The sequence below is a fragment of the Streptomyces roseoviridis genome, from assembly GCF_039535235.1.
GTDB lineage: Bacteria > Actinomycetota > Actinomycetes > Streptomycetales > Streptomycetaceae > Streptomyces > Streptomyces roseoviridis.
In genome coordinates this window covers 6,805,354-6,919,000 of record NZ_BAAAWU010000001.1, presented here as the reverse complement: position 1 = coordinate 6,919,000, position 113,647 = coordinate 6,805,354, and the positions used below count along the sequence as shown (strand labels likewise).

Sequence of the window (113,647 nt, the reverse complement as noted above, 5' to 3'; positions counted from 1 at the left end):
CGGCGGCCGCCCTGGCGACCTTGGTGCCGCTGACGAGGCCGCCCGTGAAGGAGACGAGGTCGACATCGGGGTGCTCGGCGAGGCGGGCGCCGACGGTGTCGCCGGGGCCGGTGACGATGTTGGCCGCGCCGAGCGGCAGTCCGGCCTCCAGGAGCAGTTCGATCAGCACGACGGTGCTGAGCGGGGTGATCTCGCTGGGCTTGATCACGAAGGTGTTGCCGGCGGCGAGGGCGGGGGCGATCTTCCAGCTGGCCTGGAGCAACGGGTAGTTCCAGGGCGTGATGAGGGCGCAGACGCCGACCGGCTCGTGCACGACGACGCTGTGGATCTCGTCGGACCCGGCGTCGACGACCCGTCCGTCGCTGTCGCTCTCGACGAGGTCGGCGAAGTAGCGGAAGGCGTCGCGGACGCAGTCGACGTCGATGCGGCCCTCTTCCAGCGTCTTGCCGGCGTCCTGGCTCTCCAGGGCGCCGATCCGCTCGCGGTCCCGCTGGAGGAGGTCGGCGACGCGCCGCAGCAGGGCGGCCCGCTCGGCGACCGGCGTACGCGGCCAGGTGCCGTCGTCGAACGCGGCACGCGCCGCGGCCACGGCGTCGTCCGTGTCGGGGACGCCGCCTTCCGCGACGACCGCGAAGGTGGTCGCGTCGACGGGGTCGATGATCTCGCGCGTGGCGCCGGACAGGGCCGCGCGCCACTCTCCACCCACATGGATGGTCTGCTGTGCTGCCGTCACGTCGGGTTTTGCCTTCCGTTCCTCGAGTTCCCCCTGCCGGTCGCCCGGCGATCGGGCCCCCTGCCCTGAGCCACGGGAACCATGCGGAAAACATGACGGAGAGTGGCCTGCTTCACGCCCCAAGGCGGCACTAAAAGGGACATACTTCTCAAGTTGCGGGGGGTGAAGGAACCTGCCGCCGCGGTGACGCGTCCCACAGGACGAGGGCGATCACCGCCGACGCATGCACCACTTCACAGAGAAGAGCCGCCCATGCAGTCGCACGCAGCGACCCCCGTCACCACGGACCTCCCCGACGGCCGCCGCATGGTGCTGTCCCTCCCCCCGACGGACGCGCCCTGGGCCGCCGGCGGCGTCGACGGTCTGCGCCCGGTCCCGGCGCTGTACGAGGGCCGGGGCGAGGAGCCGCACGAGCTCCCGCCCGTCCCCGACATGCGCGCGCTGAACCTGGCCGTGCTCGGCGTGGGCGCCTGACAGCACACGGGGGCGGGGGCCCGGCTCCGAAGAGCCGGGCCCCCGCCCCGTCGTACGCACCGGCCCCGCGCGCCTACCGCGGGGGCTGCGGACGCAGGCGCAGACCGTGCATGCCGTTGTCCACGGCGAGGACCGTGCCCACCGTCCCGCCCGACAGCGGGCTCGCCAGGTACGCGATCGCGCCCGCCACCTCGTCGGCCGACACCAGACGGCCCGTCGGCTGGAAGGCGTCGAGCGCGGCCCGGGCGGCGGCCGGGTCCTCGGTGTGACGGAGCGACCGGGCGATCCACGGCGTGTCCGCCGAGCCGGGAGCGACGCAGTTGACCCGGATGCCCTCGCGGACGTGGTCCGCCGCCATGGCCAGCGTCAGCGCGTAGACCGCGCCCTTGCTGGCGGAGTACAGCACCCGCTGCTCCACACCGGCCCACGCCACCACCGAGCAGGTGTTGACGATCGCCGCGGCGGGCGAGCGCCGCAGGTGGGGCAGGGCGTGCCGGGCGACCCTGACCATGCCGACCACGTTGACGTCGAGGACGCGCATCCACTCGTCGTCGTCGTTCGCGGCGACGTCCCCGATCGCGCCGATCCCGGCGTTGTTCACCACCACGTCGAGCCGGCCGAACCGCTCGACGACGGCGTCCACGGCGGCCGCGACCCGGGCGTCGTCGGTGACGTCGGCCTCGATGCCCACGATGCCGTCCGGGAGTCCGTCCGGCTTGAGGTCGAGGGCGGCGACCCGGGCGCCCCTGCTGTGGAGCAGTTTCGCCGTGGCGAGGCCGATGCCCGAGGCGCCGCCGGTCACGATCGCGACGAGTCCTGCGAAGTCACTCACGAGTTCTCTCCTGTCCGTTGCGGACCGTCAGAAAAACGCCGTCGACGCCTCGTGGCGTCAGGGCGGCGGAGCGTCGGGGCGTCAGGGAGCCGGCTTCCCCTCCGCGGGCGCCGAGCGGCGGCGCGGCAGGGAGAGCTGGGCGGCCAGCACCCCGGCCACGCCGACCAGGAGCCACAGCGCCCAGGGGCCGAACGCGTACAGAGCGCCGCCGATCAGCGGTCCCGCGCCCGTGCCGATGGTGTACGCGACCCCGTGCAGGCCCTGGTAGCGCCCGACCATGTGCGGCGGAGCCAGGCTGCCCAGGTAGGCCATGGCGACGGAGCTGGTGAGCATCTCGCCGAAGGTCCACAGCAGGACCGTCGCGGCGAGCATCACCATGCCGGTGGTGAACCCGGTCAGCGCGAGACCGACACCGGTGATCAGGTTGCCGATGGCGAGGACGTACTCCGGCCGGTAGCGGGAGATCGCGCCGGTGATGGGCAGTTCGAGCGCCAGCACCAGCAGGCCGTTGAGCCCGATGAGGAGGCCGAAGTCGCGCTCGGTCAGCCCCACCTCGTTGACGTGCAGGGGCAGTCCGACGGTGGACTGGATGTAGACGAACTCGCAGAACACGGTCATCAGCAGGAAGCGGACCAGGGTGCGGTCGGCGAACGCCTGCCGGTAGCCGACGGCCTGCTCCGCCTTCTCGCCCCCGTGCTCCTCGCCGTCGACGGTCTTGGGCGCGTCCCTCAGCAGCAGGGCCACGACCACGCCGAACAGCAGGCAGGCGGCGGCGTTCACCAGGAACAGCTCGACGTAGGAGGTGCTGGCCAGCACGCCGCCGATGACCCCGCCGAGGGCCGCGCCGACGTTCATCGCGAAGCGGAACACCCCGAAGGCGGCGAGCCGTTGCTGGTTGGTCGACACGGCGTCGACCAGCACCGCGGCCGCGGCGGGCCGGTAGATCTGCGAGGTCACGCCGATGAGGCCGACCACCGTGACGATCAGCGGCAGTGCCTCCAGGAAGGGCACGACCGTCGTGAGCCCGGCGGTGGTGACGGCGGAGAGCACGATGGTCCAGCGCCGGCCGATCTTGTCGGCGAGATAGCCGCCGACGGCGTTGCCGAGCACCTTGCCGAGGCCGGAGATGCCGAGCACCAGACCCGCCGCTCCGGCGGAATAGCCGCGTTCGGTCAGGTAGAGGACGATGAAGACGGGCAGGAAGTTGCCGACCTGGTTGACCAGGATGCCCAGGCTGATGATCCAGACCCGGACGGGTAAGCGGCGTAAGGTCTGCCGGAACGTCGGCTCGTCGACGTCCGGCTGGTCGGGTGTCGCGGTGCTCATGCGACCGGCTCGGTGCGTACGTGGACGGCCTCGGCCAGCCGCTTGCTGTGGGCGATCGCGTCGGCGGCGTCGGTGCCGCGGGCGATGACGTAGCCGCCGATGTCCTCGTTCCAGGTCAGCGGGTTGACCACGTCGCCGGGCCGCAGCTTCACATGGAGGTCGACGAACGCCGGGTCGGCGCGCACGGCGTCGACGCCGGTCACCTCCACGACCCGGCCCGGCTCGGGCGTGAGGGCCCGGAGGGCGACCCCGGCCCGCGGTGCGGGCGACCCGGTCAGCGGCTCCACCTTGCCGAACCGGATGCCGAGCGTGTAGCGCTCCATGTCGACGCCGTAGGCGACCTCGACCATCTCGTTGACGCCGTACCCGCCGATGCGGTTGTGCGACTCGATGATCCGCGGGCCGCGTGGGGTGAGCCGGATCTCGGTGTGCGCGGGGCCGTTGCGCAGCCCCACGGCGTCGAGGAAGTCGGCCACCAACTGCCGTACCTCGTCGAGCGTTTCGTCCGGGTGGACACTGGGCTGCGAGAGGCCGAGCTCGACGAAGCCGGAACCGCCGCCGAACGCCGCCTTGTCGGTGATCCCGACGACCACGTGCCGGCCGTCGAAGCTCAGCGACTCCACGCTGATCTCGGGGCCGTCCAGGTACTCCTCCATCAGGAACTCCCGGAAGGAGTCGGCGAAGGCCAGGTCGCCCGGGGCCCACGCCTTGTCGTCGAGGGACCGGTACCGTTCGGCGACGGCGTCCACCTCGGCGTCGTCGCGGACGCAGAACACGCCGACGCTGCCCGACTCGCGGACCGGCTTGACGATGACCGGCAGGCCGTGGGCCGCGACGAAGTCCCGGAGGTCCTGGGCGGAGCGCCCGATCGCGGAGGCCACCGGGCTGATGCCCTTGGCCGCCAGGTGCCGGCGCATCCGCCACTTGTCCAGGAGCAGTTCGACGGTGTCGACGGACTCGCCGTCGAGGCCGAGCTCCTCGTTGATCCGCGCCGCCGGGAGCAGTCCGAGTTCGAACAGCGCCACGGCGGCCTGGAACGGATACGTGGCGTGCAGCGCCCTGGCCAGGGGCAGGAGCCGGTCGATGTCGCCGTAGTCGACCAGCAGGGCCTGGTCGACGTACGGCCAGTGGCCGCGGTCGTAGGCGTCCGGGTACTGGGCGTGAACCACGTCCAGACCGAGCTCCCGGGCCTTGCGGACAAGCTTGGGCTTGCCGCCGACGACCAGGACGCGGGGCCGTCCGGTGGGTTCGACGTCGAGGGACACAGTGGCTCCTTCTCTCACGTTCCGACCGGCGGGCTCGCCGGGAGTCGGAAGGGGCGTCACGACGAAGGGGGACGGTCCGGCAGGTCCGTGCGGGGATCGCACGGAAGGCGCGGCGGCCTCGGGCCCGTCCCCGTGGGGTCGAGACGGTCGGACTTCGGCAGACTATCGCGCACAGGGGCGGGCGGACCGGGTCATCCGAGGACCCCGGCGATCGCCTCGACGCCGAAGTCGATCTCCTCCCGGGTGATCACCAGCGGCGGTGCCACCCGGAGGTGGCCGTTGTTCTCCTTGCACAGCAGACCGCGCTCGAGCAGCGCCCGGGACACGTCGACGCCGGTGGTGCGGCCCTCGGCGATCTGCACGCCGGCCCACAGGCCGCGGCCGCGGACCTCGGCGACGCCGTCGAGTTCGCGGAGCCGGGCGTGGAGGTACGTGCCGAGTTCGCGCGAGCGCTCCTGGAACTCGCCGGTGGCGAGCAGCCGGACGACGGCGCGGCCGACGGCACAGGCCAGCGGATTGCCGCCGAAGGTGGAGCCGTGCTCGCCGGGTGCCAGGACGCCGAGGACGTCGGCGCGGCCGACCACGGCGGACACGGGCATGAGTCCGCCGCCGAGGGACTTGCCGAGGGCGTAGAGGTCCGCGCGGACGCCGTCGTGGTCCAGGGCGAGGGTGGCGCCGGTACGGGCCATGCCGCACTGCACCTCGTCGGCGACGAACAGGGTGCGGCTGTCGTCGCACAGCTGGCGGACCTCGCTGAGGTAGCCCTTGGGCGGGACGACCACGCCCGCCTCGCCCTGGACCGGTTCGAGGAGGACCGCCGCCGTGTTCGGGCCGACGGCCGCGCGCAGGGCGTCGATGTCGCCGAACGGCACGACGCGGAAGCCGGGGGTGAACGGGCCGAAGTCCTTGCGGGCGAGGGCGTCGGTGGAGATCGAGACCATGGTGGTGGTGCGGCCGTGGAAGTTGGAGCCGGCGACCACGATCTCGGCGGCACCGTCCGGCACGCCCTTGACCTGGTACGCCCACTTCCTGGCGACCTTCACGGCCGACTCGACCGCCTCCGCGCCGGTGTTGGCGGGCAGCACCGACTCGGTGCCGGTCAGCTCGGCCAGTTCGCGGCAGAACACTCCGAACTGGTCGTTGTGGAAGGACCGGCCGGTCAGGGTGAGGCGGTCGAGCTGCGCCTTGGCGGCGGCGACGATGTCGGGGTGGCGGTGGCCGAAGTTGAGCGCCGAGTACCCGGCGACGAAGTCGAGGTGGCGCCGGCCGTCCTGAGCGGTGACCCAGGCGCCCTCCCCGTGGGTGAGCACCACCGGCAGCGGGTGGTAGTTGTGGGCGCTCCAGCGTTCGGTGAGGGCGATGTGGTCGGGAGTGGAGGTGGCGTCGGCGGTCGTGTTCATGGCCTGCTTCACCCTTTCGGCGGTGGGTCAGTGGTCCGGCTGGTGGTCGGCCCCCGCGTCGACCATGCCGGCGCTGAGGGTCGCCCCGTCCTGCGGATCGATGAGCAGGAACGAGCCGGTGCGCCGGTTGTCGGCGTAGTCGTCGACGGCGAGCGGCTCGGCGGTGAGGATCCGTACGCCGCCGATGTCGTTGCCGGCCAGTCCGTCCTGGCACGGCAGCCGGCGGGCGACGGCGATGTCGGTGCGGTAGGTGACGCTCTCCACGAGGGCCGGGACGGTGCGGGTGGTGTGCTTGAGCAGCACCCGCTGCCCGGCGCGCAGCGGGCGGTCGTCGAGGTGGCAGACGGTGGCGGTGAGGCGCCGTTGCGGCCGAGGGGCAGCACCGGCGGTGAGGACCTCGCCGCGGGCGACGTCGATGTCGTCGGCGAGGCGGACGGCGACGGACTGCGGGGCCCAGGCGATGTCGCTCTCCCTGCCGAGCACGCTGAGCGCGACGACCGTGCTGGTGGCGCCGGCGGGCTGCACGACGACGGGGTCGCCGACCCTGAGCAGGCCGGAGGCGAGCTGTCCGGCCAGCCAGCGTTCCACCGTGCGCCGGTCGCCGGAGGGCTGCCGGATCACGTACTGCACCGGCAGCCGCAGCGGCTTCCCGGTCGGATCCGCTCCGAGCGGTACGTGCTCCAGGTGGGCGAGGAGCGTGTCGCCGGTGTACCAGTCCATGGCGCTCGACGGTTCGACCACGTTGTCGCCGGCCAGCGCCGACATGGGGATGGCGACGGCGCCGTTGAGGCCGAGCTCGCCCGCACGCGCGGTGAACTCGTCGACGATCGCGGTGAAGACGGACTCGTCGTAGGCGACGGCGTCCATCTTGTTGACCGCGAGGACGACGTGGGGGACGCGCAGCAGGGCCGTGATCGCCGCGTGCCGCATGGTCTGTTCGACCACGCCCTTGCGGGCGTCGACGAGGATCACCGCCAGGTCGGCGGTGGAGGCGCCGGTCACCATGTTGCGGGTGTACTGCACGTGACCCGGGGTGTCCGCGAGGATGAACCGCCGGCGGGGCGTCGCGAAGTAGCGGTAGGCCACGTCGATCGTGATGCCCTGCTCCCGTTCCGCCCGCAGTCCGTCGGTGAGGAGGGCCAGGTCGGGGTCGTCCTGTCCGCGGCGGCGGGACGCCTCCTCGATGGCGGCCAGCTGGTCGGCGAGGACGGACTTGGTGTCGTAGAGCAGCCGGCCGACCAGGGTGGACTTGCCGTCGTCGACCGATCCGCAGGTGGCCAGGCGCAGCAGGCCGCCCGACCGGCGCGGGGCGGCGCCGGCCCGTTGCCGCGCTCGCGCGATGTCCGTTGACATGTCTAGAAGTACCCTTCTCGCTTGCGGTCCTCCATGGCAGCCTCGGACAGGCGGTCGTCGGCCCGGCTCGCGCCGCGTTCGGTCACCCGGCTCGCCGTGATCTCGGCGATCACCGCCCCGACGGTCGCCGCGGAGGAGTCGACGGCGCCGGTGCAGGACATGTCGCCGACCGTGCGGTAGCGGATCAGCCGTTCGCACAGCGGCTCGTCGTCCCGGGGCCCGCCCCAGTCGCCGGGCGTCAGCCACATACCGTCGCGGCGGAACACCTTCCTGCGGTGCGCGAAGTAGATCTCGGGCAGGTCGATGCCCTCGTGCTCGATGTACTGCCAGACGTCGAGTTCGGTCCAGTTCGACAGCGGGAACACCCGGACGTGCTCCCCCGGTTCGTGGTGCCCGTTGTACAGCTGCCACAGTTCGGGCCGCTGCCGGCGCGGGTCCCAGGCGCCGAACTGGTCCCGCAGGCTGAAGACGCGCTCCTTGGCGCGCGCCTTCTCCTCGTCGCGCCGGCCGCCGCCGAACACCGCGCCGAAGCGGCCGTCCCGGATGGCGTCGAGGAGCGGCAGGGTCTGCAGCGGGTTGCGGGTGCCGTCGGGACGCTCGCGGAGCGTGCCCTTGTCGATGTAGTCCTGCACGGAGGCGACGTCGAGTCGCAGGCCGTGCTTCTCGACGATCCGGTCCCGGTAGGCGAGCACCTCGGGGAAGTTGTGGCCGGTGTCGACGTGCAGCAGCGAGAACGGCAGCGGTGCCGGGGCGAACGCCTTGAGCGCCACGTGCAGCATGACGATCGAGTCCTTGCCGCCCGAGAACAGCAGCGTGGCCCGGTCGAACTCGCCCGCCACCTCGCGGAAGATGTGCGCGGCCTCGGCCTCCAGCATCTCCAGGTGGGTGAGGGGGGTCACCGCCGGTGCGGGCCGCGGGCCGGTGTCCCCGGCCCGGTCGTTCACCGCGGCCCCCGCGACGGCGGTCACGACAGCCCGCGTGCGGTGAGCAGCGCACGCAGGTCCCGGACGGACTCCTCGACCGTCCGGTCCTCGGTGGCGAGGCGCAGGTCGGGGTCGACCGGTGCCTCGTAGGGGTCGTCCACTCCGGTGAGTCCTCTCAGTCCGCCGGCCGCCTGCCGGGCGTAGAGGCCCTTCACGTCCCGGTCCGCGCAGGTCTCCGGTCCGGTCGCCACGTGCACCTCCAGGTACGGGACCCCGTCCTCCGCGTGCCGTCGCCGCACCGCCTCGCGGGAGACCGCGTACGGGGCGATGACCGGCACCAGCACGGTGACGCCGTGGGCGGCGAGCAGTCCGGCCACGTAGCCGATCCGCCGTACGTTGGTGTCCCGGTCCTCCTTGGAGAAGCCGAGTTCCGCGGAGAGGACGGGGCGGACTTCGTCGCCGTCGAGCACCTGGACCCGGTGTCCTTCGGTCCGCAGTCGCTCGGCGAGGCCGAGGGCGAGGGTGGTCTTTCCCGCGCTCGGCAGTCCGGTCAGCCAGACCGTGCCGCCCTGCCACACGGCCGGTTCGCCGTTCGGTTCGGTCATGTTCGGTGCTCCCTTTCGCGCGGGCCGGCGGTGACCCGCCCTGCGTCGGTCATGGTTACGGTGGTGCCACTGCCGGCCAGGGCCCGGCTGACCGGGTGGGGGACCCGTCCGTCCGCGATGCGGACGCAGGCCACTCCGCCCGCCAGCGCCTCGCGTGCGGCGACGAGCTTGAGGGCCATGCCGCCGCCGGCGAACCGGCCCGGCGCGCCGGTCCGCGGCACCTCGCAGACGGGCATCACGCTGGTGGGGTCGTCGGGGTCGGCGAGCACGCCGGGCGCGCCGGTCAGCAGCACCAGCCGTTCGGCGCCGAGCGCGGCGGCGAGGGCCGCCGCGGCGCGGTCGGCGTCGACGTTCACCGGCCGGTCGTGCTCGTCGATCGCGGGCGGTGAGACCACCGGCACGAAGCCGGCGGCGAGCAGGGCCTCGGCCGGGCCGGTGCGCACGCCGGTGAGCCGGCCGCTGAGGTTGTCGCGGACCAGGACGGTCCGGCCGTCCACGACGGCCCGGACGGCGGCCTTGCGGCGGGCCCGCAGCATCCCGCCGTCCAGGCCGGTGAGACCGACCGCGGGCACCCCGAGCCGGGTCAGCTCGGCGACCATCCTCGGCTTGACCGATCCGGCCAGGGCGAGGACGACCACCTCCAGGGTGGCCGGGTCGGTGTACCTGGTGGTCACCCGGTCGGGGGCGACCAGGGTCCGCTGCGGGACACCGAGCCTGCCGGCCAGCCGGGCGATCTCCCCGGAGCCTCCGTGCACCAGGAGGACGGACTGTCCCTCGCCGACGAGCTTGGCGACGTCGGCACAGATGCCCTCGGCGTCGACGGCCGGATTGCCGCCGCACTTGACGACGGTCAGCGGTCTGGTGGTCACGGTTTCTCCCGTTCTCCCGGGCTCAGGCGGGATGCAGGCCGGTGAAGGACAGGCCGAGGTCCTCCGGCCAGCCCATGCGGATGTTCAGGCACTGGACCGCGTTGCCCGCGCCGCCTTTGACGAGGTTGTCGAGGGCGGCGATGGTCACCAGCCGGCCGGTCTCGGCGTCGACGGCGTAGCCGACGTCGCAGAAGTTCGAGCCGAGCAGGATCTTCGGCTCGGGGTAGCGGAAGGTGCCGCGCTTCTGGGCCACCAGGCGGACGAAGGGTTCGTCCTGGTACTGCTCGCGGAAGGCCCTGCGCACCGCCGCCTCGTCCACGCCGGGGCGCAGCGTGGCGTGGCAGAGGGTCTGCACGCCGCGCACCGCCTCGACCCCGGTCGCGGTCATGGCGGCCTCGACGCCGAGGTGCCGGGAGATCTCGGCCTCGTGGCGGTGCCCGGTGGGTGCGAACACCCGCATGGCGCCGCTGCGTTCGGCGTGCAGGTTGGCCTGGCCCGCGGTGGCGCCGGAGCCGCTGGAACCGGTGCGGGCGTCGATCTGGGCCTTCGGCTCGATCAGGTCCCGGGCCACGAGCGGGTACAGCGAGAGCACGCCGGCCACCGCCATGCAGCCGGGCACGCTGACCAGGTCGGCGCTGCCCAGGCGGTCCCGGTACAGCTCGGGGATGCCGGGCACGAAGTCGCCGAGCAGGTGCGGGGCGGCGTGCTCGACCCCGTAGTAGCGCTCGAAGACCTCGGGGTCGTCGAGCCGGAAGTCGCCGGTGAGGTCGAAGACCTGCTTGGCCCGTCCGATCCAGCGGTCCATCTGCGTCATGGCCGCCCGGTGCGGCGTGGCGAGGAAGACCGCGTCGCAGTCCTCCACCTCGTCGGCCGTGCAGAACAGCAGGTCGGTGGCGGACCGCAGGTTCGGGTGCACGCCGTCGACCCGCTTGCCGGGGAACCGGGACGAGACCGCGCCGGCCACCTCGACCTCGGGGTGGCCGATGAGCAGCCGCAGCAGTTCGCCGCCGATGTAGCCGGCCGCGCCGACCACCGCGACGCGGATCACGAGGGGCCTCCGGTGAACGTGGCGTGTGCGGGCACGGCTACTCCCCCCAGTCCTCTTCGACCTCGGGCGCGAGGGCGAGCACCGCCGGGCTCAGCGCCACGATCTCCAGTTCGCTGCGGCAGCCCGCGCACTCGACGATCTCGTTGAGCCGTACGGAGTCGCTGATCTGCACCGCGTCCTCGCACTCCGGGCAGGCCTGCGTTGTGGTCATGTGAAGGTGTCCTTTCGTGTTCAGCGGGTCGTGCCGGAGAGGGCGGCCGTGTCGAGGGCGGTACGGACCGTCCTCACCACCCGCTCCGCGGTCAGGTCGTAGTGCGTGACGAGGTGTTCCTGGTTGCCGACCGTGTCGACGAACCGGTCCGGCATGCCGAGGCGCAGCACCCTGGTGGGTGCCGTCTGCTCCGCGAGCGCCTCGGCGACGGCTCCGCCGAGGCCGCCGCTGCGCCAGTGCTCCTCGACGGTGACGACGAGCCGGGCCGGGCGGGCCGCGGCCGTCAGCGTCTCGGTGTCGAAGGGCCGCAGGGTGTGCACGTTGAGGACGGTGGCCTCGATGCCGTGCCCGGCCAGGTCGTCCGCCGCGGCGAGGCAGGCGAGCACGGGGTACGGGCCGCACGCGGCGAGCACCACGTCCCCGCCCTCCCGCAGCGTCTGCGCCGTGCCGATGACCGGGGGCGGGGCCTCGGGCAGCGCCGGCGTCGCCTTGCGGCCGAGCCGGACGTAGAGGGGGCCGGACACGTCCAGGCTCTGCTCGACGAACGCCTCCGTGGCGGCGGCGTCGGCGGGGACCACCACGGTCATCCCCGGCAGCACCCGGAGCACGGCGAGGTCTTCGAGGGCCTGGTGGGTCGGGCCGAGGTGGCCGGCGGCGAGTCCGCCGTGGGTGGCCATGATGCGGACCGGCAGCCGGTTGTAGGCGATGTCGATCTTGATCGCCTCGAGTGCGCGGGACGCGGCGAAGGCGGCCATCGTGTTGACGAAGGGGATCCGCCCGCACGCGGCGAGCCCGGCGGCCATGCCCATCAGGTTGTGCTCGGCGATGCCGAGGTTGACGTACTGCTCGCCGGCCGCCACCGCGTGGTCCGCGCTGAACAGCCCGGTGTCGCTGTCCAGGCAGATCAGTTCGGGGTGCCGTTCGAGCATCGGCAGCAGGGTGTCCCGGTACGCCTCACGGGTCGCGCGGCTCATCCGGCGGTCTCCGTGGTCCGCAGGGCGGCCCTCGCCCGCGCGTGGTTGCGCGGGGAGAGGGTCACGTAGTGGCTGGCGGCCCGTCCGGCGAGGAAGGGCAGGCCGTGGCCCTTGACCGTGCGGGCGATCAGGACGCTGGGCCTGCCCGGCTCCCAGGGTGCGGCGGCCAGGTGGTCGGCGAGCGCGGCCGCGTCGTGGCCGTCCACCTCGCGGACCGCCCAGCCGAAGCTGCGCCAGCGGTCGGCCAGCGGTTCCATCGGGGCGATCCGGTCGGTGGCGCCGGTCAGTTGCAGGCCGTTGCGGTCGACCACGGCGACCAGGCGGTCGAGCCGCAGGGACGCGGCGGCGATGGCCGCCTCCCACACGGAGCCCTCCTGGAGTTCGCCGTCGCCGAGCAGGACGAAGCTGCGCGCGTCCCGGCCCGCGGAGCGGTGGGCGAGGGCGAAGCCGCAGGCGAGCGCGAGGCCGTGGCCGAGCGAGCCGGTCGGCAGCTCCACGCCGGGCACGGCTCGTACCGGGTGGCCCATCAGCCGGCTGCCGGGGCGCCCGTATCCGGAGAGTTCCCCGACCGGGAAGAAGCCGCGTTCGGCCAGCGTCGCGTAGAGGGCGACGGCGGCGTGGCCCTTGCTGAGCAGGAAGCGGTCGCGCTCCGGGTCGTCGGGCCGCCGGGGGTCCACGTCGAGCACGGAGAAGTACAGGGCGGTGAGCACCTCGACGCTGGAGAAGGCGCCGCCGAGGTGGCCGCCCTCCGGTCCCGCGCACATGTCGACGACGTGCGAGCGGATGCGCGCGGCGACCTCTTCCAGCGTGTCGAGCGCGGTCGCCTGGGTGGCGGTCATGAGGCGGCTCCCGCGAGGGTGGCCACCATGTCGGTGTGGGACCACACCTTCTCGAAGGCGTCGGCGTAGGCGCGGAGCAGGTCGCCCGAGCCCGGGTGGAGGTGACGTTTCTGCAGCGTCAGGGAGTCGGCGATGACCGCGCGGGCCACCGGGTAGCCCTCCCCCGGCTCCGGCGCGGGCGCGTCGGTCACGGTCCACGGGTAGCCCTTGCCGAAGCCGACCCGGTCGACGAAGACCTTCTGGTCGGGCAGCGGCATCAGCTGGTACTGCGACATCGGCACGCCCTCGGCGCGCAGCAGCCGTCGCAGGGCGGCGCGCAGGGCCTCGGGCCGTACCCCGTCCAGGCCGAGCGCGGCCGCGTCGAACCGGAAGCGCAGGATGTGCCAGGCGTGGGTGGTGCCAGGGAGCGCGGTGGGCACGCGCAGGCCGGGCAGTTCGGCGAGCCGCCCGAGGAATTCGGCGACATTGCGCTGCCGGGCCCGCTCGTAGTCGTCGAACCGGGCGAGCTGGGCGTCGGTGAACGCGGCCTGGAGGGCGTTCATCTTGTGGTTCCAGCCCAGGCCGTAACTGATGTAGTCGCGGTCCCGGCCGGCCTCGATGACCTCGCCGAACTGGCGGCCCTTGCGCACCGCTTCGGCCAGCTCGGCGCTGCCGGTCACGAGCAGACCGCCCTCGCCGCAGGTGGGGATGTTCTTGGTGGCCTGGAGGCTGAAGGCGCCGGCGTCGCCGAGGGAGCCGACGGGGCGGCCGCGGTGGGTCGCGCCGGGGGCCTGGGCGGCGTCCTCGACCACGGCGAGGCCGTGCCTGCGGGCGATGGCCGTGATGCGGTCCATGTCGGCGGGCGCGCCGTGCAGATGGACCGGGATGATCGCCCGGGTCCGGTCGGTGATCCGGCGCTCCACGTCGTCCGGGTCGATGTTGAAGGTGACCGGGTCGACGTCGGCGAACACGGGCACGGCCATCTGGTGCAACGGCGCGAGCCCGGTGGCGATGAAGCTGAGCGCGGGCACGATCACCTCGTCGCCCGGCCCGACGCCGAGCGCCGCGAGCGCGAGGGACAGTGCGGCGGTGCCGGTGGAGACCGCCACACAGTGGTCGTGGCCGAACCGCCGCGCCCAGCGCTCCTCCAGGGTGGACACGGGGTTCGCGCCGTCCGAGTTCGACACCAGTCTGGCGCCGTCGAGCGCGTCGATGACGGCCTTGCGGTCCTCGTCCTCGACCAGCGGCCAGTCCACGTGGCGCCGGTCCCTGGGCACGGCCGGCGAACCGCCGAACGCTGCCAGCTTGCTCATCACAGTCCTCTCGACATGGTCACGGTGGTCGGGGCGCCGTGCGCGGTCACAGGCGTGCGGCCACGGCGCCGACGGCGTCGACCGCACGCGCGTAGGTGCCGCGCAGCACGGTGGTGTGGTGCGCGATGTCGGCCGCGGCCGCCGAGGCGTCGTCGAGACCGTGCGCGCCGGTGATCCGCAGCCCGGTCCACGCGTGCGCGACGGCCTCGACCGCCCGCCCGGCCCCGGCCAGCTCCGGGTCGCCCCACTCGTGGCCGCAGCGGCGCAGCAGTTCGCCGTGGAGGGATGCCTGCGCCTGCATGCCCCAGCCGAAGGGGTACAGCTCGCGCAGCGCGCCGGCGTCACCGGCGCGGCAGCGGTCGACGAGTTCGGCCGCGAAGGCGTCGAAGCCGGCGAGACCGGTGCGGTCGGGGCCGGCCGTGGTGAAGCCCTCGACGTCGGTGCGCAGGAAGCCGCCGAGCAGTTCGGGGGTCAGGGGCGGGGGCGGGGCGTCGAGCCGGACGTCGAGGCAGCGCCGGCCGATCCGCGAGTCGCTGAAGAACGCGTCCTGGACGTCGGTCGGGTTGGCCGAGCCCCAGCTGCGCAGGAACGCCTCGATCGGGACGGCGCCACGGAAGGCGGGCGGCATCGCGTCGGAGACGTGGACCAGTCCGCGGACCTCGTCCAGGCCGTAGACGATCACGAGGTGGGCGGCGTGCACGTCGCCGTACGCGGGCCGGAACGGCAGGTGGAAGTTGTCGACGGCGGCGATCACCGACCGGTCGTCGGCCAGCGACGCGCGCATCTCGCGCCACACGTCGTCCTCGTCGGCGGGCTGCCACCAGCGGGCGTGCAGCTCGTGGTGCGGGGCCAGGGCGGCGCCGAGGTCGGTGCCGCCGGACGCGTCGGGAAGGCAGGGGTAGTAGAACTCCTCGGACCGGACGTCGCCCGGCAGGTGCAGGAACCGCCAGCCCGCGCCGAGCACGGCCAGCGGGTCGGCGCCCGCCCGGGCCACCAGGGTGCCGAAGGTGGCCTGCAGACAGCTGATCAGGTCGCGGTACCACCACTGCGGTTCCGGTCCGACGATCATGTACGTGCGTGCCGTCACGTCACTGGTCATGCCGCGGCCTCCGTCCGCTGGAGGGTGAGCGCGAAGACGTGCACCGCGACGTTGCGGGGCAGCCGGACGCCGGCGAGGGCGGCGCGCCGGGTGACCGGCACCCGCTGCGCCCACATCACGGCGGAGACGTCCCGCTGCACATGGTGCGGATAGTGCATGACCAGGCTCTCGAAGGCCCTGACCTCCCCGAACCAGGCGGGCGCCGACCAGAAGTCGGAGACCCGCAGGGCCTCGGCGTCGACCGAGCCGTCGGAGAAGTGCAGTTCGACGGTGTCCTCGCAGCGCCGTTCGGACGCCGCGAGCACGTGGATCCAGTCGTAACGGCCCTCGGGCAGCGGAAGGAACTGTCCCGCGCAGCGGATGTTGTCCGGCCCGTCGCAGACCGGGGGGAAGCGGAAGGGAACCCCCGCCACGTGGACGAGACTTCCGCCCGCGGGCAGGTACTCGGCGGCGAACGAGTTGCCCCACACGTTGAAGGCCCCCGCTTTGGTGTTCGTCGCCGCGGAAATGGCCGTGTTGTCGAGTTGAGCGGAAATATCGACCGTATCGCAGAGCCGATCGATGGCGGAGGGCGCCGGCATGCCCGTCAAGTGATCCCCCTCACTGGAATGCCGTGTATGAATGCCGAGCCAGGATTCTGGTTCGCACTTCCGGGCCGCATCGCGATTTCCCGGAATGACGGAAGAGGCGGTCAGGGGCCGATCGCGGCCGCGCGCAGTTCCTCGTAGTACGGCAGGTGGTAGTCGCGGTAGGCCCGCAGCACCGGATTCGCCTCGACCGTCTCGGCGCCGCGGCCCGAGCCGCGGGTGAAGCCGGCGGTCCGGCTGGTCGACTCGTGCCAGCGGCTGGTCGCCTCCCATTCCGACCGCATGCCGGGCTGCCAGCTCAGCGCGTCCGGGAGGAAGGGGATGCCCACCGCTGAGCAGTACGCCCGCACGGTGTCGGCGGGCCGGTCGAGCAGGTCGTCGGAGTCGACGACGACCGGGGTGGTGCCGGTGGCGTCCCGTACGGCCGTGAAGATCTCGTGCAGCCGGGCGAAGCCGATCTCGTCCCGGCCGAGGTCCGGATTGAGCGCATGGTGCGAGGCGATGGCCTCGGCCGGGTGCCGGATGATGAAGGTGTGCGTCGCGGCCGCCAGAAAGTCCCGGTCGGCGAGCAGCGCCGGATAGTGGAAGTCCGTGGTGTCCTTGAAGAAGACCGGTGTGCGCGCGGCCATGTCGCGCAGCGCCGCGAGGACGTCCCGCTCGCCGCGGGCGACCCGGTCGCCGACCTTCACCTCACCGAAATCGACCACCTGCGAGAACGGTTCGTGCACGACGACGCGGTCGCCGCGCTCCGCCATCATCCGGGCGAATGCCGTGGAACGACTGCGTGGTGCGCTCCACAGCGCGAGCACCGGTATCCGCTCTGATATGTGGTCCACGGTTTTCCTTTCCCTATGGCGCGGTCGGCGTACAACCGGGCGTAAAGCGTGCGGAAAGCGTGCGGTGAACTATTGCGTCCGGCGTTCGGAATCCCGTCAAGAGTGGCACGGGCGGCGCCCCGGCCGGGTAAGCGAGATGCGCAGCCGTGCGGGCCGAAAGTAAACGCGATGCGTCGCCCCGGATGAGCTTGTCGCGGACGCGCCCGCCGCCGGCCCGCCGTAACGTCCGTGCGACGCGGCAGACCGGTTGCGCCGTCCGGTCAACCGGTGGTCCTACGACGGAGGTCACGTGTCATCGACACCAGAGCACCCGGGGGACGGCAGGATCGCCGTACTCGCCAGCAGGGTCGGCGCGGACGAGAAACGGCTGTTCGACGCACTCGACCGGCGCGGTGTCCCCTTCGACCACGTCGACACGCGCGGGCAGTGGTTCACGGCCGGCCGGCGCCCGATGCCGTGGACGCACGTGCTGAACCGCGAGATCGGCCAGACCCGTGCGGCGTACGCGGCCCGCTGCCTGGCCGCGGCGGGCGTGGAGGTGGTCAACAGCGCGGACGCGACCGAGGTGTGCGGCGACAAGTGGCGCACCACCCTGGCCCTCGAGGCGGCCGGGCTGCCGACCCCGCGCACCGCGCTCGGTCTCACCCCGCAGGCCGCGCTGGACGCGCTGGACCACATCGGCTATCCGGCGCTGGTCAAACCCCTGGTCGGTTCCTGGGGCCGGCTGGTGGTCCGGCTGCCCGACCGGGCCGCCGCGGAGGGCGTGTTCGAGTACGTCGGCGCGCTGCCCGGCCCGCAGTCGCACCTGGGATACGTACAGGAGCTGATCGACAAGCCCGGCCGGGACATCAGGGCCGTCGTGGTCGGCGGTGAGCTGCTGGGCGCGGTCTACCGGACCGGCGAGTTCTGGCGCACCAACGTGGCGCTCGGCGCGCGGACCCGGCCGTGCGAGGCGTCCCCCGAGATCACCAAGCTGTCGGTCGAGGCCGCCTCGGCCGTCGGCGCCGACATCGCCGGTGTCGACCTGATCGAGGACCGCGACGGCCGGCTCCTGGTCCTGGAGGTCAACCACCGGGTGGAGTTCTCCGGCTTCCAATCCGCGTTCGGCGACCGGGTCGACGTCGCGGACCGCATCGTCGAACACCTACGGGAGCGAGCGCAACGATGAACTGGGCTTTCACTTCGTCCGGGCAGGTCACCGAGACGAGCGCGGTCGGACTGCTGCGCGGCATGCTGGAGATCCCGTCCTCGTCCTACCAGGAACGCGCGCTGGCCGACTTCCTGGCCGAGGCGATGGCGGACCTGGGCTTCGAGGCGCACATCGACGTGGTGGGCAACGTCATCGGCGTGATCGAGCGCGGAGAGGGCCCGACGCTGATGCTGCTCGGGCACATGGACACCGTCCCGGGCCACGTCCCGGTCCGGTCCGAGGACGGCAGGCTCTACGGCCGCGGCGCGGTGGACGCCAAGGGACCGCTCGCGGCGATGATCTGCGCGGCGGCCGGTGCCGTGGACTTCCGCGGCCGGATCGTCGTGATCGGTGTCGTCGAGGAGGAGACGCCCTGTTCCCGCGGGGCCATGGCGATCCGCTCCACCCACGACCGGCCGGACGCGCTGATCGTCGGCGAGCCGAGCGGCTGGTCCAGCGTCGTCATCGGCTACAAGGGCAAGCTCGACCTGCGCTACAGCGTCAAGGTGCCCGCCACGCATCCGAGCAACCCGACGCCGAAGGCGTCCGAACTGGCCGTCGCCTGCTGGGACGCGCTGGTCGAGCTGCTCGGGCCGGACGCGGGCCACGGCGTCTTCGCCCAGCCGGGCGCCACGCTCTGCCAGCTCAACGGCGACCTCACCTCGGCGACGGCCGACCTCAGCGTGCGCACCCCGCCGGGCTTCGACGTGGACGGGCTGGTCGCCGCGCTGCGGGAGCGGCTGCCGGCCGGCCGTCTCGAAGTGCTGAACTCGGTGGCGGCCTGCCGCGCGGACCGGTCCAACCCGGCGGTCCGCGCGCTGGTCTCCGGCATCCGGCGGCTGCACGCCCAGCCCCGGCTGGTGGTGAAGACGGCCACCTCGGACATGAACACCCTCGCCGAGGTGTGGGACATCCCGATGGCGACCTACGGTCCGGGCGACAGCAGGCTGGATCACGCCGACACCGAACACATCGTGCTCTCGGACTATCTGCGCGGCGTCGACGTGCTGTCCGCCGCCATCGCGGAGCTGGCGCAGGTGCCGCGGCAGCGCTCCGCCGACCAGGTGACCTCCGTGCCGCTCGCCGAAAGGAGTCTCGGATGACCGACCTGAGCCGGCGTCTGGCCGTGCTGCCCCCGGAGCGCCGCGACCGGTTCCTCACGCGGCTGAAGGAGCGGGCGGAGGACGCGGCCCGGCGGGGTCCCACGCCGCGCGGGAACACGGGTCCGGCTCCGCTGTCGCACGCGCAGCGGACCGTGTGGTTCCTCGATCGCGCGGCACCCGGCGCCGCCTCGCCGGCGACGCTGTGCCTGCGGCTCCGAGGCGCCCTGGACACCGACGCGTTGCGTACGGCGCTGGGCGCGGTGACGGCCCGGCACGAGGCGCTGCGCACCGCGGTCGTCGAGCGCGAGGGCGGCCCGGTGCAGGAGGTCGTGCCGGGCGTCCGGGCAAGCCTGCCGGTGATCGAGGCCCCCGGCGACGGCCCCGGGGAGCGTCTCGCCGCCGCGCGGGCCCTGGTGGCCGAGCGGGCCGGTGAGCCCTTCGACGTGGCGAGGGCGCCGCTGTGGCGGGCGGTGCTGGTCAGGGTGGCTCCGGACGACCACCTGTTCCTGTTCGCCGCGCACCCGCTGGTGTGCGACGACGGTTCGCTCACGGTCCTCGCCGGGGAACTGGCCGAGTGCTACCGGACGTCGCGCGACGGCGGGCAGCCACGGCTGTCGGAGCTGCCCGTGCAGTACCCGGACCTCGCGGTGTGGCAGCACGACGCACCCGCCGGCGGGCTCGACGGGCCGGCCGCGTACTGGCGTGAGGTCCTCGCCGGCGCCGAGGTCCTCGAGTTCCCGACCGACCGGCCGCGGGGCGACACGCTCGCCCCGGCCGCCCGGACCGGCCGCTTCCCGCTCGGGCGCGAGGCCCTGGAGCGGGCCCGGGAGCTGGCCCGGCAGGAGGACGCGACCCCGTTCGACGTCCTGGCCGCCGCGTTCTTCACCTTCCTGCACCGCTACTCCGGCCTGGACGACCTGGTGATCGGCACGCCGGATGACAGCGGGCGGCCCGCCGCCCTGTCGTCGGTCGTCGGCCCGTTCACCAGCCCGGTGGTGCTGCGCGGGGACGTCTCCGGCGACCCGAGCTTCCGTACGCTGGTCCGTCGGGTCGCGCGGGTCACCCGGGACGCGCGGGCGCACGGCGGCCTGCCGTTCGACCGGCTGGTCGAGGCGGTGGACCCGGGCCGGGACCCCTCGCGCGCGCCGCTCTTCCAGATCCTGTTCTCGCGGCGGGAAGCCGTCGGCGCGCCCGGCCTGCCCGGCCTCGTGACCTCCCGGGAGACGGTCGCGCCCGCCGCGTCCCCGTTCGACATGAGCTGGCACGTGGTGGAGCCGGGCGCCGCGGGCGCCGACGCGGCCCTGGACGTCGAGTTCGCGACGGCCCTCTTCGACGCCGGGAGCGTCGCCCGGTTCGCCCGCCACTACGACCGGCTGCTGAGCACCCTGACCGCCGCACCGGACGCGCCGCTGTCCGCCGCGGAGCTGCTGAGCCCGGCGGACCGGGAGTTCCTGGCCGAGGTCAGCCGCGGGCCGGTGCGGCCGGTGCGCGAGACCACGATCGTGGAGCAGTTCGAGGCGCGCGTGCGGGAGGCGCCGGACAGCGTGGCGGTCGTCGTCACGGACACCGCGACCAGCTACGCCGAGCTCAACTCCCGCGCGAACCGGCTCGCCGCCCTGCTGCGCGGGCGAGGCGCCGGTCCCGGCACGAGGATCGGTCTGTGTCTGCGCAGGAACGCGGACCTGCCGGCGGCGGTGCTCGCGGTGCTCAAGACCGGCGCCGCCTACGTACCGCTCGATCCGACGCACCCGCCCGCGCGGGTCGCGGAGATCGCCGCCGACGCGGGGGTGGGCGCGGTGCTCGCGCACGCCGAGGCCGCCGGGGCGGTGAGCGCGGTCACCGCGCCCGTGGTGGTCCTGGACGAGGTGCGCACCGAGCTGGCGGCGCTGCCCGACGGCGATCCGCCGCTCGCGGCGGGGCCCGGTGACGTCGCGTACGTCATCTACACCTCGGGCAGCACCGGCCGGCCGAAGGGCGTGCTGCTGGAACACCGCGGGGTGGTCAACTTCGTCGACTCCACGCGGGAACTGTTCGAGCTGACGCCGGCCGACCGGGTGCTCGGCTTCGCGTCGATGACCTTCGACGTGTCCGTCTTCGAGACGTTCTCGGCGCTGCTGACCGGTGCCCGGCTGTGTCTGGCCACCGAGGACGAGCGGCTGTCCATCGACCGGCTCCAGGCGCTGATGGAGCGGGCCGGCATCACCGTCATCGACCTGCCGCCGACCGTGATGCCACTGCTGGCGCCGGAGCGGTTCACCGATCTGCGGATCGCGTTCGTGGGCGGCGAGGCGTTCAGCGGCGAGCTGGTGAACCGGTGGAACCCGGGCAGGCGGCTGTTCAACGGGTACGGCCCCACCGAGTGCACCGTGACGATGATCGTCGAGGAGTGCCCGGGCACCTGGGACACCACGCCGCCGATCGGCCTGCCGATGGCCAACCACGTGGCGCACGTCCTCGACCGCTCCTTGCGTCAGGTACCGGTCGGGGTGCCGGGCGAGCTGGTGATCGGCGGTGCGGGTCTGGCACGCGGCTATCTCGGCCGGGACGAGCTGACCGCCGAGAAGTTCGTCCCCGACCCGTTCGGCACGGCGCCGGGCGGCCGGCTCTACCGGACCGGCGACCTGGTGAAGCGGCTGCCGGACGGACGGCTCGTCTTCCTCGGCCGGCTCGACCAGCAGGTGAAGATCCGCGGGCTGCGGATCGAGCTCGGCGAGGTCGAGTCGGCGCTCGCCGGCGTCCCCGGCATCGGGCCGGTCACCGTGCGGCCGTGGACGGACGGCGGCGGTGACAAGCACCTCGTCGGTTACGTCACGGGGATCGACGAGCAGCGGCTGCCGTCGGTGCGGGAACACCTCGGCACGCTGCTGCCCTCGTACATGATCCCCTCGTACTTCGTCGTCCTCGACGAACTCCCCCTCACCAGCAGCGGCAAGGTGGACTGGCGCCGGCTGCCCGCGCCGGACCCGAGGACGGCGGGCGAGGGCGGGGGCGAGGAGCCGCGGACGGCGACCGAGCGGGTGCTGCTGCGGGAGGTGCTGGCGCCGCTGCTGCGCAACGACCGCCTCGGGGTGCACGACGACTTCTTCCAGGCGGGCGGCAACAGTCTCCAGGCCGCCCAGCTGATGTCGGCGATCCACCGCAGGTTCGGGGTGGAGATCGCGCTCGGCGACTTCTTCGTCTCCCCCACCGTCGCCCACCTGGCCGCCACGGTCGACACGGTCCGCGCCGCGCGGACCGGTGACGGCGACGCGCCCGACTCGCTCGACCGGCTCCTCGCGGACCGCCGCACGGTCACGGCGGAGCCACCCGCGGGGGCGGCGGACGACGGCCGGGCCCCGGTGCCGATGCGGGGGCCCGAGCCGGCGCGGCTGGTCCTGCTGCACCCGTCGGGCGGTGAGCTGTTCTGCTACATTCCGCTGGTCCGGGCGCTGCGCGACGGCATCGGCGTGGCCGGCTTCGCCGCCGATCCCCGCGACGCGGCCGTGGCTCCCGAGGACGGCATGGAGGCCGCCGCGAGCCGGATCGCGCGGGCCCTGGCCGCGGCCGGCCCGCCGGAGTCGTACTGCCTGGCCGGCTGGTCCTACGGCGGTGTGCTCGCCTTCGAGGTGGCCCGGCAGCTGGAGCGGGACACCAGAGCCCGGCCCCCGGTGGTGCTGATCGACGCCTCGTACGAGGAGGACACCGAGCCGCTCGACGAGCGGACGGTGCGGCGCCGGTTCGTGCACGACGTGGCCAGGCTCGCGGGCCACGACGGCCCGTCGGTGCGTGCGGTCCTCGACGACGACTCCGCGGCCGAACCGCTCGACATCCGCAAGACGCTGACCTCCCTCGACGTCGAACTCGACCTGTCCGACGAGGAGTTGGAGCGCCGCTTTACCGTCTTCCGGGCCTGCGCGCTGGCCTTGCAGACCTACCGCCCGCCGGGCCCGTACGCGGGGCCGGTCACCGTCCTCGCCACCACGCCCCGCGACGCGTTGGAAGCGGAGTGGCGGGCGGTGAGCACGGGCCCCTTCCGGGCCGGCGACCTGCCCGGCGACCACTACACCGTGTTCACGCAGCCGGCGCTGAGCCGGGTCGTCGCCGCGATCGAAGAGACGCTCGCCCCCTGAGGAGACGCACATGCGGTTCGGATTCACCGAGGAACAACAGCGGTTCCGGGCGGACGTACGGCAGGCGCTGCGCTCCCCCGCGGTGCGGGCGGCGGCTGCCGAGGCCACCTGCGCGGACGGCGTCGAGCCGGACCAGCGGCCGCTGTACCGTCTGCTCGGCAAGCTGGGGCTGCTCGCCGTCCACTGGCCCGCCGAGTACGGCGGAGCCGGCCGTCCGCTCACCGACGCCGCGATCGTGGCCGAGGAACTGGTGCGCGCGGGCGTGCCGGACACGCTGCACGTCAACACCATCCAGATCATCGGCCAGTTCCTGCTCATGGCGGGCAGCGACGAGCAGAAGCGACGGCATCTGCCGGCGCTGGCCCGCGGCGAGCGCTTCGGTTCGGTGCTCTACACCGAACCGGACGCCGGCTCGGACCTGGGCGCGCTGCGGACGGTGGCCGAGCCGGACGGCGACGGCTACCGGATCACCGGCACCAAGGTGTTCAGCCTCAAGTCGCGCTTCGTCGACCTCGGCCTGTGTGCGGCCCGTACGTCGCCGGGAGCCGGGAAGTACCAGGGCATCAGTCTGTTCCTGGTCGACATGGACGCTCCCGGGGTGACCGTGTCGGTGATCGCCAGCGCCAACGACGAGCAGTTCCACCGCGTCGACCTGGACGCGGTGCCGGTGTCCGGCGACGACCTGCTCGGCCCGCGCGACCAGGGTTGGCCGCTGCTCAACGAGGCGCTGGCCATCGAGCGCACCGGCCTGGACTACCACCTCAAGGCGGAACACTGGCTGGAGGCCGCCCTGGAGGCGCTGGTCGACCGCGACCCGGACGCCGCGCACGAGGCCCACCTCGAACGGATCGGCCGCTGGGAGGGGGCGCTCGTCGCCGACCACGCCCTGGCGTGGGAGGTGCTCACCGGGCTCGCGGCCGACCGGGTCGATCCGGTCGCGGCGGCCGTCGCCAAGTACCACAGCAGCGAACTCGCCCAGACGATCGCGGCGTGGGCCGTCGACATCCCCGGCCCCGGTCAGCGGGCCCGCCGCACGCGGGCGGCCGTGACGCTGGACTCCGCCCACCGGGAGGCGCCGGGGCTCACGCTCTCGGCGGGCACCTCCGAGGTGATGCTGCAGATCATGGCCACCGCGTTCGACTCCATCGGACAGGAGAAGCGCTGAGATGGACCTGACCCCCGATCCGCTGCTCGTCCGGTTGCGCGAGGCCGTGCGCACGTCCCTGGCCGGCGTTCCCGTACGGCCCGAGGTGCACGGCGCGCCGGTGACCGACGGAGCCCGTGGCCCCGCCCGTGCGGTGCTCGACGAACTGGAGGCGGCCGATTTCGAACGGTCCGTCGCGGCCGGAGGACTCGACCTCGGGCTCACGGCCGGAGTGCTCGTCAGCGAGGAACTCGGCCGGGCCGCGTGCGGCAACGCCTACCGGGGTGACGCCCTGGCGGCCGACGTGGGCGGCCCGGCGGGCGCGGCGGCGGCCGGCTTCGAGGCACTGCCCGTCGGCGGCGGCGTCACCGCGGCCCCCCGGCCGGGCGGCTGGGCGCTGACCGGCACGGTCACCGTCGACGACGCCGCCGCGGCGACGCTCCTCGTGGTCACCAGGACCGGTGACGGGCCGGTGCTCGTCGCGGTGCCCGCGGGCGCGCCGGGCGTCCGCGTGGAGCCGGGCTGCTGGCCGCCTGCCGTCCGCTTCGAGGGGACGCCGGTGACGGCGGCGGACGTGGTGGCGCCGCTCGACGACTCCCCCGCCGGCCCGCTGGCCCGCGCGCGGCTGCGGCAGGCGGCCTATCTGCTGGGGATCGCCGACGGCGCGCACCAGGTCGCGGTGCGCTACGCCGGTGTCCGGCGGCAGTTCGACACCCGCCTGCGGGATCTGCCCGCGGTGGCCTTCCCGCTGGCGCGGGCCATGGTGTCCCTGCGGGCGACCAGGGCGGCGGTGTACCGGGGGGCCTGGCTGATCGACTGCGGCCCGGGGGTGGGGCCCGGTCTCGGCTCCGGGCCCGGCTCGGGGCAGGACGAGGACGGCACCGCGCCGCTCGTGGCGCTGGCGATGGCCGCCGAGACCGCGCGCGAGGTGGTGCGCTCGTCCATGCAGAGCTGTGGCGTCCGGGCGATGACGACGGAGCTGGGGCTGCACCGGTACTTCCGGCTGGCCGCGGCCGAGTCGGTCCGCTACGGCGAGCCGGCCGCCCTGTGGCGCCTCGTCGGCGCCGCCCGCCTCGACCGGGCCCGGCACGCGGCACGACGGCCCGTCCCGGCCGGTAGGGGCGAGCCGGCCTGAAGCGGGCCCCCATCCCTGGGCACGGCCCCCGGCGACGGACGCCGGGGGCTTCGGGGGCAGTGCTTCCGTGATCGCGACGCCGCGTGCCCGCCGGGCACGACGGCCTTTCTTTCGGATCAGGCCGGACCAGGGAGCGGCGTTTGGTGCGTGCGATCGCGAGGCGGAGGAGGGCGTCCATGCGGAGCATCGGCGACCGACGACGGGGGCACCTCCCGTGCCCGGAGGGCTACGGGGGAGAGCGTGCGTGCCGGGCGTCGCGAGCCCGGCACGGTCCGGAAGGTAGGCCCTAGATGAGCCCGGACCGGAAGGCCAGGGACACCAGCTGGGCGCGGTCGCGGACGCCGAGTTTGGTGCGCACGCGGTAGAGGTGGGTGCGGACGGTGGCGACTCCGATGGTCAGCGCGCGGGCCACCTCCTCGGTGGACATGCCCCGGGCCACCATCTGGGTCACCTCCCGCTCGCGCGGGGTCAGTTCGGTCACTTCGGGGTGCGGTGCGCAGTCGGGGGTGTCCGGCTGCTCGCGGAACCAGGTGACCAGGCGGTGGGCGATGTCCGGCGCGAGCACCGTCCGTCCGGCGGCAGCCGCACGGATCGCGGTGACCAGGTCCTGGGGGCTCGCGTCCTTGCCGAGCAGACAGCTCGCGCCGGCGTGCAGGACGTCGCTGACGGTCTTGTCGGCATCGGAGATCCGGGTGAACACCACGATGTTCGGCGGATTTTCCTCTTTGCCGAGCCTGCGGATCATTTCCAGGCCGGAAATGGTGCGGAGATGGAGATCGGTGACCACGACATCGGGCCGCGCGGTCCGTACGAGGACGATGGCCTCCATACCGTTGTCGGTGGTGCCGATCACGTCGATGTCGGGAACGGCGTCGAGAAGGGTGCGTAAACCGTCCCCGATAACCGGCAGTTCGTCGCAGATGAGTACTCGAATGGTCATCGTGTTCCGCCTCCGTGGGGGTAGCTGGAAGCCTCCCTCGGCGCGGTCGAGATCGTCGCCGTACCGAGTTCCAACCGTCTGATCGCCGTACCGGTGACCTGCGCCCGGCCGTGCGCCGACGGCACCGGAACAGACCACGCTCCGGCGCTACCACGCTCGTACCGAGATCCCGCACCGCGAACAGCGCGAACAAGGGGATGGTCTACGGCCGCGCCGGTCTACAGCCGCCCGTCGGCGCCGCACAGGTCCGGGGTGTGGATCCTCGGTGCACCGCTCTGGTCAGCATCTGCGTTCTTCCCCCTTGTTCTACGCCTCAACTCACGGGTCGTGTCACTCACCGCTCCGGGGAGCGGGCCTCACCATCGGCCGGAAAGCGGCGCCGCGGACGCTCGGGAAGCGTCGTCCGTCACATGTCGGCGTAAAGCGTTTCCGGCCCTGACTCATGCGTGATTCTCGGGGACGAGCGGCTCTGTCCGGTGATCAAGAAATCGTCAAGGACATGGACGACTCTCGGCACTGAAGATCGAGCCTAGGAGGTTCTAGTTCATGTTTCTGACGAGTGTCAAGTGACCCCCGCCGCATGCAGGAAACACTTGCTCCGACATCCACGTCCACCACCGAAGAATCGTTTCCGGCCATCCTCGAGTTGTACGTGGCATATCCCGTGGGGGTTCGGCGTAGGCTGCCTGGCGACCCGGTACCGGCCGACCGGAGGCGGCCGGGTGCGCTCCCCGGTGCCCGGGAGCGGGCACGACAGCGCACTACCCTGGTGGCCCGAGCGACCGACCGGAAGAAGGGCAGCGCCGATGACGCTCACCACGGGCCGACGGGTGAGGCTGGTGACCGACCTCGTGCTGACCGGATCGGTCACCCTGGCCGAAGGGTCCCCCGCGGAGAAGGAGGCCGTCGCCGGTTCGCTGGCGCTGGCGGCCGGCGTCGAGGGCCTCGTGGAGCGCGTGAGCGAGCGGGAGCAGCCCCAGGAGGTGCGCGAGTACGTCCGGCTCAAGTCGCTGCTCGACGACTACGGCCCCCAGATGCCTCCGGCCAGCCGGGAGCGGCTGAAGCAGGAGGTCGCCTCTCTGGAGACGGAGTGGCGCGCCTTCCAGGAGCAGGGCCCCCGCGTGACGGTCCGGGTCCGCCTCGACAACGGCTTCGTGCTGGACGACGTACCCGGCGGCCTCTTCACTTCCGGCTGACGGGGTCTCCCCGGCCGTCCGCCTTCCCCTGGGCGAGCGTCGCCGGACAGGACCGGGACCGCCACCCCCTACGAGCCCGCGGGCCCTCGGCGAACGGGCGGGCGGCGGGAGGCGGGAGGCGGTCGGGCCGTTCAGTCGCGCCGCGCCGGCACCGGTCGTCGCAGGAGGTAGACGGCGGCCGCGGCGACGAGGAGGAGCATGCAGGCGATGAACACCTGGCCCGCCCCTTCGAGGCCGAGGGGACCGGCCAGCAGCCCGACGCCGATCACCGGGATCGAGATGCCCGTGTACGCGACGACGAAGAGGGTCGAGATGACGGCGGCCCGCCGGTCTGCCGGCGCGGCCGCGGCGACGCCGCCGAGGGCCGCGCGGAAGGCGAGGCCCTGTCCGACGCCGCCGACGAGGGCGGACAGGACGACGAGGGCGAGGAGGTCGGTGTGGAGGGCGGCCGCCAGGAGGAGCAGACCGGCGAAGAGGACGGCGCAGCCGAGGGGCAGGGAGCGCCTCACCCCGACGCGGTCGACGGCCAGTTGGCCGGCCGTCGAGGCGAAGAAGGCCAGGGCGACCACCAGGCCGCTGACGGCGTGGTTGTCGACGTGGAGGAAGCGCGCCAGGAAGGCGGGGCTGACCGAGGTGAACACGCCGAACAGGGCGAAGCCCACGAAGGACGCGATCGCCGCCGGCACGAACACGGCCCTGGCCCGCGGAGGAAGCGCCGGGCGCCGGGGGCGTACGGCGGTCAGGGGCCGGCGGTCAGGCGCCGCCACCGTCTCCGGGAGGCGCAGCAGGACGAGGACCGAGGCCGCCACCAGCACCAGGTGGACCACGAAGGCCAGGCGCAGCGGTTGGGGAGCGTACTCGGCGAGCAGACCCGCCAGCAGGGGCCCGCAGCCCAGGCCGCCCATGTTGGCGGCCGTCGCCACGAACGTCGCCCGGGGAGCGCCGCCCGGCGGGGCGAGCTCCATGACGTACGCGGTGGCCGCCCCGGTGAACAGCCCCGCCGACAGACCCGACAGCAGCCGGCCCGCGTAGAGCCAGCCGAGGGCGTCGGCGGCGAGGAAGCAGCCGGCGCTCGCCGCCGCGAAGCCGAGTCCCCACAGCAGAGCCGGACGCCTGCCGACGGTGTCCGAGGCGTTGCCGGCGAGGAGCAGGACGGCGATGACCCCGAATGCGTACACCGCGTAGACGACCGTCACGGTCAGCTCGGAGAAGCCGAACTTCTCCTCGTAGAGCGGGTAGAGCGGCGTCGGCAACGTCGTGCCGGCCATGCACACCGCGAACACCGCTCCCGCGAGCAGACACCGCGCCCAGCCGCTCCGGCGATCACCATCCATGCCGTCGACCGTAACCCCGGGGGTGGCTCCCGCTCCGGCGGCACACTCCTCCGTACGGGTAGCGGATGCCGGGGCGAACGGGCCCCGGGGCCGTCGGCCGGTGCGTGGCCTGCCGCGTCCGATGGCCGCGGCGCCCCGTCCACGGCGAGAACGCGCAGGGAACTCCCCTCCGTCGCCCTCCGGTCCCCGCCCGCTGTGCCCCGTCGTACGTCCGTCTGACGCAGCCCCGGTCCCCGTGACGGTGAACGCGGGCGGGGCGGCGTACGCCGACCTGAGGCCGGAGTACGCCGCCCTGGCGGCCGCCGTCGGCGGTTACCTCGGGTCGCGGTCGAAGACCGCCTTCGACCAGAGGAAGCCGAGCACGGTCAGCCCCAGGCACCAGCCGGCCGCGAGCCATCCGTTGTGGCCGATCTCCGTGCCGAGGAGCAGTCCGCGCAGGGTCTCGATGGCGGGGGTGAAGGGCTGGTACGCGGCGATCGGCTGGAACCAGCCCGGCATCGCGTCGACGGGCACGAAGGTGCTGGAGATGAGCGGGAGGAACACCATCGGCAGCGCGTTGTTGCTGGCGGCCTCGGCGTTGGGACTGACCATGCCCATGCCGACCGCGATCCAGGTGAGGGCCAGGGCGAACGCGGCGAGGAGCCCGAAGGCCGCGATCCACTCCAGGGCGGTGGCGTCGGTGGAGCGGAAGCCGATGCCGACGGCGACGGCTCCGACGAGCACCACGCTGATGACCGACTGGACCACGCTGCCGACGACGTGTCCGATGAGCACGGAACCGCGGTGGATCGCCATGGTGCGGAAGCGGGCGACGATGCCCTCGGTCATGTCGTTGGAGACGGAGACCGCGGTGCCGATGGTGGTGCTGCTGATGGTCATCAGCACGAGGCCCGGTACGAGATAGGCGATGTACGCGGAGCGGTCCGCCCCGCCGCCGATGCCCGCGCTCATCACGTCGCCGAAGACGTAGACGAACAGCAGCAGGAGTGCGATCGGGGTGAGCAGCAGGTTCAGGGTGAGGGAGGGATAGCGCCGGGCGTGCAGGAGGTTGCGGCGCAGCATGGTGGACGAGTCGCGCACGGCGAGGGACAGGGAGCTCATCGCACGGTCTCCTTCGGCTGGTCAAAGGGGCCGGGCCGGTCGGACCGGCCGGTCGGGTGGGGCCGTTGGGGCTGGGGCTGAGGCTGGGGCTGGGGCTGCTGGGAGCCGGTGAGGGCGAAGAAGACGTCGTCGAGGTCGGGGGTGTGCACGGTGAGTTCGTCCGCCTCGACGCCCGTGGAGTCCAGCCAGTCGAGGATCGCGCGCAGTTCGCGCTGGCTGCCGTCGCTGGGGAGCTGCAGCGTCAGCGCCTCGTCGTCGCGCGCGGCCTCTGCCAGTGCGGCGGCGGCGGACCGGTAGGCGGCCGGGTCGGCGAAGCGGAGCCGGACGTGGCCGCCCGGGACGAGGCGCTTGAGTTCGCCGGGAGTGCCCTCGGCGGCGATCCGGCCGTTGTTCAGGACCGCGATGCGGTCGGCGAGCTGGTCGGCCTCCTCCAGGTACTGGGTGGTGAGGAAGACCGTCACGCCGTCGGCGACCAGTTCGCGGATGATGCCCCACATGGTGTGGCGGGAGCGCGGGTCGAGGCCGGTCGTCGGTTCGTCGAGGAAGATGATCCGCGGACCGCCCACCAGCGTCATGGCGATGTCGAGCCGGCGCTTCATGCCGCCCGAATAGGTGGAGGCGGGCTTCTTCGCCGCTGCGGTGAGGTCGAAGCGTTCGAGCAGCTCGGCGGCGACCCGCCGTCCCTCGCGCTTCGACAGGTGGTGCAGGTCGGCCATGAGGAGCATGTTCTCCTCGCCGGTGATGAGGCCGTCCACGGCGGAGAACTGTCCGGTGACGCCGATCGCGGCCCGCACCGCCTGCGGGTCGTGGTCGAGGTCGTGGCCCGCGACCTGGGCCTGGCCGCCGTCGGCGGCGATGAGGGTGGAGAGGATCTTGACGGCGGTGGTCTTGCCGGCGCCGTTCGGGCCGAGCAGGGCGAACACGGATCCGGCCGGGATCCGCAGGTCGACGCCGTCGAGGACGGTCTTGTCACCGTAGGACTTGCGCAGGCCGACGGCCGAGACGGCGACCGGCGCCGGGTGTTCGGCCACTGCGTTCGACATGGACATGACAGAAGAAGGCATGGAGTCCTCCCGTTCGGAGGTGAGATGGCAGGGACTGGGGGCGGCAGGCGGCGAAGGAGAGAGGGATGAGGAGGGGGCGGTCGGTCCCCGAGGGCGAGGAGGAGGGCGGTCGGGCCCGGAGGGCGAGGGCTCAGACCTTGGCGCGGCGGATGTCGATGTTGCCGTGCCGGGTGCGGGCGCGGACCCGTACGGTCTCCTCGGTCGCCTCCGGGGCCTCGGTGGCATCGAGCCCGTTGCGCACCTGTCCGGTGCCCGCGCTGACGTCGAGCCAGGCGGCGGTGCCCTGGCGGACGCCGACCTCGATGGCTCCGTAGCTGGTCTCCAACTGGACGTTCCCGGAGGCCACTTCACCGAGGCGCAGGGCGCCGTGGGCGGTGGTCGCGGTGACCGAGTCCTCGGCGCGGCCGATCTCGATGTCGCCGTGGGCGCCGCTCACCCGCAGTTCGCCGGTGACGGCGCCGACGGTCGTGGTGCCGTGCGAGTTCTTCAGGACGGCGGGGCCGTCGAGGAGACCGACGCGCACGCTGCCGGAGCTGGTGGTGATCTCGGCCGGGCCCTCGACCCGGTCCACGGTGATCGAGCCGTGCGAGGCGGTGAGGTGCAGGGGGCCGGTGGTGTCGAAACGGGCGTCGCCGGACGAGGTCTTCACCCGGACCTCACCGAGCGGACCCTCGCCGAGCACCTGGGTCCAGGCGCCGGTGAGCTCGATCCGCGAGCCCGCGGGCAGTTCGACCGTCACGTCGACCACACCCGTACGGCCGAACAGGCTGGTCTTGGGCGTCCTGATGGTGAGCAGTCCGCCGGCGTACGAGACCTCGGTCTGGCCGGCGGTCCGCACGTCCAGGTCCTTCTTCGGATTGCGCGGGTGCACCTCGACGACGGTGTCGGTGCGGTCGCCCGCGACGAACTGGATGGAACCGGCCTCCACGCGTGCCGTGGCCGAGATCGCTTCGGGAGTGTCGAATGTAGGCATGGCTGTCCCGTCCTCCTGGGTCTTGGGGGCGTCCCCGCTGGTGGGACGTGATGGGGGGGTGACGCGCGGCGGGTGTGCGGCGCCGTGAGGGCCGCGGGTCGAGCGCCGCGGTCGAGGCGGTGCCGGTGCGGCCCCGGCCGGGCGCGGCGCTAGCGCACCCAGCCGGTGATGCTCTGTCCGACGGTCCTGGGCTTCTCGGCCGTACGGGGGCGGGTGCCGCCCTCGACGGCGGCCGCCACGGCGCGCACCAGCCAGGCGTTGACCGACAGGCCCTCGATGCTCGCCGCTTCCTCGGCCCTGGCCTTGAGGTGGGCCGGCAGGCGCAGGTTCACGCGGGCGGTGCCGCCCTCCTCGTCCTTGGTGAGCGCCGGGACCGCCGGCGGCTCGGCGCGCGTGTCCGGCTCCAGCGGGTCGGTGCCGCCACCGGGCGGCGGTGTCACCACGAAGTCGGGGTCGAGCCCGCGCAGCCGTACGTCGACCGAACCGGGCGCGAGCTCACGGGTGATCTCGTCCGTCGCGGCGGACAACACGTTGAGCATCGTCAGCCGCGCCGCCGACTCCAGAGGAGCGGTCAGCCGCTCGGCCAGCTCGCGCGCTTCCTCGCCACCGGCTTCGGCGGCGACCGCGAGTTCGCGGCGGAGAGTGTCGACATACGGGGTGAGGTCCATGACGTCATCATGGCACCACTATGGCGCCATCCGCAAGCCCGCTCGGCGCACGTCGCGGGTGAACTTCTCGCCCGCCCCCTCCGACCTGCAAAAACACCCGGAGAATGCTGCCGGGTCACTCTGGCACCACCCTCCCCCGCGAACCGTATGGCGCCACCGAGTGGCACCACTTGGTGCCAGCAGTGCACCAGTGGCGGCCGGGTGACGCCATGGACGCGCGCCGGTCCGGGCGAGGACCACGGCATTCCTTCGCGCGGCCCCTCGGCGTCGAGGGCCCGCGCAGGTCAGGAGGGTGATTATTCGCTCCGTCGGCCCAAGCGAGGGCGGTCCCGGATGGCGCAGCTCGGGCGCCTGCCCCCTAGTGGTGATGAACGCGCTCCTCTGCGCGTCATGATCCAACACGGTGGACCGCCTCACCGGTGTCCACGAATGGAGCACCGCATCATGACCCCCGACCCCTTCGAAAGCAATGTGGCGGACGACGACGCGGGGACCCGGGACACCACCCCAGGGCCCGACCTCCCACCTCTCGCGGGCCGTCTCCCGGATCGCACCGCGCCGCCCGTCCTCGACTCGCAGCCCATAGCCGCGCCCGAGCGGCACTCCGACGCCAAGCCGCCCTTCGCCCCACCGCACGTCGCGGGCGCGCCGACCGGCACCCCGGCCGGCGCCGTGCCGCAGGCATCGGCGGCGGTCCCGGCGGACGCGTGGCCGGCACCTCCGGCACCGGTCCGGGCCGAACCCCCGGCCGAACCGGCCGAGCCCCCGGCGGCGGCTCCCGCCGACCCGTGGGCGGAGGCCCCGTCACCGGTCCCGGCCGAACCCCCGGCCGAACCGGCCGAGCCCCCGGCCACAGCCCCCGCGGCGGTTCCGGCGGCGGTCCCCGCCGACCCGCCGGCCGAGACCCCGGCCGGCGCGTGGGCGGACGCTCCGGAAACGGTCCCGGCGGACCCCGTGGCGGCGGCCCCGGCCGAGGCGTCCGCGGAAGCCCCGGCGGCGGTCTCGGCGGCGGCCTCGGCAGCGGCCTCCGCCGAGAACGGCGAGGAGGCGATCCGCACCCTCCTGTGGGCGGCGGCGACCGAACGGCCGGTGCCGGAGGTGGCGGCGCTGGTCGCCCGCCTCACGGAGACCGGCGAGCTGTCCAGCCCCGCCGACGTGGCGCTCCGTGCCGCCGCCGTCTCCCGTCCCCTCGACGAGGTGCGCCAACTGGTGGCCCTGCTCAACGAGTCGGGCTACGACATGCACCAGGCGGAGACCACCCTGCGTGCCGCCGCCGTGGGCCGGCCCATCGAGGACATCGTCGAGCTGGTCAACATCATCGGCGCCGACGCCAGCAGCTGGCGTGCCCTCGGCGGCACCGACGCCGAGGGCCAGCCGACGGCCGCACCCGCCGCGAGCGCCCCGCCCCGCCTGGACAGTGCGCCCGCGCCCGTGGCCGAGGACTCCCCCAAGCGTCTGCGGGGAGCCCTGAAGTCGGCCAGGTCGCCGCTGGATCACGCCCTCGCGACCGGACCGGGCAGTCACGCGCCCTCCCCCGCGCTGCGCTCGGCGCTGCGCTGGCCGGCGGCCGCCGCCCTGTTCGCCTGCGGTCTGATCCATCTGCCGACGGATGTGGCGGACCTGCGCTCGGGCGGCAGCGCGTCCATGGTGGCCGTGGTGGTCACCGTGTTCTGCCTGGTCTGCGGGGTGTGGCTCGCGGTGCGCGACAGCGCGAGCGCCTGGGCCGCCTCGGCGGCCGGGACGGTCGGTCTCATCGGACTCCACGTCCTCGCCGGCGCCCGCACCGTCGACGTCCTCCAGAGCAGTCTCGGATCCCGGTTCGCGTGGGCACAGGCCCTGGCGGTGCTGTGCGGCGCGGCCGTGATCGCCCTGGCGGCCGCGGCACTCCTACGCCACACCAGAGCGACCGGGGCAGCCGACGGCACCTGACGTCCCGGCGTCCCGGCACCCGGCCGAAGGGGTGGGGCTTCCTTCCGAAGCCCCACCCCTTCGGCGTCGTCCCGTCGCCCCGCCCGGCCTCGCCCCACGGGGGCCGGAAGCGATCAGCAGCGCACCGGCCCTCCCGTGCGGTCATCCAGCAGGCGGAGCGACCGTCCGCCGGCCAGGACCGGGCCGCCCCCGCATGCATGGACGCAGGGCGGGCGGGCAGTCGCCGGGCGCCTCGCCGAGAGAGAGGATTCGCCATGATGACTCGGAGTCGCCCGGCCGCCGGATCGGCGTCGCCGCTGCGTACGGCCGCGCTCCTGGTGGGCGTCGTGTTCCTGGTGGTCGGCGTCCTGGGCTTCATCCCGGGCGTGACCACCGACTACGACGCGATGAAGTTCGCCGAGCACGATTCGGGCGCCGAGCTGTTCGGCGTCTTCCAGGTGTCCGTCCTGCACAACATCGTGCACCTGCTGTTCGGCATCGCGGGCATCGCCATGTCCCGGAGCGCCCCGACAGCGCGGACCTTCCTGGTCGGCGGCGGGCTGATCTACCTGGTCCTGTGGCTGTACGGCCTGCTGATCGACCTCGACAGCGACGCCAACTTCGTGCCGGTCAACAGCCCCGACAACTGGCTGCACTTCGTCCTGGGTCTGGCCATGCTGCTGATGGGACTGCTGCTCGCCCGTCCCCGCCGCGTGCGCGGATGACCCGCCGCCGGCGTGGACGAGGCGCCTGAGGCAACGGGCCCCGGGCCTGCGGCCCGCGTACGGGTCCTGAGCCCGGGGCCCGCACGCGGGAGCGCGCCGGGCGCCCGCCCTCGCGGGAGCGCGCCCGGCCGCGCTTGCGGAAGCGGGCCCCGGGCCCTCACCGGGGTTCGGCGCGCCCCTCGCGCACGCGCGCGCCCGAGGCACGGCCCCGGACGCGCGCTCGACGGTCAGCTTCGCGCGACCGCGGCCGCGTCCACGTCGAACTCGCCGGCCCGCACACCCGCGCAGAAGGCGGCCCACTCGGCGGCCGTGAAGCGCAGATCACCGCGCTCCGGGAACTCGGAGTCGCGCAGGGCGACGGCACCGCCGCCCAGCCGGGTCACCTCGACGCACCCCAGCCCCTGCTCGCGGCTGTGGCGGCTCCGCCACCACACGGCCCGGGTGAGGTTCTGCTCGTACAGCGGTCGCTTGTCCATGGTTCCCAGTGCATCCGACGCGCTGCCCGCCCGCACCAGCACCGCGACAACCGGGTGAGTCACCCGAGCCCCGCGCTCCCGCGGTCGAGGGCGAGGCGGAAGAGGCGGAGGGTGCCGGTGAGTTCGAACAGACGCCGGACCTGGCCGGTGAGCGGGCCGACGAGGACGAGCCGGCCCGGCCCGTCGTGGGCCTTGAGCAGCTCGTGGAGGAAGACGGAGTCGCCGAAGGTGACCCGTGAGAGGTCGAGCAGGATCCGCTCCGCCCCGGCGCGCCGGGCGTCGCCGAGCGCCTCGTGCAGGGCACCGACGGAGTCGCTGTCGAACTCTCCGGCCGCGCACAGCAGCCACGTCCCCGCGGGGCCGACGACCTCGTGCTGGACGCGGGCGCTTCCGTCCGCCGTCCGGTAGGTCCGCCGGCCGGGGGCCAGGAAGACAGGCGGGATGCCGTCGTCCCAGGTGGACTCGGGGTCGGTCGTGGGCATCGGCTTCTCCATCCTCGGGGGTGGAGCGTCAGGGCCGGTCCGGCCCTTCCAGTGTGCGCCGTGCCTGGCCCCGCGTCAGCGGGGCGGATCGACGTGGGCGTGGATCGTCTTGCCGTGCGCGCCGCCCCGTACGGACAGGTCCCGGGCGAGCCGGGCGACGATGCCCCAGCCGTATCCGCCCTCCCCCAGCAGGGCGGGCTCCCGGGGCCGGGGCGTCTCGGGGCTGCCGTCGCTGACGTCGATGTCGATGCCGTCCGCCCGCAGCGCCAGGTCCAGCGAGCAGGTGCCGCCCGCGTGCCGTACGGCGTTGGTCACGAGTTCGCTCACCACGATCATGGCGTCGTCCTCCTCGGCCGGGCTGACCCGGTCCCCGGCGAGCAGCGCCTCCTGTGTCAGGCGGTGCACCTCCCGCCGGGCCTGCGCCGCCGCGTGCGGACCGTGGATGTCGCAGTGGCGTCGTACAGCGCCCCCCATGGTCTCCGACCTCCTCGTGGTCCGCCTCGGCGACCTGCCGGGCCTGCGCTCCTCGCGCTCCTCCGGCTCGTCGTGGCGCGCGGGCTCCTGGGGTGCGTCTGCCCACGGAGACGGTCCGGATTCCCGGCGCGGATTCGCCGGCCGGACGCACCGGCCGCTTGCACGGGCCGGGCGCGCGCGGCGAACCACGGCCCGTACGTCACGTCCCGGGGCTTTCCCTCCCCGGGCTTCCCCGCCCCCGGGGCTTCGCGGCCCGTACGTCACGTCCCGGACTCGCCCGACCGAACTCGCCCGACCGAGACTTCGCGGCCCGTACGTCACGTCCCGGACCCGCCCCTGACCGGACTTCCCGGCCCGGGCCACCGCCCGTCACGCGGCGGACCCGGCCCGCCGCGGGGCCCGACCGTCACGAGCCGGCGCCGCCGGCGAGCCGCTGGTTGAGCCGGGCGGCCCGGCGCGTCAGGTGATCGCGTTCGGCGAGGTCGGGGGCCTTGAGGGCCGCCTCGGCGTACAGCCGGGCCGCGGTCGAGAGGTCGCCCGCGCGTTCGTGGAGGTACGCCGCCACCGCGGTGTGGCGGGGCAGTCGGTCGTCGAGGGCCGCGAGCGCGGCCAGGCCCGCGTGCGGTCCGTCGGCCTCGCCGACGGCCACCGCCCGGTTGAGCCGTACGACCGGGCTGTCGGTGAGCCGCGCCAGCTCGTCGTACCACTCCACGATCTGCACCCAGTCGGTCTCCTCGGCCGTGCGGGCGTCGGCGTGCAGCGCCGCGACGGCCGCCTGCGCCTGGTACTCCCCCAGCCGGTCGCGGCCGAGGGCGGCCTGGAGGATCTCCACGCCCTCGGCGATCGACGCGGTGTCCCAGCGGCTCCGGTCCTGCTCGGCGAGGGGGACGAGGCTGCCGTCGGGGGCGGTGCGGGAGGCCCGCCGGGCGTGGTGGAGCAGCATCAGGGCCAGCAGCCCGGACACCTCCGGGTGGTCGATCACCGCGGCGAGCTGCCGGGTGATCCGGATGGCCTCGGCGGCGAGGTCGACGTCGCCGGAATAGCCCTCGTTGAAGACCAGGTAGAGCACCCGCAGCACGGTGGAGACGTCACCGGGGCGGTCGAGGCGCACGCCGGAGACGGTCCGCTTGGCCCGGCTGATCCGCTGGGCCATGGTCGCCTCGGGCACGAGGTAGGCGCGGGCGATCTGCCGGGTGGTCAGCCCGCCGACCGCGCGCAGGGTGAGCGCGACCGCGGACGACGGGCTCAGCGACGGGTGGGCACACAGGAAGTACAGCCGGAGCGTGTCGTCGGCCGACGTCACCGGCCCGGGCGCCGGCTCCTCCTCGACGAGCTCCTCCCGCCGGCGGCGGGCGGCGTCCGACCGGGCCTGGTCGAGGAACCGGCGCCAGGCCACGGTGATCAGCCAGCCCTTCGGGTCGCGCGGCTGCTCGGCCGGCCAGACCCGGATCGCCTCCACCAGGGCGTCCTGCACGGCGTCCTCGGCCGCCGCGAAGTCGGCTCCGCGGCGGACGAGGACGGCGAGCACACCGGGTGTGAGGCTCCGCAGGAGGGCCTCGTCCATGTCAGTGGCAGTCCGTGGTGGAGGGCGACGCGGCCAGGAACGGGCGCACCTCCAGCCACTCGTGGATCGGCTTGCCGCCCGCCCCGGGGGCGGCGGACAGTTCACCGGCCAGCTCGACGGCGCGTTCGTAGCTGTCGACGTCGATCACCATCCAACCGGCGATGAGGTCCTTGGTCTCGGCGAACGGCCCGTCGGTGACCGGCGGGCGGCCCTCCCCGTCGAACCGGACCCAGGTTCCTTCGGGGGCGAGCGCCTGGCCGTCGACGTACTCGCCGGTCTTCTCCAGCCGTGCCGCGAAGTCGCTCATGTACCGCATGTGCGCGGAGATCTCCTCTGGCGTCCACCGGTCCATGGGCACGTCGTTGACCGGTGCCGGGGCGCCGCGGTAGTGCTTGAGCAGCAGGTACTTGGCCATGGTGTCTCTCCTCGGTCCTGGTGCGACCCATTCTGGTCGCGCTTCACCCCGGGGACGGAGCACGTCGCGGATTCTCGACATGCCCGCCGGAATTTTTTTCGCGGATTCTCCGAGGCCCGCTCCGGGGGCACCGAGCTTCGCTCCCGGATCCGGACGCGGGACCGTTTGGGCACGGCAAGCCGGGTGAGACGCGCCGTATGAACACCTTGCGATCCGCCCTGCGGACGGCCCGGCCCACGCGCGAGGGGCCCGGCACCGTACTGAGGGCGATGGACCGGCTGGAGAAGTCGCCGCGGGCCGACCGGCTGGTGGACGCCGTGCGTGCCGCCGTACGGGGCCTGCCGCTCGGCCCGGCCCGGGACGCCCTGCACGGGCGCGGGCTCGGCCATCCGGCGCACCCGGTGCTGGTGCAGTTCCCGATCGGCGCGTGGCTGTCCGCCGCCGTCCTCGACCTGCTGCCGGGGCAGCGGCGGGCGGCGGGGCTGCTGGTCGGCGCGGGGCTCGCCGGTGCGGCGCCCGCGGCGGTCGCGGGCTGGGCCGACTGGGCGGAGCTGCGCCGTCCCCAGATGCGCGTGGGCCTGGTGCACGCGGCGGCGAACCTCACCGGTGTCGGCTTCTACGCCGCCTCCCTGGCCGCCCGCTGCCGGGGACGCCACTGGCGCGGCCGGATGTGGGGCTTCTGCGGGCTCACCGCGGTCATGACCGGCGGCGCGATCGGCGGCCACCTGGCGTACCGGCAGGCGGCCGGCGCCAACCACGCCGAGCAGGTCCCGGCGCTCGTGCCGTCCGGTTGGCACCCCGTCGCGGCCCTCGCCGACCTGCCCCCGGGCCGGCCGAGGCGGGCGTACGTGGGCGAGGTACCGGTGGTCGCCGTGCGCGTGGACACCGGAACGGTACGTGTGCTGGCGGAGCGGTGCAGCCACATGGCCGGGCCGCTCGCGGAGGGCGAGCTCGTGGACGGCTGCCTGGTCTGCCCCTGGCACGGGAGCACCTTCCGCCTGGAGGACGGCTGGAACGTGACGGGCCCGGCCACCGCTCCCCAGCCCTCGTTCGAGACGCGCGTCGTCGAGGGCCGCGTCGAGGCCCGGCTCCGGTCCTGAGCCCCCGCTCCGCACGCCGAGGGCCGGGCCGCCGCCCGAAGACCCCTCCCGGCCCGGGGCCCACCCCGCCGTCCGTCGGCTCCCGCCGTCCGAGCCCTGACCGCTGCTCCGTTCGGCCGCAACGCGTGACGGCCGGGCCCGCACCGGGGACCCATGCCGGGTGACGACGGCCACGACCCCTCGACGGAGGCCGGCATGCCTTCTGCCGCCCAGGACCCGAGCGACCACCACCCCGGCGGCGAGGCCGGGACCACGAGCGGAACCGCGACCGGAGCCACTGCGGGAGCCGGCACAGGGGCCGGGCCGGGAGCCGATGCGGGGGCCGGGCCGGGAGCAGGCACGCCGGTGGCCGCCGAGGCCGAGGCCGAGGCCGTGCTCCGGCGGCTGCTGCGCCACCGCATCCTCCACATCGCCGAGCCGATCACCGGCGGGACCGCGGACCGCATCACCGCTCAGCTGCTGCTCCTGGACGCGGAGGCCGACCTCCCCGTCACCCTCTACGTCAATTCGCTCGGCGGTTCGCTGCCCGCCGGGATGGCGATCTACGACACGATGCAGCACATCAGGAGCGACGTCATCACCATCGGGCTCGGTTACTGCGCCTCGATGGCCCAGTTCCTCGTCGCCGCCGGAACGCCGGGCAAGCGCTACGCCCTGCCCCACACCCGCATGATGCTGCACCTGCCGTCCTTCGTCGACGCCGTCGCCGCGGACAGCGAGGGCACGCGGATCGACGAACTGCACTACACCAGGAGCCGGATCACGGACCTGATCGCCCTGCACACCGGCCGGGACGCCGCGCAGGTGGCCCGCGACTTCGCCGAGGACCGCTGGCTCACCCCCGCCGAGGCGGAGGGCTACGGCCTGATCGACGCCACCCTGACCGGCTGAAGGCCGCCGCGGGGGCCGTGGGGCCGGGTCTGCCCGGCCGTCACACGGGAAGGCCGGCCGTCCGGGCCGCCTCGGCGAGGACCTCACGCAGCATCGCGGGCGTGAGGCGACCGGTGAACACGTTGCGCTGACTGACGTGGTAACAGCCGAAAAGGGTCACCGCGCTCCCCCCGCCCTCCGTCGAGAGCGCCGGTTCCGGCGGTGCCGGTGTCGGTCCCGGCGGTGCCGGTGCCGGTCCCGGCGGTGCCGGTGTCGGTGTCGGCGACAGGATCGTGCGCGCACCGTGGCCGAACGCCGGGCGCGGCCGGGGGACCTCCCAGCCCGCTTCCGCCAGGGCCGCCAGGGTGGCCTGCCAGCCGAAGGCGCCCAGCGCCACGACGGCGCGCACGGTGGGCCGCAGGAGGCGCAGTTCACGGGTCAGCCAGGGGCGGCAGGTGTCCCGTTCGGCCGGGGTGGGGCGGTTGTCGGGCGGTGCGCAGTGCACGGGCGCGGTGACCCTGACCCCGTACAGTTCGAGCCCGTCGCCGGGGTGCTCCGCGGTCGGCTGGGAGGCCAGGCCGAGCTCGTGGAGGGTGGCGTACAGCAGGTCTCCGGCCCGGTCGCCGGTGAACATGCGGCCGGTGCGGTTCCCGCCGTGGGCGGCGGGCGCGAGGCCGGTGACGAGGAGCGCCGCATCGGCGGGTCCGAAGCCCGGCACGGGGCGCCCCCAGTAGTCCCAGTCCCGGAACGCGGGCCGTTTCAGGCGGGCGGTCTCCTCGCGCCACGCCACCAGGCGCGGGCAGGCCCGGCAGCGCGTGACCCGCGCGTCCAGGCCGGTGAGCGTGCGGGCACCGGCGGCGGCCCGCTCCGGGTGGTCGTGGTCGGCGCTGGACATGGTGCACCCGCTCTTCCTCCGGCCGGTCCGGCCGACCCGGTCGATCGGCCGGCCGCTTCGTCGTCCGGTCCGGTCCGTTCCGTTCCGTTCCGCGTCCCGTCCCTGGACGTCCCTTTCCCGTCGCTACTCCCGTCACTGGTACCCAGGGCCTGGAAATCGAGCATCCCGTACGCCTCGTGCGTCCCACCCCCCTGTCCCCCGGACCTGTGTTAGGGTTCAGGAGTTGCAGTTTTGGTACCCATGAACCCATGTGCGCCTGACGGGAATGTTTCTCCTGCAGGCGCATTGTTGTTTTCCCGGCTTCTCCGGATGGGGCCTCTGCCTACCCACGAGGAGATTGTCATGGCACAGGGAACCGTGAAGTGGTTCAACGCCGAAAAGGGCTTCGGTTTCATCGAGCAGGACGGCGGCGGCCCCGACGTCTTCGCCCACTACTCGAACATCGCCACCCAGGGCTTCCGTGAGCTCCAGGAGGGCCAGCGGGTGACCTTCGACGTCACGCAGGGCCAGAAGGGCCCGCAGGCGGAGAACATCGTCCCCGCCTGATCTTCGGACGCGCGTCCGCTTGAACAGGGGTCCGCACCGTGACGGTGCGGACCCCTGTTTCGTGTTGTTTCCAGGAAGGAAGACAAAATCGGGATGTCCCGCAGGCCCCAGAATTCGAACCGGCGCTCGTCATCGTCCTCGCGCCCCGCGTCACCGCCGAGGGAGTTCCGCATTCCCGAGACCACGACGCCCGCGCTTCCGCCCGTCGCCGACTTCGGCGCGCTCGACATGCCGGTGGCGCTGACGAAGACCCTGGCGGCGCAGGGCGTGACCGTCCCGTTCCCCATCCAGGCCGCCACCCTGCCCAACGCGCTCGCCGGCCGTGACGTGCTCGGCCGCGGGCGCACCGGCTCGGGCAAGACGCTCGCGTTCGGTCTGGCGCTGCTGGCCCGCACGGCGGGGCTGCGCGCGGAGCCGAAGGCTCCCCTCGGCCTGGTCCTGGTGCCCACGCGGGAACTCGCGCAGCAGGTGGCGGACTCGCTGGCCCCGTACGCGACCGCGGTGAACCTGCGGCTCGCCAGTGTCGTCGGCGGTCTCTCGGTGACCAAGCAGGCGGCGACCCTGCGTCGCGGCACGGACGTGCTCGTGGCCACGCCCGGCCGGCTCAACGACCTGGTGGCCCGTGGTGACTGTCTGCTCGGCGACGTGCGGGTCACGGTGCTCGACGAGGCCGACCAGATGGCCGACCTCGGCTTCCTGCCGCAGATCACCCAGGTCATGCGGCAGGTGCCGGCCGACGGACAGCGTCTGCTGTTCTCGGCCACCCTGGACGCCACCGTCGACAAGCTGGTGCAGCGCTTCCTGACCGACCCCGTCGTGCACTCGGTGGACCCGAACGCGGGTGCGGTCGCGGACATGGAGCACCATCTGCTCCACGTCCCGGACGAGACCGACAAGAAGGCCGTGACCGCGCGGATCGCCGCGCGTGACGGCCGGGTGATCCTCTTCCTCGACACCAAGCGGGCGGCGGACCGGCTCGCCAAGCGGCTGCTGTCCGTCGGCGTCCGCGCGGCCGCGCTGCACGGCGACCGTTCCCAGTCGCAGCGGACCAGGACCCTGGAGCAGTTCCGGGACGGCCGCGTCACCGCGCTGGTGGCGACGAACGTCGCGGCCCGTGGCATACACGTCGACGACCTCGACCTGGTCGTGAACGTCGACCCGCCGACCGACCCCAAGGACTACCTCCACCGGGGTGGCCGCACGGCCCGGGCCGGCAGCTCGGGCAGTGTGGTGACGCTGGTGCTGCCCGACGAGAAGCGGGACGTCAGCCGGCTGATGACGGACGCCGGCATCCGGCCGCACACCACCCGGGTCACCTCCAGCGCCCCGGAGCTGTCCGCGATCACGGGTGCCCGCGAGCCGTCCGGCGTGCCGGTCGTCCTGGAGGTCCCGCAGCAGCCCCAGCCGAAGGCGTCCTCGTCCCGCCCCGCGCGCAGGAAGGGTGCCGCGGGCGGCGCCGACGCCGGTGCCGGTGGTCAGGGCAAGCCGGCGAGCCGCCGCCGCAGGACCGGTGCGGGCCGCCCGGCGGCGGCCGGGACCGAGACCCGCGAGCGCGCCGGGCAGGGTTCGCAGCACGGGCAGCGGACCCAGGCCGCTCAGAGCGGCGGTCAGCGTACGCAGAGCGGACAGCGTACGCAGGGCGGGCAGCGCGCCCAGGGTGGACAGCGTGCTCAGGGCGCTCGGGCCGGGCGGAGCGGCCGGCGCGGCGGCACGTCCTAGATCTCGAACGCCGTAGGCGAGCTGTTCATGTCGCGTTCGACCGTCGGGTCATGTTTCGGCCGGAGCTCTTCACGCTCCGGCCGAAGCATGTGCGCGACGTGTTCACGACATGAAGGAGTTCCCCCGTGCCCCAGTCCCGTACGCGGAGGTCGGGCGTCCTCGCCGCGGCTGTCGGTTCGGTGCTCGCCGTGCTGTCGCCGTGGCAGGCGCAGGCCGCGCAGCTGAGCGACCTGCCCGCCGTCACGGCCCGCGCGGAGACGGCCGCCCTGTACGACGACGAGGACGGCGGCAACGCCGACGCCGACGACCCGGCGATCTGGCGCAACGCCGCCGACCCGGGCCGCAGCCTCGTCGTCGCCACCGCCAAGGAGGGCGGGCTGCGCGTGTACGACCTCGACGCGCGCGAGGTCCAGTCGATCGCCGCCCCGGCCGGGCCCGGCGCCGACGACGCCCCGGGCCGGTTCAACAACGTCGACCTGGTGCACGGGCTGCGGCTCTCCACCGGCCGCGCGGACCTCGCCGTGACCAGCGACCGCGGCAACGACCGGCTCCGCTTCTACCGCATCGACCGGGACCGTCCCGGCGGCCCGCTCAGGGACGTGACGGACCCGGCCGTCGCCCCGGTCTTCTCGGCCGACCAGGCGGAGGTGAACGAGCAGCGGACCGCGTACGGCCTCGCCACCTGGACCGACCGGTCCACCGGCCGCTCCTACGCGCTCGTCAGCCGTCGCGAGACGACCCGCGTCGCGCTCCTGGAGATCCTGCCGACGGCCTCCGGCACCGTCACCTACCGCACGGTCCGCACGCTCGACCTGCCCTCCTCCTTCCGGCTCCCGAACGGCACCTCCTGGTCCCCGTGCGCCGAGCCGGGCGAGCTGCCCCAGGTCGAGGGCATGGTGGTCGACCCGGCGAACGGCACCCTCTACGCCGGCCAGGAGGACGTCGGCATCTGGCGCCTGCGGGCCGACCTGACCGGCACCCCGGTCCTGGTCGACAAGGTCCGCGAGTACGGCGTGCCCGGCACGTACGACGAGGAGACCGAGGAGTGCGCCCCGGGCGCGGACCCCGGCTTCGGCGGTGACCGGCTGACCGCCGACGTCGAGGGGCTGACCCTGGTCCACGAGCCGGACGGCGACGGCTATCTGCTCGCCTCCAGCCAGGGCGACGACACCTTCGCCGCGTACGACCGCGAGATCGGCGACGACAACGAGTACGAGGGCGGCTTCCGCGTGACGGCCGCCGACGCCGTCCTCGACGGCTCGGAGGAGTGCGACGGGGCCGCGGCCCTCAACGCCCCGCTCGGCAGCCGTTACCCGAACGGGCTGCTGGTCGTCCAGGACGGTCACGCCAACCCGGAGGACGGCGAACGCGACGCCACCGGCTTCAAGTTCGTCGACCTCGGCGAGGTCCTCGGCGCCCTCGACGACTGACGGTCCGTCCGCCCCGCCGGCCCTCGGCACCCGCCGCCGCGCACGGCGGCGGGTCGCCGGCCGTCAGGGGGCCGGCCCCGGGGCGGTGGTGAGGCGGACGCCGACAGGGCCCGGGCACGCCGCACCAGCGGCGGCATCAGGTGTCCGCGCCCTGTGTCCAGGTGGGCCGTGCCGCGGGACATCCGCCCTGGGCGTAGCCCCTCCTGGTGGACGGACGAGTCGGCCGTGTCGAGGTCGACGCCCACGATTCCGTCGAACGCCGCCCGCAGCGGGGCGAACGCCGCGTCGGTGGACGGCGGAACGTCCGTGCCGGACAGGCGGTCGCCTAGGGCCCGCCGCATCCAGGAGCCGCCCCGCATCCCCCAGCGGTCCGGTCCGGGTGCGAAGAGGGCCGCCGTCGTCGCGGCCGCCGCGTCATCGTGCGTCATGCGGGCAGGCCGCGAAGCCACCCCCCTCGCGCCGGCCGTGTCCCCAGGACAACGGCCGCCCGGGCGCACCGGGTTCTTCCGTCCGGCCGTCGGGGCGCACGGCCGCGCGGTCGTCGAGCCGCTTCGCGCACGGACGTCGTCCTCACCGGCCCGTGGTCCGCGACGCCGCGCGCCGGCGAGCCGCTGCCGGCACCCGTCCCGCTCCCGGTCCGGCGGGCTCCGGGGCGCGGGGCCGGTGGTTTCGCCGATGCCGGCGGGGCGCGGCGACTGGACAGTGGCCGGGCCAGTCCAGGGCGCGACCGCCGACCGGCCCCCGTCGGAGGCGGTCGCCACACGACACGAGAGGACGACTCGTCGTGCGACGACACCTTTCCGCTTTCGCGGCCTCGGCCGCGGTCTCCGCCTGCCTCGCCCTGCTCCTCGCCCCCGGCGCCACGGCCGCCGACACCACGACCGCCGCCGCGACGGCGGAGAACCCGTACGAACGCGGCCCGGCCCCCACCACGGCGAGCATCGAGGCGCCGCGCGGCCCGTACGCCGTCTCCCAGACCAGCGTCTCCTCCCTCCTGGTCACCGGCTTCGGCGGGGGCACGATCTACTACCCGACGTCCACCAGCGACGGCACCTTCGGCGCGGTGGCGATCTCCCCCGGCTTCACCGCGACCCAGTCCTCCATCGCCTGGCTGGGCCCGCGGCTGGCGTCCCAGGGCTTCGTGGTGTTCACCATCGACACCAACAGCACGCTCGACCAGCCCGACAGCCGGGGGCGGCAACTCCTCGCGGCGCTGGACTACCTGACGCAGCGCAGCTCCGTGCGCGGCCGGGTCGACGCGAGCCGGCTCGGGGTGATGGGGCACTCCATGGGCGGCGGCGGCTCGCTGGAGGCGGCGAAGAGCCGGCCGTCCCTGAAGGCGGCCGTGCCCCTCACCGGCTGGAACACCGACAAGACCTGGCCGGAGATCACCACTCCGACGCTGGTCATCGGCGCCGACGGCGACACCGTGGCTCCCGTCGCCACGCACTCCGAGCCCTTCTACGAGAGCCTGCCGAGCTCGCTCGACAAGGCGTACCTGGAGCTCAACGGGGCCACCCACTTCACCCCGAACACGTCCGACACGACGATCGCGAAGTACAGCCTGTCCTGGCTCAAGCGGTTCATCGACGACGACACCCGCTACGAGCAGTTCCTCTGCCCGCTGCCGCGCCCCAGCCTGACGATCGAGGAGTACCGCGGCAGCTGCCCGCTCGGTTCCTGAGCGGTTCGCGCGTCCGCGCGGTCCGTGCGGTCTCTGGGGGCCGTGCGGGCTGTGGAGGCCGTGCGGGCTGTGCGGGATCACAGAGCGCGTCTCCCGGGCCTGGGCGACCGCCCAGCCCCGGGGACCTTCCCCCCGTCCCTACGGCCCAGTAACGTGGGCGGGGTGAACGGAGCGACGCCCGCCGCCGCCCCCGGCCGCCCCCCGCTGTACGACCGGGCGCCCCAACTGGCCGCCGTGGCCCGCCTGTCGGCCCGTACCGTCGAAGGAACCGGCGGCGTCCTGTTCGTCACCGGGGACCCCGGCACGGGCCGCAGCGCGCTCCTGGCCCGGGCGGCGGGTGACTTCCCCGGAGCCGCGTACCAGGTCGCGGCGCCCGGCCACCGGGTGCCGTGGAGCGGGGCGCGTGCCCTGCTGACCGCCCTGGCGCCCACGGCCTCGGCGGCACGGCGGGCGCTGCGGCAGGCACGCGGCGAGGACGGGCTCGGCGCCGCCGTGGCCGGCCTGGTGCCGGCCACCGCCCCGGGGCCCGCGGTGCTGGTCTGTCTGGACGACCTGCACCTGTGGGACGCGCACTCGCGCGCCGCCCTCGCCTCGGCCTGGCAGGAGCGGGGGCGGGCGGGCCGGCCGGGCACGGGCTGGCTGGTGTCGGCCGCCCGGCACCACCGGCTGCCCGAGGTCCCCCGAGCCGGTACGGTCCGCCTCGGCCGCCTGACCCCGGCCGGTGCGCGGGCCCTGCTCCACGACCTGAGCCCGGTGTCCGTGGCGCCCGAGGCCGAGGACCTCCTGCTGCGCGAGACGGCCGGCCACCCGGGCGTCCTCACGGCGGCGGTACGGCGTCTGAGCCCGGCGCAGCTCTCGGGCGCCGAACGGCCGCCGGTGCCCGTGGTCGACGCCGCCGTCCTCCACGAGGTGTACGGCGGGCTCCTGGGCTCCCTTCCGGCCGACGGCCGCCGCCTGCTCGCCCTGGTGGCCACCCTGCCCGGCGGGACCTCGCCCGTCCGGGTGGAGACGGTCCTGGCCGCCGCCCGGGCCGCCCGTACCCCGGCCGACGCGCTGGACGGTCTGATCGCCGACGGACTGCTCCGGCGCACGGACGACACCCTCCGTTTCGCCGACCCCTTCCTCGCCCGCACCGCCCTCGCCCCGCCACCGCCCTCGTCCCCGGCCCGCCGCACCGGCCCGCCGCGGCCCCCCGCCCCACGCGCGCCCTCGCCCGTCCCCGAGCCCCGCCCCGCCGCGCCCGCCGCCACGCCCGCCGCGGCGCCGGAGCCGGCGAGCGTCGGGCGGGGCAGAGCCCATCTGGCCTGGGGCACCGCGGCGTTGGCGGGCGGGCCGGTGACGGACGCGTACGAGGCACTGCTGCAGGCGGCGACGCTGCTGCGGGAGGCGGCACCGGCGGAGGCGGCCGACGCGCGGTTCCTCGCGATGGAGGCCGCCTGGGCGGCGGGGGACGCCCCCGGCTGTCTGACCGCCCTGGACGGCGCGGTCGGTGCGCGGGGCACGGAGCGGGACTTCGCCGAGGGGCTGCGCGCGGCGCTCGGCGGGCGGCCGGACGAGGCCCGGGGCCTGCTGACCCGGGTGGTCGCCGTGGACGGCGCCGAGGACGAACCGCGGCTGCTGCTGCGGGCCGGGTCCGCCGCGCTCGTGCTGGGTGCCACGACGGCGGCGGCCCGGCTCCACGCGCGGGCACTCGCGCTGGCCCGGGCCGAGGGCCGGGCCGCCCTGCTGCCGCACGCCCTGGAGCACCTCGCCTACGCCGAACTCAGGGCCGGCCGTTACGACCGGGCCGCCCGGCACGCCCGGGAGGGCCTGGGCGAGGCGGAACGGACGGGCCAGGCCAACGTGGCGGCCCATCAGCACGCCGTACTGGCCCTGGTGGCGTCGGTGACCGACGACGGGCCGGGCGTGACCGAACACGCCGGGCGGGCGCTGGCGACGGCCCGCCCGCACGGGCTCCTCCAGGCGGCGACGCTCGCCGAGTGGGCGCTGGCGCGGGCGGATCTCGGGCGCGGGCTCGCCGCTCAGGCGGCCGCCCGGCTGGTGCCGCTGGTCCACACCGGCCCGCGGGGCGGACACTTCGCGCTGCGGATGCTGGCGGTGCCCTGCTTCGTGGAGGCGGCCGTGGCCTGCGGCCGGTACGCGGAGGCGCGCGCGGCGACCGAGGAGTACGCGGTGTGGGCGGCCCAGGGGCTCGACCGTGCGGCGCCGCCGCGGCTCGCCCGCTGCCGGGCCCTCCTCGCGGAAGGACCGCGTGCGGGGTACTGGTTCGAGGAGGCGGTCCGCCGGCACGACGACTGCGGCAACGACTTCGAACGCGCCCGCACCCTCCTCGCGTACGGCTGCTGGCTGCGGCGTCACCGCCGTCCCAGCGAGGCGCGCGGTCCGCTGCGGGACGCGCTGGTCACGTTCGAGCGGGCGGCGGCGACGGGCTGGGCCGACCGCACCCGTGCCGAGCTGCGCGCGACCGGAGGCGAGGTGGCGGGCGCGGCGGACCGGCCGGCGGCGCTGCGGGAACTCACCCCGCAGCAGCAGCGGATCGCCCGTCTCGCCGCGCAGGGCGCCACCAACCAGGAGATCGCCGACCGGCTCGTCCTCAGCCCCCGGACCATCGACCACCATCTGCGGAACATCTACGCACGCCTGCAGATCCGTTCGCGGGTCCAGCTGCCGGGTGTGGTGGCGGCCGCCGGCGCGGACGGCGACGGCGCGCGCCGCTGACCACGTCGCGCGGGGCGCGCGGTGGTCGGCCGAACCCGTGGGCCGCGCGGTGATCGGCCGTGTCCCGTGGGCCGCGCGGTGGTCGGCCGAACCCGTGGGCCGCGCCGTCGTCGGCCGTGTCCCGTGGGGCGCGCCGTCGTCGGCCGTGTCCCGTGGGGCGCGCCGTCGTTGGCCGGGCATGACCAGGATCATGCACCGTGTTCTGGGCGCCGCGGCCGTCGCCGGCGCCGCCGCACTCGCCTCCGCCGCCCCTGCCTCGGCCGCTCCCGCCCCGGCCGATCCGCGTCTGCCGCTGCTCGGCCTCCTCGCCCCCGACCAGGGCCCCGGCTCGGGCGGCGGCGACGCGGCCGAGACCACCATCGCCGGCAACTCCTCGGAGAGCGTCATCGGGCACACGACCGCCGGCTGACGCACGAGCGCGTGTGACGTCGGCGGGGCCGGGCCCCGCCGGCGTCACACGTCCTGGATGCGCCGGAAGGGCCGTTCCGCCTCCAGGGCGAACGCGGCCTCCAGGAGGGTCCGTTCGCCGCCCGGCCGGGCGGACAGCATGACGCCGATGGGCAGCCCGTCCTCGGTCGTGCGGGCGGCGGGGACCGAGAGCGACGGCGTGCCGACCACGTTGTTGATCGGGGTGAACGCCACGTACGCGAGGATCCGTTCGACCAGCGCCGGGTAGGGCACGGCCGGGCTGAGGTGTCCGATCCGGGGCGTGGTGTGGGCGAGTACGGGGGTCAGGATCAGGTCCAGTCCCCGGAAGGCCGCCGCGTACGCCACCTTCGTGCGCTTCAGCCGGCGCAGCACGCCCGGGGTGCGGTGCCAGTGTTCGAGGTAGCTCTCGCGCAGGCCCTGGCTGAGGCCGTCCATCCGGCGCCGGTCGAAGTCCGTGCCGAGGGTGCGGCCGGTGGCGCCGAGCAGGAACGACAGCAGTCCCCAGTAGACGAGGAAGTCCTGGGTGAAGCGGGGGTCGAGGGCCAGTTCGACCGGCTGGACGGTGTGGCCGAGCCGTTCGAGCGTGGCGGCGGTCTCCGTGACGGCCGCCCTGGTGGCGGCGTCGGTGGGGACGCCGTTCGGCGAGTCCGTCAGGAAGCCGATGCGCAGCCGGCGGCCCGAGGGCCCCTCGACGAGGCCGACGGGCGGCAGTTCCGGGTTGCGCCGGTAGGACTCGGCGGCGGCGAGGAAGGCGGCCGAGTCCCGTACGGTGCGGCTCACGATGCCGTCGGACACGATGTCGACCGGGAGCCGGCGGCTCTGGGCGTTCGGCACGACCCGGCCCCGGGTCGGCTTGAGGCCGACGAGCCCGCAGCAGGCGGCCGGGATCCGGATGGAGCCGCCGCCGTCGTTGGCGTGCGCGATGGGCACCGCCCCGGCGGCGACGAGCGCGGCGCTGCCGCCGGAGGAGCCGCCCGCCGAGTGGTCGGTGTGCCACGGGTTGCGGACGGGTTCGGCGCCGTCGTACTCCGTGGTCGGGCTGAAGCCGAACTCCGGCAGCCGGGTCTTGCCGAGGACCGTGACGCCGCTGCTCAGGAACTGCCGGACGAACGGCGCGTCCCGGCGCGCGGCCCGCGGGGTGAAGGCGGCGCTGCCGTGGCCGGTGGGCAGGCCCCGGTGGTCGGTGTTGTCCTTCACGAAGGTCGGCACCCCGGCGAAGGGCCCAAAGCCCGCGCCGGGGGCCGGGGCGTCCACGTACACCTGGACGGCGTGGAGCCGGGCCTCGACCTGCCGCACCCGCTCGGCCGCGTCCCGGGCGGCCTCGGCGGCGCCGACCTCGCCGCGCCGGATCGCCGCCGCGAGGCCGACGGCGTCGTGCTCGCCCAGGGCGTCGTCGCGGAAGGCGTGCACCCTGGTCCGTTCCCCGCGGGTCCGTTCCTCGGAAGTCGTCACCGCTGCATCAGCCCCCGCCGTGTGGTTGGTTGGCCGCCATCATCGCGTACCGACAAGTAACACGCGAGGGTTCCGCGCCGGTGATCCACCGGATTTCTTCGTCGGGACCGGTCTACGCCCGCTCGAGGCCCCCACCGGGCCCCTCGGAGAGCTCGCTCAGGGCGTCGGCGGCCTCGTCCGCCACACGCCGGGCCTCGTGGGCGGCGTCGCGGGCGGCGTCGGCCTCCTGCCGTGTGGCGTCGGCGGACGAGACGGCGTCCTCACGGGAGCGCCGGGCTTCGGCGAGGCGGCGTTCCAGACCGGTGACGTGCGCGTCGGCATCCTCGGCCCGGTATGCCGCGGCCTCGGCGGCCTGCTCGGCCTTCCGGGCGGCGTCCTCGCGGTCCTTCGCCTCCTCCTCGGCCTGCGCGGCACGCCGGCGGGCCCGCTCCAGGCGCCGCTGCCGCTCCCGCTCCTCCGCCCGTTCCCGTTCCCGTTGCCGTTGCCGTTCCTGCTCTCGTTGCCGTTCCTGCTCTCGTTGCCGTGGCCGGTCACGCTTTGCCTTCTTGTCCTGGCCATGGTCCTGGCCATGGACCTGGCCTCGGCCCGGGTCCTCCTCGTCCTTGTCCTCGGCCGTGGGCGGCGGGGCGGCGGGGCGTGAGGACGGCGCCGTGGCCCCGGGAACGACCGCGCCGAAACCGAACACCGGCTCCGGGGCCCGGGTCAGGCGGCCCGCCGCCCACCGCTCGGCGACGTCCGGGTCGGCGAGGACGGTGCGCAGGATCTGCTCGACCTCCCCCAGAACGGCGCCGCCGACCGGATGCCCGGCCTCACCGGCCAGGGCGGCGGCCCGCCGGGCCAGGGCGGCGAGCACCCGGTTCTGCTGCCCGCTCGCCTCGCGCAGCTGCGCGGAGTCGAGGGTGCGGGTGGCCTCCCGCAGGGTCTCGCCGAGCGCGAGCAGCCGATCGGTCTGCTCCGGCTCGTCGCGGGCCAGGAGGTTCACGGCCCAGACGGCCAGCGTCGGGCGGCGCAGAGCGGCGATCCGGCGGGCCGCGTCGGCGTCCTTCTCCTCGCGTGCCCGCGCCACCCGGTCGTTGCGGGCGGCGACGAACTCCGTCGGCGGCAGCGCGTACAGCTCGGTGGTGACCTCCTCGACGTCCACCCGTCCACTCTCGCCCGACCGCGCGCGCCCGGCACGCCGGTGGCGCCGCCCGCACCCCCCTCCGGCGCAGTGCCCCCCCTCCGGCACCGTGCCCGCCTCCGGCCCCGTGTCCGCCTCCGGTCGTGCGGAACGGGGGCCGACCCCGCATGCTCGAAGCATGTCCGAGGTGACCGCCACCGACCTGTACGAGGTCACCATGGCGCTCTCGTACCTGCGGGAGGACATGCGGGCAGCGGCCACGTTCAGCCTCTTCGTGCGCGAGCTGCCGCCCGAGCGCGGGTTCCTGGTGGCCGCGGGGCTCGAACCGGCGCTCGACCGTCTCGCGCGGTTCCTCGTGGACCGCTCGGACGTCGAGGCGTTCGCCCGGGTCCTCGGCCGTCCCGTCGCCGAGGTGGAGCCGCTGCGGGGGCTGACCTTCGACGGCGAGGTGCGGGCCGTTCCCGAAGGGCGTCTCGTCCTCGCCGGCGAGCCGCTCGTCGAGGTCACCGCTCCCCTGCCGCAGGCCCAGCTGGTGGAGACGTGCCTGTTGTCGCTGCTCTGCCACCAGACGGCCGTCGCGTCCAAGGCGGCCCGCTGCGTGCTGGCCGCCGGCGGGCGCCCGCTCGTGGACTTCTCGCTGCGCCGCGCGCACGGGCCGGAGGCCGGGCTCCAGGCGGCGCGCCTGTGCGCGCTGGTCGGTTTCGCCGGCACCAGCAACGTGGCGGCCGCCCAGCGGTACGGCATCGCCGGCACCGGGACGATGGCGCACTCGTACGTCGAGGCGTTCCCCTCCGAGGAGCAGGCGTTCCGGGCCTTCGCGCGCGCCCACCCGGGGCCGGTGACCCTCCTCGTCGACACGTACGACACCGACCGGGGCGTGGCGACGGCCGCGCGCGTCCTGCGCGAGCTCGGCCTCGGTCCCGGGTGCGGAATCCGGCTCGACAGCGGCGACCTGGCCGGGCAGGCCCGCCGCGCCCGTGCGGTGCTGGACGGGGCGGGGCTCACGGAGGTGCAGATCGTGGCGAGCGGCGGCCTGGACGAGTACGCGGTCGCCGCGCTCGTACGGCAGGGGGCGCCGATCGACGTCTTCGCCACGGGCACGAAGGTCGGGGTGGCGGACGGCGCGCCGTCGCTGGACGCCGCGTACAAGCTGGTGGAGTACGACGGGCGGCCCGTCATGAAGCTGTCGGCCGGCCGGGCGACGGCGCCGGGGCCCAAGCAGGTCTTCCGGGGTCCCGGGCTGCGGGACGTCATCGGTCTGGCGAACGAGGAACCGCCCGAGGGCACCGAGCCGTTGCTGCGGACCGTGATGCGCCGGGGCCTGCGGGTGGAGCCGCCGGACACCCTCGCCGCGGCGCGGGCGCGCTTCGAGGCGGACGTCGCCCTGCTGCCGGAAGAAGCCCGCCGCATCGAGGCGCCGGTGGCGCCGCGCCCCACGCCGTCGACGCGCCTCGCGGCCCTCACCACCGTCGTACGGCACCGGGTCGAGGCGCGCACGGCCGCGTCGGACGCGCCGTGACCGGAGCCGCCGGGAGCGGACGCACCGCGGACGGACATGCCGCGGCCGGACATGCCGTGGCCCCGGCCCCGGGCCCGGCCCCGTGGAGCGGGAGCGCCCCGGCTCCGGCCGGAGGGGCCGCCCCGCAGACGGGATCGACGGCAGGTGAGCGCCACGCCATCCGGGGAAGGAGGCGCCCATGAGCTGGCTGCCGATACTCGCCGGGGTCCTGCTGGTCCTGTTCGTGCTGCGGGACCTCTTCCAGACGCTCTGGCACCCGACCCGCCACGGCGGTCTGAGCCGACTGGTCATGATGTCGCTGTGGCGGCTGTCGGCGCGCCGCGGCCTCCGGTGGCGGCCGGCCGGCCTCGCGGGCCCCATGGGCATGGTGGCCGTGCTCGCCGTCTGGGCGCTGACCGTGTCCGTGGGATGGGCGCTCATCTACTGGCCCCACATGCCGGACGACTTCTCCTACGCCTCCGAACTGGTGCCCTCCGAGCACGCGACCCCGGTCGACGCGCTCTACGTCTCGCTGGTCACCCTCGCCACGCTGGGACTCGGGGACATCGCGCCGACCTCCGGCTGGCTGCGCCTGCTGGCGCCCCTGGAGGCCCTGGTCGGCTTCGTGCTGCTGTCGGCGACCGTGGCCTGGATCCTCGGCGTCTATCCGGCGCTGGCCCGGCGCCGGGCGCTGGCCCTGCGGCTGTCCCACATGCGCCGCAGCCGCGCCACGGCCCGGGCCCTCGACTCCGACGGCGGCGCCGCGCTCCTCGACGGGCTCGCGTCGGCCCTGTCCACGATCACGGTGGACTTCCTCCAGTACCCCGAGTCGTACTACTTCTACGACGTGGACGAGCGCACCTCGCTGCCGCTCCAGCTCGGCCACGCCGTGGAGCTCGCCGACCAGGCCGCCAGGGCACGCCATCCGGACGTGCGCCTCTCCGCGTCGGTGCTCCGCACCGCCCTGGAGGACCTGGCGGTGGTGCTCGACGAGCGTTTCCTGCGCACGGAGGGGGCGCCGGGCCGGGTCTTCGCCGCCTACGCCGACGACCACGGCCGGGGGCGCGCCCGGAACCGGCGGCGGGGCCGGGGCGGGGCCGCGGACACGGACACGGGCCCGGGCCCGGGCCCGGGCCCGGCGTGACCCTGTCGGCCCTGGTGCGCGAGGGGCCGGACGGCACACACTCGAGGTGAGGGCACCGCGTCTGGCACCGGAAGGCGCGGCAGCGGCCGGAGGCCCGTCATGAAACATCCACGCACCGTCGACGACGTCATGAGTCACGTCGTGGTGTCCGTGCGGTCCGACACCACGGCTCCGGAGATCGCCCGGTCCATGCGGCGCTGGGGCGTGCACACGGTGCCGGTCGTCTCGCCCGAGGGGCGGGTGGTCGGCGTGGTGTCGGAGAGCGCCGTGCTCGGCGGCGAGGAACCCGGCGGGCCGACGGCCGGGCGCCTGATGGCGGCCCCGGCCGTGACGGTGCCGCGCGGTGCCAGCATCGCGGGAGCGGCCCGGCTGATGGAACGCGGGCGGCTCAAGCGGCTGCCGGTGGTCGACGAGGACGGCTGCCCGGTCGGCTTCGTCAGCCGGGGCGACCTGCTGAGGGCCTGTCTGCGCTCGGACAGCGAGATCGCCGAGGACGTGCGCCACGAGCTGGTCACCCACCTGGGCCCGGGTGACGACGCGGCCCTCACCGTCCGGGTGGCGGACGGCGCGGTGACGCTCACGGGCAGCCTGCCGGCCTCCGTACCGGCGGACCGTGCGCTGCGGCTCGCCCGCGCGGTCCCGGGGGTGGTGGACGCGGCGGCGGAGCTCGGGCCCGGGACGCGACGGGCGGCGGAGAGGTGAGGGACATGACGGGAACGGGACGGGTCGTGGTCGGCCTGGACGGTACGGAGCAGGCGGACGCCGCGGCCGAGTGGGCGGCGGACGAGGCGGTGCTGCGCGGCACCGGGGTGCGTCTGGTGCACGTGCTGGAGCCGTCGCCGGACGTGCTCGTGCCGTTCGTGTCGCGGGAGCCGGTCGCCTCGTGGGGCGAGGAACTCCTCGCGAGCACGGCGGCCCGCCTGCGCGCGAGCCGTCCGGGCCTCTCGGTCACCACCCAGCTGCTGCCGTCGGATCCGGTCACGAGCCTGGTCCTGGCCACGGAGGAGGACGGCGGGCTGCTGGTCCTCGGCTCGCGGGCCCTGGGCGGAGTGGCGGGCTATCTCCTCGGCTCGGTCGGCATGACGGTCGCGGGCCGGATCGAACGGCCCGTCGTCCTGGTACGGGCTCCCGGCTCGTCGCCCGGCCCGCGGGACCGCCCCGGCCAGTCGCGGGACGGCGGGTCACGGGACGGCGGGCCGCAGGACCGCGCCGGGACCCGCACCGGGGGCTCGGCGGTGGGCGGGACCGGCCCGGTCGTCGTCGGGGTCGACCTGCGGGACCCCGTGGACGGCGTCGTGGCGTTCGCCTTCGCGGAGGCGGCCGCGCGCGGTGGCGAGCTCCGGCTCGTCCACGCACGGCGGCCGTCGCTCCACGACCGGCTGGTGCCCCCGGGGGCGCCGGACGCCCGGCACGCGGCCGCCCCGGAGGTCCGGCGCTCGCTCGACGTCCTGCTCGAACCGTGGCGGGAGCGGTTCCCGGGCGTGGCGGCCACCGGGCGCGTGGTGGCCGGTTCGGCGGGCCAGGAGCTCGCCCGGGCCGCCGAGGACGCCGCGCTCCTGGTGGTGGGACGGCGCACCCGCCGTTCCGCGTTGGGCGCGCACCTCGGCAGCGTGGCCCATGCGGTGCTGCACCACGTCAGGGCGCCGGTCGCCGTGGTGCCGCACGACTGAGGACCGGGCCGGTCGCCGTCATGCCGCACGACCGAAGTCCGCTCGGGCGGTGGCGCCGGGTCCGGATCGGATGCCGTACCGGGCGGGACGTGATGTGCTGGCAGAGGGCGGGTTGCCGCCACGGGGCGGCACGAGGCTCCGCCCGCCTGGAGAGCACGAGGGAGACCGTCATGGCGATCTTCGTCCACGCCGTCGTCCCCGGCATCACCACGGACCAGTACGACGCCCTGAACGCCAGACTCCAGCAGATGCCCGGCATCTTCGACGGCTGTGTGTCCCACGCGTGCGTGCCGACCGACGACGGCCTGGAGATCTTCGACGTCTGGGAGAGCGAACAGCACATGAACGCGTTCGCCGAGAAGATGATGCCGATCGCCGCCGAGGAGGGCTGGCCGGCCTCGCCGGACACCCCACGGGTGATGCGGGTGCACAACCACTGGGTCCCCGGCGCCGCCGGCTGATCCGTCGCTCCCCTGCCCGTACGCGAGGCGGGTGCGCCGCACGGCTCCTCCCCCGCCCCGGGGCTTCCGGGGCGGGACACTGGCCGTGTTGCGCGTGACACTGATGACAGCGGGGTCCCGAGGCGATGTCGCGCCGTTCACCGGGCTCGGTTCCGGGCGGACCGGCTCACCGCCCCGGGCGTCTCGCGCGGCCCCGTACCCCTGCGCGGCCGGCCGGTCCGGAGTCCCTGGCCGGCGCGCTCGCCGTCGCCGTCCGCGTCCCCGCGTACCGCCGGCGCGCGACCGTCCTCGTCGGGCGCCTGCGGCAGGAGGACGGCGTCGCGCCGGTACGGGACGCACTCGAACGGATGGAACGGCTCGCGGCGGGTGGGCCCGGGGGCGGGTGAGGGGCCGGGAGCGGGTGGAGGGCCCGGTCCGCGAGGCCGGGCGGAGCGGCGCCGGCCGTGAGCGTCAGCGGCCCAGTGCGCCGTCCAGCCACTGCAGCACCTCGGGGGTCACCGGGTCGGTGAGGTCGGCGAACTCGTCGTGCTTCTTGAGGAACGCGGCGACGTAGGGGCAGACGGGCACGACGCGCTTCCCGGAGGCCCGGACGTCGGTCAGCGCCTCCCGGACGAGGACCGAGGCGAGGCCCTGCCCGGCGTAGGCGTCGTCGACCTCGGTGTGGAAGAACACACGCTGCTCCCCGCGGTCCCGGTACGCGGTGAGCCCGGCGCGCTCCCCGGCGACGAGGATCTCGTAGCGGTGCCGGTCGTCGACGCGGCGCACGACGGGGAGGGTGGTCTGCTCGGTCATGGCGTGCTGCCTTTCGATCGTGCTGCGCTCGTCGCGATCCGTCGACGTGGGGCGGGACCGGAGGCTGCGCGGAGCGGGGTCGGGCGCGGTCGTCCGGTACGAGGTCCGCCCAGGTCGGCGCCATGCTACCCAGCCCGTGCCGCACCACGGGCGGAACCGGTCCGGGCCGTGCGGTCCCCCGCACGGAGACGGGCCGGCCGCTGCGCGTGGACGGACCGGCCACGGCGCGGCGAGAGGCCCGCCCGGCGCCCGGGGGAGGGGTCCGCGGACCGCCCCGGGCGGGGGCGCCGCGATGCCCGTGGGGCCGGTGAGGCGCGAGGGTGCGGAGTTCGCGGTTCCGAGGGGCTGGTGGAGAGGGTGGCCGGGCGTGTCATGCTCGTCCTATGACCGACCGCGAGCTGCCGTCCGTCCCCCAGACACGTGGGGGCGGCTTCGACACGGAGACGGGTGCCTCCGCCTTCTCCTCCACCCGGTACCTGCCGCGGCGCGACCGGGTGGAGAAAAGCGTCCCGGCCCTGCCCGCCGTGTCGATGCCCGCGGTTCAGGAGGTGCTGGACGCGCTGCCGGGTTCGGCCACCTTCCTCCTGCCCGTGTACGGGGCGCGCGGAGAGGTGACGGACTTCCGGATCACGGCGGCGTCGCCCGACGCGGTCGACGTCGGTGCCCGCAAGGGGCGGGAGCTGGTGGGCCTCAGCGTCCGCGAGACGTATCCCTCCGTGGTCGGCAGCGAGCTGTGGCAGGGGTATCTGACCGCGCTGGACACGGGGCTGCGCTACGAGAGCGAGCCCTTCGACTACGAGGAGGTCGTCGCGGGCGTCTCGCGCCGGTCGCGCCTCGCCGTGCGGGCCGCGTCCTGCCACGCGGGACTGATCGTCTCCTGGGTCAGCATGGACGACGCCGAGCGGGACCAGCGAAGACTCCGGGCCATGCAGCGCCTGGCGCGGATGGGGTGGGCGGACTGGGACCTGGTGCGGAACGCCGTCACCTGGTCCGACGAGGTGTACGCCGTCTTCGACCGGGATCCGGCCCTCGGCCCGATGGCCCTGGAGGAGCTGCCCGGCCACGTCGTCGCCGAGGACCTGCCGGCGCTGGGCGAGAGCGTGCGGCTGCTGCTGGGCGACGGGGCGCCGATCGACCACACCTTCCGCGTCACCGGTTCCCAGGGGCAGGTGCGGCACGTCCGGATCGTGGCCGAGGCCGACGTGGACCTGCACGGCACCCCGGTCGAGGTGCACGGCTTCTTCCAGGACCTCACGGCTCTCAAGCAGGCCCAGGAGCAGCTGCTGGAGCACGAGCGGGCCGCGGTGGCGCACCGCAGCCTGCTGGAGGCGGAGCGCGACCTCGCCGCCCGTCTCCAGCACGCGCTGCTGCCGCTTCCCCAGCAGTCCCTGAGCCTGGCCGGTCTCACCGTCGACGTCGCCTACCAGCCGCTGCAGGAGGGGCTCAACGTCGGTGGGGACTGGTACAGCGCCATCGAACTCTCCGACGGCAGCGCGCTGCTGGTGGTCGGTGACGTCGCGGGGCACGGCCTCGACGCGGTGGCCACGATGGCGCAGCTGCGCTTCACCGCGAAGGGCATGGCGATCACCGGCACGCCGCTCCCGCAGATCCTCGCCCGTCTCAACACGCTTCTGCTGCACGGTTCCGAGCGGAACTTCAGCACCGCCACCATGGTCATGGCCCGTTACGAACCGGACTCGTCGCGGTTCACCTGGGTCCAGGCCGGTCATCTCCCGCCGCTGCTCGTCCGTGATGGAGAGGCCCGCTTCCTCACCGCTCCGCACGGCGTCCTCCTGGGCGCCGTCCCCACGCCGCGGTACGACTCGGCCTCGGTCCAGCTGCTGCCCGGCGACCAGCTGCTGCTGTACACGGACGGCCTGGTCGAAGAGCCCGGCGAGGACATCACCGACGGTCTCGCCCGCCTGTCCCGCACCGCGGAGGCGTGCTCCGGCGACGCCCGGGTCCTGGACGGCATCCTGGGGACCCTCGTCTCGCCGGACGTCCGCCGCGACGACATCTGCGTGCTGCACGTCGGGCTGACGCCGGCCTGAGGGTCCGTCGCCGCGGACACCGGGGCGACCACCTGAGCGACCACCGCGAGACCACTGAGCGGCCACCCGAACGACCGTCCGCGTGCCACCCGAGCGACGCCCGGGCAACGACCCGGGCGTCGTCCGTGGTCGCGGCGTCCTCGCGGGCCCGGACCATCGCGGCGTCCGCCCCCTCCTGACGGGCCTCGGCCGGCCGCCGCGCTCACCCGGCCGCCGGCGGCGCGTCCTGGTAGGGGTTGCGGGGCTCGGGGACGGTCTCGACGACGCCGGCCTCCAGGGTCGGGACGGGGTCGTCCGCGGTGCTCTCCCCGGGCCGCCAGACCCCCGTGACCTCGACCCAGGTGTCGTCGGCGGGTGCCTTCACGCCCCGCACCTGGACGCGCAGCGTCCGCGCGTCGCCCGCACAGCATCCGACCTTCAGGCGGTTGAGGAACCAGGTGTCCGGTGACGTGCCCGCGGTGACGAATCCGAGGAGGCGGACCTTGCGACCCCGCAGGCTCATCGAGTCGTAGAGGGAACGCCCGATGAACTCTTCCAACGCCATCGGAGTGGTCGGCGCGTCCGCCAGTTCCTCGTAGGCGGTCCGCTCGACGCGGGCCGCCGCCCCTTCCCGTTGGGCGGTGTACGAGCCGAGCGCGGGCGGGGCGACGAACAGCAGGGTGAGGGCCGGTACGGCGAGGAGCCAGGCCACCCGGGTGGCACCGCCGTGCCCGTGCCCGTGTCCGTCCCCCGGCCCGTGACCGTCACCGTCGCCGTGTCCGTGGTGCGCTCCGGCGTGGTCGTCGCCCGGATGGTGCCAGTACGCGTGTCCGGAGGCGTCTCGCCGCAGCACCGGCCGGCGCATCCGGCGCGTCACCTCGGCGGCGAGCCCCGTGAGGCCGAGGAGGACCAGCAGGACCCCGGAGGCGACGAGGTAGGGCCACAGCCCTTCCTTCACGTACCGGAGGTGGACATCGCTGCGCACGGTGGCGCGCAACAGGCTCGCGCCGGTCAGCACCAGCAGGAGCGGCAGGCCGAGTTCGCCGAGCGGGCGGCGGCGCCGCGGGCGCGTGGGGGGCTTGGCGGTCACAGCAGTACGCCTCCGACGACGACGCAGCACAGGACGGCCACGACGAACGTGGCGGCGCTGAAACGCACCGCGAACGCCCGCCCGAAGGCCCCCGACTGCAGGGCGATCAGCTTCATGTCGACCATCGGCCCGACCACCATGAAGGCGAGGCGGGCCGTGGGCGAGAAACCGGTGAAGGAGGCCGCGACGAACGCGTCGGCCTCCGAGCACACGGACAGGAGCACCGCGAGCAGCGCCGCCACGAGGACGCCGAGCCACGGCGAGTCCGCGAAGACGTCGAGGACGGACGGCGGTACGAGGACGTTGAAGGTCGCCGCGGCCATGGCGCCGACCACCAGGAACCCGCCCGCGTGCAGGAAGTCGTGCTGCAGTCCGTGCCGGAAGGCGGCGAACCGGCTCGCTCCCGGAGCGTGCCCGGCACGGCCCGTGGGCAGCCGCAGCCACTCCTCGCGTCCCCATCGGATCCACAGCCAGCCCATGACGACCGAGGTGACGAGGGAGGCCGCGAACCGCGCGGCCACCATCTCCGGGCTGCCGGGGAACGCGATGGCCGTGGACACCAGCACCACCGGGTTGACGGCGGGTGCGGCGAGCAGGAACGTGAGCGCCGCCGCGGGGGCCACGCCCCGCCGCATCAGACTTCCCGCGACCGGTACGGAGGCGCATTCGCAGCCCGGGAGCACCACGCCGGCCGCACCGGCCACGGGGACCGCGAGCACGGGGTTGCGGGGCAGGACCCTGGAGAAGGCCCGTGCGGGCACGAAGGCGCCGATGGCCGCCGAGACGACGGTGCCGAGGAGGAGGAAGGGCACGCCCTGGACCACGATGGCGACGAGCAGCGTCCGCCACGCGCCGAGCGCCGCGAGCCCGGACAGCCGCTCGATCCACGGCACGGCCGGCACCGCGACCACCGCGGCCCCGACGGCCACGGACCCGAGGACGCCCGCGCCGGCCCGGCGCCCGGGGCCCTGACGGGTCCGCCCGTCGGGCGGGCCCGTCAGGGGTGGTGCCGGATCCGGCGGTGCGGTCGCCGTCCTCGTCGCGCCCTCGTCCACGCCGTGCCCCCTCGCTCCTGGTCCGCCCGGTACGGCGGAACGCCGAAAGGCCCGTCCCGGAGGTCACCCGGCACGAGCGGGGCACACAGTAGCTGACGATATTCATGTTCATCTAGAGTCGCGGAGGGGCCGGACCGGCAGGCCGGACGGTGGGAGCGGGGCGCCAAGGCATAGGGTGATCGCATGCCTAGAACCTCTCCTTCCGTCGCCATGGACGCCCTTCTTTCCGGCAACCGGCGTTTCGTGTCGGGCACGCCGGAGCACCCCAACCAGGACGCTGCCCGTCGTACGGAGCTGGCTCCGGGGCAGGCGCCGTTCGCCGTGATCGTCGGCTGCTCCGACTCGCGTCTGGCGGCCGAGATCATCTTCGACCAGGGACTCGGGGACCTGTTCGTGGTCCGCACCGCCGGGCACGTCGTCGGGCCGGAAGTCCTCGGCAGTGTCGAGTACGCGACCAGCGTCCTCGGCGCCCGCCTGGTCGTCGTCCTCGGCCACGACTCCTGCGGCGCGGTCGCCGCGGCCCGCGCGGCCGTCGAGGACGGCTCCGCCGCGAGCGGCTTCGTCCGCGACATCGTCGAACGCGTCACCCCCAGCATCCTGGCCGCCCGCACCGCCGGCCTGACCGCCGACACCGACATCATCGACGAGCACATCCGCCACACCGTCGACCACCTCCTCGACCGCTCCCGCCTCCTGTCCGGCCAGGTCGACGCAGGCGAGGTCGCCGTCGTCGGACTCGGCTACGCCCTCGCCGAAGGCAACGCCCGCGTCGTCACCACCCGCGGCGACGTCCCGGAGGGAGTCCCGGCACCGTGACACTCCGCTTCGACTGCTCCGACCCGTCCGCCCGTGCGGAGGGTCTGAAGGAGGCGGCCGCCGCCGTACGGCAGGGCCGGCTCGTGGTCGTGCCGACCGACACCGTCTACGGGGTCGGTGCGGACGCCTTCGACCCGGCGGCGGTGGCCGGGCTTCTCGCGGCGAAGGGCCGGGGCCGGCAGAAGCCGTCTCCGGTATTGGTGGACGCTCCCGAAGCCCTGGACGGCCTGACCGAGGAACTCCCCGACGCCGCCCGGGCGTTGATCGACGCCTTCTGGCCGGGCGGGCTGACCCTGGTGGTCAGGCACCGGGCCTCGCTGGCCTGGGACCTGGGTGAGACCGCCGGCACGGTCGCGATCCGCATGCCCGACCACCCGCTCACGCTCGACCTGCTCGCCGCGACGGGACCGCTGGCCGTCTCCAGCGCCAACCTGACCGACCGTCCCTCGCCGCAGGACTGCGACGCGGCCGAGGCCATGCTGGGCGAGTCGGTCGCCGTCTACCTCGACGGCGGTCCCGCGGCCGGCCCGGTCTCGTCCTCGATCGTGGACCTCAGCGGCGAGGTGCCGGTCCTCGTCCGTGACGGCGTGCTGTCGGCGGAGCGGCTGCGGACGGTCGTCCCCGAGCTGGTCGTGCGGTGACGGAGGCGGCGAGGGGAGCCCGAAGGCCGCCCCTCGCCGCCTCCGCACGGCCGCCGTCTTCGACGAGGAAGGGGTTTCTTCCCCGCTCCGGGCCCTACCATGGCCCGGCCGGTGGTGCTTGCTCGGCGGCTCTTCGGGTACCGCGCTTGAATAAGGGTGGTACCGATATGAGCAGGCCATTACGGAAAGCGATGTGTTCGTGACTCGGCTCAGTGGCTCGGGGGACGACGACCCGGCGAGGGAGACGGGCGTCGAGACCCTGGCCCTCGCGCGGGAGATCGCCGATGCCGTGGACGGTCTCACGAACCTCTGGACCACAGCCGCCCACGGGGCGAACCTGCGCTTGTCGCCGCATCAGCTGCGGGCGCTCCGGCTCCTCGAGTCGGAGCCGGGGCTCAATCTGACCGCTCTGGCCGAAGGCATGGAGATAGGGCTGCCGACCGCCAGCCGGCTGTGCGACCGTCTGGAGGCGGCCGGTCTGCTGGAGCGGGTGCTGCACCCGCACAAGCGGCGGGAGGTGCAGCTGAACCTCACCGGGCAGGGCCGGCAGGTCCTCGGTGAGGTGGCGGCCCGCCGCTCGCAGGCTCTGAGCACCGTGCTGGCCGCCATGGGGCCGACGGAGCGGGAGGCGCTGCTCACCGGGATGCGGGGCCTGCTCGCGGCCCAGGACCCGCGGGCGGCGGGCTCGAAGGCCCCGGAGCGCTGAGAGCGGGGCCCGGCGCTCGCGGGCTCCCGCCCGGACCGGTCCGCTCAGCCCTCCGCGTCGTGCTCGCCGCCCGTCATGACGTGGCACAGCAGCAGACAGACGTCGTCGTCGTGCTCGGAGTCGTACAGGAGGGGCTTGAGCAGGGCGTCGGCGGCGGCGTCCGGATCCTGCTCCAGTTCGGGCGTGCCGAGGGTGCCCGCGGCCTGGACCAGTCGCTCGATGCCGGGGTCGATGCCCTGGGCCCGCCGTTCCACGAGACCGTCGGTGTACAGCACGAGCGTCGAGCCGGGGGTCAGCTCGTCGACGTGATCGGTGTACGTGCAGGGCACGGGGATGCCCAGCATCACCCCCGGTTTGGCGTCCAGGGTCCGTACGGTGCCGTCGGCGCCGCGGACGACGGCGGGGGGATGACCGGCCGACGCCCACACCACCCGTTCTTCGCCCGGCCGGAAACGGGCGACGATCGCGGTGGCGTACAGCTCGGGTTCCAGATGCCGCAGCATCCGGTGCAGTTTGGTGAGGATGTCGGCGGGGCTGTGGTCCTCGACCGCGTAGGCCCGCAGCGCCGTGCGGAGTTGGCCCATGACGACGGCGGCGTGCAGCCCGTGGCCGGTGACGTCCCCTATGACGGCGAGCAGGCTCCCGTCGGGCTGACGGAAGGCGTCGTACCAGTCGCCGCCGATGTTCATGCCCTGGCTGGCGGGGAGGTAGCGGGCCGCCAGGCGCATGCCCGGTGTGGCGGGCAGGTCGGTGAGCTGGGCGCGCTGGAGGGTCTCGGCGGTGTCGCGGTACTGCTCGTAGCGGCGGGCGTTCTCCAGCGCGACGCCGACGCGGCGGGCGAGTTCGATCAGCATGACCGAGGTGTCGGCGTCGAAGCCGGCGGCGCCGGGGGCGGTGAGCGTGAGCACGCCCACGAGGCGGCGCGCCCGGAGCGGGATGGCCAGGACGGGCCGGGTCGGGGACAGCGCGGAGGGCGGCAGGTCGCCGATGCCGGGCAGGCCGCGCGGCCGGTCGGAGGCGTACTGGGGGCGGCCGGTGCGGGCGGCGACCACCGCGGCCGCGGTGTGTTCGCGTACGGCCCCGGCCTGCCCGCCGTCGCTCTCCTCCTCGAAGAGCCACACGTCGAGGTGGGTCGCGTACTCGGGCACCAGCAGGTCGGCGAGCCGGCGCAGGATGGCGTCATGGCTGAGGGAGGCCGTGATGGCGGCGCTGGCGTCCCCGAGGAAGGTCAGCAGGCTCCGGGCCCGCTCGGCCTCGGCGCGCGCGTTCTGCTCGGCCTGCAGCAGCTCCCTCTGCGCCAGGGCGGCGGCCTCCAGGTCGGCGTGCAGCGCCAGGACTCCCTGGTTGGTCTGGTGCAGTTCCTCGCGGTGCAGCTCGACCAGCTTCTCCTGCTCCTGAAGGAGTCCGAGGACGGCCGCGGTGTTCTCGTCGGCCCGCAGGAGGGCTTCGGGCAGCGCGGTCCCGGCGCGGCGGCCGGTGTGCGCGGGCGGCCGGGTCAGGAGGCAGGCGAGCGGGGTGTCGTCCGGCCGCGGGGCGGACGGGTCGAGCGGCCGCAGCGAGACGTCGAGCCGGCCGCCGGGCTCCGTCGCGGCGGGACGGAACTCCAGGAGGAGTTCCCACGCGGCGCCGTGGGCGAGACAGCGGCGCAGCCGCTCCGTCAGCGAGGCGAGCAGCCGGGCCCGTTCGAGGGCCGGGGCTGCTCCGGTGGTGGCGGCATGGTCGACGGCGGCACGGGCCCGGGCCGCGTCGGCGATCGACGCGATCTTCCACACGCCGAGTGTGTCGGTCATGGACGTCCGTCCAGGAGGTCGGGGGCGAGTACGGCCACGCTGGTGTCGTCGCGCAGGGGGCGCGCGGCGCTGCCGGCGTCCCGCAGGATGACCGCGGCCACCACGGCCGGGTCACGAGCGAGGAGCTGGGGCTCCTGCGGCGGCACCCATCGGCTGGGCAGGCCGTCGCTGTGCAGGACGAGCAGGCTGTCCGAGCGCCAGTCCGCCCGGTGCACGGGCACGGTGGCGGGGAAGTGGGCTCCGACGATGCCCGGGTGGGATATGAGGTGCCTCCATCCGTCGCCGGTGCGCAGGCGGGCGCCGATGTTGCCGACGCCGGCGAACGACAGTCGTCGCGTGGTCTCGTCGAGCTGCGCGACGGCGACGGCCGCGCCGCGGGTGGGCCGGAGCGCCGTGTGCAGGTGGCGCAGGATGTCCGCGGGCGGCAGATCCGCCTTCTTCGCCAGTTCCTCGACGGCGGTGGTGGAGGCTTCGGCCGCCTTCGGACCGTGGCCGAGTCCGTCGGCGAGCATGAGGGTGAGCCGTGGTCCCGAGCGGACCCAGCTGAAGGCGTCGCCGGACTGTTCGGCATGGCCGAGGGAGGCGTTGATTCCGCCGGCGCGGGCGCCGGTGGCCTGGGCCGGCCGCGGCTGCGGGCCGGACGCCTGCCGGGTGCGGCCGACGCGCGCGACGGCGACCGTGCCCCGGCCCGGCCGGCTGTGCAGGTCGAACTCCCTGGATATGCGCACGCACGTGCCGAGCCCGGCGCCGAGCGAGGAGAGGGCGGTGGTGTAGCCGTCCGCCAGCGCCACCGCGACGTCGGGGATGCCCGGCCCGTGGTCGAGGGAGGTGATCTGTACGCAGGGGTCGGCGTGCGCCGGGCCGCCGGAGGGGCCGGTCAGGTTGATGACGACGCGGCCGCCGTTGGCGTGCTTGACGAGGTTGGTGGCGAGTTCGGTGGCCACGAGCGCCGCGACGGCCGCCGCGTGCGCGTCCAGTCCCAGGGCGGCGCAGGCGGCCTCCGCGGCGACGCGTACGTCCCTGACCCTGGTGCTCTCCTGCACGGGGACGTCCCAGACCCTGCTCACGGCGCTCCCGTCCGGGGCGAGGGGACGCCGCAGGTCCAGTCCGTGACGGTGACGGTGGTGCCCTCCCCGGGACGGGTGTCGAGCGTGAACTCCTGGACGAGCCGCTTGGCCCCGCTCAGGCCGAGGCCCAGGCCGCCGCCTGAGGTGTAGCCGTCGGTCATGGCCAGCTCGACGTCCCGGATGCCGGGGCCGGTGTCGACGAAGGACAGCCGCAGCCCGCGACGGCCGCCGTCGTCGAGCACCGTCATCTCCACGTGGCCGCCGCCTCCGTGCACGAGGGTGTTGCGGGCCAGTTCGCTGGCCGCGGTGACCAGCTTGGTCTGCTGGACCAGGCTGAAGCCGAGCCCCGAGGCGGCCTTGCGCACCTGCTGGCGCACCCACGCGAGATCCGCGTCCGAGCCGATCGGCAGGCGTGCCGTCGAGACGAGTGGGTCATGCATCACACACCCTCTTCCGGCTGAGCGGGTGAGGAGCCCGCCGGGGCGTCGCCCAGCAGCGCGAGCGCCCGGTCGACGTCCAGGGCCGTGGTCAGGCCGGGCAGGGTGAGTCCCAGCTCGACCAGGGTGATCGCGACGGCGGGCCGCATGCCGGCCAGCACGGTCCGGGTGGCCAGCAGGCGTGCGGTCGAGGCGATCTCGGCCAGGATCCGGCCGAGGAACGAGTCGACGATCTCGACTCCGGAGATGTCGATCACCAGGCCGCGCACCGGCGCCGGGCTGGTCGCGATGCTCTGGGCGAGGTCCTGCTGGAGCTGTTCGGCGACGCTGTCGTGCAGCTCGCCCTGCAAGGTGACCAGCAGGACGTCCCCGAGCACCAGGACCGGCACGGTCCCGGAGCGGGAGGAGGAGAAGCCGGTCACCGCGCGTTCGCTCCGGAGGCCGGGCGCGAGGAGACGACGATGCCCTGCTGGGTGAGGGCGTACGCCAGGGCGTCGGCGAGGCTGGCCCGCGTGAGGATCGACCCGAGGTCGATGCCGAGGTGGACGATGGTCTGCGCGATGGCCGGGCGGATGCCGGAGACGATGCACTCCGCGCCCATCAGCCGCGCCGCCGCGACGGTCTTCATCAGGTGCTGGGCCACGAGCGAGTCGACGGTCGCCACTCCGGTGATGTCGAGGATGGCGTACCGCGCCCGCTGGTCGATGATCGCTTCCAGCAGGTTCTCCATCACGACCTGGCTGCGGGCGCTGTCCAGGGTGCCGATCAGCGGCACGGCGACGACGCCCTCCCACAGCTTGATGACGGGGGTGGCCACTTCGAGCAGTTGCTCGCGCTGTCTGGCGATCAGTTCCTCGCCGGCGCTGACCGTCGTCTGCATGACCACCAGCCTGAGGGTGCCCATCAGGACGGTCAGCGCGAGCACGGCGTGGGAGTCGGAGGCGTCGTCGTGCTCGGCGCGCAGCAGCTCGGTCACCGGCTCGCGCAGGGCCGCCACCTCTTCGGCGATCTGGGCGGCGCTGAACCCGGCCTGGGACCTGGACACGGCCATCCGGCCGAGCTGGTCCCGGACGGCGGCGAACCCGGGCGCGGCGACGTCCTCCAGGCGTCCGGTGCTCGCCACGTCGGCCAGGGAGTCCACGACGGCCTTGCACGCCTCGACCGCTTCGTCCCGTGAGACGGTGAAGACCGTACGGAACAAGGCGGTGTCGGCCCACCGCTGGGCGATCTGCTCCCGGCGTCCCGCCAGGAACGCGGCCAGGGTCCGTGTCGCCTCGGGGTCCGTGTGGTACTCCGCCACCTGCATCGTCTCCCTGCTGTGAGCCTTGGCGGCCGGCCGGGCGGCGAGCCGTCAAGCGATTATTGCTACATGACAAACGTTAGCGTGAGGGCCACGAGGGGACCAACACGCGATCGACACAATCGGGACCCCTCGCCTCAGGCGGCGGCGCCGTCCGGCCTTCCCCGCCAGTCGAGGCAGACGATCAGGGCGTCGTCGTCCGGTGCGGGCCTGCCACGGTGCCCGGTCAGCTCCCTCAGGATCGCGCGCGGCACCTCGGCGGCGGGCAGCAGGCGGGTGGACTGGATGGCGCGGGCGAGGGCCTGGTCCCCGTACGTCTCGCCCTTGGGGGACGCCACGGCGTGCACGCCGTCGCTGACGAAGACGAGCCGGTCCCCCGGCTCGACCTGGAAGTCCTGGGGCACGTAGTCCGTCTCCTCGAACATCCCGAGCGGCAGCTGGGCCTCGAAGTCGACGCGCTCCACGACACCGTCGCGCAGGCGCAGCAGCTGGGGGGAGCCCGCGTCCACGACCTTGGCACGGCCGGTCGCGAGGTCGAAGTCGAACATGAGGACCGACAGGTAGCAGCGCCCGTGGTAGTGGGCGTAGACGGCCTGGTCGGCCAGGGCCGCCTGGTCGGCGATGGAGATGCCCGCGCGCCGCGCGTTGCGCAGGGCGTTGATGGCCAGGTTCGTCAGCAACGCCGCCTCTATCCCCTCCCCCATGCCGTTGGTGACGTACAGCATCAGACGGTCGGCGGTGGCCGACCAGTCGAAGTTGTCGCCGAAGATCGCGTACGCCGGCTCCAGCTGGGCCCCCAGCTCGTACTCGGGCCGCGAACACGAACGGCCGGGCAGCAGCTGCCACTGCATCTCGGCGGCCAGGGTCAGCCGGTCCTTGCGGCGGGCCTGGAGATAGAGGTCGGTGTCCCGCTCCGCCACCACCACCTCGCGCCCGAGGAGCCCGGCGATCTCGGCCAGTTCGGACTGGTCCTGCCGCGCGGTGTCGCACCCGGGCAGCGTCACGGAGAGCACGCCGAGGCGGTCACCGCGGACCGACACCGGCAGGTGGAGGCGTGCCCGTCCGTCGCGCAGTTCCTCGCAGTGGGGCTCCTGGGAACCGAAGGCCCGGCCGGCCGGGCTGTTGTGCGCCGGGACCGGCTCCAGGGTGTGCGGGAGCACGGAGACCGGCTGAAGCACCGTCAGGCCGTAGTCGGCCATGAGCAGCTCGACGTCCTCCGCGCCGTACTGCTCGATCAGTACGGCACGGATGGCGTCGAGCAACGCATCGGGAGCCGCTGTGCGCAGCGCGCGCTCAGCGGCGATGAGTCTGTCCATGAGGGAAATACCACCATTCTTCCGCGGTCGACCGGTGTGACGGGTTCGCGAACCCGGGCCCGCGAAGCTGCCGCAGCGGTCGACCAAGTCATCTGTATCCGGCGCCAACACCTAGTACGCTGACAGGCACCCCAGTGCCTGCGAGAGTGTGACCGTGACTGCCTTCCGCCGCCGCCCCGAGCCCGATGAGGTCGCGCGTGTGACCACGACGGCCGTCGAGCTGCTGGAGGTCGTCTGGGGCCGGGCGTCGACCGCTCCGACCTCCGCGTCCCAGCTGCGCGTGCTGCACATCCTGGAGCACCACGACGGCATCAACCTGCGCACGCTCGCGGAGACGCTGGCTTCCACCCCGCCGTCGACGAGCCGGCTGTGCGACCGCCTCCAAGCCGCCGGATTCGTCGAGCGGGTGATGGGCGCGGAGGACCGGCGGGAGGTGCGCCTGCACCTGAGCGGCCGAGGCCGTGTCTTCCTCGCCGAGCTGCGGGCCCGCAGGGAACAGGAGTTGCAGAAGGTGCTGGCCGGCATGCCCGCCGCCAAGCGCGTCGCGCTGCTGGAGGGACTGGAGGCGTTCTGCTCCACGGCGGCGACGCAGATACACGGCACTGCCGTGGATTCCGGCAGCCGGACGGCCTGATCCACCGGGGGGCACCGGTGCCGCCGTCGTCCCCTGGCGCCGGCCATCCGTACACGGAGCGGTCTCCGCCCACCGGAGCATTCGTGGTCCTTCCCCGCTCACATCCGACATGGCTACCTTGTTGCCTTCCAGCTATTGTTGTCAAACGACAACAGTCTGCGGGCGTCGCCCCTTGCCTGAGAGGCGCGTACCCCGAAAGGCTCGCTATGTTGGCTGGTTGTGCGGGATGTCTCGTTCGGGCCCCCGCGCGCCAGGTGGCGCACGGGGCCGCTCGCCGCGGCACAGGCCGGGACCCCGGATGACCGGCGTGCGCATCTCGTCGCGCGTTCTCCGCGTCTCCGCGGCCGCGCGTCCGAGCGAGGCGGTCGCGGGGTGCCCACGCCACCCGCACCGCACGCTGTCCGGTGAGCGCCCCGACACCCGCTCGTACCGGCCGCCGGTGATCCCGCTCATATTTGTCGGATGACAAGATATCGGGGCAGTGTGGGGTTGTCTGCGCTGCGGGGCGGCGGTCCGCCGCTCGGCTCGAACCGACCAAGTCTGCAGGAAGCAGGAGCTATGCCCGTTCATGAAGAGAACCTGGACATCGACGTCAAGGTGTGGGACGCCGAAACGGCGATCCTGACCGTGGGTGGCGAAATGGATGTCGACACCGCCACGTTCCTGCACCACCACGTCGCCAATCAGTTCCTGCACGGGCGCCGGCATCTCGTGCTGGATCTCTCGGCGCTGAGCTTCATGGACTCCTCGGGTCTCAACGTCGTGATCAAGGCGGTCCGGGAGGCGCGCGAGCGGGGTGGGGACGTGCACCTGGTGGCTCCGACGCCCACCGTCCGCCGGCTTCTCGAGATCACGGGGCTCCATGTGACGACCCCCCTCCACGCGGACGTCGAGGAAGCGCTCGCCGCCGTGGGGCAGCAGGATTCCGGCGCCGAGGGCGCAGCTCCGTCGGCGGGGCAGGCGGCGAGCGGGGGTGCGGAGGAGTAGGCGGTCGCCGACCCCGGAGGACAGAAGTGCGGCCCCGCCCCGGAGAGGGGCGGGGCCGCCTCCTCATCCGGGCGGGCGGCCGTCCTGGTTCACGAGACCTTGATGCCGATGAGGCAGGTGTCGTCGTCGGTGTCCGACTTGCTGTGCAGCAGCAGTCGGTCGAGCCGGCGTTCCAGCGAGGGGGCCGAGTCCTGTGCCGCCGCGAGCAGTTGGGCCAGGGACTCCTGGACCGCCGTGTCCCTGCGCTCCACGAGGCCGTCGGTGTACATCAGGAGCGTGTCGCCCAGTTCGAGCTGCACCTCCCCCTCCTCGTACTCCGCCTCGGGGAGCGCGCCCAGGAGCAGTCCGCCCAGCAGCGGAAGGGTGCCGGCCTCCGGCCCGCGGACCAGGACCGGGGGCAGGTGGCCCGCCCTGGCCCAGCGCAGGACGCGGGTGTCGGGGTCGTACACGCCGCACACGGCGGTGGCGGTGACCTGTTCGCTGAGGTGGTGCGCCACGATGTTGAGCCAGGACAGCAGCTGGCCGGGGCCGGCGCCCGTGACGGCGAGACCGCGCATGGCGTTGCGCAGGACGACCATGCCGGTCGCCGCCTCTATGCCGTGGCCGGCGACGTCGCCGACGCACAGCAGGACGCGCTTGGACGGCAGGACGACGGTGTCGTACCAGTCGCCGCCGACGAGGGACTCCGCCTCGGCGGGACGGTAGCGCACGGCGACATCGAGGCCGGGGGCGTCGAGCGGGGCGCGGGTCGGGGGCATGATGGCGTGCTGGAGTTGCAGCGCCAGCCGGTTGCGCTCGGCCGACTCCTGCTCGGTCTGGGCGAGTTGGTCCCGGGTGGCCGCGAGGGCGACCTCGGTCCAGTGCTGCGAGGAGATGTCCTGGTACGCGCCGCGCACGGCGAGGAGCCGGTCGTCGGCGTCGAGGACCGGCTCGGCGATGACCCGGATGTGGCGGGTGACCCCGTCGGGCCGCTGGAGGCGGAAGGCCGTCGAGGTCGCGCGGCGATGGTGCAGCACCGCCTGGAGGAAGCGGCCGATGGCCACGGCGTCGTCGGCGTGCGCGTGTTCGGCCAGGTCCTGGAGGGACACCGGGTTGTCGGTGATCGCTCGTCCGTAGAGGGAGAAGAGCTGCCCGTTCCAGGTGATGTCCCCGGTGACGAGGTTCTCCTCGAAGCCGCCGATGCGTCCGAGGCGCTGGGCGTGCTGGAGGAGGCTGGCCAGCCGGGCCGTCTCGTCCTCGATGCGCCAGATGAGCAGGACGCTGTCGGCGTGCCGGCTGATGCTGAGGTCGGCGACGGTGGTCAGCGGCACCTGGTCCACCAGGGCGGTGAGCGTCATGCGCTGGGCGCGGAAGGGCTCGCCGGTGGCGTAGACGCGTTCGATCTTCTCGAACAGTTCGCTGTCCCCGGCGGCCGTCGGGTACGCCTCCAGCAGCAGGGCGCCGTGGACGGCGCTTCGGGGGCGCCCGGCCGGGTCGAGGAACCGGCTGTTGGCGTGGCGGATGAGGAAGTCCGTCAGCTGGCCTTCGCGGTCCAGGTGCGGCGTGAGGACCAGGGCGGGGTCGTAGAGGCCGTCCGAGAGGTCGACGAGTTCCGATACGTCGGGCGACTCCCGGCGGGCGGTGGGCTGTTCGTCGGAGAGCGGAAGGTTCTCCAGGGTGTGCGCGCTGAGTTCGGCGAGGGCTTCGATCTGCCGGATGACGGCCGGGGGGTGCGGTGTGAGCGCCTCGGGCCAGCAGATCTCCAGGACTCCGTGGATACGGCCTCCGGTTCCGGCGGGCAGGGCGATGCGGCCGCCGCCCAGGGTCTGGGCACGGCCGATGGTGGGCAGGCCCGTCGCGGACAGGGCCTCGATCCGCACCGTGCGCCGCTCGTCGAGGGCCTGTCGGGCCACGGTCGCGACGCCCGGCGGGACGTACCGCCACCGGTTCGCCTCGTCCGCGCTGAACCCGGCGTGGCCGCAGAGGGTGAGGGAGGCTTCCAGCCCCGCCGCCCATACGGCCACGGCAGTCGCTCCCAGCGGGGCGAGGGCGTGCTCCAGGAGCGACTCGGCCACGGCCTGGGTGTCGCTCGCGGCGAGGGCGGCGCCCTCGGCGGTGCGCAGCCGGACGGCTACGGAGGGTCCCGGGTCGTGCGGTTGTCCGTTCGCATGCCGGACGAAGTCCTCCGCGACCGCGGCGACCTGGTCGCGAGCGGCCTGGTTGACGATGTCGGCGGCCAGTTCGAGCGGGGACACACCGGCCTGACGCGCCAGTTCGGTCAGCTGCCGCGCGGCGTGCGCCGGCCCGCAGCCGAGTCGCTCGATCATCACGCCCTTGGCGAGCTCGATCAGGGCCCGGCCCTCGGCGGCGGCGTGCGCCGCACGGACCTCCGCGCGCAGGCGTTCCACCGTGGCCGCCAGACGGCCGACCGTGGACGCCTGCCTCCCCCCGGACGACGTCGCCACGCCGACGGCCCGGGTTTCGGCCCCGGCTCCGGCTCCGGCTCCGGCTCCGGCTCCGGCTCCGGCTCCGGCTCCGGCTCCGGCGGCGTCGAACGAGTCCGCCGTACGGTCCGTTCCGTCCGCGGATCGCGCGCCGCCGGGGTCCGCTGCCACCCCGGTGGAGCTTTCCTCACCCGTGACGTTCTCCCAGCCGGTCACGCCATCACCTGCGCGTCCTGCTGCGGGTTGAGCCAGCGGCGGACACAGGCGATGAGGTCGTTGGCGTCGACGGGCTTGGTGACGTAGTCACTCGCGCCCGAGGCAAGGCTCTTCTCGCGGTCGCCCGGCATGGCCTTGGCGGTGACGGTGATGATCGGCAGGTCGGCGTGGTCGGGCATCTGCCGGATCTCGGCGGTGGCCGTGTAACCGTCCATCTCCGGCATCATCACGTCCATGAGGATGAGGTCGATGTCCGGGTGGCCGGCGAGTGCCTCGATGGCCTTGCGGCCGTTCTCCGCGTGGAGGACCTGGATGCCGTGCAGTTCCAGGATGCCGGTGAGCGCGTAGAGGTTGCGGGCGTCGTCGTCGACGACGAGGACGGTCCTGCCGTGCAAGGAGTCATCCACGGCCGGGGAGGTCTGTGGACGCGCCTCCTCGATGCGGACCAGGGGCACGACGTCACCCGGCTGTTCGGCGGAGAGGTACAGGGCGATCCGTTCGCGCAGCTCGTCCAGGCTGGACAGCAGTTCCAGCGGACGCTGACGGGCCCGGTCCTGCAGGACCGACTCGAACGCCGCGTCGAGGCGTCGGTTGTTGTGGGCGAGGACGGGGACGCTGCGCAGCGCGGCATCGCCGTACATCGCGTCGAGGAAGTGCATGGCCTCGCCGTCGGCGCTGTCGAGTTCGAGCACCACGCAGTGAACGGGTGCGGTCGCCAGGGCCCCGGCGGCTTCCTGGGGTCCGACGACGGCCACGAGTTCGATGGGGTCGCGGTCGTGGCCGCCGGTCAGCTCGGCGACGGCGCTTTCGGCGACGAGGGAGAGCAGGCCGCGCGGCCGCTCCTCGATCACGAGCAGTCGGCGGGGCTTGCGCGGTTCGATCTCCGCACGGACGGGCCGGCGGCTGTCGGACGACGCGTCCGCCTCGGGGGCGTCCGCCGTGCCGGTGTCCTCGGGCGCGGCCGAGTCGGTCTCGCGGGGGAACCCGGGGCGGGTGCAGGGCAGGTAGAGGGTGAAGGTGCTGCCCTGGCCGGGGGTGCTCTCCGCGGTCAGCGCGCCGCCGAGCAGGTGCGCGATCTCCCGGCTGATGGACAGCCCGAGACCCGTACCGCCGTACTTGCGGCTCGTGGTGCCGTCCGCCTGCTGGAAGGCGCCGAAGATGGCCTCCAGGTGCTGCTCGGCGATGCCGATGCCGGTGTCCTTGACGCGGAACGCCAGCACGGGGCCGTCGCGGTGGACCGGGGCGGGCAAGGTCGCTTCGGCGGCTCGCTCGATGCGCAGCTCCACGCTGCCCTCTTCGGTGAACTTGACCGCGTTGGAGATCAGGTTCCGCAGGACCTGCCGCAGCCGGGAGTCGTCGGTGACCAGGTCCACGGGGACGCCGGGGGCGGTGGTGATCGTGAAGTCCAGGCTCTTCTGGGTGGTCATGGGCCGGAAGGTGGCCTCGACGTAGTCCAGCAGCTGCCGCAGGGCGACGCGCTCGGGGTTGATGTCCATCTTGCCGGCCTCGACCTTGGACAGGTCGAGGATGTCGTTGATCAGCTGCAGCAGGTCGGAGCCGGCCGAGTGGATGATGCCGGCGTACTCGACCTGCTTGGCGGTGAGGTTGCGGGTCGGGTTCTGGGCGAGCAGCTGGGCGAGGATGAGCAGGCTGTTGAGCGGCGTGCGCAGCTCGTGGCTCATGTTGGCGAGGAACTCCGACTTGTACTTCGAGGCCAGCGAGAGCTGCTGGGCACGGTCCTCGAGTTCCTGCCGCGCCTGTTCGATCTCCAGGTTCTTGCCCTCGATGTCGCTGTTCTGGGCCGCGAGCAGCGCCGCCTTCTCCTCCAGCTCGGCGTTGGAGCGCTGCAGTTCCTGCTTCTGGACCTGGAGTTCCTCGGAGCGGGCCTGGAGTTCGAGGGCCAGCCGCTGGGACTCGTCGAGCAGTTCGTCGGTGCGGGCGTTGGCGACGATGGTGTTGACGTTGACGCCCACCGTTTCCATGAGCTGTTCGAGGAAGTCCCGGTGGACGGGCGTGAACGCGGTGAAGGAGCCCAGTTCGATGACGCCGAGGACCTGGTCGTCCACCACGATGGGCAGCACGATCAGGCTGCCGGGTGCGGTGCGGCCCAGACCGCAGGAGATGCCGATGTAGTCGGCGGGGACTCCGTCCACGGCGATGGTGCGCCGGCTGCGGGCGGCCTGGCCGACCAGGGACTCCCCCAGCTTGAAGCGGTCGTGGCCGGTGATGTCGGTGGGGCGGCCGTAGGAGCCGACGAGTCGCAGTTCGGTGCCGTCCGGGGTGTCCTCGGCCAGGTAGAAGGCTCCGTACTGGGCCGAGACCAGCGGCGTGAGTCTGTCCATCACGAGCTCGGCGACGACGGCCAGGTCACGGTGGCCCTGCATCAGGCCGGAGATCAGGGCGAGGCTGGACTTCAGCCAGTCCTGTTCCTGGTTGGCCCGCGTCGTCTCCCGCAGGGAGCCGACCATCGCGTTGATGTTGTCCTTCAGCTCGGCCACCTCACCGGAGGCGTCGACGGTGATCGAGCGGGTCAGGTCGCCCTCGGCGACCGCGCTCGCGACCTCGGCGATGGCGCGGACCTGACGGGTCAGGTTCCCGGCGAGCTCGTTGACGTTCTCGGTCAGCCGCTTCCACGTGCCGGAGACGCCTTCGACCTCGGCCTGGCCGCCGAGCCGGCCCTCGCTGCCGACCTCCCGGGCCACGCGGGTGACCTCGGCGGCGAACGAGGACAGCTGGTCGACCATGGTGTTGATGGTGGTCTTCAGCTCCAGGATCTCGCCCCGGGCGTCGACGTCGATCTTCTTCGAGAGGTCGCCGTTGGCGACGGCGGTGGTGACGAGGGCGATGTTGCGGACCTGCCCGGTCAGGTTGTTCGCCATGGAGTTGACGTTGTCGGTGAGGTCCTTCCAGGTGCCGGCCACGTTCGGCACCCGGGCCTGGCCGCCGAGCCGCCCCTCCGTGCCGACCTCGCGGGCCACCCGGGTCACCTCGTCCGCGAAGGCCGAGAGGGTGTCGACCATGGTGTTGATCACAGCGGCGAGTGCGGCGACCTCGCCCTTGGCCTCGACCGTGATCTTCCGGGACAGGTCGCCGCGCGCCACGGCCGTGGCGACCTGGGCGATGGAGCGCACCTGCCCGGTCAGGTTGGACGCCATCACGTTGACGTTGTCCGTGAGGTCCTTCCACGTACCGGACGCGCCCCGTACGGTGGCCTGGCCGCCGAGATTGCCCTCGGTGCCCACCTCGCGGGCCACCCGGGTCACCTCGTCGGCGAACGCGGACAGCTGGTCGACCATCGTGTTGATGGTCTCCTTCAGCTCCAGGATCTCGCCCCGGGCCGTCACCGTGATCTTCTGCGACAGGTCACCCTGCGCCACGGCCGTGGCGACCTGGGCGATGGAGCGGACCTGGGCGGTCAGGTTCCCGGCCATGAAGTTCACCGAGTCGGTCAGGTCACGCCAGGTGCCCGAGACGCCCTTCACGTCGGCCTGGCCCCCGAGGATCCCCTCGGTGCCCACCTCACGGGCCATACGGGTCACCTCGTCGGCGAACGACGAGAGCTGGTCGACCATCGTGTTGATGGTCTCCTTCAGCTCCAGGATCTCGCCCCGGGCCGTCACCGTGATCTTCTGCGACAGATCGCCCTGGGCCACCGCCGTGGTGACCTGGGCGATGTTGCGGACCTGGGCGGTCAGGTTGCCCGCCATGAAGTTCACCGAGTCGGTCAGGTCACGCCAGGTGCCCGAGACGCCCTTCACGTCGGCCTGGCCGCCGAGGTTGCCCTCGGTGCCCACCTCGCGGGCCACGCGCGTGACCTCGTCGGCGAACGCGGACAGCTGGTCGACCATCGTGTTGATGGTCTTCTTCAGCTCCAGGATCTCGCCGCGGGCGTCCACGTCGATCTTCTGCGACAGATCGCCCCTGGCCACCGCGGTGGCGACCTGGGCGATGTCGCGGACCTGCGTGGTGAGGTTGCCCGCCATGGCGTTCACCGAGTCGGTCAGATCGGCCCAGGTGCCGGAGACGCCGGGCACCTCGGCCTGTCCGCCCAGGGTGCCCTCCGTGCCGACCTCACGGGCGACGCGGGTCACCTCGGAGGTGAAGAGGGCGAGCTGGTCGACCATGCCGTTGAACACCGTGGCGATCTCGCCGAGCAGACCGTCCGCGTCGTCCGGCAGGCGGGTGCCGAAGTCACCGTCGCGCACCGCGGTCAGGCCGGCGAGCAGCTGCCGCAGCTCCGGCTCCCCCACCTTGCCCGCTCCCCGAGCGCGTGTCCGGGGAACGCGCGTGTTGTCGACCGTCGTCTCAGCCATGACCATTCCTCTTGAACGCGCCTAGGAGCCCCGCCGGTCAGCCGGACACCGCCACGGCCTGGACAGGCCGCCCCCCTCGTACGGTAATCGTTGCCGTACGACAAATACGGGCAGCCTACCCTCTCACGGGGACGAACCGTGAACGGCGATCCGGCCGCCGGCCGCCGACGGAGATCGGTCCAGGAAGAGGGACATGAGTTCCGGTTTTCGGGGTACGCGGCGCTCATCGTCCGTGCCGCAACCGGCCGGCAGGCGCCAGGGAGGGAAGATCATGAGCGTGATGGCAGCGTCCACATCAACGGCCACGGCTACGGCCGAGGTCACGGCTGCGACTACGGCTACGGCCACGGCCACGGCCACGGCCACCGGGAAGGTCGGGGCACTGCCCGAGGTCGCGGCGCCGCAGGAGGTGGCCCCGAAGGATGCCCGCTCGCTCTCCAAGCTGTTCTTCGAACAGCTCGCGCTGCTCGAAGAGGGCACGCAGGAGTACCAGTACGCGCGCAACACCCTGATCGAGATGAACATGTCGCTCGTGCGGTACGCCGCCGGACGCTTCCGCGGCCGGGGCGACATGGAGGACATCACCCAGGTCGGCATGATCGGCCTGATCAAGGCCATCGACCGCTTCGACCTGTCGCGCGAGGTGGAGTTCACGACCTTCGCGGTGCCGTACATCGTCGGCGAGATCAAGCGGTTCTTCCGGGACACCTCCTGGGCGGTCCACGTTCCCCGCAGGCTGCAGGAGGCGCGGGTCGAACTGGCCAAGGCGACCGACGAACTCAGCAGCCGCCTGGGGCGCGCGCCCAAGGTCAGCGAGCTCGCCGCTCTGATGAACCTCTCGGAGGAGGAGGTCATGGAAGCGAAGATCGCCGCCAACGGCTACACCTCGGCCTCCCTCGACGCCCCGATCGACGGGTCGGGCACGTCCGACGGCGACGACGCCTTCGCGGACCTCATCGGAGCCGAGGATCCCGCCATGGAGCGGGTCGAGGACTTCCACGCCCTCGCTCCTCTCATCACCGCGCTGGGCGAGCGCGACCGCCAGATCCTCCACTTCCGCTTCGTCGACGAGCTCACCCAGGCCGAGATCGGCGAGCGGCTGGGCGTGAGCCAGATGCACGTCTCACGCCTGCTCTCCCGCGCCCTCGCCTCGCTCCGCCGCGGCCTGCTCACCACCGAGTGAGGGCCGGATCCGGCTCTGTCACCCCCGAGGCGGCCCCCCGGATCCACAACACCCACCGCCGGCTTCGTACTTCACCGTGAGGGTGAACCGGTCACCGAAGACGGCATGTACAGAACTTCATTGGGCAAATCTACGAAATGGAGACAACTCGGACGAACGGGGGCATCACCCATGACAACCGATGAAGCGGTCACCGCCTGGAAGGAGAACGGGGCAGAGAGGCGCGCCGTGACGGCGGCCGCGGCGCGCGACGAGGTGCGCAGGTTTCTCGGCGAGCGGTTCTTCCGGGACCAGCCGTCCATGAGCGAGGACGTCGCCCTCACCGACGCGCTGCTGGTCGCCTCGGAGCTGGTCGCCAACGCGATCCGGCACGGCGGGGGCGTGCGCGCCTTCCGGCTCGCCCTCGCCGACGAAGGTCTCTGGGTCACCGTGACGGACCGCAATCCGGCATGGCCTCCCGCCACGGTCTCCGTCGCGGGAGGCTCGCACCCCGGCGAGTTCGGCCTGCGCATCGTCCGGCGACTCAGCCAGGACGTCACCGTCACGCCCGCGGCCGGCGGCAAATCCATCCACGCCCTGGTGCCGCTGAGGCGACCGGCTCCGGCGCCCGGCGGGTCACCCGTACACCGGTCCACGACGACGTCCGGGGCCTCGCGCCTCGTGCCGGGCTCCCGGTCCGTCTGAAGCCCGGGTCAGCACGCATTCATCGCCGACTCGCGGGCACACGGCACGACGACAACTCGTTGGCTCGGCACCAGAGATGAGTGTGATGGCATGTCCTTCTCCGACCATTCCGACAGCCCGTACGGCTCCACGCGGACCAGCCCGCCCGTGGGCGCGAAGCGCAGCAGCGGCCTGGCCATCGCCGCGCTCGTCCTCGGCATCGCGGCGGTCCTGCTCTTCTGGACCGTTCTCGGCGGCATCCTGCTCGGCCTCGGCGCCCTGGTCCTCGGCATCATCGGCGCGCGCAAGGCGCGCCGCGGCGACGGCGGTCGCGGCACGATGTCGCTCGTCGGCGCCGTTCTCGGCGGGCTGGGCCTGCTCGCCTCCGTCGTGATCCTGGCCATCGGCGCCTCGGTCCTCAACTCGGACGAGTTCAAGAACTTCGACGACTGTGTGCAGCACGCCAAGACGCAGTCCGAACGAGACGCCTGCGCGAAGGACTTCGACCGGGACTTCGACAAGGAGCCGAACGACTGACGGCCCCGATGTCCTGATGCCGGATCCCGGCGCGGATCCGAACCGTGCGCACGTGTCTGCCGTTCCGATTCGGGGGTAGACGGGGTGGGACGTACGGGCACGAGTGCGGGGCGGACAGCATGGAGAAGACAGCAGGTGGCGAGGGCGGAGTCTCGCTGTCGGACAGCGTCGTGACGGTCTCCGCGGCGTTGGAGGGCGATGACGGGATCGCCGTGGCCCGGGCTCTGGCCCGCGGCTTCCTCACCGACGTGCAGGCCGTGCACGGACTGCCGGTGTCCGGGCGCGCGATGAGCGTCGTACAGCTGGTGGTCAGTGAGCTGGTGACCAACGCGCGCAAGTACGCACCCGGTCCGTGCCTGCTCGACCTGCGGGTCGTGGGCGGCGCGGTCGAAGTGGCCGTGTGGGACAGCAATCCGACGCTGCCGGTCGTCCTCGCGGCCGATCCCTCCAGGATCGGGCAGCACGGCCTGGAGATCGTCATGGCGGTCGGACAGAGCTTCGCCATCCGCCGCGAGCCGGTGGGCAAGCGCATCAGCACGACGATCATGCTGGCCGACGATCCAGGAGGGGATCTCGTGGGCCACCGGCGGCTGTGACGGGGCCGGGCGCGCACCAGGAGGCGGACCCGCCGAGGGAACCGGGCGAGCGTCCGGCGTCCCTCGCGCGGGAGATCGCCGACGCCGTCGAGGGGCTGACGCACCTGTGGTCCTCTGCGAGCCGGCAGGCGAGCCTGCGGCTGTCGCAGCACCAGCTACGGGCCCTGGGGATCCTGCGGTCGGCACCGGGTCTCAATCTCACCGCCCTGGCGGAGGCCATGGACATCACGCTGCCGACTGCCAGCCGGTTGTGCGACCGGCTGGCAGCCGCAGGACTTCTGGAGCGCGTACCGCGCCCCGGGAAACGGCGTGAACTGCAGCTGAGTCTGACGGTCTACGGCCGTCAGATGTGGGACGAGGTGGTCTCGCACAGGTCCCGGGCGCTCGCCGACGTCGTGGCGAGGATGGGATCGTCCGAACGGGAGGCGCTGGCCCGGGGCCTGCGCGCCTTCCTCGCCGCTCGGCACGGGACGTCCCGGGTGACGGATCGGCCGTGACCGCGCCGGGTCAGCGGGGACGGCCCGTCCAGTCGAGACAGACCACCGCGGCATCGGACGTCAGTTCGCTGCTGCCGAAGTGCTCCACGAGCCCGGAGACGACCGCGCGGGCGGTCTCGTGGGGAGGCTCGGGGCGGGTGGCGCCGAGGATCTGCCGCAGGACGCGCTCCCCGAAGAGGTCGCCGGTGGCGGAGCGGGTGTTGTGCACGCCGCTGCTGACCACGATGAGGCGGTCCCCCGGCTCGACGTGGAACGTCTGTTCCGTGTAGACCGTTTCCTCGAACATGCCCAGCGGGAGCTGCGCTTCCAGTTCGATGCGTGCGGTGCGGCCGTCGCGCTGGTGGAAGAGCTGCGGGGAGCCGGCGTCGACGGCGTGCACGGTGCCGTCGGCCAGGTCGAACCGCAGCAGGAGCGTGGAGGCGTAGGCCTTGCCGCCGTACTGCGCGTAGACCGCCTGGTCGGCGAGCGATGCCTGGTCGGCCAGGCCGATGCCGGCGCGGCGCGCGTTGCGCAGCGCTCCGACGGTGAGGCTGGTCAGCAGTGACGCCTCGATGCCCTGGCCCATGCCGTCGGTGACCGTGAGGACGAGGTGGTCGGCGCTGGTCGACCAGTCGAAGTTGTCGCCCCCGATGGCGTAGGCGGGCTCGAGGTGCGCTCCGATCGTGTACTCGTCCCGGGCGCAGCCGCGGCCCGGAAGGAGCTCCCACTGCATCTCGGCGGCCAGCGTGAGGCGGCGCGTTCGGCGGGCCTGCATGTAGAGGTCGGTGTCACGGTCCGCGGTGAGGAGCTCGTGCCCCAGGGCCGTCGCGAAGGAGCCCAGTTTCAGAACGGTGTCCGCGTCGGCTCTGCCGGCGGGCAGACGCACGGTGAGGATGCCGAGCCGGTCACCACGCACGGTGATGGGCAGGTGCACGAGGTGACCGGCCGGGTCACGGAGGACCTCGACGACCGGGCTCTGCTGGACGAAGGCGCTGCCGGCGGGACCGTCGTGGGCCGGGACCGGTGCCGCGGTGTGCGGCAGCTCGGAGACCGGCTGCAGGACGGACAGGCCGTAGTCGGCGAGGAGGACGGTCGCCTCTTCGGCTCCCGCCTGTTCGGTGAGGATGCGGGCGGCCGTGGCGAGCAGAGCGTGGGGGGCGGCGGCACGCAGTTGGGCTTCGGCGGACGGAAGCAGATCAAAGGTTTTCACTGGGGACACCCTCTCGCCTTACGGCTTCCACGCTACCTCGCGGGGACGGCTTCCACCCGGCTCGCCGCCGGGTGGGGATCGTGCGTCCCGGCGGCCGCTGTCCGGCGGATGCCGGCGTGTACGACAGCAGCCGTCAACCCGGCGGGCTGGTCGTCCGGCGAGCGACCACGTCATGGTTGCGTCGTGGCAACCATAGCGGGGGCGAGGAGCGGGACGGCACGCGACCGCGATGTCGGCCTCCGCTCAGGGGGCGACGTGCCTTCCCCGCCAGTCGAGGCAGACGATCAAGGCGTCGTCGTCCGGTGCGGGCCTGCCACGGTGACCGGTCAGCTCCCTCAGGATCGCGCGCGGCACCTCGGCGGCGGGCAGCAGGCGGGTGGACTGGATGGCGCGGGCGAGAGCCGCGTTCCCGTACGCCTCGCCTCGGGGAGAGGCCACCGCGTGCACGCCGTCGCTGACGAAGACGAGCCGGTCCCCCGGCTCGACCTGGAAGTCCTGGGTCACGTAGTCCGTCTCCTCGAACATCCCCAGCGGCAGCTGGGCCTCGAAGTCGACGCGCTCCACCACCCCGTCGCGCAGGCGCAGCAGCTGGGGCGAGCCCGCGTCCACCACGCTCGCTCGCCCGGTGGTCAGGTCGAAGTCGCACATCAGGACGGACAGGTGGCAACGGCCCCGGTAGTGGGCGTAGACGGCCTGGTCGGCCAGGGCCGCCTGGTCGGCGATGGAGATGCCGGCACGCCGCGCGTTGCGCAGGGCGTTGATGGCCAGGTTCGTCAGCAACGCCGCCTCTATCCCCTCCCCCATGCCGTTGGTGACGTACAGCATCAGACGGTCGGCGGTGGCCGACCAGTCGAAGTTGTCCCCGAAGATCGCGTACGCCGGCTCCAGCTGGGCCCCCAGCTCGTACTCGGGCCGCGAACACGAACGGCCGGGCAGCAGCTGCCACTGCATCTCGGCGGCCAGGGTCAGCCGGTCCTTGCGGCGGGCCTGGAGATAGAGGTCGGTGTCCCGCTCGGCCACCACCACCTCGCGCCCGAGGACCCCGGCGATCTCCGCGAGCTCCGTCTCCCACCGGCGCGCGGCCCCGCCTTCAGGGAAGGTCACCGACAGCACCCCGAGCCGGTCACCCCGGACGCTGACCGGCAGATGCAGCCGGTCACGGCCGTTGCCGATGTCCTCCCGATACGGCTCCTGCGCACCGAAAGCGCGGCCGGCCGGGCTGTTGTTCAGCGGCACCGCACCCAGGGCGTGCGGGAGCACGGACACCGGCTGAAGCACCGTCAGGCCGTAGTCGGCCATGTACAGTTCGGCATCCTCCGCGCCGTAGCGCTCGGCCAGCACGGCGCGTACGGCATCGAGCAACGCATCGGGAGCCGCTGTGCGCAGCGCGCGCTCAGCGGCCAGGAATCCGTCCATAATCGGGATAACACCCATCCTTCTCCACAGAGGCTCGCACCTCGATCACGAGGTCGGGCCCCCGAACGGGACACATCGGCCTCACGGGCATCCACAGCCCGGCGTGCGCCTAGTACGCTGACAGGCACCCCAGTGCCCGCGAGAGTGTGACCGTGACCGTCTTCCGCCGCCCCGAGCCCGACGAGGTCGCGCGTGTGACCACGACGGCCGTCGAGCTGCTGGAAGTCGTGTGGGGCCGGGCGTCGACCGCACCCACCTCCGCGTCCCAGCTGCGTGCCCTGCACATCCTGGAGCACCACGACGGCATCAACCTGCGCACCCTCGCCGAGAGCCTCGCCTCGACACCGCCGTCCACCAGCCGCCTGTGCGACCGGCTGCAGGCCGCGGGACTGGTCGAGCGGGTCGTGAGCCCGGAGGACCGACGCGAGGTGCGCCTGCACCTCAGCGGCCCGGGGCGGGCCTTCCTCGCCGAGCTGCGCGCCCGCCGGGAGCGGGAACTGCGGACGGTGCTGGCCGGCATGCCCGCCGCCAAGCGCGTCGCGCTGCTGGAGGGGCTGGAGGCGTTCTGCTCCACCGCGGCGGCGCAGATACACGGCGCCCCCCTCGACGTCGACGGCCGGACCGCCTGAACGACGCCGTGCGGCGCCACGGTCACCGTCGCCTTTCGGTGAAGGTGACCAGCACACGGAGCGATCTCCGCCCACCGGAGCATTCCTGGTCCTTCCCCGTGCGTCCGACTCGGATACTTTGTTGCCTCATGGTCATTATTGTCAAACGGCAACCATCATCTCCGGCGGGTGCTCGTCCCGGCCCGCGCTTCCCGCTGTGGAGTGGTCGGCCGGGGAGCCGCGTTACCCGCCGCGTCCTCGGGGCAGACGAGTTCCCGACGGCCACCGTCTGGTCGGCATCGTGGCCCAGGCCGACGTCGCCCGCGCCCTGCCCGACCCGAAGGTCGGCGACCTCCTCGAAGCGCTGTCCACGGACTGATCCGCCCGCCGGAAGCAGGAAACCCCGAGGGCCCACGCCCGGAATCCGGGCCCGACACCGTCGGCGCGCCCCCGGTCCGGGCGAGCACAGCGGGTCGGCCACGGCGGGAACCATGCGAGGCTCCCGCCGTGGCCGGTGTGATCACGGCATCTCAGGCGTGCTGGACGGCCCCTTCCACGGGGTCGATCGCCGCCGTGCCCGCGGGGCACGAGCCGGCCGGTCAGTCCTCCAGCACGCCGAGCTGCTTCATCAGTCCGAGGTCGTCGAAGTTCCACCAGGATTCCGCGATCCTGCCGCCCTCACAGCGGAAGCTCGCGTGCGCCGTTCCGGAGACCTCCCGGCCAGTGGCCTCCATGCCCTGGTACGAGCCGACGTGCCGCCCCTTGAACGACACGCGGACGCACACCAGGTCGCCCTCGGCGACCATGCTCTCCATCGTCGCCGTCGGCTCGAAGGCGGCGATGATCTCCCGGTTCTCGGCCTTCGCCTGTTCGAGCCCGATGTCGTACGAGGACAGGGAAGGATCGTGCTCGCGGTAGTCGGCGGTGCAGATCGCGTCCGCGGCGTCCACGTTCTTCCCGTTGATCACCTCCTCGAAGAAGCTCCGGACCACGATCTTGTTGAGCTGCTCGTCACGCATCACGTCGAGGTCCGTGAAGGACGGCTCACCGTCACACAGGGCGACCATCTCCCGGAAGATCCGGTCGGTCTCGGGCAGGTTCGAGTTCTTCATCGCCTCCTCGTAGGAAGGGAATTCGACGATCTCCACCACGTGGGTGGAGTCGGCGCGGTCCCGCCCCATGATCGAATGGGTGGCGGTCCGCTTACCCTGGGTCGCCTCGACCCAGGCGTCCATCAGCCTGTTCAACTCATCGGCTCTGCTGGTCCTGCAGTCGATGACCTGTACAAATGTCATCACGTCTCCCGTCGTGCGAGACACCCGGGACAACCTCAGGCTATGCCCGGCCCGCACGCCCTGCCCCCCGGAGGTCCGGCGCCGGGCAGCGACCTCGGGGCAGCGGGTCAGCGCATCGACAGGGGGCGCCCGGTTGCGCGGGGCACGCTCAGGAACGCGCCGGATGGCACGGAAGGCGCGTGTACGGAGAAGACGCACCGAGCAGGCTTGGGTGTCGGGTGGCGTCTGGCCTGATTGGTCGTTGTGCGGCGACCGGCCCGTGCCCGAGAGTGATGTGTGCGAACGGGAACACGGAAACGGAATGCTCGGTGAAACGGATCCACTTCACGGACCAGGACCTGATGCGGATCCGAGTGGCCGGGACGATCGGCGCGGCGGCCGAGACGCTCGACAGCGTGAAGCTGCTGCACGCCCCTGAGGTCGGCCTCGGCTTCCGGCGCTGGCAGGTTTCGGTACGGGGACGCCTGGACGAACGGGCACGTCCCCTCCTCGCGCTGCTGCCGTCCCTGGGGCCCGATGTCGACGTGAGAAGCCTGGCGGGCGACTCGGTGCACATCGAGGAGGCGGTGGACCGACTGCTCGGCGCTCCCCGGAACCTGCTCCGCCTCGAATTCGAGAACATCCGCTTCTCTCCCGCGCACCGCGCCTGGGCCCGCAGCCTGGTGGACGGCGACCGTGAGGCATGGCTCCACGTCACCGCCGCCTTACGGGCGTGCCACGGCGTGACCGTCGCTCCGCACTGGGTCAGGGTGCGCACGCATCTGGCCGAGGCCCGCGCCGCGTATGCGAACGCGATGATCGAAGGCGGGGTCGAGCAGCTGCTGAAGATCCTCTGCGGCCCGATGCTGCGCTGGCGGCCGCCGGTCCTCGAACTGGAGCATCCGCACGAGGCCGACGTCCATTTGAACGGACGCGGTCTCGTCATCGCCCCCACGATGTTCTCCGCCGGACGGGCCGAGCTGATGCAGCCCACACGGGATCCGGCCGAGGCCCCCGTCCTCGCCGTCCCGACCGTCACCGATGCCCTGGTGGGCAGCACGCTGTGGGAGGGCGGCGGAGCGTCCACCGCTCAGGCGCTGGAGGACCTGCTGGGACGTACACGCGCCGCGATCCTGGAGGCGGTGGCGGTCGGTCGTGGCACCACGGATCTGGCACGTCGGCTCGGCATCTCGCCGGCGACCGTGAGCCACCACACCTCCGTGCTCCGCAACGCCGGCCTGCTCACCACGCGACGCGAAGGCAAGGCGGTCCTCCACACGGTGACGCCGATGGGCATGGCCTTGCTGGAGCCGGGCGCGCGCCCCCTGTGATGGACCGCCCGCAGACGGACTCCACGCCGCTCGTTCCGATGCTTTCGACGGGGCTCGAAAGCTTGGCCTCACCACCGATCGCAGACCTACGGTGAGCCCGCGTCAACCGGCCACGCCGGAAGTCGACAGGCGTGCTGCGGAGCCGTTTGACGAAGGGCCGCCGGAGTCGCTCGCGGTGGCATGACGAGAGGAGAAGAGAGATGCGTCTGCATTCCTTCCACAAGGGGACCCTCACGCTTCTGGCCGCGGCCGGATTCCTCGCCGCCGGCACCACGACGGTGTCGGCGCAACCGGTGACCCGGCCGGCCGCCCACACCGACACGGCCGTCACAGCCGGTGCCCTGCGCACGACGGGCGCGACCGACGTGGTCCAGACGTTCGCGAACATGGCCACCGGATCCTGCCTCGACGACAGCCAGCAGTACGGCCTGCGCGGCTACGGCTGCAACGGCGGGGTCTACCAGAAGTGGAACGTGCACGTCTGGAACGACGGCACCCGTCAGCTCCGGAACCTCGCGACCAACGAGTGCCTCTACGACGACGGCGTCACGCTCGCCACCCGGGCCTGCAACTCCTCGCGCGAGCAGAGCTGGTTCGCGCACAAGAGCGGTGACCAGGTGACCTTCCAGAGCCAGGCCACGGGCGAGTGCCTGGACGACAGCCAGTACGGGCTGCGGACGATCCAGTGCTACTACAACCGTAACCAGACCTGGCGCTGAGTCAGGACCCGCCCGGTCGGGGAACTCGTCCACACGGGGATGAGGAGGCGGACAGACCCCGGCCGGGCGGCGTCGGGCATGGTGAGCGGGGGACGAAGTTCCGCCACAAGTCGCACAGCCCGGAGATTTCCTCAGGTCACCGGCCTGCGTCCGGCCTCAGGGTCAGCAAGGGGTCAGCATGGGCGGCGCGGATCCCGGCAGGAGTTCTCCACATCAGGGGCAGCGCCCCTTGCTCGCGGTCGCGTGGGAGAGGTAGAAGGCAAGCATGCCCGGGCCGGGGGGCGGCCTGTCCTCGGCTCCGGGAAGGACGACGGGGGGCTGATCGTCCAGGGTGAACGTGACGCGGACGCAGTACTCCCCGTCGGTGTCCTCCGTGCTGACGGTGTACCCACCACCGTCCCCCTGGCGGGTGTCGACGCCGTGCCCCGGGCCGATGCCGCTCTCCCGCATCGCCTCGGTGATCAGCAGGCCGTGGTCGCTCTCCAGGCTCGTGTAGTGCCGCTTGCCTTCCAGGCCCTGGACGCCCTCGCGAACGGCGTCGCGGAGTTCGCTCTCGCTCCAGGTGGACTCGGCCTGCATACCGATCAGCACTCCCAGCGCGACGAGCGAGGTGAGGGCGATCAGCGCGAGGCCCACTGGGCTTCTGTGGTTGTAGACGTACCGGCCGGTCCCCCACCTGCTCGGGACGAACACGGGTTCCTCGCTCAACGAATTGCCTCCCTATCGCCGATGTACGCGGCCCTGTTCCCCTCGGCCCCGCCGCTGATCGCGACGTCACGGGATCTCCCTCGCGCGGGCGCGTCGGCCCTCTGTCGCGCGGGACAGCGATCCTGGACGACGACCAGTCCTGTCTCGACCTCCGCATCGAGCGTCCGGCTGGTGAACACACACCGGTGATCTCGAGAGAACGCCCCCGGGATCGCACGATCCCTGAGATACCGCCACCACACCCCTCCACACCACCGTCCCCGGTTCGACGGCGAAGTGGTCGCGGCCGTTTCCGTCGCCACGCCCGTGCGGAGGAGCGTCCGAGAAACGGTCCAGGACCAGGTTCTCCGCCTGGCGCCCGAGATCTGGGCGAGTACCGGGCTCCGCTCCCCCACCAGAAGGGCGGCTGCCGCCCTCACGGGCGTACCCGCCCGGAGCGGGGTGCAGGGCCGGGCGAGGTCACGTGCGGGCATGCGGGAGGGGCTCGGTCTTCGTCTCGGGCACGGCGCGGGGCGAGTGCTCGGCGCCGGTGTCGATGAGGTCGTCGACGTGGAAGAGGCGGGCGATGGGGACGTCGGTGCTGCTGTGGGCGATGATGGAGAAGGCGATGCAGACGGCGATCAGGGTGTACGCCTCCTGCCCCTGAGGGATGCCGGCCTGCAGGACGAGCAGGCCGTAGACGACCGAGGCGAAGCCCTTCGGACCGAACCAGGCGGCGACCAGCTTTTCCCGCCGGTCGATCCCCGTCCCCCACAACGACAGCAGCAGTGATCCCGGCCGGATCAGCACGATGGCGAGGATCGCGGCCACGTAACCGCCCCACGACAGATCTCCGAACAGCTGCGGCGTCAGCAGAGCGCCGAACACCAGCAGCGCCGCGAACTTGGCCAGCTCGGCCAGCGACTCGCCCAGCGGCTCGAACGCCTGGTGGGAGTCCGGCGCGACGGTGGCGAGGACCGCGCCCGCGGAGAACGCGGCGAGGTAGGGGTTGGCGTGGGTGAGGTGGCAGGCCGCGTACAGGACGATGCCGGTGGCCAGCGGAAGCAGCGGCTGGAGCCTGGGCTCCGCGCCCAGGAGCCGGAAGCGTACGAGCCCGCACACGAGCAGCGGGAGCAGCACGCCGAAGCCGAGGCCGAGGCAGAGTTCCAGGGCGATGCTTCCGTAGGACGCCTCCGCAGCGGCCGCGGTCGGCCCGGCGGCGGCGATGAGGACCAGGACGACGGGCAGGGCGAGGCCGTCGTTGATGCCGCTCTCGACGTTCAGCAGCTCGCGCAGGCGGGCCGGGACCTCCTTGCGGCCCACGATCGCGGAGGCGAACACCGGGTCGGTCGGCGCCAGGACCGCGCCGACGAGGAACGATGTCGTCCAGTCCAGGCCGACGAGGTAGTGGGTGACCAGCGCCATGCCGGCGAAGGCCAGCGGCATGCCCAGGCCGAGGGCGCGGGCGGGGTTGCGCCAACTGGCCCGCAGCTTGGCGAAGGAGACGTGCATGCCGTCGGTGAACAGCACGGCGAAGAGGGCGAGGTCGGCGGTGACCGCCACGATCTCGCTCTCGGGCGAGATGTGGATCAGCCCGAGGAATCCGTCGCTGACCAGGGCCCCGCCCACGAGAAAGAGCAGCGAGGTCGACAGGACCGTACGGGCGGCGAGCCCGGACAGGAGCACCGCGACGAGCAGCGCGGCTCCGAAGACGGCGACGAGCACCATGAAGGAAGTCCCCCGATCGGCAGAAGAAGACACGTGTCCCTTGTTCGCCGACCAGACTTCCCGGCACACCGCTACGGATCTTACGCGTTCCCTACGCGGTCCTGACAGGTCCTTGACGCGCAGCCAGGACCTCAGCCCGTTGCCGGTTCCCGGCAGTTGCGGCGCGGGCCCGCCTGGCCGTGGCCGAGAGGCGGATGCGAGCTTTCGTCCGCATCGGTTGCCGCGTCCTGCGCGCCGCGCTGCGCGACGAGCCGAGGGATCCTCGAGGTGGACGTGTCCCGCGTGACGCACCTCAGCACGGATGGCCGAGCCGTGGACAGGGCCTCGGGTCCGGCGCCGGACGGGCGCTGCCAGGCCGCCTCATCTCGCGTACGGCAATCCGGATGATCCGGAACGCGAGTACGACGGCCGCACCGAGCCGGGCCGGCGTCGCACCCTGCTCATTCATGCGGAGAGTGCCGTGTACTGCCGGTCCGGTAGATGTCGGGGATGCCGTCGGCGTCCTCGTCGCGTTCTTCCTCTTCCCACAGCTCCTTGTAGATGCGGTTGCGGCGGCGCAGGAGCAGCGCGGCGAGGGCGGCGGCGGTGAGGGAGCCGACCAGGACGGCGGCCTTGATGTGTTCGCCGGTGGCCGGGTCGGGGAAGGCGAGTTCGCCGATGAGGAGGGCGACGGTGAATCCGATGCCGGCGAGGGTGGCGAGGCCGAGGACATCGGCCCAGGCGAGGTCGGGGTTGAGCTCGGCGCGGGTGAAGCGGGCGGCGAGGTAGGTGCCGAGGAAGATGCCGAGGACCTTGCCGACCACGAGGCCTGTGACGACGCCGAGGGGTTCGGGGTCGGTGAAGACGTGGCCGAGCGCGCTGCCCGAGACGCTGACGCCGGCGGCGAAGAGGGCGAACAGCGGGACCGCGACGCCGGCGGAGAAGGGGTGCACGCGGTGGGAGACCCGGGCGGCCGGGGATCGTTCCTCACCCCTGTCGCGGGTGGTGCGCAGGATCAGGCCCATGGCGACGCCGGCGACGGTGGCGTGGATTCCGGAGTTGTACATCAGCGCCCAGATCAGGAGGCCGAGGGGCACGTACCACCACCAGCCCCGCACGCGGAAGCGCTGGAGGACGTAGAAGAGGACCAGGCCGGCGAACGCCCCGCCCAGGGCTCGGAAGTCGAGGTCGGAGGTGAAGAAGACGGCGATGACGAGGATGGCGCCGAGGTCGTCGACGACGGCGAGGGTCAGCAGGAACGCCCGGAGCGCGGACGGCAGATGGGTGCTGATGACCGCGAGGACCGCGAGCGCGAAGGCGATGTCCGTGGCCATCGGCACCGCCCAGCCCTCCAGGCTCCCGCCACCGATGGTGGCGGTGAGGGCGTAGAGGGCGGCGGGGACGGCCATACCGCAGACGGCGGCGACGACGGGCAGGGCGGCGGTCGCCGGGGTCCGCAGCTCGCCGACGACGAACTCGCGTTTGAGCTCGATGCCCGCGACGAGGAAGAACACGGCGAGAAGGCCGTCGGCCGTCCAGTGACCGACCGAGAGGTCCAGGCCAAGGGCGGGGATGCCGAAGTGGAACTCCCGCACGGACTCGTAGGCCGCGCTCCACGGGCTGTTCGCCCAGGCGAGCGCGACGACGGCGGCGGCGAGGAGGGCGATGCCTCCCGCGGTCTCCGTACGGAGGGCCTGGGTGATCGCCTGTCGTTCGGACCAGGGCAGCAGGCCGAGGATCACCTTGCGCGGGCGTGACCGTGCCATGGGGGAAAGGCCTCCGGAGCGGTTGGCGAGCGGGCACACTGCCCCTTGACGCCGACCAGACTTCCCGGCACACCGGCACCGTGTTCTTGATGCGTTCTTCACACCCTATCGGGCATTGGGAAGCGTCGCCCAGGCAGCAGCTTCACCGCCCGTCCCCTACCCGCCCTCCGGTCCCCGTGGCGCCTGACGGCCGGCGGTGAAGGGAAGGGCGTCGGCGTCGGCCTCGGCAGCGTCGGCAAGCGCCTCGGCAGCGGCTTCCGCGGCCTGCGCCGCGTCGTCGGCCGCCTGGGCGGCGGCCCTGTCCTTCGCCGACGTCTCCCGGGTGGCCGGAGAGCGGGGCAGCACCTCGTTGAAGGCGCGGGACACCCCTTGGAGCGCGGAGGTCACCTCGCTCGGAATCACCCAGAAGGTGCTGCCCGCACCCTGGGCGAGCTGGGGCAGCATCTGCATGTACTGGTAGGCGAGGAGCTTGGGGTCGGGGTCGTTGCGGTGCACGGCCTGGAAGACCTCGTCGACGGCCCGGGACTGCCCCTCGGCCTTGAGGATCTCGGCGGTGCGGTTGCCTTCCGCCCGGAGCACGGCGGCCTGCTTGTCCCCCTCGGCGGTCAGGATCTGCGACTGGCGCTGCCCCTCCGCTCCCAGGATCGCCGCCCGCTTGTCGCGCTCGGCGCGCATCTGCTTCTCCATGGCGTCCTTGATGGACTGCGGAGGGTCGATGGCCTTGATCTCCACGCGGTTGACCCTCAGCCCCCACTTGCCGGTGGCCTCGTCCAGCACACCGCGGAGCTGGTTGTTGATGGTGTCACGGGAGGTCAGGGTCTTCTCCAGGTCCATCGAGCCCACGACGTTGCGCAAAGTCGTGACGGTGAGCTGTTCGACGCCCTGGAGGAAGTCGGCTATCTCGTAGGCGGCGGCCCGCGGATCGGTGACCTGGAAGTACAGCACGGTGTCGATCTCGACGACCAGGTTGTCCTCGGTGATGACCGGCTGCGGCTTGAACGAGACCACCTGTTCCCTCAGGTCGATCATCGGATAGACGCGGTCGACGTAGGGGATGACGAGGTTGAGGCCCGGCCTCAGGGTGCGCCGGTAGCGGCCGAGGCGTTCGACGTTGCGGGCCCGCGCCTGCGGCACGATGCGTACCGCCCGCACCACGGTGAACACGGCGAGCGCCGCGAGGATCAGACCGGCTATGAGCAGTCCCGGCACGTCCATGACTCACTCCCGGGGATAGACGACGGCGGTGGCACCATCGATTTCCATGACGTCGACGGTCGCCCCCGGAGGTATCACCAGCGTCTCGTCGTAGGCGCGGGCGGTCCACTCCTCGCCACCGATGCGGACCCTGCCGCCCAGGCCCGTCACCTCCGACACGACGTGGGCGGAGCGGCCCACCAGCGCGTCCGTACCGAATCGCCCGGCCTGCGGCCCGCGCAGAGCGCGCGCGGCGACCGGGCGCACGAACAGCAGGCTGGTCGCGGCCAGCACGGTGAAGACCACGAGCTGCAAGGGCGGCGAGAGTCCCAGGGCGGCGGTTCCCGCCGTGACCGCCGCGGCGACGCCGAGGATCCCGAGCGCGGCGGTGAGGGTGAAGATCTCCGCCACCACCAGCACTCCTGCGGCGATCAACCAGACCAGCCATGGATCCATGGCGCTCTCCCGGCGGGTGCACCCCGCGAAGGACTGAACAAGAATTGTGCCTTTTGTCGCTTCTACCCCGTTTTGCGAAAGGGCACGCTCCGTCCGGCTGCTCCGCCCGCTGCACGAGCAGACCGACGGGCCGCAGCGTTCTCACTTCTGCCGGAACGTCCTGAGGGCGGGGTTGACGAACAGGTGCACGTAGCCGCACGACCGGCAGATGAGCCCGGTCGCCGACTCGTTCGCCCACGCCATGCTGAAGAACTCCATACCCGTGCTGTTCAGCAGCACCTCCCGCTTCCGGAACGTGTCGCTGCCGCACATCAGGCAGAGGACCGGGTGCGCCCCGATCGCCGCGTGCAAGGGCTTGGCCATGCTGTCTCGACCCTTCGTGTGTCAGTTCCGGCGGTGGGCGGGAGCGGTGACGTCAGCGAGGTGTGACGCGGGCCGCGCGAGGAGGTGGCGCGGGTCAGCGGCGCGGGTGATCGCCGCTTCGACGGCGGTGATGCGGTCGGCGAGCAGGCCGAGGGCGGAGACGGCCCGGGCGAGGGGGTCATCGGCGGAGCCGCCGAGGGCTCGGGTACGTGTGTGGACGGCTGTCACTTCCGTCCAGCGGGCGGCCTGCGCCGGAGTGAGGGTGCCGCGGATCGCGGCGAGCTTGAGGAGGTTGGCCTCGGCCTCGGCGGTGAGGGTCTGGGCCTCGGCGGTGTAGTGGTCGTCGATCACCGCGCTGAGCTCGGCGTCGTTCATCGCGGGCGAGATACGGGCAGCGATCTTGTTCATCGTGCGGTACGACCCCTGGAGCCGGAACGGCGGTTCGGTACGGGCCTCGTCGGCGGTGGCCGCCGAGGAGATGTACTCGGCGTTGACGGCGAGCACGGTGTCGCGGGCGTTGAGGAGATGGCGGAGGACGGTGATGATCTGGTCGAGCTCGGCGGGGGCGTAGGGGTGGGCGAGCCGGTCACGGCGCGCTGTCGGGTCGCCTGCCGCCAACCGGGTCAGCAGCTCCAGTTCGGAGCGGTCACGGCCCGCCAGGGGCGCCAGGACGGGGTGGGACGTGAGGGCGTTCTCCACGAAGCTGAACGCGAAGGCCTCCTCCTTGCCGGTGAGGACGTCGCCGAGGTTCCACACGTCGGCCCGGTTGGCGAGCATGTCGGGGACGCGGAAGGCCTGTCCCGACTCGGTGTACGGGTTCCCGGCCATGCAGACGGCGAAGCGCTTGCCGCGCAGGTCGTGGCCGTTCAGGGTCCGGGTGGCGTCGCAGAGCGGGATGAACTTTTGCAGGAACTCCGGCGAGGTGTGCTGGATGTCGTCGACGTACAGCAGGACGTTGTTGGCCGCCGCCAGGGCGAAGGCGATCTTCTCCAGTTCCCGGCGGGCGGTCGCGTCGGGCGCCTCGGCGGGGTCGAGCGAGGTCGTCCGGTGTCCGAGGGCGGGTCCGTCGACCTTGACGAGAAGCAGGCCGAGGCGTTCGGCGACGTACTCGATCAGTGTGGTCTTGCCGTAGCCGGGCGGAGAGAGGAGCAGCAGCAGGCCCTGGGAGTCGCTCCGCCGGCCGGCGCCGGTCGTGCCGAGCTGTTTGGCCAGGTTGTCGCCGATGAGGGGGAGGTAGACCTCGTCGACGAGCCGGTTGCGGACGAAGGACGGCATGACCCGGGGCCGGTACTCGTCCACGCGGAGCCGGTCGCGCTCGGTGACGACAAGCCGAGCCCGGCGTTCCCGGTACGTACGGAAGGCCGGCACGTCGGTGGCCGCGAAGTCCCCCGTCCTGGCCAGGAACTCGTCGAGCCGCACTTCCAGCGCGCGCCCCTCCAGGCGGGGGTGTGTGCCCAGGAGCCCGGTGACCGTCTCCGTGAGGGGGGCGGCGACCTCGTAGCGGTCGAGCTCCGGGCACAGCTCGACCGCGACGGCCTCGGCGAGCACGCCCTGGTCGAGCCGCTCCCCGGACGCCGACGCGTAGGAGGTGAGCCATGCCTCGACGAGCTGACGCCGCGCGTGCGGTTTGGTGAGGGAGGCGAGGGCGTCGTCGTACGCGGATGATCCGACGGCGCGGCGGAACTTGTCGAGCAGCGTCCGCGCCGGGTCCGAGACGGCGAAGCCCGTCGGCGCGGCGGCGAGCTCCTCGACCAGGTAGGCGGCGGCCGTCGGGTCGCCGATCTCCTCGGCCAGCTCGCTCCGCAGGCCGTCGACGGCCGACTCCGCGCCGAAGAGGTCGCGGGCCCGGGTCAGGGCCTCGGCCCGGCGGGACCACTGGTCGCGGGCCTCGTCGGTGGCGGTGTGGGCCCAGAAGACCTGGGCGGCCGCGCGTGCCGGAGCCGGGTACCTGAGCAGTCCGACGCTTCCGTGCAGCCGGAGGACGGCCTGCAGGATCACCGCCGCGTCGTGGTCGTGGACGCCGCGCTCGTACCCCTCGTCGTACGCGGCCTCGGCGGCCCGTCGCGCGAGCGCGACCACGTCCTGACCCGCCAGCGTGCCGGCGCCGTGCTCGGCGAGGAGTCGCGCGGCCAGGTATTCCGAGCGGTAGACGTCGGGCGACTCGGAGGGCAGGGTCCGGTCCCAGAACGGGCGGGTCTCGGCACAGTCCGGGGCGCTGACCGGCACGCGGTAGTCGGTTCCGGTCAGGCTGAGGGCGAGGGTGTCCTCGTGCGGTACGAGGGTCAGCTCCGGGGCCTGCCGGTTGACGGCGAAGCGGTGCCGGCCGAGCCGGATCGTGGCGCCGCCGTCGCCGAAGAGCTCGCTGCGGTCCCGTAGCGAACGACCTGCCTCCTGCCGGGCGGCGCCGAGCCGGCTCTCCAGTTCCTCCGCCCGGGCCTCCTCGCCGAGTTCCCGCAGCTCGGCGCCGGTGCGCCGGATCCTGGCGACCATGGGGTCGGAGGCGAAGTACGTGTTCACCTCGTCCAGGTCGGCCAGCGTCGCGGCTCGCCGGGCGATCGTGTCCAGGACGCGGCCTGCCGATGCCGCGAGGCGCTCGGCGCGGCGAGCACGGGCGTCCTGGAGGGACTGCCTGCGCGCGGCGAACGCGTCGTACAGCTCGGCGCGCTTGTCGGCGATCTCGCCGAGGAAGCCGTCGTGCTCGGCGAAGCGGGACTCCAGGTTCTCCAGCTGGAGCAGCAGCCGGCCGAGCTGGTCGTCGCAGCGGTCGGGGCTGTCCGCGGCGGCCAGCGCGCCGGTGACGGCCTGGCCGAGCAGGGCGAACTCGGCGGCGAACTCCGCCCGCCCCTCCTGGTCGAGGAGTTCGGTGCGGCGGGCCGCGAGGAGGGCCCGGGCGCGGTTCAGCGCGCCCAGGACATCGGCGATCCGTTCCAGGATCGAGGTGCGGACGGTGGCGTCGCCGATGTCGAGGCCGGCGATGACCTCGCTGAGCGTCCGCAGCCCGGCGGTATGCGTGTCGAGCCGCTCGGCGACCGGGCCCGCGCCCGCCACAGTGGTGACGGCGCCGGCTTCTGTCGCGAGCCGTTCCGCCTCCGTGTGGTGGGCGGCGAAGGCGTCCTCACGCCGGAGGAAGGCGACGGCCCGCTGGGCCGCCGAGGCGATGTCGGCCTCGACCTCCCCGGCGAGGGCGTCGATGCCGTCCGTGTCGGCGTACCGCATGTCCTTCAGGGTCAGCAGGTGACCCTGTGCCTGGCGCAGCTCGGTGATCCGGGAGATCCACTCCCCGGCCGTGGCGGGCACCTCGCCACGGACGCGCCGGACCAGCCGGCCGACCTGCTGGGCGGAGTCCGCGAATGCCTCCGCCGCCTGTCGGGTGAGCGCGGTCACCGTCTCGAACTCGTCGAGGACCTGCGCTGCGGTGGCCCGGAGCTCCGTCAGCGGGGTGAGCAGGTCGCCGGTCTCCGGATCGCCCAGCCAGTGGTGGACGTCGCCCGCGCGCACGCAGGCGGCGACGAGTGCCTCGTACACCTCGCCGGCGGGGGTCAGCTCGGTGGCCTGACGGACGATCGACAGGCAGTCGGCGATCCCCCGGACCAGATCCGCGTTGCCGATGCGGGCCAACGGACCGTCCACGACAGGAGGCACATGCGTGTCGGAGACGTACGGGGTCCGCCAGATCTGCACGGGGTGGACGCGGCCGGGCTCGCTGGTCTCGTCGCGCAGCACGACCATCGTCCCGTCGTCGAGCAGCGCGTATCCGCGGCAGGACACCGGATGGGCGATCTCCTTGCGGATCAGGTTGTACGGCAGGAGGAGACCGCGGCGCTCCGGCCGGGTATGGAAGGCGAAGAGGAGGTTCTCGCCGTCGGGCGAACGGATCGCCCGGTCGAAGACCAGTCCCGAGGTATCGGTGTCGAAGGTCTTCACCGCACCGGAGGCGAGGCAGTAGCCACCGGGGAAGACGATTCCCTCGTCCCCGGGCAGCCGCAGACACGACTGACCGATGCCGTCGAGCCTGACCACGCTCCCGGTGAGAGCGTTGAAGACGAGGTGGCGGACGACCTCCTCCTTGTACGGGCGGACGCGCACCAGGGTCAAGGCCCCCACGACCGCGTACGCGACCTCGGCGTCAGCCAGTGCCTGGAGCGGCTCGTCGACCGGCTCGGCGAACACGCCCTCGGCTGTCTCGGCGTCGTTCTCCGTCTTGACGGTCAGCACCCCGCTGACCGTGGAGACGAAGAGGCGTTCGCCGAGTGAGACGTGCGGGTGCCGGCCCTGGACGTGGTCGTCGCGGGTCGTCTCCACCCAGTCGACGTCGTGCGGGGGCGGAAAGACGTGGTCGCGCTCTCCCAGGGCGTCGAGGAACCGCGTCTCGCCCGACGGCCCGACCGACCAGCGCAGGACGCGGATGTCGTCGGTCTTCTGCCCGGTCCGGAAGACGGCGAGGAGCCGGCCCTCCACGCGCCGCAGCCGGAGCAGGCGCGCGCCCCGGAAGTACCGGTGCAGCGCAGAGAACTCCCGTACGAAGCCGGGGTCGTCGAGGAGGCCGGGCACCGCGTCCTCGGGCAGCGGGTTCAGGTCCCGGTCGTGAAGGGTGAAGACGTCGGCGACCGACGGCTCGGCGCTCCCCCCGTAGGCCGGGTGGGAGCCGAACAACAGGGCGTCGTCCCCGACCGCGGCGACGTCCAGCAGTGCCCCGGCGCCCTCGGTGCGGACGCTGCCGGTGCCGGTGAGAGCGAGTCGACCGGAACCGAAGGCGGTGGCGCGGGCCGTGTTCAGCGCCTCGGCACGCCCGGCCAGCTCTGCCGCCTGCGCCGAGAGGCGGTCACGCAGCATCGCGTACGTGTCCTGGTCGATTCCGGTGCTCATGTCGATCCGCTCCTTGTCCCGTGATGGATGCGGGTCCGGTGCCGACAACCCCCGTATGCCGGCACCGGACCCGCTGTGACCGCTCCCCCCGGGGCGGTCAGTTCGTGGCCGCGCCGTTCAGCGCGGCGGTCTCGGCCGGGGCGGCGGTGGCCGGGCCGGGGACGTGCGCGTCGAGCACGCCGGACTTCATGGCCTTCGCCAGCAGCGCGGAGACGCTGAGGTTCTGCACGTCGGCGCTGGAGAGCGAGCCGAGCACCTTGGTGAGGTCCTCGGTGAAGGAACCCTCGCCGTCGAGCCACGGGCCGGCGAGCGCCTGCGCGGTCCGGGAGTGGTCCATGAAGCCGTCGACGGACTTGCCGAGCGCGATGGACTGCACGAGCCGGTCGAGGAAGACCGACTCGCCGCCGACGATGTTGATGTCGGCGTTCTCCAGGCCGGTGGCGAGCACGGTGGCCTGCGCCTCGGCGACCTGACGCTGCACGTCGAGGCCGGCGAGCCGGATGTCCTTCTCCGCCTCCAGGCGCAGCCGGTACTCCTCGTGGGTGCGGGACGCCTCGTCGAACGCGGCGACGGCGATGGCCTTCTGGTTGAGACCTTCGGCCTCCGCCTTGAGCTTCTCTCCGATCGCGGTGGCCTCGGCGAGCGCCTTGGCCCGCAGCCCCTCGGCCTCGGCGCGCAGGCGGGCCTCGGTGGCCTCGGCCTCGGCGCGGCCGGTCTTCTGGATCGCGTCTGCCTCCTTCTCGCGTACCTGCGCGGCGGCCAGGCCCTCGGCGGCTGCTTCGGCCTGGATACCCTCGGCGAGGCGGATCCTGGCTCGGGCGTCCATGTCGGCGGCCCTGGTGCGTGCCTCGGCGAGGGTGAGCTCCTCGGCGGCCCGGTGGAGGGCGGCCTGTTCGGCCGCCTCGGCGGCCTTGATGTCCTTGACCAGCTTCTCCTGGGCTTCCGCCTCGGCCGCGATGACGACGGCCTGCCGGGCGCGCTCGGCCTCCTCGACGGTCCGCAGCCGCTTGATCGACTCCTCCTGCTCGGCGACCGTACGGTCCACCGCGACCCGCTCGCGGATCACCTCGGCGATGTCCCGGCGCTCGGCCTCGACCTCCTTCTCGGCGGCGATGCGGGTGAGTTCGGTCTCCCGGTCCCGGGCGATGACCTCCAGGAGCCGGTCCTTCTCGATCCGCTCGTTCTCGACGGCGATAACCCGCTCGCGGTTCTTCTGTGCGACCGCGACCTCCCGTGCCTGGTTCTCCCGCTGGATCCCGAGCTGCTCCTCGGTGCGCAGGAACGCGCTCTGCGCCCGCAGCCGCTCCTCCTCCACGACCTTCGCGGTCTCGGCCTCCTCCCGGGCCCGTACGGTGTCGATCTCCCGCTGCTGCTTGATCTCGGCGTCCGCCTGGCGCCGCTCGAGTTCGAGGATGGCTTCGCGGGCGTCGACGTTCTGGCGGGTGATCTCCTTCTGCTCGTTCTGGCGCAGCTCGTTGGTGCGGACGTTCTCGGCGGCGGTGAGTTCGGTGATCTTGCGGATGCCCTGGGCGTCCAGGATGTTGCCGGCGTCGAGCTGGGACAGCGGGGTCTGCTCCAGGTAGTCGATGGCCGCGTCCTCCAGGCTGTAGCCGTTGAGGTCGATGCCGATGATCTCGATGATCCGGAACCGCAGCTCCTCGCGCTTGGTGTAGAGGTCGGTGAAGTCCAACTGCTTGCCGACGGTCTTGAGCGCCTCGGAGAACTTCGCGTTGAACAGCTCCTGAAGCGTCGCCTTGTCGCTGGCGCGGGACGTGCCGATGGCCTGGGCGACCTTGATGACGTCCTCGACCGTCTTGTTGACCCGGACGAAGAACGAGATGCGGATGTCGGCGCGGATGTTGTCGCGGCAGATCAGGCCGTCGCGCCCGGTCCGGGAGATCTCGATGGTTTTCACCGAGATGTCCATGACCTCGGCCTTGTGCAGGACGGGCAGGACGACCTGCCCGGTGAAGGTGACGTCGACCTTTCGCATCTTCGAGACGATCAGTGCCTTGCCCTGCTCCACCTTGCGGAACAGCCGGCTGATCACGAAGAGCAGGGCGACGGTGACGAGCAGGACAACGGCGACGAGCACGCCGATGCCCACGGTGATGGCATCCATGAAGAACCCCGTGTCGATGGAGGAAGCGAAAGCCGCAGGCTCGGGCGGCGGGGCAGGAGGGCGAGCGGGAAGAGGGCGGAGAAGGGGCGGGGCGCGTCGGCGAACAGCACCAGCTGCCAGAACGCCGCCACGGTGACCACGGCCGCACCGAACGACAACGAGGGGAAGCCGACGGCGGTGTTCACGAACTCCCCCATGGCTCTCCCCCTGACATGTCACGGTTTCCGTCTCCCGGCACCAGACCGACGTTCGTGCCCTTCCGACAGCCATCCTGAAGCAGCGCCACCTTGCTCCGCATTGCCGGAACCAGGCAGTCTTTGACGCCTCCTTAATGCCGGTGGCGAGCGCTCCCGAGGCACATGCCACTCTTGTTCACCGCGTGTCGCGGACTCGTCAGAGACGCGGCGGGAATCCGCGAGGGGCCGTGACGGAGCGAGAACCGAGCGAGGAGTACCTGGAGGGGTACGCCGAGATCCTGACTCGGGTGTGCGCGACCCGCCGCAGCCTCACCCGGGAGGAACGCGAAGCTCTGCGCGCCCGAGGGGAACGCGCGCCGCGGAGGCCGGGATCGGGCTGCGATCCCTCGTCCGGGCGCACCTCTTTGCGGCAGAGCGGGTACGTCCCGGACTGCCGCGGTCCGCGGCCGAGCACCTCCTGGGCGCCGTCGAGCAGGCCGTCGACGCCTTCGCCGAGGGCCACGAACGGGGGCCCAGCATCTGGCGATGCGCCAGGAGAAGGCCGCGCGGAGGGAGTTCATCGACGACCTGCTCTACGGTCGCAGCGACCTCGGCAGGCTGGCCGAACGCGCCGAACGTTTCGGACTGCTCCTGTCCCACGCCCACGCGGTGGCCGTCGTCCAGGGGCCGGAACCCTACGACGACGGTTACGCGGTCACCCGTACCGTCGAACCCTCGCTCGTCGCCTGCTTCGGCAACCGCCGCATCCTCCTCACCACCAAGGACGTCCGGCTGATCTGCGTCGCCCCCGCCGACGAGCCCGACGTGCTCACCCACTTCGCCAAGCAGGCGTACGCCGCCACCGACGGCGGCCGGGTCGCCGTCGGCCGCGCACACCCGGGCGCCGGCGGTGTCGTCCACTCGTACGAGGAGGCCCGCGGCGGCGCGAAACCCCTCCTCGACCCCCTCACCGCGTACTTCCCCGCCGGCTGCGTCACCGCCCAGGCGGCCCGCAGTCTCAGCCTCAGCGTCCGCGCCACGAGCTATGTGACCGGCCAACCGGAGGCCGCTGGAGGCCGAACCGTTTCCGGCCCGGTGGCAGAGGTTAGGCGTGACAGGCGGAAACCCGGACCGCCCGTATCGCACCTCAGGAGGCAGACATGACCACCACCGTCAAAGACATGCTCGACACCTACCCCGCCGACCTGGGCGGGGTGGACCGAGAGAAGCTCGTCCGTTGCATCGAGGAGTGCATCGCCTGTGCCCAGGCGTGTACCGCCTGCTCCGACTCCTGCCTGTCCGAGGAGACGGTGGGCGACCTGACCAAGTGCATTCGCACCAACGCCGACTGCGCCGACATCTGCACCGCCACCGCCGCGGTGCTCTCTCGCCACACTGGCTACGACGCCGGCATCACCCGCGCGATCCTCCAGGCGTGCGCTGTCGCCTGCAAGGCATGCGGTGATGAGTGCCAGCGGCACGCCGACATGCACGACCACTGTCGTGTGTGCGCCAAGGCCTGCCGCCGCTGCGAGCAGGCGTGCAACGACCTGATCGCCTCCGTGGGCTGATCCCATCGAACCGCCCAGCGGCTCCCGCGATCGCTCGGCGTTCCCCCCGTCGGTGGAGCCACCTGCGAGGCACTCCGTGGCCAAAGACGAGTACCTCTATCCGCCGTGCGCCAACGCGTCGAGGGCGGAGACCTCCAGTCGGACCGGGTTCCCGGCCCGGCCACGAGCAGCTCTTCCGGCTTGCGCACGTGACAGGAGAGCGCTGTTCGCCCCTCCCGGGACGGACCGGGGACTGCGGTAGCGCACGTGGAGACGCACGCGGCGAGGCCCAAGCGGTCGGCTGAGCCGACGGTGGGACAGTCCACCGGCGGAAGTCCTGGGTCTGCCTACGGGCCGGTGAGAGGAAGGGCGAGCGGGACGTCAGCGGCGACGTGCGTGAGCTTTTCGGGGTTGCGTACGTAGCAGGGCCCCGAGATAAGGGCGCGTTCCACTTGGATCGCCACGATGCCGTACCGTCGTCCGCCGACGCGACGACCCGACTCCTGAAGCTCCCCCCATGCCGCCCCTCCTCACTCGGCCACGTCCGCCGTCCGGGGGCATCGTCGCACCGAACGGCATGACGGTTCACTGCCGAGCCTCGGCAACCTTCACGCCAGCTTGATGCCACCCGCGCGACTGGGGCCGGAGCGCCGGCGCTGACGCTGCCATGCGGAGCTGGACGCTGACGTCGAGCGCAACAGTGACGCCTCGCGGGCCCGGCCTCGTCCTTGCGCATGCCCGAGGCGGCCCCCGCAGGATCGCGTCGGCGCACGCCCCGGGCGAGCTACACGGGCGTCGTCGGCGTCCCTCGCACATCGAGTGGTGGGGGTGTGACCGACGTGGCGGTGTGCAGCGTCGTCGACGGAGCGACAGCGGCGTAGTGGGCCCCGTAGCTCTTCCGTGTCTCAGGTCAGCGCACCCGCCCCCGCGCCTTCAGCGGGGTGGTGGGGAGCTCCGGGGCCGGCAGCGGAGCGCCGTCGTAGCCCTTGACCTCGCCGAAGCGGTCGCCCGTCATCCAGTCCTCGCGGGCCCGGCGGATCTCCTCGTCCGTGCGGGCGACGAAGTTCCACCACATGACGATCTCCTCGCCGAACGGCGGCCCGCCGAGGAGGATCAGGCGGGCCGGCCGGGGCGAGGTGTTGGTGAGGGTCAGGGTGGTGCGGCCGGGAGCGACGTAGCCGAGGTCGGCCGGGTCGAGGGAGGTGCCGGCGAGGCTGATGACGCCCTCGTCCACGAGGACGCCGTGCTCGAAGGCCGGGTCCACGGGGAGGGTGACGGAGGCGTCCGGGTCGAGGAGGAGTTCGGCGCCGAGGAGGGGGGTGAAGGTGCGTACGGGAGAGGTCTCACCGGCCAGCGTGCCCAGGAACACCCGCAGCCGCGCGCCGTCCAGCCGGACCTGGCGGGGCGCGTGGTGCTGGAAGTCGCGCGGGGCGTGGCGGTGCTCGTCGGGGAGGGCCACCCAGAGCTGTACGCCGTGCAGGACCGTGGTGGCGGGGGTGGAGACCTCGGTGTGGCTGATGCCGTGGCCGCCCGTCATCAGGTTGAGCTCGCCGGGGCGTACGAGGGCGTGGCTGCCCAGGCTGTCGCGGTGTTCGATCTCCCCGCTGAAGAGCCAGCTGACCGTCTGCAGTCCGGTGTGCGGGTGCGGGGCCACGTCCATGCCGCCGGTCTCGGCGACCCGGTCGGGGCCGTAGTGGTCGGCGAAGCACCAGGCGCCGATGAGCGTCCGCGAGCGCTGCGGCAGGGTGCGCCGTACGGTCATCGCGCGGGGGCCGCCCAGCGGCACGTCCCGGGCGGACAGGACCTCGACCTCGATGTCCACGGCGCTCATGTCTGACCTCTCCTCGACAAGATTGTTTTAATTTCAACAACTGTGCGCCATGATAGCTCCCGCGTCCGTGACGTGCACGGACCGACCGAGGAGCACAAGGTGAGCGAGGGCGACGTGAGCGAGGGCACCGTGGACGAGCACAGGGCGGGCGGCGCCGTAGAGGCCCCCTCGGGCCGACGGGTGTTCGTCGACAAGCAGAGCCCCAGGGCCTACCACGCCCTGGTCCAGACGGCCGACGCCGTCCGCGCCACCGCCGCCGAGGCCGGGCTCGACCGGATCCTGGTCGAGCTCGTCAACCTCCGCGTCTCCCAGCTGAACGGCTGTGCCTTCTGTCTCGACGTGCACACCCGGGCGGCGCTCCGCGCCGGCGACACGACCCGGCGCCTCGGCGTGCTGCCCGCCTGGCGCGACACCGAACTCTTCACGGCCCGTGAACGCGCCGCCCTCGTCCTGGCCGAGGCCACCACCCACCCCGCCGACGCGCTCGCCCAGGAACGGGCCTACGAGACGGCCCGCGCCGCCCTCACCGACGAGGAGATCTCCGCCGTCATCTGGGTGGCGATCGCCATCAACGCCTTCAACCGGGTCTCGATCCTGAGCAAGCACCCGGTGCGCGAGCCCTCTGCCCACCGCGAGCCCCCTCCGCACCGCGAGGGGTGAGGCGCCTCCTCGACCCCGGCACGCGTCCGAGCGCTCCGCTCCGGGCCTCCGAGCACCGTCCGAGCACCCGACCCCTTGCCGAACCCGGCGTCGCCGTGCTCAAATCCGTGGCGTCACCTACGGACCGGGATGCGTGTCAGTCCCGGGGCGGCCCCGGGGCGCGAGGCCGGACGGCGGGGAGCGCGGCGCGATGCGCGCGCTGGACGCCGGGCGTACGGGAACCACGTTTCCACGTATTCGCGTACCCGCAGGAGCTGCACCATGAGCAAGCACGTCCTGGCCCAGAACCAGTACGGCAAGGCCGAGAACCGCATCGTCAAGATCACCCGTCAGGGCAACGACGGCGCCTGGCACGAGATCCGCGACCTGAACGTCTCCGTCGCCCTGCGCGGCGAGTTCCGCGCGGTCCACCACACCGGCGACAACGGCAACTGTCTGCCGACCGACACCACGAAGAACACCGTCTACGCCTTCGCCAAGGAACACGGCGTCGCGTCCCCCGAGGCGTTCGGCATCCTGCTGGCCCGGCACTTCGTGAGCTCCCAGCCGGTGATCCACGAGGCGCAGATCCGCGTCGAGGAGTTCACGTGGGACCGGATACCGGTCCCCACCCGCCCCGAGCAGCACTCCTTCGTCCGCAAGGGCCAGGAGGTGCGCACCGCCCAGATCACGTACAGCGGCAGCACGGGTCAGCTCCAGGTCGTCTCCGGTCTGAAGGAGCTGACCGTCATGAACTCGACCAACTCCGAGTTCCACGGCTTCATCAAGGACCGCTACACGACCCTCCAGGAGGCGTACGACCGCATCCTGGCCACCAAGGTGACCGCCCGCTGGGCCCACTCGGTGGCCGCCGCAGGCGCCGACGACTTCGACTGGGACCGCTCGTACACGCAGGTCAGGCGCCACATGCTGGAGGCCTTCGCGGAGACCTACAGCTACTCGCTCCAGCAGACCCTCAACGCGATGGCCGAGCGGGTCCTCGACCACTGCCCGACCGTCAACGAGGTCCGGCTCAACCTGCCGAACAAGCACCACTTCCTCGTCGACCTCGAGCCCTTCGGCCTGAAGAACGACAACGAGGTCTACTACGCCGCCGACCGGATGTACGGCCTGATCGAGGGCACCGTCCACCGCGACGGCGTCCAGCCGGTCATCGCGACCAGCGACTGGATCACCGCCTGATCCGCGAAGTGCCCGTGAAACGGCGGATCCCGGTGAGCCGTGGGGCTCACCGGGATCCGTGAAGAGTCGGAACGACGGGGGAACGTCGTCACCATGGTGTCCGAGGGGGGACTTGAACCCCCACGCCCGATAAAGGGCACTAGCACCTCAAGCTAGCGCGTCTGCCATTCCGCCACCCGGACGGGGTGTGTGCCGTGCGCGGCGCTGGCCGCGGCGACGGAGAACAATCTACCAGGTGTTCGAGCCGCTCCGCACCACGTTTCCCGTGGTCAGGGGCGTGCGGCGGGCGGAGCGGGGCGTACGGGGGCGGGGCGGGGGGCGGTGCGGGCGGGGCGCGGGTTCCGCCGTCGTTCACCCGGTGGCCGTACGACCGCCTTCCGGCGGCGGGACCCTCGTCCTACGGTCGCCGCGTCGCGTTCGCCTCAGAGAGCGGGAGGTCCCGTGTTTCCGCGCCCCACGAGCCTCGTCCGAGCAGTCACGGTGCTGGCGGCGGTCCTGCTGATGGCGCCACCCCTGGTGACGGCGCCGGCCCGCGCCACCCCGGCCCCCGCCGCCCGCCCGGCCGGCCCCGGCCCGCTGCCGCCCCAGAAGACCCACTTCGACGTGCAGGCCCACCGGGGCGGCCTCGGACTGACCACCGAGAGCACCTTGGAGGGCTTCGCCAAGGCTCTGCGGCTCGGTGTGACGACCCTCGAACTGGACACCCAGATCACGAAGGACCTCAAGGTCGTCGTGACCCACGACCGCAAGGTCAGCGCCGAGAAGTGCCGGGACACCGGCCCGGTGACACCGGGCGATCCGATGTACCCGTACGTCGGCGCGTACGTGAAGGACCTGACCCTCGACCGGATCCGCACGCTGGACTGCGGCTACCGCCGGCTGCCCGGCTTCCCGGAGCAGGAGCGGATCGCCGGGGCCCGCATGGTCGAGCTCAAGGACGTACTGGGCCTCGTCAAGGAGTTCCGTGCCCACGGCGTCACCCTGAACATCGAGACCAAGGTCGAGGCCGGCGCGCCCGAACAGACCGCCCCCCGTGGCCTGTTCGTACGGCGGGTCCACGAGGAGATCCACGCCTCCGGGATCGGGCGCCAGGTGACCATCCAGTCCTTCGACTGGGGCGCACTGAAGGAAATGCACCGGATCGCGCCGGAGTATCCGCTCGTGGCGCTGACCAACCACGACTTCCTCCAGGTGGGGCGGCCCGGCGCCTCCCCCTGGCTCGGCGGCATCGACGTCGACGACCACGGGGGCGACTTCGTCGCGGCGGCCGCCACGGTCCCGGGCCTGACCGCTCTGTCCCCCGTGTACGGCTTCCCCCAGAACGGCACGGTCGGCGATCCGGACTTCCGCTTCTACGTCTCCCCGCGGATGGTGGCCGCCGCCCACGCCCGCGGCCTGAGGGTCGTGCCGTGGACCTGCGACGACCCGGCCACCATGGACGCGTTGATCGGCATGGGCGTCGACGGCCTCATCACCGACCATCCCGACCGGCTGCGCCGGGTGATGGCCGAGCGCGGCATGCGGCTGCCGAAGGCGTACGGCCACCGCTGAGCGCGTCGGCCGCGCTGCCTGCGCCGACCTCGCTGCCTGCGCCGACCGCGCCGACCGCCGGCGGGGTACGGCCACGCTGACCGCCGTCCCGCCGGGTCCGGGATACTGCTGCGATGCCGCAGACCTCGTCACCGCTGTTCGTGCGCTACCAGGGCACCGTGCGCAGCCCGCGCGGGCACTTCCCCGGCGTGTTCGCCCTGGCCAACGGCCTCGCCCGGGAGGGGCGGCTCAGCGAGGAGCAGTACCGCTTCTGGCGGGCCGCGAACGACTGGTACGACGCCGCCTATCCGGACCCCTCCCGCAGCGATCCGACGGTCTACGACCACGAGGTGAACCCGGGTGCCGTCGCCTGGTTCAGGGCCTCGGCCACGCACCTCCTGGACCGCGTGCCCGGGTATCTGCGCCTGCTGGCCGCGCACGGGGTGCCGTGCGTGCGGGTGGAGTCGGCCGACCCGGGGCGGATCGTCTACGAGGACGAGGTCCAGGTCGTGGCCGTACCTCGGTAGCGGGCACGGACGCCGGCGGTCACTCCGGCAGGCGCGTGCCCTCCGGGAGCCGGATGCCGAAATCGTCCCGGAGCACCCGCAGCACCTCGTCGGCGTCCGCCAGGTCCCGCTCCTTGAGCGTTCCGTCGGGGGCGGTCTCGGTGAGGCGGCGTCCGCTGAGGGCCAGATGGGCGTCGGCGGTGGTGCGCTGGGCGTAGACCCCGCGGGCGAACGGCGAGCGCGGGTTGGTGGCGATGTGCCAGTTGATCACCTCGTAGTCGGGGGCCTCGAACGGCTCGACGGTGAAGGAGTACTGGTCCTCCCATTCGCCCTCCGCGGGCAGGTACGTCTGGAGCACCCACAGCTCCAGCGGCCCGTCGTGCGGCGCGTGGACGAGCCGGTGGCGACGGGGCGCGTCGAGCAGCTCCGGGCCTGCGGTCAACGGGATCGGCTCCAGGAGGGAGCCGATACTGCCGAAGCCGACGTCGGTCACGTACGGCACGGGCTCGCCCGGCACGTCGGTCAGCATCAGCATGTGCGTACGGGGCCGGATGTCGCCCGGCCCGGCGCCGACCAGGACGCGCGCGGTGAGCAGCGTGACCCGGAAGCCGAGGGCGGTGAGGGCCGCGGCCAGCAGGGTGTTGTGCTCGTAGCAGTAACCCCCGCGCTCGCCGCGGACGAGCTTGGCCTCCAGGTCCGGCAGCGCGAGCGAGGGCGCCCGGCCGAGGACGGGGTCGAGGTTCTCGAAGGGGATGCCGTGGATGTGCGCGCGGTGCACCTCCCGCAGCACGTCGAGGGTGGGGCGGTGGTCTGCCCGGAGACGCAGTCCGATGCGGTCGAGGTAGGCGTGGAGGTCGATGTTCATGCGTTCACCGTACGCAGTGGGGCGCAGCGGCCGCGTCGGCCTGACGTCCCATCCGGCCCCGGACGGGTCCTACGTCTTCGGTCCGAGGTCCGGGGCGGGTGACGCCGGTGGCGGGGCGGGACGCGTCAGGGGTCCGGCGACCGGAGGGGGCAGAAGGGGAGCCGGTGTCAGCGCTCCGCTGCCGAGGCACACGTCGGCGAATCCCGGCGGCGGCGACGTCGCCACGTGCGCGACGACGGATTTTCCCGTGCGCCCGGCCGCGGGGGCACGCCGCGGGCACGTAGGCTCACGGCGGCGCGGCACATGCGACAAGGAGGACCTTATGAACGCCACCGAGGAAGGCCGGCAGCGGCTTGACGCGGCCGACGTCCTCAACGCCAAGAAGACCCTCGTCCAGCTGCTCGCCCGGGCCGGGGTCTACTCCGGTGACGCCGAGGAGTTGATCGGGCTCGTCGAAGCCGGAGCCCTGGCCCTGGCCCATGAGGAGCTCGACGGTCTCGCCCGTAGCGCGCCCGCCGGGAAGGGCGAGCCGTACGCGTCCGGCTGGCTCGACGGCGCCCGCACCATGGCCGACGACCTCGCCGGCCTCGCCGAACGGACCCTGCGTCAGGTCGTGGGCGCGGGCGGGTCCGCCGCCGACACGGAACCGCGGCCGCCCGTCGGCCGGATGGAACTGGAGCGGGCGAAGGTGGTGGTGCTGCCGCTCTACCTCACCTTCACCACGGCGTCCGACCTCGACCCGGAAGTCTCCGAGCAGGTCCTCACGGCCGTCCTCGGCACGATGAGCGCCCGGGGGCGGGCCGGGTACGCGGGCCGGCTCACGGAGTTCGCCTCGACGCACCACGCGCGCGTGGAGCGGATGTACGCGGAGTTCGGCCCCGGCAGCCCCATCGCCATTCACGGCCGTTACTCCCTCCTGCACTCCCCCACCAGCATCGCGGTCCTCGAACGGCTCACCACGACACCGGAGAGCCTGCGCGAGGAATGGGACGCTGCCGAACTGCCACCCGCGTGGCTGGAAGGACTGACGACGGCATGGGAAACGGTGGCCTGAGGGAGGCCGGACGCGGTGGCCTGAACGAGGCCGGACGCGGTGGCCTGAGCGAGGCCGGACGCGGTGGCCTGAGCGAGCCCGGACACGACCCCGGGCGCGATGCCGCGCACCGGTCCGGCGCCGGGGACGGACGCGGTGGGAGGTCCCTCGCGGCACCCGTCGAGTTCCTCGACGCCGAGCGGATCGACTTCACCGAGTGCCCGCTCCCGGCACTGTCCCCGGAGGAGCGGCGCGAGGTCGACCGCCTCTGGGCGCGGACCATCGCCGGCAACCCGGCCACCTTCGACGGCCCCCTCGTCGGGAGCCTGGGCCTCGACCGGCCCGCGCCGGGGCGCTGCGTGGTGCGGTGGGCCAGGATGACGTACCGCCACCGGGCACTGCGCGAGATCCGTCCGGCCGAGGACGTGCCGGGCTCCGTCTTCGTGACCGTACTGCTGCCCACCGACGAGGGCCTGGTCGTGGGCCGTGGGTCCGCCGCCACCGCGGCGCCCGGCCGCTGGACGCTGCCCGGCGGCGCGGCGGAACCGCCCGCGGCCGGGCTGCCGTTGGACCTGGCGACGCTCCGGCGGCACGCCGTCCGGGAGCTGGCCGAGGAGCTCGGGCTCCGGGTGCCGGACTCCGCGCCGCGCCTGTGGGCGCTGACCCGACAGCCCCGCTTCGGCAGCCTCGGCTTCCACTTCCTGGCTCCGCCGGTCCCCGCCGCGCTGGTGCGGCGTCACCATGCCGCCCTCGTGGCCGCCGGGTCCGCGGACGGCGCCGGACCCGAGCTCGACGCGATCGCGTTCCTGTCCGCGCCCCGGACCGCGGCCGGTCCGGAGGCGGACTACCTGCCGCAGCTCCTCGACCGGTACGTCCGCCACACGCGTACCGACGGGAGACGGGATCCGGACCGCTGAGGTCGACGGGCGGGACGGCAGGACCGGGCCGATGCCGCGGGCGCGACGGGAAGAGGGGGAGGTCGACCCGTCGTTCCGGCCCTCCAGGGCGCCGCCCGGTCCCTGCCGTGCGGACGCGGGCCCGTGCCGTGGGCTGTCGCGTCCTGCGTCCCATCCTCACCGGCCCGCCCCCTGCCCGGCCAGGGGCCCCCGGCGGCGTGAACACGCGATGGCGCGTTCACGCCGGGGTGCCGGGCCCGCGGGGACCGTGCGCCGCGCGTCTACTATGCGTGCCGGGAACGTTCGCGACGGGGAGAGCCGGCGAAGAGGAGGGGCGGTCCATGCGTCGGCTGGGGGATCTGGAAGCGGAGATCATGGACCGCTTCTGGAGGTGGAACCGCCCCGCGACCGTGCGCGAGATCGTCGACGACATCAACCGGCACCGGGACGTCGCCTACACCACCGTCACCACGGTGACGACAATCCTGTTCCACAAGGGCTATCTCACCCGCGAACGGGACGGCCGTGTCTGGGTGTACCGGGCCTCGGCCACCCGGGAGGCGTACGCGGCGGCGCTGATGGAGGACGGTCTGCGGGCGGGCGAGGACCCCTCGGCCGTACTGCTCCGCTTCGTGGAAGGTCTCGACGAGCACGAGCTCGCCGCGCTGCGCGGGGCGCTGCGCACGGTCGACCGCCGGTCCGGGCCGTAGCCGCCCGGCCTCGGCTGCTCCTACGGGCCGCGCAGCCAACCGGCGTACCCGGCGCGAAAGTCGGTGCTCGCGGGCGCGAACCCGCCCCGTCGGGGTCTCTCTGCTGCTGAACGGCCTCAGCCCGGGCCCGTGCCAGGCGGGGCCGTTGGCCACGTCTGCGGCGAAGGACCGGTACTCCCGGGGCAGTTCGATGCCGTCGGATCCTCGGATGCCCCGATCTCCGCCTCCGGCAGCCGGGGCGCCGGCTCGTACCGGTGCGTGTCCGCCCCCGAAGCGCTCCCCCCGCGGGTCCCTTGCCGCCGTCCTCACGAGCCGTGCGCGCACTCCCCTCGCGTCCCAGCCGGTCATTCGGTGACCGTGAGAGCGAGATCCGGACTCATGGGGGGGCGTCGGCACGCGATCAGGGTGGCCCTGGGCGGGAGCGCTGGTCGGGCCGGGCCGACGGGTGTCATGATCGCCGGTATGGATCCTTCCGGGAGCAGCCGCGCGCAGGTCCTCTCCTACGGCGACGTGAAGAGC

General features: G+C 73.3%; 100 protein-coding genes, 1 tRNA gene and 2 pseudogenes (2 of these 103 running past the window's edge). 47 read left to right on the top strand and 56 right to left on the bottom strand.

What is annotated here, in order from left to right; translation table 11 throughout:
• Positions 1-733: the beginning of an aldehyde dehydrogenase family protein gene (locus tag ABD954_RS31295; protein ID WP_345491139.1), read on the bottom strand. 776 nt of this gene lie to the left of the window's left edge; 733 of the gene's 1,509 nt are visible here — the first part of the coding sequence; the start codon lies at positions 731-733; the stop codon falls past the left edge of the window.
• A 252-nt stretch (positions 734-985) separates the two neighbouring features.
• On the opposite strand from ABD954_RS31295, the gene ABD954_RS31290 reads away from it, so the two are divergent.
• On the top strand, positions 986-1,207 hold the full coding sequence (locus tag ABD954_RS31290; protein WP_345491137.1) for a hypothetical protein: 222 nt from the start codon (positions 986-988) through the stop codon (positions 1,205-1,207).
• A gap of 73 nt (positions 1,208-1,280) precedes the next feature.
• Here ABD954_RS31290 and ABD954_RS31285 read toward each other — a convergent pair whose 3' ends face one another.
• The 16 genes from ABD954_RS31285 to ABD954_RS31210 all read right to left on the bottom strand — a co-directional run bounded on the left by ABD954_RS31285 (position 1,281) and on the right by ABD954_RS31210 (position 16,666).
• Complete coding sequence (locus tag ABD954_RS31285; RefSeq protein ID WP_345491135.1) at positions 1,281-2,039, bottom strand: SDR family NAD(P)-dependent oxidoreductase; 759 nt, start codon at positions 2,037-2,039, stop codon at positions 1,281-1,283.
• An 81-nt stretch (positions 2,040-2,120) separates the two neighbouring features.
• The gene (locus ABD954_RS31280) at positions 2,121-3,365 is read right to left on the bottom strand and encodes an MFS transporter (protein ID WP_345491133.1); all 1,245 of its coding nucleotides are present in this window, start codon (positions 3,363-3,365) and stop codon (positions 2,121-2,123) included.
• Entirely contained in the window at positions 3,362-4,630 is a 1,269-nt protein-coding gene (locus ABD954_RS31275) for an ATP-grasp domain-containing protein (protein ID WP_345491132.1), read from the bottom strand. Before ABD954_RS31275 ends, ABD954_RS31280 begins: the two co-directional genes overlap by 4 nt.
• Before the next feature lie 191 nt (positions 4,631-4,821).
• On the bottom strand, positions 4,822-6,030 hold the full coding sequence (gene rocD / locus ABD954_RS31270) for an ornithine--oxo-acid transaminase (RefSeq protein WP_345491130.1): 1,209 nt from the start codon (positions 6,028-6,030) through the stop codon (positions 4,822-4,824).
• A 27-nt stretch (positions 6,031-6,057) separates the two neighbouring features.
• The gene (locus ABD954_RS31265; protein WP_345491128.1) at positions 6,058-7,383 is read right to left on the bottom strand and encodes a sulfate adenylyltransferase subunit 1; all 1,326 of its coding nucleotides are present in this window, start codon (positions 7,381-7,383) and stop codon (positions 6,058-6,060) included.
• A gap of 2 nt (positions 7,384-7,385) precedes the next feature.
• The gene (cysD, locus tag ABD954_RS31260; protein ID WP_345492584.1) at positions 7,386-8,258 is read right to left on the bottom strand and encodes a sulfate adenylyltransferase subunit CysD; all 873 of its coding nucleotides are present in this window, start codon (positions 8,256-8,258) and stop codon (positions 7,386-7,388) included.
• Positions 8,259-8,347: 89 nt separating this feature from the next.
• Positions 8,348-8,911, bottom strand: coding sequence for an adenylyl-sulfate kinase (cysC, locus tag ABD954_RS31255; protein ID WP_345491126.1), 564 nt, complete (start codon positions 8,909-8,911; stop codon positions 8,348-8,350).
• On the bottom strand, positions 8,908-9,780 hold the full coding sequence (locus ABD954_RS31250) for a [LysW]-aminoadipate kinase (protein WP_345491124.1): 873 nt from the start codon (positions 9,778-9,780) through the stop codon (positions 8,908-8,910). The genes cysC and ABD954_RS31250 overlap by 4 nt, the downstream gene beginning before the upstream one ends.
• 22 nt (positions 9,781-9,802) lie before the next feature.
• Positions 9,803-10,828 (bottom strand): N-acetyl-gamma-glutamyl-phosphate reductase, encoded by a 1,026-nt coding sequence (gene argC, locus ABD954_RS31245; protein WP_345491122.1) that lies wholly within the window; start codon positions 10,826-10,828, stop codon positions 9,803-9,805.
• A gap of 37 nt (positions 10,829-10,865) precedes the next feature.
• Positions 10,866-11,039: a lysine biosynthesis protein LysW gene (locus ABD954_RS31240; RefSeq protein WP_345491119.1), complete on the bottom strand. Its 174-nt coding sequence runs from the start codon at positions 11,037-11,039 to the stop codon at positions 10,866-10,868.
• A 20-nt stretch (positions 11,040-11,059) separates the two neighbouring features.
• Positions 11,060-12,013 (bottom strand): transketolase family protein, encoded by a 954-nt coding sequence (locus ABD954_RS31235; protein ID WP_345491117.1) that lies wholly within the window; start codon positions 12,011-12,013, stop codon positions 11,060-11,062.
• Complete coding sequence (locus tag ABD954_RS31230; protein ID WP_345491115.1) at positions 12,010-12,852, bottom strand: transketolase; 843 nt, start codon at positions 12,850-12,852, stop codon at positions 12,010-12,012. Before ABD954_RS31230 ends, ABD954_RS31235 begins: the two co-directional genes overlap by 4 nt.
• The gene (locus tag ABD954_RS31225) at positions 12,849-14,144 is read right to left on the bottom strand and encodes a DegT/DnrJ/EryC1/StrS family aminotransferase (RefSeq protein ID WP_345491114.1); all 1,296 of its coding nucleotides are present in this window, start codon (positions 14,142-14,144) and stop codon (positions 12,849-12,851) included. Before ABD954_RS31225 ends, ABD954_RS31230 begins: the two co-directional genes overlap by 4 nt.
• Positions 14,145-14,190: 46 nt before the next feature.
• Complete coding sequence (locus tag ABD954_RS31220; protein WP_345491113.1) at positions 14,191-15,243, bottom strand: BtrH N-terminal domain-containing protein; 1,053 nt, start codon at positions 15,241-15,243, stop codon at positions 14,191-14,193.
• Positions 15,240-15,824 carry a hypothetical protein gene (locus tag ABD954_RS31215; protein ID WP_345491111.1) on the bottom strand — a complete coding sequence of 195 codons (585 nt, stop codon included), beginning with the start codon at positions 15,822-15,824 and terminating at the stop codon, positions 15,240-15,242. The genes ABD954_RS31220 and ABD954_RS31215 overlap by 4 nt, the downstream gene beginning before the upstream one ends.
• A 110-nt stretch (positions 15,825-15,934) precedes the next feature.
• A complete protein-coding gene (locus ABD954_RS31210; RefSeq protein ID WP_345491109.1) occupies positions 15,935-16,666 on the bottom strand; it encodes a sulfotransferase-like domain-containing protein in 732 nt (243 codons plus the stop codon).
• 289 nt (positions 16,667-16,955) lie between these two features.
• On the opposite strand from ABD954_RS31210, the gene ABD954_RS31205 reads away from it, so the two are divergent.
• From ABD954_RS31205 to ABD954_RS31185, 5 genes are read left to right on the top strand one after another with little or no spacing between them, the layout of a single operon-like run.
• On the top strand, positions 16,956-17,834 hold the full coding sequence (locus ABD954_RS31205; protein ID WP_345491107.1) for a RimK family alpha-L-glutamate ligase: 879 nt from the start codon (positions 16,956-16,958) through the stop codon (positions 17,832-17,834).
• On the top strand, positions 17,831-18,958 hold the full coding sequence (locus ABD954_RS31200) for a M20/M25/M40 family metallo-hydrolase (protein WP_345491105.1): 1,128 nt from the start codon (positions 17,831-17,833) through the stop codon (positions 18,956-18,958). The genes ABD954_RS31205 and ABD954_RS31200 overlap by 4 nt, the downstream gene beginning before the upstream one ends.
• Entirely contained in the window at positions 18,955-23,067 is a 4,113-nt protein-coding gene (locus ABD954_RS31195; protein ID WP_345491104.1) for a non-ribosomal peptide synthetase, read from the top strand. Before ABD954_RS31200 ends, ABD954_RS31195 begins: the two co-directional genes overlap by 4 nt.
• A 10-nt stretch (positions 23,068-23,077) precedes the next feature.
• Entirely contained in the window at positions 23,078-24,232 is a 1,155-nt protein-coding gene (locus ABD954_RS31190) for an acyl-CoA dehydrogenase family protein (protein ID WP_345491102.1), read from the top strand.
• Between the two features lies 1 nt (position 24,233).
• Positions 24,234-25,346, top strand: a complete 1,113-nt coding sequence (locus tag ABD954_RS31185) for an acyl-CoA dehydrogenase family protein (protein ID WP_345491100.1) — start codon at positions 24,234-24,236, stop codon at positions 25,344-25,346.
• 286 nt (positions 25,347-25,632) lie between these two features.
• On the opposite strand, the gene ABD954_RS31180 is transcribed toward ABD954_RS31185, so the two are convergent.
• Entirely contained in the window at positions 25,633-26,286 is a 654-nt protein-coding gene (locus ABD954_RS31180; RefSeq protein WP_345491098.1) for a response regulator, read from the bottom strand.
• Positions 26,287-27,092: 806 nt separating this feature from the next.
• Between ABD954_RS31180 and ABD954_RS31175 the strand changes: the two genes are divergently transcribed.
• A complete protein-coding gene (locus tag ABD954_RS31175) occupies positions 27,093-27,482 on the top strand; it encodes a hypothetical protein (protein WP_345491096.1) in 390 nt (129 codons plus the stop codon).
• A 131-nt stretch (positions 27,483-27,613) separates the two neighbouring features.
• On the opposite strand, the gene ABD954_RS31170 is transcribed toward ABD954_RS31175, so the two are convergent.
• From ABD954_RS31170 to ABD954_RS31150, 5 genes are all read right to left on the bottom strand, one after another.
• Positions 27,614-28,816: an MFS transporter gene (locus ABD954_RS31170; RefSeq protein WP_345491094.1), complete on the bottom strand. Its 1,203-nt coding sequence runs from the start codon at positions 28,814-28,816 to the stop codon at positions 27,614-27,616.
• A 312-nt stretch (positions 28,817-29,128) separates the two neighbouring features.
• Complete coding sequence (locus ABD954_RS31165) at positions 29,129-29,917, bottom strand: ABC transporter permease (protein WP_345491092.1); 789 nt, start codon at positions 29,915-29,917, stop codon at positions 29,129-29,131.
• Positions 29,914-30,981 carry an ATP-binding cassette domain-containing protein gene (locus ABD954_RS31160; RefSeq protein WP_382745939.1) on the bottom strand — a complete coding sequence of 356 codons (1,068 nt, stop codon included), beginning with the start codon at positions 30,979-30,981 and terminating at the stop codon, positions 29,914-29,916. Before ABD954_RS31160 ends, ABD954_RS31165 begins: the two co-directional genes overlap by 4 nt.
• Before the next feature lie 130 nt (positions 30,982-31,111).
• Positions 31,112-31,954: a DUF4097 family beta strand repeat-containing protein gene (locus ABD954_RS31155; RefSeq protein WP_345491088.1), complete on the bottom strand. Its 843-nt coding sequence runs from the start codon at positions 31,952-31,954 to the stop codon at positions 31,112-31,114.
• Positions 31,955-32,103: 149 nt separating this feature from the next.
• Entirely contained in the window at positions 32,104-32,622 is a 519-nt protein-coding gene (locus tag ABD954_RS31150; protein WP_345491086.1) for a hypothetical protein, read from the bottom strand.
• Between the two features lie 444 nt (positions 32,623-33,066).
• Here ABD954_RS31150 and ABD954_RS31145 point away from each other — a divergent pair, with 444 nt between their 5' ends.
• Together ABD954_RS31145 and ABD954_RS31140 are read left to right on the top strand one after the other, a co-directional pair.
• Complete coding sequence (locus ABD954_RS31145) at positions 33,067-34,551, top strand: hypothetical protein (protein ID WP_345491084.1); 1,485 nt, start codon at positions 33,067-33,069, stop codon at positions 34,549-34,551.
• A gap of 254 nt (positions 34,552-34,805) precedes the next feature.
• Entirely contained in the window at positions 34,806-35,255 is a 450-nt protein-coding gene (locus ABD954_RS31140) for a DUF4383 domain-containing protein (protein WP_345491083.1), read from the top strand.
• Between the two features lie 227 nt (positions 35,256-35,482).
• On the opposite strand, the gene ABD954_RS31135 is transcribed toward ABD954_RS31140, so the two are convergent.
• The 5 genes from ABD954_RS31135 to ABD954_RS31115 form a co-directional block, all read right to left on the bottom strand.
• Positions 35,483-35,731, bottom strand: a complete 249-nt coding sequence (locus ABD954_RS31135) for a DUF397 domain-containing protein (protein ID WP_345491081.1) — start codon at positions 35,729-35,731, stop codon at positions 35,483-35,485.
• Positions 35,732-35,790: 59 nt separating this feature from the next.
• Positions 35,791-36,213, bottom strand: coding sequence for an STAS domain-containing protein (locus tag ABD954_RS31130; RefSeq protein WP_345491079.1), 423 nt, complete (start codon positions 36,211-36,213; stop codon positions 35,791-35,793).
• 75 nt (positions 36,214-36,288) lie between these two features.
• Positions 36,289-36,687, bottom strand: a complete 399-nt coding sequence (locus ABD954_RS31125) for an ATP-binding protein (protein WP_345491077.1) — start codon at positions 36,685-36,687, stop codon at positions 36,289-36,291.
• Between the two features lie 406 nt (positions 36,688-37,093).
• Positions 37,094-38,251, bottom strand: coding sequence for an RNA polymerase sigma factor (locus tag ABD954_RS31120; RefSeq protein WP_345491075.1), 1,158 nt, complete (start codon positions 38,249-38,251; stop codon positions 37,094-37,096).
• A 1-nt stretch (position 38,252) separates the two neighbouring features.
• Positions 38,253-38,666, bottom strand: coding sequence for a YciI family protein (locus ABD954_RS31115; RefSeq protein ID WP_345491074.1), 414 nt, complete (start codon positions 38,664-38,666; stop codon positions 38,253-38,255).
• Positions 38,667-38,863: 197 nt separating this feature from the next.
• Between ABD954_RS31115 and ABD954_RS31110 the strand changes: the two genes are divergently transcribed.
• Together ABD954_RS31110 and ABD954_RS31105 are read left to right on the top strand one after the other, a co-directional pair.
• On the top strand, positions 38,864-39,766 hold the full coding sequence (locus ABD954_RS31110; protein ID WP_345491073.1) for a Rieske (2Fe-2S) protein: 903 nt from the start codon (positions 38,864-38,866) through the stop codon (positions 39,764-39,766).
• Between the two features lie 195 nt (positions 39,767-39,961).
• Positions 39,962-40,657, top strand: coding sequence for a ClpP family protease (locus tag ABD954_RS31105; protein ID WP_345491072.1), 696 nt, complete (start codon positions 39,962-39,964; stop codon positions 40,655-40,657).
• A gap of 40 nt (positions 40,658-40,697) precedes the next feature.
• Here the strand turns inward: ABD954_RS31105 and ABD954_RS31100 are convergent, their stop codons facing one another.
• Entirely contained in the window at positions 40,698-41,531 is an 834-nt protein-coding gene (locus ABD954_RS31100; protein ID WP_345491071.1) for a uracil-DNA glycosylase, read from the bottom strand.
• A gap of 342 nt (positions 41,532-41,873) precedes the next feature.
• Between ABD954_RS31100 and ABD954_RS31095 the strand changes: the two genes are divergently transcribed.
• From ABD954_RS31095 to ABD954_RS31070, 6 genes are all read left to right on the top strand, one after another.
• The gene (locus tag ABD954_RS31095) at positions 41,874-42,077 is read left to right on the top strand and encodes a cold-shock protein (RefSeq protein ID WP_031486274.1); all 204 of its coding nucleotides are present in this window, start codon (positions 41,874-41,876) and stop codon (positions 42,075-42,077) included.
• Between the two features lie 93 nt (positions 42,078-42,170).
• Positions 42,171-43,796, top strand: a complete 1,626-nt coding sequence (locus ABD954_RS31090; RefSeq protein WP_345491070.1) for a DEAD/DEAH box helicase — start codon at positions 42,171-42,173, stop codon at positions 43,794-43,796.
• Positions 43,797-43,921: 125 nt separating this feature from the next.
• The gene (locus ABD954_RS31085) at positions 43,922-45,226 is read left to right on the top strand and encodes a phytase (protein WP_345491069.1); all 1,305 of its coding nucleotides are present in this window, start codon (positions 43,922-43,924) and stop codon (positions 45,224-45,226) included.
• Between the two features lie 784 nt (positions 45,227-46,010).
• A complete protein-coding gene (gene bdeA / locus ABD954_RS31080) occupies positions 46,011-46,910 on the top strand; it encodes a bis(hydroxyethyl) terephthalate hydrolase (RefSeq protein WP_382745937.1) in 900 nt (299 codons plus the stop codon).
• Between the two features lie 162 nt (positions 46,911-47,072).
• On the top strand, positions 47,073-49,628 hold the full coding sequence (locus ABD954_RS31075; RefSeq protein WP_345491068.1) for a helix-turn-helix transcriptional regulator: 2,556 nt from the start codon (positions 47,073-47,075) through the stop codon (positions 49,626-49,628).
• Positions 49,629-49,818: 190 nt separating this feature from the next.
• Entirely contained in the window at positions 49,819-50,037 is a 219-nt protein-coding gene (locus ABD954_RS31070; protein WP_345491067.1) for a hypothetical protein, read from the top strand.
• Between the two features lie 44 nt (positions 50,038-50,081).
• On the opposite strand, the gene ABD954_RS31065 is transcribed toward ABD954_RS31070, so the two are convergent.
• Together ABD954_RS31065 and ABD954_RS31060 are read right to left on the bottom strand one after the other, a co-directional pair.
• The gene (locus tag ABD954_RS31065; RefSeq protein WP_345491066.1) at positions 50,082-51,509 is read right to left on the bottom strand and encodes an amidase; all 1,428 of its coding nucleotides are present in this window, start codon (positions 51,507-51,509) and stop codon (positions 50,082-50,084) included.
• Between the two features lie 112 nt (positions 51,510-51,621).
• Positions 51,622-52,650, bottom strand: a complete 1,029-nt coding sequence (locus ABD954_RS31060; protein WP_345491065.1) for a hypothetical protein — start codon at positions 52,648-52,650, stop codon at positions 51,622-51,624.
• Between the two features lie 157 nt (positions 52,651-52,807).
• Here ABD954_RS31060 and ABD954_RS31055 point away from each other — a divergent pair, with 157 nt between their 5' ends.
• From ABD954_RS31055 to ABD954_RS31035, 5 genes are all read left to right on the top strand, one after another.
• A complete protein-coding gene (locus ABD954_RS31055) occupies positions 52,808-54,148 on the top strand; it encodes a nicotinate phosphoribosyltransferase (protein ID WP_345491064.1) in 1,341 nt (446 codons plus the stop codon).
• A gap of 178 nt (positions 54,149-54,326) precedes the next feature.
• The gene (locus ABD954_RS31050) at positions 54,327-55,271 is read left to right on the top strand and encodes a potassium channel family protein (protein WP_345491063.1); all 945 of its coding nucleotides are present in this window, start codon (positions 54,327-54,329) and stop codon (positions 55,269-55,271) included.
• 99 nt (positions 55,272-55,370) lie between these two features.
• Positions 55,371-55,973: a CBS domain-containing protein gene (locus ABD954_RS31045; RefSeq protein ID WP_345491062.1), complete on the top strand. Its 603-nt coding sequence runs from the start codon at positions 55,371-55,373 to the stop codon at positions 55,971-55,973.
• Between the two features lie 5 nt (positions 55,974-55,978).
• A complete protein-coding gene (locus tag ABD954_RS31040; protein ID WP_345491061.1) occupies positions 55,979-56,941 on the top strand; it encodes a universal stress protein in 963 nt (320 codons plus the stop codon).
• Positions 56,942-57,111: 170 nt separating this feature from the next.
• Complete coding sequence (locus ABD954_RS31035; protein WP_345491060.1) at positions 57,112-57,402, top strand: hypothetical protein; 291 nt, start codon at positions 57,112-57,114, stop codon at positions 57,400-57,402.
• A gap of 450 nt (positions 57,403-57,852) precedes the next feature.
• On the opposite strand, the gene ABD954_RS31030 is transcribed toward ABD954_RS31035, so the two are convergent.
• Positions 57,853-58,194, bottom strand: a complete 342-nt coding sequence (locus ABD954_RS31030) for a GNAT family N-acetyltransferase (RefSeq protein WP_345491059.1) — start codon at positions 58,192-58,194, stop codon at positions 57,853-57,855.
• 383 nt (positions 58,195-58,577) lie between these two features.
• Between ABD954_RS31030 and ABD954_RS31025 the strand changes: the two genes are divergently transcribed.
• Complete coding sequence (locus ABD954_RS31025; RefSeq protein WP_345491058.1) at positions 58,578-60,245, top strand: PP2C family protein-serine/threonine phosphatase; 1,668 nt, start codon at positions 58,578-58,580, stop codon at positions 60,243-60,245.
• A gap of 202 nt (positions 60,246-60,447) precedes the next feature.
• On the opposite strand, the gene ABD954_RS31020 is transcribed toward ABD954_RS31025, so the two are convergent.
• Both ABD954_RS31020 and ABD954_RS31015 read right to left on the bottom strand, forming a co-directional pair.
• Positions 60,448-61,314: a TIGR03943 family putative permease subunit gene (locus tag ABD954_RS31020; protein WP_345491057.1), complete on the bottom strand. Its 867-nt coding sequence runs from the start codon at positions 61,312-61,314 to the stop codon at positions 60,448-60,450.
• Complete coding sequence (locus ABD954_RS31015; protein ID WP_345491056.1) at positions 61,311-62,369, bottom strand: permease; 1,059 nt, start codon at positions 62,367-62,369, stop codon at positions 61,311-61,313. The genes ABD954_RS31020 and ABD954_RS31015 overlap by 4 nt, the downstream gene beginning before the upstream one ends.
• Before the next feature lie 183 nt (positions 62,370-62,552).
• On the opposite strand from ABD954_RS31015, the gene ABD954_RS31010 reads away from it, so the two are divergent.
• The 3 genes from ABD954_RS31010 (at position 62,553) to ABD954_RS31000 (ending at position 64,532) form a co-directional block, all read left to right on the top strand.
• Entirely contained in the window at positions 62,553-63,185 is a 633-nt protein-coding gene (locus tag ABD954_RS31010; RefSeq protein WP_345491055.1) for a carbonic anhydrase, read from the top strand.
• Positions 63,182-63,826 (top strand): L-threonylcarbamoyladenylate synthase, encoded by a 645-nt coding sequence (locus tag ABD954_RS31005; RefSeq protein WP_345491054.1) that lies wholly within the window; start codon positions 63,182-63,184, stop codon positions 63,824-63,826. Before ABD954_RS31010 ends, ABD954_RS31005 begins: the two co-directional genes overlap by 4 nt.
• 199 nt (positions 63,827-64,025) lie before the next feature.
• Positions 64,026-64,532, top strand: a complete 507-nt coding sequence (locus tag ABD954_RS31000) for a MarR family winged helix-turn-helix transcriptional regulator (protein WP_345491053.1) — start codon at positions 64,026-64,028, stop codon at positions 64,530-64,532.
• Between the two features lie 44 nt (positions 64,533-64,576).
• Here the strand turns inward: ABD954_RS31000 and ABD954_RS30995 are convergent, their stop codons facing one another.
• From ABD954_RS30995 to ABD954_RS30970, 6 genes are all read right to left on the bottom strand, one after another.
• Positions 64,577-66,322: a PP2C family protein-serine/threonine phosphatase gene (locus ABD954_RS30995; RefSeq protein ID WP_345491052.1), complete on the bottom strand. Its 1,746-nt coding sequence runs from the start codon at positions 66,320-66,322 to the stop codon at positions 64,577-64,579.
• Positions 66,319-67,389, bottom strand: a complete 1,071-nt coding sequence (locus tag ABD954_RS30990) for a SpoIIE family protein phosphatase (RefSeq protein ID WP_345491051.1) — start codon at positions 67,387-67,389, stop codon at positions 66,319-66,321. Before ABD954_RS30990 ends, ABD954_RS30995 begins: the two co-directional genes overlap by 4 nt.
• A complete protein-coding gene (locus ABD954_RS30985) occupies positions 67,386-67,829 on the bottom strand; it encodes an anti-sigma regulatory factor (RefSeq protein WP_345491050.1) in 444 nt (147 codons plus the stop codon). The genes ABD954_RS30990 and ABD954_RS30985 overlap by 4 nt, the downstream gene beginning before the upstream one ends.
• Positions 67,829-68,248: an STAS domain-containing protein gene (locus ABD954_RS30980; RefSeq protein WP_345491049.1), complete on the bottom strand. Its 420-nt coding sequence runs from the start codon at positions 68,246-68,248 to the stop codon at positions 67,829-67,831. The genes ABD954_RS30985 and ABD954_RS30980 overlap by 1 nt, the downstream gene beginning before the upstream one ends.
• The gene (locus ABD954_RS30975) at positions 68,245-69,132 is read right to left on the bottom strand and encodes an STAS domain-containing protein (RefSeq protein WP_345491048.1); all 888 of its coding nucleotides are present in this window, start codon (positions 69,130-69,132) and stop codon (positions 68,245-68,247) included. The genes ABD954_RS30980 and ABD954_RS30975 overlap by 4 nt, the downstream gene beginning before the upstream one ends.
• Positions 69,133-69,263: 131 nt before the next feature.
• Positions 69,264-70,442, bottom strand: a complete 1,179-nt coding sequence (locus ABD954_RS30970; protein ID WP_345491047.1) for a PP2C family protein-serine/threonine phosphatase — start codon at positions 70,440-70,442, stop codon at positions 69,264-69,266.
• A gap of 199 nt (positions 70,443-70,641) precedes the next feature.
• Between ABD954_RS30970 and ABD954_RS30965 the strand changes: the two genes are divergently transcribed.
• Both ABD954_RS30965 and ABD954_RS30960 read left to right on the top strand, forming a co-directional pair.
• Positions 70,642-71,076 carry a MarR family transcriptional regulator gene (locus tag ABD954_RS30965; RefSeq protein WP_345492580.1) on the top strand — a complete coding sequence of 145 codons (435 nt, stop codon included), beginning with the start codon at positions 70,642-70,644 and terminating at the stop codon, positions 71,074-71,076.
• Between the two features lie 558 nt (positions 71,077-71,634).
• Positions 71,635-72,063: an STAS domain-containing protein gene (locus ABD954_RS30960; protein WP_345491046.1), complete on the top strand. Its 429-nt coding sequence runs from the start codon at positions 71,635-71,637 to the stop codon at positions 72,061-72,063.
• Positions 72,064-72,152: 89 nt separating this feature from the next.
• Here ABD954_RS30960 and ABD954_RS30955 read toward each other — a convergent pair whose 3' ends face one another.
• Together ABD954_RS30955 and ABD954_RS30950 are read right to left on the bottom strand one after the other, a co-directional pair.
• Complete coding sequence (locus ABD954_RS30955) at positions 72,153-74,507, bottom strand: SpoIIE family protein phosphatase (RefSeq protein WP_345492578.1); 2,355 nt, start codon at positions 74,505-74,507, stop codon at positions 72,153-72,155.
• Positions 74,508-74,698: 191 nt separating this feature from the next.
• Positions 74,699-79,015, bottom strand: a complete 4,317-nt coding sequence (locus tag ABD954_RS30950) for a hybrid sensor histidine kinase/response regulator (protein ID WP_345491045.1) — start codon at positions 79,013-79,015, stop codon at positions 74,699-74,701.
• A 280-nt stretch (positions 79,016-79,295) separates the two neighbouring features.
• On the opposite strand from ABD954_RS30950, the gene ABD954_RS30945 reads away from it, so the two are divergent.
• From ABD954_RS30945 to ABD954_RS30925, 5 genes are all read left to right on the top strand, one after another.
• Positions 79,296-80,198 (top strand): RNA polymerase sigma factor SigF, encoded by a 903-nt coding sequence (locus ABD954_RS30945; RefSeq protein WP_382745960.1) that lies wholly within the window; start codon positions 79,296-79,298, stop codon positions 80,196-80,198.
• 171 nt (positions 80,199-80,369) lie between these two features.
• Positions 80,370-80,882, top strand: a complete 513-nt coding sequence (locus ABD954_RS30940) for an ATP-binding protein (protein WP_345491043.1) — start codon at positions 80,370-80,372, stop codon at positions 80,880-80,882.
• A 90-nt stretch (positions 80,883-80,972) separates the two neighbouring features.
• Positions 80,973-81,398, top strand: coding sequence for a DUF4190 domain-containing protein (locus ABD954_RS30935; RefSeq protein WP_345491042.1), 426 nt, complete (start codon positions 80,973-80,975; stop codon positions 81,396-81,398).
• A 119-nt stretch (positions 81,399-81,517) separates the two neighbouring features.
• Positions 81,518-81,994, top strand: a complete 477-nt coding sequence (locus ABD954_RS30930; RefSeq protein ID WP_345491041.1) for an ATP-binding protein — start codon at positions 81,518-81,520, stop codon at positions 81,992-81,994.
• The gene (locus tag ABD954_RS30925; RefSeq protein WP_345491040.1) at positions 81,991-82,491 is read left to right on the top strand and encodes a MarR family winged helix-turn-helix transcriptional regulator; all 501 of its coding nucleotides are present in this window, start codon (positions 81,991-81,993) and stop codon (positions 82,489-82,491) included. The genes ABD954_RS30930 and ABD954_RS30925 overlap by 4 nt, the downstream gene beginning before the upstream one ends.
• A gap of 10 nt (positions 82,492-82,501) precedes the next feature.
• Here the strand turns inward: ABD954_RS30925 and ABD954_RS30920 are convergent, their stop codons facing one another.
• Together ABD954_RS30920 and ABD954_RS30915 are read right to left on the bottom strand one after the other, a co-directional pair.
• Positions 82,502-83,689, bottom strand: coding sequence for a PP2C family protein-serine/threonine phosphatase (locus ABD954_RS30920; RefSeq protein WP_345491039.1), 1,188 nt, complete (start codon positions 83,687-83,689; stop codon positions 82,502-82,504).
• A gap of 234 nt (positions 83,690-83,923) precedes the next feature.
• On the bottom strand, positions 83,924-85,096 hold the full coding sequence (locus tag ABD954_RS30915; protein ID WP_345491038.1) for a PP2C family protein-serine/threonine phosphatase: 1,173 nt from the start codon (positions 85,094-85,096) through the stop codon (positions 83,924-83,926).
• A 194-nt stretch (positions 85,097-85,290) separates the two neighbouring features.
• Here ABD954_RS30915 and ABD954_RS30910 point away from each other — a divergent pair, with 194 nt between their 5' ends.
• Positions 85,291-85,725 carry a MarR family winged helix-turn-helix transcriptional regulator gene (locus ABD954_RS30910; RefSeq protein WP_345492576.1) on the top strand — a complete coding sequence of 145 codons (435 nt, stop codon included), beginning with the start codon at positions 85,291-85,293 and terminating at the stop codon, positions 85,723-85,725.
• 244 nt (positions 85,726-85,969) lie between these two features.
• Positions 85,970-86,083, top strand: a pseudogene (locus ABD954_RS30905) (CBS domain-containing protein); the annotation flags it as partial.
• A gap of 220 nt (positions 86,084-86,303) precedes the next feature.
• Here the strand turns inward: ABD954_RS30905 and ABD954_RS30900 are convergent.
• Positions 86,304-86,999, bottom strand: coding sequence for an ester cyclase (locus tag ABD954_RS30900; RefSeq protein ID WP_345491037.1), 696 nt, complete (start codon positions 86,997-86,999; stop codon positions 86,304-86,306).
• A 308-nt stretch (positions 87,000-87,307) separates the two neighbouring features.
• On the opposite strand from ABD954_RS30900, the gene ABD954_RS30895 reads away from it, so the two are divergent.
• A complete protein-coding gene (locus ABD954_RS30895; protein ID WP_345491036.1) occupies positions 87,308-88,309 on the top strand; it encodes an ArsR/SmtB family transcription factor in 1,002 nt (333 codons plus the stop codon).
• Between the two features lie 200 nt (positions 88,310-88,509).
• Positions 88,510-89,028: an RICIN domain-containing protein gene (locus ABD954_RS30890; protein WP_345491035.1), complete on the top strand. Its 519-nt coding sequence runs from the start codon at positions 88,510-88,512 to the stop codon at positions 89,026-89,028.
• Positions 89,029-89,241: 213 nt separating this feature from the next.
• On the opposite strand, the gene ABD954_RS30885 is transcribed toward ABD954_RS30890, so the two are convergent.
• From ABD954_RS30885 to ABD954_RS30850, 8 genes are all read right to left on the bottom strand, one after another.
• The gene (locus ABD954_RS30885; protein ID WP_345491034.1) at positions 89,242-89,736 is read right to left on the bottom strand and encodes a hypothetical protein; all 495 of its coding nucleotides are present in this window, start codon (positions 89,734-89,736) and stop codon (positions 89,242-89,244) included.
• Between the two features lie 459 nt (positions 89,737-90,195).
• Positions 90,196-91,443, bottom strand: coding sequence for a cation:proton antiporter (locus ABD954_RS30880; RefSeq protein WP_345491033.1), 1,248 nt, complete (start codon positions 91,441-91,443; stop codon positions 90,196-90,198).
• A 440-nt stretch (positions 91,444-91,883) separates the two neighbouring features.
• Positions 91,884-93,188: a Na+/H+ antiporter NhaA gene (gene nhaA / locus ABD954_RS30875; protein ID WP_345491032.1), complete on the bottom strand. Its 1,305-nt coding sequence runs from the start codon at positions 93,186-93,188 to the stop codon at positions 91,884-91,886.
• Between the two features lie 156 nt (positions 93,189-93,344).
• Positions 93,345-94,403: an SPFH domain-containing protein gene (locus ABD954_RS30870; protein WP_345491031.1), complete on the bottom strand. Its 1,059-nt coding sequence runs from the start codon at positions 94,401-94,403 to the stop codon at positions 93,345-93,347.
• A gap of 3 nt (positions 94,404-94,406) precedes the next feature.
• Positions 94,407-94,838 (bottom strand): NfeD family protein, encoded by a 432-nt coding sequence (locus tag ABD954_RS30865; RefSeq protein ID WP_345491030.1) that lies wholly within the window; start codon positions 94,836-94,838, stop codon positions 94,407-94,409.
• 141 nt (positions 94,839-94,979) lie between these two features.
• On the bottom strand, positions 94,980-95,201 hold the full coding sequence (locus tag ABD954_RS30860) for a hypothetical protein (protein WP_345491029.1): 222 nt from the start codon (positions 95,199-95,201) through the stop codon (positions 94,980-94,982).
• 21 nt (positions 95,202-95,222) lie between these two features.
• A complete protein-coding gene (locus tag ABD954_RS30855) occupies positions 95,223-100,067 on the bottom strand; it encodes a DNA repair ATPase (protein ID WP_345491028.1) in 4,845 nt (1,614 codons plus the stop codon).
• 97 nt (positions 100,068-100,164) lie between these two features.
• Positions 100,165-102,189 (bottom strand): flotillin family protein, encoded by a 2,025-nt coding sequence (locus ABD954_RS30850; protein WP_345491027.1) that lies wholly within the window; start codon positions 102,187-102,189, stop codon positions 100,165-100,167.
• A gap of 424 nt (positions 102,190-102,613) precedes the next feature.
• On the opposite strand from ABD954_RS30850, the pseudogene ABD954_RS30845 reads away from it, so the two are divergent.
• Positions 102,614-103,529 (top strand): annotated as a pseudogene (locus ABD954_RS30845) (CdaR family protein).
• Positions 103,526-103,936, top strand: coding sequence for a four-helix bundle copper-binding protein (locus ABD954_RS30840; RefSeq protein ID WP_345491026.1), 411 nt, complete (start codon positions 103,526-103,528; stop codon positions 103,934-103,936). The pseudogene ABD954_RS30845 and the gene ABD954_RS30840 overlap by 4 nt, the downstream one beginning before the upstream one ends.
• 889 nt (positions 103,937-104,825) lie before the next feature.
• Here ABD954_RS30840 and ABD954_RS30835 read toward each other — a convergent pair.
• Positions 104,826-105,746 carry a pirin family protein gene (locus ABD954_RS30835; protein ID WP_345491024.1) on the bottom strand — a complete coding sequence of 307 codons (921 nt, stop codon included), beginning with the start codon at positions 105,744-105,746 and terminating at the stop codon, positions 104,826-104,828.
• 129 nt (positions 105,747-105,875) lie between these two features.
• Here ABD954_RS30835 and ABD954_RS30830 point away from each other — a divergent pair, with 129 nt between their 5' ends.
• Positions 105,876-106,406 carry a carboxymuconolactone decarboxylase family protein gene (locus tag ABD954_RS30830; protein WP_345492574.1) on the top strand — a complete coding sequence of 177 codons (531 nt, stop codon included), beginning with the start codon at positions 105,876-105,878 and terminating at the stop codon, positions 106,404-106,406.
• A 261-nt stretch (positions 106,407-106,667) separates the two neighbouring features.
• Positions 106,668-107,588: a factor-independent urate hydroxylase gene (pucL, locus tag ABD954_RS30825; protein WP_345491022.1), complete on the top strand. Its 921-nt coding sequence runs from the start codon at positions 106,668-106,670 to the stop codon at positions 107,586-107,588.
• 94 nt (positions 107,589-107,682) lie between these two features.
• On the opposite strand, the gene ABD954_RS30820 is transcribed toward pucL, so the two are convergent.
• Positions 107,683-107,770, bottom strand: a tRNA-Leu gene (locus ABD954_RS30820).
• A 319-nt stretch (positions 107,771-108,089) separates the two neighbouring features.
• Here ABD954_RS30820 and ABD954_RS30815 point away from each other — a divergent pair.
• Together ABD954_RS30815 and ABD954_RS30810 are read left to right on the top strand one after the other, a co-directional pair.
• Positions 108,090-109,139, top strand: coding sequence for a glycerophosphodiester phosphodiesterase family protein (locus tag ABD954_RS30815; RefSeq protein WP_345492572.1), 1,050 nt, complete (start codon positions 108,090-108,092; stop codon positions 109,137-109,139).
• 113 nt (positions 109,140-109,252) lie between these two features.
• The gene (locus tag ABD954_RS30810) at positions 109,253-109,645 is read left to right on the top strand and encodes a hypothetical protein (protein ID WP_345491020.1); all 393 of its coding nucleotides are present in this window, start codon (positions 109,253-109,255) and stop codon (positions 109,643-109,645) included.
• 19 nt (positions 109,646-109,664) lie between these two features.
• Here the strand turns inward: ABD954_RS30810 and ABD954_RS30805 are convergent, their stop codons facing one another.
• On the bottom strand, positions 109,665-110,489 hold the full coding sequence (locus ABD954_RS30805; RefSeq protein ID WP_345491018.1) for an arylamine N-acetyltransferase family protein: 825 nt from the start codon (positions 110,487-110,489) through the stop codon (positions 109,665-109,667).
• A gap of 322 nt (positions 110,490-110,811) precedes the next feature.
• On the opposite strand from ABD954_RS30805, the gene ABD954_RS30800 reads away from it, so the two are divergent.
• The 4 genes from ABD954_RS30800 to ABD954_RS30785 all read left to right on the top strand — a co-directional run.
• Complete coding sequence (locus tag ABD954_RS30800; RefSeq protein WP_345491017.1) at positions 110,812-111,543, top strand: hypothetical protein; 732 nt, start codon at positions 110,812-110,814, stop codon at positions 111,541-111,543.
• Positions 111,525-112,439 (top strand): NUDIX hydrolase, encoded by a 915-nt coding sequence (locus ABD954_RS30795; RefSeq protein WP_345491015.1) that lies wholly within the window; start codon positions 111,525-111,527, stop codon positions 112,437-112,439. The genes ABD954_RS30800 and ABD954_RS30795 overlap by 19 nt, the downstream gene beginning before the upstream one ends.
• A 320-nt stretch (positions 112,440-112,759) precedes the next feature.
• Positions 112,760-113,128, top strand: coding sequence for a BlaI/MecI/CopY family transcriptional regulator (locus ABD954_RS30790; RefSeq protein WP_345491013.1), 369 nt, complete (start codon positions 112,760-112,762; stop codon positions 113,126-113,128).
• Between the two features lie 462 nt (positions 113,129-113,590).
• Positions 113,591-113,647 carry the 5' end (the start) of a serine/threonine dehydratase gene (locus tag ABD954_RS30785; protein ID WP_345491011.1) on the top strand. Its footprint extends 915 nt past the window's final position, so only the first 57 of its 972 coding nucleotides appear in the window; it begins with the start codon at positions 113,591-113,593; the stop codon falls past the right edge of the window.

Bases quoted from the DNA above. Each gene is read 5' to 3' on its own strand.
- ABD954_RS31290 (WP_345491137.1), top strand. From the start codon at position 986: ATGCAGTCGCACGCAGCGACCCCCGTCACCACGGACCTCCCCGACGGC.
- ABD954_RS31280 (WP_345491133.1), bottom strand. From the start codon at position 3,365: ATGAGCACCGCGACACCCGACCAGCCGGACGTCGACGAGCCGACGTTC.
- rocD (WP_345491130.1), bottom strand. From the start codon at position 6,030: ATGAACACGACCGCCGACGCCACCTCCACTCCCGACCACATCGCCCTC.
- ABD954_RS31265 (WP_345491128.1), bottom strand. From the start codon at position 7,383: ATGTCAACGGACATCGCGCGAGCGCGGCAACGGGCCGGCGCCGCCCCG.
- cysD (WP_345492584.1), bottom strand. From the start codon at position 8,258: ATGCTGGAGGCCGAGGCCGCGCACATCTTCCGCGAGGTGGCGGGCGAG.
- cysC (WP_345491126.1), bottom strand. From the start codon at position 8,911: ATGACCGAACCGAACGGCGAACCGGCCGTGTGGCAGGGCGGCACGGTC.
- ABD954_RS31240 (WP_345491119.1), bottom strand. From the start codon at position 11,039: ATGACCACAACGCAGGCCTGCCCGGAGTGCGAGGACGCGGTGCAGATC.
- ABD954_RS31235 (WP_345491117.1), bottom strand. From the start codon at position 12,013: ATGAGCCGCGCGACCCGTGAGGCGTACCGGGACACCCTGCTGCCGATG.
- ABD954_RS31230 (WP_345491115.1), bottom strand. From the start codon at position 12,852: ATGACCGCCACCCAGGCGACCGCGCTCGACACGCTGGAAGAGGTCGCC.
- ABD954_RS31225 (WP_345491114.1), bottom strand. From the start codon at position 14,144: ATGAGCAAGCTGGCAGCGTTCGGCGGTTCGCCGGCCGTGCCCAGGGAC.
- ABD954_RS31220 (WP_345491113.1), bottom strand. From the start codon at position 15,243: ATGACCAGTGACGTGACGGCACGCACGTACATGATCGTCGGACCGGAA.
- ABD954_RS31215 (WP_345491111.1), bottom strand. From the start codon at position 15,824: ATGCCGGCGCCCTCCGCCATCGATCGGCTCTGCGATACGGTCGATATT.
- ABD954_RS31200 (WP_345491105.1), top strand. From the start codon at position 17,831: ATGAACTGGGCTTTCACTTCGTCCGGGCAGGTCACCGAGACGAGCGCG.
- ABD954_RS31195 (WP_345491104.1), top strand. From the start codon at position 18,955: ATGACCGACCTGAGCCGGCGTCTGGCCGTGCTGCCCCCGGAGCGCCGC.
- ABD954_RS31190 (WP_345491102.1), top strand. From the start codon at position 23,078: ATGCGGTTCGGATTCACCGAGGAACAACAGCGGTTCCGGGCGGACGTA.
- ABD954_RS31185 (WP_345491100.1), top strand. From the start codon at position 24,234: ATGGACCTGACCCCCGATCCGCTGCTCGTCCGGTTGCGCGAGGCCGTG.
- ABD954_RS31180 (WP_345491098.1), bottom strand. From the start codon at position 26,286: ATGACCATTCGAGTACTCATCTGCGACGAACTGCCGGTTATCGGGGAC.
- ABD954_RS31175 (WP_345491096.1), top strand. From the start codon at position 27,093: ATGACGCTCACCACGGGCCGACGGGTGAGGCTGGTGACCGACCTCGTG.
- ABD954_RS31170 (WP_345491094.1), bottom strand. From the start codon at position 28,816: ATGGATGGTGATCGCCGGAGCGGCTGGGCGCGGTGTCTGCTCGCGGGA.
- ABD954_RS31165 (WP_345491092.1), bottom strand. From the start codon at position 29,917: ATGAGCTCCCTGTCCCTCGCCGTGCGCGACTCGTCCACCATGCTGCGC.
- ABD954_RS31160 (WP_382745939.1), bottom strand. From the start codon at position 30,981: ATGCCTTCTTCTGTCATGTCCATGTCGAACGCAGTGGCCGAACACCCG.
- ABD954_RS31155 (WP_345491088.1), bottom strand. From the start codon at position 31,954: ATGCCTACATTCGACACTCCCGAAGCGATCTCGGCCACGGCACGCGTG.
- ABD954_RS31150 (WP_345491086.1), bottom strand. From the start codon at position 32,622: ATGGACCTCACCCCGTATGTCGACACTCTCCGCCGCGAACTCGCGGTC.
- ABD954_RS31145 (WP_345491084.1), top strand. From the start codon at position 33,067: ATGACCCCCGACCCCTTCGAAAGCAATGTGGCGGACGACGACGCGGGG.
- ABD954_RS31140 (WP_345491083.1), top strand. From the start codon at position 34,806: ATGATGACTCGGAGTCGCCCGGCCGCCGGATCGGCGTCGCCGCTGCGT.
- ABD954_RS31135 (WP_345491081.1), bottom strand. From the start codon at position 35,731: ATGGACAAGCGACCGCTGTACGAGCAGAACCTCACCCGGGCCGTGTGG.
- ABD954_RS31130 (WP_345491079.1), bottom strand. From the start codon at position 36,213: ATGCCCACGACCGACCCCGAGTCCACCTGGGACGACGGCATCCCGCCT.
- ABD954_RS31125 (WP_345491077.1), bottom strand. From the start codon at position 36,687: ATGGGGGGCGCTGTACGACGCCACTGCGACATCCACGGTCCGCACGCG.
- ABD954_RS31120 (WP_345491075.1), bottom strand. From the start codon at position 38,251: ATGGACGAGGCCCTCCTGCGGAGCCTCACACCCGGTGTGCTCGCCGTC.
- ABD954_RS31115 (WP_345491074.1), bottom strand. From the start codon at position 38,666: ATGGCCAAGTACCTGCTGCTCAAGCACTACCGCGGCGCCCCGGCACCG.
- ABD954_RS31110 (WP_345491073.1), top strand. From the start codon at position 38,864: ATGAACACCTTGCGATCCGCCCTGCGGACGGCCCGGCCCACGCGCGAG.
- ABD954_RS31105 (WP_345491072.1), top strand. From the start codon at position 39,962: ATGCCTTCTGCCGCCCAGGACCCGAGCGACCACCACCCCGGCGGCGAG.
- ABD954_RS31100 (WP_345491071.1), bottom strand. From the start codon at position 41,531: ATGTCCAGCGCCGACCACGACCACCCGGAGCGGGCCGCCGCCGGTGCC.
- ABD954_RS31095 (WP_031486274.1), top strand. From the start codon at position 41,874: ATGGCACAGGGAACCGTGAAGTGGTTCAACGCCGAAAAGGGCTTCGGT.
- ABD954_RS31090 (WP_345491070.1), top strand. From the start codon at position 42,171: ATGTCCCGCAGGCCCCAGAATTCGAACCGGCGCTCGTCATCGTCCTCG.
- ABD954_RS31070 (WP_345491067.1), top strand. From the start codon at position 49,819: ATGCACCGTGTTCTGGGCGCCGCGGCCGTCGCCGGCGCCGCCGCACTC.
- ABD954_RS31055 (WP_345491064.1), top strand. From the start codon at position 52,808: ATGTCCGAGGTGACCGCCACCGACCTGTACGAGGTCACCATGGCGCTC.
- ABD954_RS31050 (WP_345491063.1), top strand. From the start codon at position 54,327: ATGAGCTGGCTGCCGATACTCGCCGGGGTCCTGCTGGTCCTGTTCGTG.
- ABD954_RS31045 (WP_345491062.1), top strand. From the start codon at position 55,371: ATGAAACATCCACGCACCGTCGACGACGTCATGAGTCACGTCGTGGTG.
- ABD954_RS31040 (WP_345491061.1), top strand. From the start codon at position 55,979: ATGACGGGAACGGGACGGGTCGTGGTCGGCCTGGACGGTACGGAGCAG.
- ABD954_RS31035 (WP_345491060.1), top strand. From the start codon at position 57,112: ATGGCGATCTTCGTCCACGCCGTCGTCCCCGGCATCACCACGGACCAG.
- ABD954_RS31030 (WP_345491059.1), bottom strand. From the start codon at position 58,194: ATGACCGAGCAGACCACCCTCCCCGTCGTGCGCCGCGTCGACGACCGG.
- ABD954_RS31025 (WP_345491058.1), top strand. From the start codon at position 58,578: ATGACCGACCGCGAGCTGCCGTCCGTCCCCCAGACACGTGGGGGCGGC.
- ABD954_RS31010 (WP_345491055.1), top strand. From the start codon at position 62,553: ATGCCTAGAACCTCTCCTTCCGTCGCCATGGACGCCCTTCTTTCCGGC.
- ABD954_RS30995 (WP_345491052.1), bottom strand. From the start codon at position 66,322: ATGACCGACACACTCGGCGTGTGGAAGATCGCGTCGATCGCCGACGCG.
- ABD954_RS30985 (WP_345491050.1), bottom strand. From the start codon at position 67,829: ATGCATGACCCACTCGTCTCGACGGCACGCCTGCCGATCGGCTCGGAC.
- ABD954_RS30975 (WP_345491048.1), bottom strand. From the start codon at position 69,132: ATGCAGGTGGCGGAGTACCACACGGACCCCGAGGCGACACGGACCCTG.
- ABD954_RS30970 (WP_345491047.1), bottom strand. From the start codon at position 70,442: ATGGACAGACTCATCGCCGCTGAGCGCGCGCTGCGCACAGCGGCTCCC.
- ABD954_RS30960 (WP_345491046.1), top strand. From the start codon at position 71,635: ATGCCCGTTCATGAAGAGAACCTGGACATCGACGTCAAGGTGTGGGAC.
- ABD954_RS30950 (WP_345491045.1), bottom strand. From the start codon at position 79,015: ATGGCTGAGACGACGGTCGACAACACGCGCGTTCCCCGGACACGCGCT.
- ABD954_RS30945 (WP_382745960.1), top strand. From the start codon at position 79,296: ATGGCAGCGTCCACATCAACGGCCACGGCTACGGCCGAGGTCACGGCT.
- ABD954_RS30940 (WP_345491043.1), top strand. From the start codon at position 80,370: ATGACAACCGATGAAGCGGTCACCGCCTGGAAGGAGAACGGGGCAGAG.
- ABD954_RS30935 (WP_345491042.1), top strand. From the start codon at position 80,973: ATGTCCTTCTCCGACCATTCCGACAGCCCGTACGGCTCCACGCGGACC.
- ABD954_RS30930 (WP_345491041.1), top strand. From the start codon at position 81,518: ATGGAGAAGACAGCAGGTGGCGAGGGCGGAGTCTCGCTGTCGGACAGC.
- ABD954_RS30915 (WP_345491038.1), bottom strand. From the start codon at position 85,096: ATGGACGGATTCCTGGCCGCTGAGCGCGCGCTGCGCACAGCGGCTCCC.
- ABD954_RS30900 (WP_345491037.1), bottom strand. From the start codon at position 86,999: ATGACATTTGTACAGGTCATCGACTGCAGGACCAGCAGAGCCGATGAG.
- ABD954_RS30890 (WP_345491035.1), top strand. From the start codon at position 88,510: ATGCGTCTGCATTCCTTCCACAAGGGGACCCTCACGCTTCTGGCCGCG.
- ABD954_RS30880 (WP_345491033.1), bottom strand. From the start codon at position 91,443: ATGGTGCTCGTCGCCGTCTTCGGAGCCGCGCTGCTCGTCGCGGTGCTC.
- nhaA (WP_345491032.1), bottom strand. From the start codon at position 93,188: ATGGCACGGTCACGCCCGCGCAAGGTGATCCTCGGCCTGCTGCCCTGG.
- ABD954_RS30870 (WP_345491031.1), bottom strand. From the start codon at position 94,403: ATGGACGTGCCGGGACTGCTCATAGCCGGTCTGATCCTCGCGGCGCTC.
- ABD954_RS30865 (WP_345491030.1), bottom strand. From the start codon at position 94,838: ATGGATCCATGGCTGGTCTGGTTGATCGCCGCAGGAGTGCTGGTGGTG.
- ABD954_RS30860 (WP_345491029.1), bottom strand. From the start codon at position 95,201: ATGGCCAAGCCCTTGCACGCGGCGATCGGGGCGCACCCGGTCCTCTGC.
- ABD954_RS30855 (WP_345491028.1), bottom strand. From the start codon at position 100,067: ATGAGCACCGGAATCGACCAGGACACGTACGCGATGCTGCGTGACCGC.
- ABD954_RS30850 (WP_345491027.1), bottom strand. From the start codon at position 102,189: ATGGATGCCATCACCGTGGGCATCGGCGTGCTCGTCGCCGTTGTCCTG.
- ABD954_RS30840 (WP_345491026.1), top strand. From the start codon at position 103,526: ATGACCACCACCGTCAAAGACATGCTCGACACCTACCCCGCCGACCTG.
- ABD954_RS30835 (WP_345491024.1), bottom strand. From the start codon at position 105,746: ATGAGCGCCGTGGACATCGAGGTCGAGGTCCTGTCCGCCCGGGACGTG.
- pucL (WP_345491022.1), top strand. From the start codon at position 106,668: ATGAGCAAGCACGTCCTGGCCCAGAACCAGTACGGCAAGGCCGAGAAC.
- ABD954_RS30815 (WP_345492572.1), top strand. From the start codon at position 108,090: ATGGCGCCACCCCTGGTGACGGCGCCGGCCCGCGCCACCCCGGCCCCC.
- ABD954_RS30810 (WP_345491020.1), top strand. From the start codon at position 109,253: ATGCCGCAGACCTCGTCACCGCTGTTCGTGCGCTACCAGGGCACCGTG.
- ABD954_RS30805 (WP_345491018.1), bottom strand. From the start codon at position 110,489: ATGAACATCGACCTCCACGCCTACCTCGACCGCATCGGACTGCGTCTC.
- ABD954_RS30800 (WP_345491017.1), top strand. From the start codon at position 110,812: ATGAACGCCACCGAGGAAGGCCGGCAGCGGCTTGACGCGGCCGACGTC.
- ABD954_RS30795 (WP_345491015.1), top strand. From the start codon at position 111,525: ATGGGAAACGGTGGCCTGAGGGAGGCCGGACGCGGTGGCCTGAACGAG.
- ABD954_RS30790 (WP_345491013.1), top strand. From the start codon at position 112,760: ATGCGTCGGCTGGGGGATCTGGAAGCGGAGATCATGGACCGCTTCTGG.